The organism is Streptomyces sennicomposti (assembly GCF_019890635.1).
Lineage (GTDB): Bacteria > Actinomycetota > Actinomycetes > Streptomycetales > Streptomycetaceae > Streptomyces > Streptomyces sennicomposti.
This window is the reverse complement of the sequence record NZ_JAIOAB010000001.1, coordinates 57672-173014: the sequence shown is the minus strand read 5'-3', so window position 1 is coordinate 173014 and position 115343 is coordinate 57672. Positions and strand designations below refer to the sequence as shown.

Genomic DNA, 115343 nt, shown 5'->3' with positions numbered 1-115343 from the left:
CGGTCGCCGACACGGCCAAGACGCCCGACCGGGCGCAGTCCCGGGCCCGCGCCGCCCGCCGGCGCAAGGCCGTCGTCAACGCGGCCCGCGCTCTGCTCCTGCTGGCCGTGCTCGGCCTGTGGGAGGTGCTCTCCCGGGCCGAGGTCATCGATCCGTTCAACTTCTCGATGCCCTCGCGCATCTGGGACCAGATCTGGACCTGGGTCACCCACGGCACCGCCCTCGGTTCGCTCGGCGAGCAGATCTGGTACACGCTCTACGAGGCGCTGCTGGGCTGGGTGGTCGGCGTGGTCGCCGGTGTGGTCCTCGGGATCGCGCTGGGCCGCGTCGCGTTCCTCGCCGACGTCCTCGGCCCGTACATCAAGGTGCTCAACTCCATCCCGAGGATCGTGCTCGCACCGATCTTCGTGATCTGGTTCGGCCTCGGACCGGTCTCCAAGGTCGCCTCCGCCGTCGTCCTCGTCTTCTTCCCGGTGTTCTTCAACGCCTTCCAGGGCGCCCGCGAGGTCGACCGCAACCTGGTCTCCAACGCGCGCATCCTCGGCGCGAGCGACCGCCGGGTGACGCTCCAGGTGGTCATCCCGTCCGCGACCTCGTGGATCTTCACCAGCCTCCACGTCAGTTTCGGCTTCGCGCTGATCGGCGCGATCGTCGGCGAGTACATCGGCGCCACCAAGGGCATCGGCCTGCTCGTCGCGCAGTCCCAGGGCACGTTCAACGCGGCCGGCGTCTACGCCGCGATGGTCATCCTCGCCGCGGTCGCCCTCGTCGCCGAGGGGCTGCTCACCTTCGCCGAGCGCCGCATCTTCCGCTGGAAGCCCGCCGACTCCGGCCACTGACCGAGCGCCCACCTCCCTCCGTTTCGTACCGCCCCTTCACAAGGACGTGAACCACCATGCGCAAGCCCGCCAGATTCGCGGCGACCACCGCCGCCGGCCTGCTCGCCCTGTCCTCCCTGACCGCCTGCGCCAACGACGCGGCCGGCACCGGCGCCGACTCCGGCAGCGGTGGCGGCGGCAAGGGCGAACACGTCAAGATCATGGTCGGGGGCCTGGACAAGGTCATCTACCTGCCCGCCATGCTCACCCAGCGCCTCGGCTACTTCTCCGCGGAGGGCCTGAACGTCGAGCTGCTGAGCGAACCCGCAGGCGTCCAGGCCGAGACCGCGCTCGTCTCCGGGCAGGTGCAGGGCGCCGTCGGCTTCTACGACCACACCCTCGATCTCCAGGTCAAGGGCAAGGACATCGAGTCCGTGGTGCAGTTCTCGCAAGCGCCCGGAGAGGTGGAGGTCGTCTCCAACAAGGCGGCGGACGAGATCACTTCGCCCAAGGACTTCAAGGGCAAGAAGCTCGGCGTCACCGGCCTCGGCTCCTCGACCGACTTCCTCACCAAGTACCTCGCGGTCAAGAACGGCGTGAACGTCAGCGAGTTCACGCCGGTCGCCGTCGGCGCCGGGCCGACGTTCATCTCCGCGCTGCAGCAGGGTTCCATCGACGGCGGCATGACGACCGACCCGACCGTCGCGACCATCCTGGACAAGAAGGCCGGGCAGGTCCTCATCGACATGCGGACCCCGCAGGGATCGCTGGAGGCCCTTGGCGGCCCGTATCCCTCGTCAAGTCTTTACATGCGTACGGACTGGGTCAACAGCCACAAGGACACCGTCCAGAAGCTGGCCAACGCGTTCGTCAAGACGCTCAAGTGGATGTCCACCCACAGCGCGACCGAGATCGCCGACAAGATGCCCGCCGACTACTCCCAGGGCAACAAGTTCCTGTACGCGGCGGCCATCAAGAGCACATTGCCGATGTTCACCGAGGACGGTGTGATGCCGAAGAACGGTCCCGAGACCGTCGAGAAGGTCCTCAAGGCGTTCAACCCCACCATCAAGAACGCCGACGTCGACCTGAGCAAGACCTACACCACCGAGTTCGTGGAGAAGGCCACCGGCTGACGCGACGACCGGACGGCGTCCGGCCCGAGTCGAGAAGATCACCGGCCGGATCCGTATGCATCAGGGGACACGGTCTCTGCCCCCGCCCCATGAGCCGTGTCCCAGGCGCGGGCCGCCCACACCGAACGGTGTCCAGGGCGGCCCGTGCCGCGTTCCCGCCCGCACCGCGCTCACCGCGCCTCCTCGCCCGCCGTCTCCACGACGGCGGCCCGCGCCACCGAGTCCGCCCCGGCGTGGCGCGTCGGCGCCGGCCGCAAGCCCGGTTCGGCGAGCGCCTCGGGCAGGACAACGGTGAACTCCGCGCCGCCACCATGCGCGTCGCCCACGCTCACGCCGCCGCCCTGCCGCTCGGCGAGCCGGCGCACCAGGGACAGACCGAGACCGCGCTTGCCGTGCGCCGGGGGCTCCTTGGTGGACCACCCTTCCGTGAAGATCAGGTCGCGCCGGTCGGCGGGTATCCCCGGGCCCGTGTCGCGCACCCTGAGGACGACGGTCCGCCCCTCGGCCCGCAGTTCGACCTCCACGCGCGCGTGCGGGGTCGCCGCCACGGCGTCGAGCGCGTTGTCCACCAGGTTGCCGACCACCGTCACCAGGCCCCGCGGATCGACCAGCCCGTCCGGCAGCCAGGTCCGGTCCGACACCCACAGGGCGACCCCGCGCTCGGCCGCGACGGTCGCCTTGCCGACCAGCAGCGCGGCGAGCAGCGGGTCCCGGATCTTCTCCGTCACCTGCTCCGACGTGGCCCGGTGATCGCCGACCACCTCGCCGACGAACTCCACCGCGTCGTCGTACATCTCCAGCTCCAGCAGCCCGAGGAGGGTGTGCAGGCGGTTGGCGTGCTCGTGGTCCTGCGCGCGCAGCGCGTCGATGAGACCGTGCGTGGAGTCCAGCTCCCGGCCCAGCTGCTCCAGCTCGGTGCGGTCGCGCAGGGTGGCGACGGCGCCGCCGTCGTCGGTGGGCATGCGGTTGGCCACCAGGACCCGCCGGCCGCGCACGGTGAGCAGATCGGTGCCCGTCACCCGGCCGGCCAGCACATCGGTCGTACGGCCCCGGCCGAGCGCCTCGTCCGGGGTGCGGCCGATGGCCTCGTCGCCGATGCCGAGCAGCCGCCGGGCCTCGTCGTTGAGCAGCCGGACGCGACCGCCGCGGTCCAGGGCGACGACGCCCTCCCGGATGCCGTGCAGCATCGCCTCCCGCTCGGCGAGCAGGGCGGCGATGTCCGAGAAGGCCAGGTCCCGCGTCTGGCGCTGGACGCGTCGGGAGATCAGCCAGGCGGCCAGCGCGCCCACCGCCAGCGCGCCGCCCGCGTACGCCAGCAGACCCGGGATCGCGTCGACCAGCCTGCCCCGGACGCTGTCGTAGGCGATGCCGACCGAGACCGCGCCGATGATCCGGTGGCCGCCCGGGGCGTACAGCGGCACCTTGCCGCGGGCGGAGCGGCCCAGGGTGCCGGTGTCGATCTGCATGACCTCGTGGCCGTTCAGGGCGGCGCTGGGGTCCGTCGAGACGCGGTTGCCGATCTGCCGCGGGTCGGTGTGGGACCAGCGGGTCCCGCGCATGTCCATCACGACGACGTACTCGGCGTTCGTGGCCAGCCGGATCCGCTCCGCCTCCCGCTGCACGGGGCCGCTCACGCTCGGGGCGGTGCTCAGCAGGTCCCGGGCGATCTGCGGGTCCTGCGAGGTGGTCTCCGCGATGGCCAGCGCGCGGCGCATCGCCTGGTCGTCCAGCTGATGGCTGAGCGGGGCCAGGAACAGCCCGGTCGCGAGGACGGCGACTCCCGCGGCGACCGTCAGCTGCATCAGCAGCACCTGCGAGAACGCCCGCCGGGGCAGGCCGAGACGCCGACGGCGGGCTGGGGCGGTGGGGCTCATGGCGACGACGGTACGTGTGCGCGGGGGCCGCCCACAGGGGTGCGGCGCGGATCTTAGCGCGCGCTCCCCGGCCCGGCCCGGTCCGGCGCGCTCCGGTCCCGCCCGGCCTGATCCGACCCGGCTTGATCCGACCCGCTCCGATCCGACCCGCTCCGATCCGGCCCGTACGAGCCGCCGCGCGGTGCGCCGCAGGCCGGAGCGCCGTCCGCCTCGGCCGCCTGGCAGCGGCCTCGGGACCACCACGCGCGTGCCTTCCGGCGGCCGCGGCCCGTACCGCGGCGACCTCGGCTTTCAGCCGCTGTGCCGTGCCAGTGCCGGTTCCCGGACGGACACCACGTCCATGCGGGCCGGGCCGCCGAGCACCGCCGCGCCGCAGCTCTCCGGGCGGGGCGGCTCCGCGGCGCCCTGGGCGACGACGACGTGCCACCGGCGGCCGTCGGCGTGGCCGACGGTCACCTCCCAGCGGGGTGCGCCGCCGCCGGTGTCCAGGGCGTCGGTGCGCGCCACGGTCAGCGCGTCGGCGCCGTACTCGTCGGCCGCCTCGCGCACGGCCAGCTCGGCGGCCTGTGCGGGCCGCGGCCAGGCGGTGCGGCCCCGGCAGCCGTCGAGGACCACGCGGCCCTCCCGGACGCCCTGGAGGGCTTCCTTGACCAGGTGCGCCTCGGCCCTGCCGTACGCGTATCCGTACGGCAGGAGCAGCAGCGTCGGCGAGAAGCGGTGGCCGCCGAGGTGGGTGGACTCCCAGGTGCCGCGCACCCCGGAGGCGGCCAGTTCCGCCGCGAGCGGCCGGCCGAGCAGGGCGCAGCACCGGTCCCGCCTGCCGTTGGTGCAGACGAGGGCGAGCGGGTCGCCGGTGTACGGCCGGCCGCCGAGGGCCGCGTCGAAGGTGCGGTGGTCGCCCTTGCCGAGCGCGGTGAAGTCGAGGTCCAGCAGGCGGTCCGGCTCGGTGGTCAGGGCGCCGTGCACCCAGGTGCCGCCGGGGACGGTGTGGGCCGCGTAGACGTGCCGTGCGGCCGGGGCGTGGCAGTCGGCGTGCCGGCCGGGGCGGCGGATCAGAGCGATCCTGACCCCGGTGCCCTGGGCGGCCCGTTCCAGGGCGCGTCCCAGGGCCGGATCGAGGTGGCTTGAAGTGAGCGCCTTGGCGCCCCACGGCCCGGGCTGCTCCAGGAGCAGCCATGTCGTCGCCGTGGGCGCGGTGGCGGACACCGGCTCGTCGAGCTGGAGCGAGGCGGTCGCGCACGTACTCACAGAGGTAAGCCTAACCTGTCTCGGCGCTCGGTGAGTTCCGGCCGCCCGGCGGGCTACTCCGGCAGGGGCTGCGGGGGCCGCTGTCCGACGTACCGGCCGCTCGGGCGCATGCGCAGCGGGCGCTCCCCGTACTCCTCCAGGGCGTGGGCGATCCAGCCGGCCGTGCGGGCGACGGCGAAGACGGTCTCGCTCGCCGTGGACGGCATGCCGCTGGAGGCGGTGAACACGGCGAGGGCCAGGTCGACGTTGGCGTGCAGCGGAGTGCTGCGGGCGGCGGTGGCCTCGATGTCCCGGGCCGCGGCCAGGGCGGGCGCGGCGTGCGGGAGGCCTTCGAGCAGGGCGAAGAGGGCACGCGCGCGTGGGTCCTCGCCGGTGTAGAGGCGGTGGCCGAGGCCGGGGATGCGGCGGCCCTCGCGCAGTTCGTCGGCGATGACCGGGCCCGCCGCCCCGCGGTCCAGCACTTCGAGGATCAGCCGGTGGGCGAGCCCGCCGGCCGCGCCGTGCAGGGGGCCCTCGATGACTCCCAGTCCGGCGGAGACGGCGGCGTACGCGTGGGCGCGGGCCGAGGCGGCCACCCGCACGGCGAGGGTCGAGGCGGCCAGGTCGTGGTCGACGAGCAGGGCCAGCGCGGTGTCCAGGACGCGCAGGGAGGCGTCGTCGGCGGGGTGGCCGGTCAGCCGCGCCCACAGGCGGTGGGCGAGCGGTCCCCGGCGCTCGCGGCGGCCGAGCGGGGCCGGCGGCAGCGCGTCGACGAGCGTCGGGATGAGGACCCGCGCGGTGCCGAGCACGGCGTCCTCGGACAGGTCGAACCGCAGGGGGTCCGCCGCGGCGGCGGCGATCACGGCGACCCGCAGCCGGTCGGTGGGGCTCGCGTGCTCGGGCAGCGCCTCGACGGCCCGGCGGGCCACGGCGACGGATTCCTCGGGCGCGGTGAAGGCTGCGCCGGGGCGCAGGCGTCCGGTCCAGAGCCACTCGGCGACCTCCTCGAAGCTGTGCCGGGCGGCCAGTTCCGTCGCGTCGACGCCGCGGAAGTAGTACCGGTCGCCCTCGATGAGCGTGAGGCGGGTGCGTACCGACAGTTCCGCGCCGGAGCCCGCGGGGGCGCTGCTCTCGCGGCGGTTGCGGCGGGCGAGCGCCTCGACCTCCGCGGCGTCGAAGGTGCTGCCCCGGCCGCCGGGTTCGCGGCGGCTGCCGAGCTGGCCGCGGCTCACGTACGCGTACACGGTCTCCGGCTTCACGCCGAGGAGTTCGGCGGTCTCCTTGGTGCTCAGCCGCCGCTCGGCGGGGCCGGTGGGAGGTACTTGATCACGCATGCAGGCCACCGTATCCGTCCTGACATACAGATAGAGCATTGATTTAATCAATATTGACAGGCCGATATTCAAGCATGGACAGTCAAATCAAGTACAGGGAGGAATCATGACCAGCAACAGAGCCGCGTCCACTCTCGTCGAGGCGCCACGAGGGCTCGCCGGAGTCGTGGTGACAGACACCCGAATCGGTGATGTCCGCGGACGCGAGGGCTTTTACCACTACCGCCAGTACTCCGCCGTCGACCTCGCCCACAGCCGCGGGTTCGAGGACGTCTGGCACCTGCTCGTCCACGGAGAACTGCCGGACGCCGACCGCGCCGCCGCCTTCGCGGCCCGTACCGCCGCGCTGCGCCGGCTGCCCGACGAGGTCCGTGCGGCGCTGCCCGGCGTGGCGGCGGCGAGCGCCCGCTCCGGTCCGCTCGCCGGTCTGCGCACCGCGCTCTCCCTGCTCGGTGCGGCGCGGGACTTCCGCCCTGTGTACGACATCGACGCCGGCCGGCGGCTCCAGGACACGCTGGTGGCGTGCGCGGCCGTCCCCACCCTGCTGACCGCGCTGTACCGGCTCGGCCGGGGACTGGCGCCGGTCGAGCCGCGCGAGGACCTCTCGTACGCGGCCAACTACCTCTACATGCTGACCGGCGAGGAACCGGACGCTGAGCGGGTCAGGGCGGTCGAGCAGTACTTGATCTCCACCATCGACCATGGATTCAACGCGTCGACCTTCACCGCGCGGGTCATCGCGTCGACGGGCGCTGACGTGGCGGCCTGTCTGGTGGGCGCGGTCGGCGCGCTGTCGGGGCCCCTGCACGGGGGCGCGCCCAGCCGCGCGCTGGACACCCTGGATGCCATCGGCACGCCCGACCGCATCGACGCCTGGATCCGGGAGCGCGTACTGGCCGGTGAGCGCATCATGGGCTTCGGTCACGCGGTCTACCGCACCGAGGACCCCCGCTCCCGGATGCTGCGCGAGACCGCACAGCGCTTCGGCGGCCCGCGGGTCGAGTTCGCCGTCGAGGTCGAACGACGCGTGGAGGCGATCCTGGCCGAGCTGAAGCCCGGCCGCGAACTCCACACGAACGTCGAGTTCTACGCCGGGGTCGTCATGGAACTGTGCGGGCTGCCCCGCGAGATGTTCACCCCGACCTTCGCGGCGGCCCGCGTGGTGGGCTGGAGCGCGAACATCCTCGAACAGGCGGAGGACTCGAAGATCATCCGCCCGGCGGCGCGGTATGTGGGGCCGCAGGCGCCGGCGGAACTGCCGGCGGCGGCCTGAGCCGGACGGACCGGCAGACAGGACGACGGGCGTGCGGCCTGGTGCCGTTCTGGCGCCAGGCCTCATCGGCGGGGCGTCGAGCAGAGCGGGGTGCCGGACTGCTCGCCGGGTGGACGGAACCGGCGCGCGGGGCGGTGGCGTACGGCCGGGACGTGCGACGGGACGGGTCGGGGGTGGACGCGTGCTCGTCCGGGAGGGGCGGGAGGGTCAGGCGTCGGGGATGTCCGCCTTGGCGCGAATCAGGGTCTCCCGGCTGACGACGACGATGCGCTCGTAGTCCGCGCGGGAGGCGTCGGCGGGCAGCTCACGCTCCAGCGCCTCGGTGGCCTCGGTGCCGATCACGGCGAAGTTGCCGTCGCTCAGCTCGAAGAGATCGGGGCAGTTGGCTCCCGAGGTACTGCCACGGGCGCTCGGCGGCACACCGATGCGGCGCACGATTTTCAAGGGTTACCGGTCCTTACACGTTCTGGGCACAGTTGTGGCCAGAACACGCTACTGGGGACCGCGGGGCCGATGTGGCCGCATGGCGCAAAAGTCACCCGAGCGGCGGCGTACCGAACGGGGATTCCGCGCCCCGCCGGACCCCGCCGCGCGGACAGACGGACGACGGGGCGGCCCATGACGCCGAGACCGAGGAAAGCCGGACCCCCGCGCGGACAGACGACGGCCGGAGCCCCCACGCCCCCGGCGAAGCCCCCGCGCCCCCGGCGAAGCCCCTGCCTCCCCGGCGGAGCCCCCGCGCCCCGGCGGAACCGCCGGGAGGACACGGGTGAAGTCGTCAGGAAGCCGCGGGAGGCGGCGTGCCCACCACCCACCACTCGTCCGTGTCCGCCTCGTCCAGATCCCTGATGAGACCGTCGACCATCCGCCCGATCCGCGCCTCGTCCGACGCGTGTTCGAGGGTGGCGCGCTGTTCCTTCGAGGCCTCCCAGTACTCCCGCATCACCGGGTTCTGGAAGATTTCGCGCAGCCGTCCGAACAGCTCCCGCTCGTCCAGCAGCCCCGCCCGGTAGAGGTGGTAGAGGTTCACGTACCAGGCGTTGGCGTAGAGGAACTGGCGGCGCTTCTCCACGGGGATGCCCGCGTCGTAGGTGTTGATCACCGCGGCGAGGGAGGGATCGTCGATCGCCCTGGCCAGCAGTTCCCAGTGCATGCGCTGCTGGTGCCGGAGGGCGGTGCGCCGGGAGGAGAGTTCCTCCAGTTCCAGCCGCCGTGCCGCCAGCCGCTCGGCCTCCAGGCGGCGTTGGCGCGCGGCCAGTGTGAGTGCGGCGGTGGCGAGCAGCAGACCGGTCGCGGCGGAACCGAACCTCCCCGTGCCCTTTTTCTGTGTGGCCATGTCAACCCCCGTATCAGGCGGCCGTCCGCCGGTCGTCGGGGTCTGGGCCGGGTGACGGGAACCGGCGAGCGGTGGGCGGCGCTTGCCGTCTCCCAGACTGCCGAGCGGCTCTGGTCGGCGGGGAGGCGGAGAGGCGGCGCACGGAGGGAAGCGAGGGTCGCACGCTCCGGCGCCATGCCCAACGTCTGCCCGGTGGACGCTGCTAACAATCGTTCACTTCGGCATGATTCGCGCGGCTCGTATCCTGGGGCGGCATTCAGTCTCGTACGTGCACGCGGCCGTGAGCCGGTGCACGCGTCGGCGTGAGAGAGGTAGCGCGGTGCAGCAGTCGAACCCGGAGGCGGGCCCGGGTCCCACGGTGCGGCAGATCCCGGTCGTCGTCCTGGCCGGATTCCTCGGTTCCGGGAAGACCACGCTCCTCAACCACCTCCTGCACCACAGCGGCGGCAGCCGGATCGGCGCCCTCGTCAACGACTTCGGCGCCATCGAGATCGACGCCATGGCGGTGGCCGGGGCGCTCGGCGACTCCACCGTCTCCCTCGGCAACGGATGCCTGTGCTGCGCGGTCGACGCCGGGGAACTCGATCTCTACCTGGACCGGCTCACCCGGCCCGCCGCCGGCGTCGACGTCGTCGTGATCGAGGCCAGCGGGCTCGCCGAGCCCCAGGAACTCGTCCGCATGGTCCTCGCCAGCGAGAACCCCCGGGTCGTCTACGGCGGACTGGTCGAGGTCGTGGACGCGGCCGAGTTCGACGCCACGCGCGCCAGGCATCCGGAGATCGACCGGCACCTCGCGCTCGCCGACCTCGTCGTCGTCAACAAGGCCGACCGCGCCGACGGGGGAGAGCGGGTGCTCGGGCTCGTACGGTCTCTGGTGGACCGGGCCGCCGTCGTCCCGGCCTCCTACGGCCGCATCGACCCCGAGTTCCTGTTCGACTGCCGGCCGAGCGAGGAGCGCGTCGGGCAGCTCTCCTTCGACGACCTGCACACGCACGAGGAGGACGAGGCGGCCGACGGCCACGGCGGCCATCTGCACACCGGCTACGACACGCTCTCCTTCTCCTGCGACACGCCGCTCGATCCGCGCCGGCTGATGCGCTTCCTCGACAGCCGGCCCGAGGGTCTGTACCGCGTCAAGGGGTACGTCGACTTCGGTGCCCACGACGCCCGCAACCGTTACGCGGTGCACGCCGTCGGCCGCTTCCTGCGCTTCTATCCCGAGCCGTGGCCGGCCGGCGAGCCGCGCCGCACCCAGCTCGTGCTCATCGGCGCGGGCGTCGACGTGCCGGCCCTGGACAAGGAACTCCAGGCGTGCGGGGCGGACGGCCCGCACACCGCCGACGAACACGCCATGTGGGGCGTCCTGCGCTACGTGCCGCAGCCGGACGAGCCGGACGAGCCGGACGAGCCGGACGAGCCGGACGAGCCGGACGGACCGGAAGCCCGCCAGGCCTCCGGTGCTCCCGGCCTCGACGCCTCCGACCCGCGGGAACCCGGCTCGGCCGCCCTCGACCCGGAGGATCTGGACTTCGACACCCCCGACCCGGAAGAGCCGGACCTCTAGACACGGCACCCCGGAGGCCCAACCGCCGGGACGCCCGCCCGGGAGACCCCAGCCGTCGAGACACCCGCCCCCGCCGGGCACCCGAGGCCGGGAGGCCTCGACCTTCAAGGGCCCCCGGCCCTCCGCCGGGCACCCGAGGCCTGCAGGCCCCGACTTTCGAGGCCCCCAACCCTCCGCAGGGCACCCGAGGCCCGCAGGTCTCACCCCCCAAGGCGCCCGACTCCCCGGCCGGGCACCCTAGGCCGGGAGGCCCGGAGGCCTCCCGGTCGGATCAGGCCGGGCCCGCCACCGCCGCCACCGTCTTGGCCAGCGACACGCCCGAACCGTCGCGGCGCGGGTCGATGTCCGGGAGTTCGGCCGGGGCGCCGTTCTTCTGGGCCGCCCGGGCCGGGACCGGGCCCGCCCACGCGAAGGACAGGCAGTCCTCGCCCTTCAGGAACCGCTGGCAGCGCACGCCGCCGGTGGCCCGGCCCTTGCGCGGGTACTGGTCGAAGGGGGTGACCTTCGCCGTCGTCTGCACCGAGTCGTCGAGCGTGCCGCGCGAGCCCGCGACCGTGAACACCACCGCGTCCGCGGCCGGGTCCACCGCCGTGAACGAGATGACCTTGGCGCCGTCGGCGAGCTTGATGCCCGCCACACCGCCGGCCGGGCGGCCCTGCGGCCGGACCTGGGAGGCCTGGTAGCGCAGCAGCTGGGCGTCGTCCGTGACGAAGACCAGGTCCTCCTCGCCGGTGCGCAGCTCCACCGCGCCGACGATCCGGTCGCCCTCCCTGAGGGTGATGACCTCCAGCTCGTCCTTGTTCGCCGGATAGTCGGGCACCACCCGCTTCACGACGCCCTGCTCGGTGCCGAGGGCGAGCCCCGGCGAGGACTCGTCCAGCGTGGTCAGGCAGATCACCGTCTCGTCGTCCCCGAGGGAGACGAACTCGGTGATCGGCGCGCCGCCGGAGAGGTTCGGCGCGGTCGCCGTCTCGGGCAGCTGGGGCAGGTCGACGACGTTCACCCTCAGCAGGCGGCCGGCGGAGGTCACCACGCCCACCTCGCCGCGCGCGGTGGCCGGCACCGACGAGACGATCACGTCGTGCTTGACCCGCTTGCCGTCCGCGTCCTGGGGGAGCGGCTCGTCGTTCGGCGTGCGGGCCAGCAGGCCCGTCGAGGACAGCAGGACCCGGCACGGGTCGTCCGCCACCTGCAGCGGCACCGCGGCGACCGGCACGGCGCCGGCCTCCAGCAGCAGCGTGCGCCGGGGGGTGCCGAACTTCTTGGCGACGGCGGCCAGTTCCGTGGAGACCAGCTTGCGCAGCTCCGCGTCCGAATCCAGGATCCGGGTCAGCTCCTCGATCTCCGCGGTGAGCTTCTCCTTCTCCGCCTCCAGCTCGATCCGGTCGTACTTCGTCAGCCGGCGCAGCGGGGTGTCGAGGATGTACTGCGTCTGGACCTCGCTCAGCGAGAACCGCTCCATCAGCCGCTGCTTGGCCTGCGCGGAGTTCTCGCTGGACCGGATCAGCCGGATGACCTCGTCGATGTCCACCAGCGCCGTGAGCAGGCCCTCGACCAGGTGCAGCCGGTCGCGGCGCCTGCCGCGGCGGTACTCGCTGCGCCGCCGCACGACCTCGAAGCGGTGGTCGAGGTAGACCTCCAGCAGCTCCTTCAGACCCAGCGTGAGGGGCTGGCCGTCGACCAGGGCGACGTTGTTGATGCCGAAGGACTCCTCCATCGGCGTCAGCTTGTAGAGCTGCTCCAGGACCGCCTCGGGCACGAAACCGTTCTTGATCTCGATGACCAGGCGCAGCCCGTGCTCGCGGTCGGTGAGGTCCTTGACGTCCGCGATGCCCTGGATCTTCTTCGAGCCGACCAGGTCCTTGATCTTGGCGATCACCTTCTCGGGGCCGACCGCGAAGGGCAGCTCGGTGACGACCAGGCCCTTGCGGCGGGCCGTCACGGTCTCCACCGTCACCGTGGCGCGGATCTTGAACGTGCCGCGGCCGCTCTCGTAGGCGTCCCGGATGCCGGAGAGGCCGACGATCCGGCCGCCGGTGGGCAGGTCGGGGCCCGGCACGTGCTTCATCAGCGCGTCCAGGTCGGCGTTCGGGTAGCGGATCAGGTGCCGGGCGGCCGCGATCACCTCGCCGAGATTGTGCGGCGGCATGTTCGTGGCCATGCCGACGGCGATGCCCGACGCGCCGTTGACCAGCAGGTTCGGGAAGGCGGCGGGCAGCGCCACCGGCTCCTGCTCCTGGCCGTCGTAGTTCGGCGCGAAGTCGACCGTGTCCTCGTCGATCGACTCGGTCATCAGGCTGGTCGCCTCGGCCATGCGGCACTCGGTGTACCGCATGGCGGCCGGCGGGTCGTCGTTGCCCAGGGAGCCGAAGTTGCCGTGGCCGTCGACCAGGGGGACGCGCATCGAGAAGGACTGCGCCAGCCGCACCAGCGCGTCGTAGATCGACGCGTCGCCGTGCGGGTGGAGCTTGCCCATGACCTCGCCGACGACGCGGGCGCACTTCACGTAGCCCCGCTCGGGGCGCAGCCCCATCTCGTTCATCTGGTACACGATGCGGCGGTGCACCGGCTTCAGGCCGTCCCGCGCGTCCGGCAGGGCGCGCGAGTAGATGACCGAGTACGCGTACTCGAGGAAGGAGCCCTGCATCTCGTCGACGACGTCGATGTCGAGGATCTTCTCCTCGTACGGCTCGTCGGGCGGCGGGGTCTTCGTGCTGCGGCGGGCCATCGCTGCCGGCTCCTTGCTGAAGCGTGTGACGGGATCTGACGCGGACCATTGTGGACCGCCCGACTGACAACGCGGACCGGGCCCCGCCCCTTGGCCGCCGGACGCACCGCCCGCGGACCCGTCCAACACCCCCTGCGCGGGCCCGCGCAGACACCCTGACGCGCCCCCGCCGCACCCCCCCGCGCGCCGCCCCGCACCCCTCACGCCCCACCACGCGCCGTGGGCGCTCCCGTGCGCCGCACGCGCCCTCGCCGCGCCCCGGGGCTCCCCGCGCGGCGGGTCGCCGTCCCTCTTTCGTTCTCGCTCTCGGCGTACGACGTCCGGGAACTTCGCCAGGGGTGCGCGCGCTTGCATACAGTGGCAGGACCGGCAGGAAAAGGGCGGTTTCCAGACCGCCATCGCGATCGAAGGGACGTACATGCCCATGGGTCACACGGCCACAGCCGAGGCAGGCTCCGGCGGCCTGACAGCGACCGAGCACCGCCTGGCCAACGGCCTTCGCGTGGTGCTCTCCGAGGACCACCTGACCCCGGTCGCGGCGGTGTGCCTCTGGTACGACGTCGGCTCCCGCCACGAGGTCAAGGGACGCACCGGTCTGGCTCACCTCTTCGAGCACCTGATGTTCCAGGGCTCCGCCCAGGTCAAGGGCAACGGCCACTTCGAACTGGTGCAGGGCGCCGGCGGCTCGCTCAACGGCACCACCAGCTTCGAGCGCACCAACTACTTCGAGACCATGCCCGCCCACCAGCTGGAACTCGCCCTCTGGCTGGAGGCCGACCGCATGGGCTCCCTGCTGGCCGCCCTGGACGAGGAGTCCATGGAGAACCAGCGCGACGTCGTCAAGAACGAGCGCCGCCAGCGCTACGACAACGTCCCCTACGGCACCGCCTTCGAGAAGCTGACCGCCCTCGCCTACCCGGAGGGGCACCCGTACCACCACACGCCCATCGGGTCGATGGCGGACCTGGACGCGGCCACCCTGGAGGACGCCCGCGCGTTCTTCCGCACCTACTACGCGCCCAACAACGCCGTCCTGTCGGTCGTCGGCGACATCGACCCGCAGCAGACGCTCGCCTGGATCGAGAAGTACTTCGGCTCCATCCCGGCCCACGACGGCAAGCCCGAGCCGCGCGACGGCTCCCTGCCCGACGTCCTCGGCGAGCAGTTGCGCGAGGTCGTCGAGGAGGAGGTCCCGGCCCGCGCCCTGATGGCCGCCTACCGGCTGCCGGAGGACGGCACGCGCGCGTGCGACGCGGCCGACCTCGCCCTCACCGTCCTCGGCGGCGGCGAGTCCTCCCGCCTCTACAACCGCCTGGTGCGCCGCGACCGCACCGCCGTCGCGGCCGGCTTCGGCCTGCTGCGGCTGGCCGGCGCGCCCTCCCTCGGCTGGCTGGACGTCAAGGCCTCCGGCGACGTGGAGGTGCCGGTCATCGAGGCCGCCATCGACGAGGAGCTGGCCCGGTTCGCCGAGGAGGGCCCGACCGCCGAGGAGATGGAGCGCGCGCAGGCGCAGCTGGAGCGCGAGTGGCTGGACCGGCTCGGCACCGTCGCCGGCCGCGCCGACGAACTGTGCCGGTTCGCCGTCCTGTTCGGCGACCCGCAGCTCGCCCTGACCGCCGTCCAGCGCGTCCTGGAGGTGACCCCCGAGGAGGTCCAGGAGGTCGCCAAGGCCCGCCTGCGCCCCGACAACCGCGCGGTGCTCGTCTACGAGCCGACGCCCGCCGCAGCGGCCGACGCCCAGGACGCGGACGCCGCGGCCACCGACGACACCGAGGAGACGGCGAAGTGACCGAACTGGCCACCATGGACTTCCACCCCCAGCCGCAGCCCGGCGAGGCCAGGCCGTGGGCGTTCCCGGCGCCCGAGCGCGGCGCCCTCGACAACGGGCTCACCGTGCTGCGCTGCCACCGCCCCGGCCAGCAGGTCGTCGCCGTCGAGGTGCTGCTCGACGCGCCCCTGGACGCCGAGCCGAAAGGCCTGGACGGCGTCGCCACGATCATGGCGCGAGCCTTCTCCGAGGGCACCGACAAGCACTCCGCCGAGGAGTTCGCCGCCGAGCTGGAGCGCGCCGGCGCCACCCTCGACGCGCACGCCGACCACCCCGGCGTCCGGCTCAGCCTGGAGGTGCCCGCCTCCCGCCTGGCCAAGGGCCTCGGGCTGCTCGCCGACGCCCTCAGGGCGCCCGCGTTCGCCGACTCCGAGGTGGAGCGGCTGGTGGGCAACCGGCTCGACGAGATCCCGCACGAGCTGGCCAACCCCTCCCGCCGCGCCGCCAAGGAACTCTCCAAGGAGCTGTTCCCGGCCGACGCGCGCATCTCGCGCCCGCGCCAGGGCACCGAGGACACCGTCCGCGCCATCGACGCGGCGGCCGTCCGCGCCTTCTACGACCGCCACGTACGGCCCGCCACGGCCACCGCCGTGGTCGTCGGCGACCTCACCGGCATCGACCTGGACGAACTGCTCGGCGAGACCCTCGGCGCCTGGACCGGCTCGCCGGCCAAGCCGCGTCCCGTGCCGCCGGTCACCGCCGACGACACCGGCCGCGTCGTCATCGTGGACCGGCCCGGCGCCGTCCAGACGCAGCTGCTCATCGGCCGCGTCGGCCCCGACCGGCACGACCGGGTGTGGCCCGCGCAGGTGCTCGGCACCTACTGCCTCGGCGGCACCCTCACCTCCCGCCTGGACCGCGTCCTGCGCGAGGAGAAGGGCTACACCTACGGCGTGCGGGCCTTCGGCCAGGTGCTGCGCTCGGCCCCCGACGGCTCGGGCGCCGCGATGCTCGCCATCAGCGGCTCGGTCGACACGCCGAACACCGGCCCGGCCCTGGACGACCTGTTCACGGTGCTGCGCAAGCTCGCCGCGGGCGGTCTCACCGACGCCGAGCGGGACGTCGCCGTGCAGAACCTCGTCGGCGTGGCGCCGCTCAAGTACGAGACGGCGGCGGCCGTGGCGAGCACCCTGGCCGACCAGGTGGAGCAGCACCTGCCCGACGACTACCAGGCGACGCTCTATCAGCAGCTCGCCGCCACCGGCACCGTGGAGGCCACCGCGGCCGTCGTCAACGCCTTCCCGGTGGACCGCCTGGTGACCGTCCTCGTCGGCGACGCGGCGCAGATCAAGGAGCCGGTCGAGGCCCTGGGCATCGGTCAGGTCACCGTCGTCGCCGCGGAGTAGCGGCATCCGCCGCCCGCGCGGGGCGGCAGCGGCGCACGCGTGCGCGTGGGGCCCTGGTGACCGAAGCGTCACCAGGGCCCCGTCATGTCCGAATTGCGGGAGAGGCTGCCCGTCTGACCTGTGGCCTGCGCTACAAAACACCGGATCCGTTTGGGAATTGAAAGCGGCCCCGTCTAGCGTCGGTCCGGCTGTTCGTCGGGCAGTGCGCCGCACCCGCGGCACCGGACAGTCATCGCCGAGTCCCCGTACGGCGCGAGCCAGGGGAGCCGGGGACCCACGCAGTCCCTGGGGTGAATCGGACGCCCGCGCGCCAGCGAGGGGGTCCGTAGGAGACCTTCCTGCTCCGAACCCGTCAGCTAACCCGGTAGGCGAGAGGGAAGGAAAGGACCCACGTCTGCATGGCGTTCACGCGCGCCACCGGGAAGCACCGCCGGCCCAGCCGGATGCACCGCACCACCGCCCGAGCGGCGGGCGTCGCGGCCCTCACCACCACCGGCGTCCTCGGCACCCTGGCCGCCGCTCCGGCGCTCGCCGCCGAGACCCCGGCCCCCGAGGACACCGGCCTCACCCCGGTCATCACCATCGGTGACACCGTCGCCGCCAGGATCGACGCCCAGGCCGCCGCCCAGCAGCACGCCGCGGAGCAGAAGCTGGCCGAGCAGGCCGCACGCGAGAAGGCCGCCGCGCTGGCGAAGAAGGAGCGCGAGGCCAAGGAGCGCGCCGCCCGCGAGGCCGAGCGCAAGCGCCTGAACACCTTCGTGCCGCCGATCTCCGGCTCCTACGTCTCCACCGGCTACAAGACCGGCGGCTCCCTGTGGTCCTCCGGCTCCCACACCGGCGTCGACTTCCACGCCGCGAGCGGCACCACCGTGCACGCGGTCGGCGTCGGCACCGTCGTGGAGACCGGCTGGGGCGGGGCGTACGGCAACCAGATCGTGATCCGGATGGCCGACGGCATGTACACGCAGTACGGCCACCTGTCGTCCATCGGCGTCACGGTGGGCCAGCAGGTCGTCGCGGGGCAGCAGATCGGCGTGTCCGGCGCGACCGGCAACGTCACCGGGCCGCACCTCCACTTCGAGGCCCGCACCACCCCGGACTACGGCTCCGACGTCGACCCGGTCGCCTACCTGCGCCGGCACGGTGTGAACGTCTGACCATCGGTCCACGACCGCCGAAGAGCGCGGAAGCGCGCGGAAGCGCGCGGAAGACCACCGAAGGTCCACGAAGCCCCGGCCCCGAGCCGGGGCTTTCGGCGTTTCCGGCCGCCCGAGGTATTTTGCTTGTCCAAAAATTTCCCATGGAACCCGGCTGCCCGTCGGAAATCCCGGCGTATTGCAATAGAGTCACGGAACAGGTGTCGTCCGTCGCCGGCACGGCACGGTGATTTCAGCGGGATTCGGGCGGAGGTCGGGAATGCGTGTTCCGGCGCACTCGGTGTGCACGGCGATCAGGGACGACATCGTCGCCGGTGTCCATGAGCGCGGCAGCCGGCTCACCGAGGAAGTCCTCGCCCGCCGCTACGGCGTCTCCCGCGTCCCGGTGCGCGAGGCGCTGCGCACCCTGGAGGCGGAGGGCTTCGTGGTGACGCGGCGGCACGCGGGCGCGTGCGTGGCGGAGCCGACCGGGCAGGAGGCCGCCGACCTGCTGGAGATGCACCGGCTGCTGGAGCCGCTGTGCGCCGCCCGGGCCGCCGAGCGGCGCACCCAGGCTCACCTCAAGGTGCTGCGCGGCCTGGTCAGGCTGGGGCAGGAGCGGGCCGCGAGCGGCTCGGGCGAGGAACTGCGGGCGCTCGGGGGCTGGTTCCACGAGACGCTGGCGCAGGCCTGCGACAGCCCGGCGCTGACCGCGACGCTGACCCAGCTGCGGCACAAGATCGCCTGGATGTACGTGGTGGAGACCCCGGCCGACCCCGTCGCGGCCTGGTCCGAGCACGGCGCCATCGCGGACGCCGTGGCGCGCCGCGACGGCGAACGCGCGCGTGCGCTGACCGCCGCGCACACCGAGCGGACGGCCGCCGGGTGCCGCGTGAGGACTTCGCAACATCCCGTAAACATGTCGGGCGCGTGGCATTAACACGATGCCCGTATACAAAGAGGGATATCCGACCGAGGTGAATTACCGCTGCCCTTTTCCGGGTTTCCGTAATTCCCGTACGAGTGCGGTGCGGCGGATTCTTCGGGGCTGCCCGGAAATACGCTGAGCGCGTCCACCGGAGACGCCCGGTCCGTCCTGCCTCAAAACGCCGGGGCCCGGACGCGCGGAAATCCGGGGGCGCAGAAACCCGGACACGCCGGATCTCGGACCCGCCGGATCCCGAGAGCACCGGACCGGGGCGGCTACGGAGTCCGGAAGCGCCGAGGCCCCGGAAACGCCGAAGCCGCCCCGCCCGGGAAGGGCGGCGCGGCTTCGGCGTGTGGTCCGGCAGGTGATCCAGGTGATCCAGGTGATCCAGGTGATCCGCCGGACCCGGGATCAGACCGTCTCGGGAAGTTCCTCGAGCCCCTCGGCGACCAGCTTGGCCAGGCGGTCCAGGGCGGCGTCCGCACCCTCGGCGTCGGAGGCCAGGACGACCTCCTCGCCGCCCTGCGCGCCGAGGCCGAGGACGGCCAGCATGGAGGCCGCGTTGACGGGCGCGCCATCGGCCTTGGCGATCGTCACGGGGACGCCGGAGGCCGTGGCGGCCCGGACGAAGATGGAGGCGGGGCGGGCGTGGAGACCCTCGGCCCAGCCGACGTTGACGCGGCGCTCAGCCATGTGATGCTGCCCTTCAGGTGTACCGGGTTGTCTAGACCAGTTTCCCACATCCGGAGGACCGCCCGGGCGGCACGGTCACCGCCCCGGGCCCGGACGCCGGACCGCGCCCCGGACGGCGGCGGCTCGCAGGCGTCCCGGCGGGTGCCGGCGGGTCCCCACCGGTGTGGTCCCCACAGACTGCCTCGCGCCGCTGTCGGTGGCTAGCCGTACTCTGGGGCCCATGCAGACCGCGTCGGACCGGCACGAGTATCCAGCCCACTGGGAGGCCGACGTGGTGCTCCGCGACGGCGGCACCGCGCGGATCCGGCCCATCACCGCCGAGGACGCCGACCGGCTGGTCAGCTTCTACGAACAGGTGTCGGACGAGTCCAAGTACTACCGCTTCTTCGCGCCCTACCCGCGCCTGTCCGCCAAGGACGTCCACCGCTTCACCCACCACGACTTCGTGGACCGGGTCGGCCTCGCGGCCACGATCGGCGGCGAGTTCATCGCCACCGTCCGCTACGACCGGATCGGCGCCGCCGGGCAGCCCGCCGGCGCCGGCACGTCCGACGAGGCCGAGGTCGCCTTCCTGGTGCAGGACGCCCATCAGGGCCGCGGAGTCGCCTCCGCACTGCTCGAACACATCGCCGCCGTCGCCCGCGAGCGCGGCATCCGCCGGTTCACCGCCGAGGTGCTGCCCGCCAACACCAAGATGATCAAGGTGTTCACGGACGCCGGGTACACCCAGAAGCGCAGCTTCGAGGACGGCGTCGTACGCCTGGAGTTCGACATCGAGCCCACCGACCGCTCGCTGGCCGTGCAGCGCGCGCGGGAACAGCGCGCCGAGGCGCGGTCGGTGCGCCGGCTGCTCGTGCCCGGCTCGGTCGCGGTGGTCGGCGTGGGCCGCGCGCCCGGGGGAGTGGGCCGCAGCATCCTCGACCACATCCGCGACGGCGGGTTCACCGGCCGACTCCACGCCGTCAACCGCGCCTTCGAGGCCGGCCGCACGGAGATCGCCGGGGTGCCCGCCCACCGCTCGGTGCGGGAGATCGACGGACCGGTCGACCTCGCGGTGGTGGCGGTGCCGGCCGAGCACGTCCCCGGGGTCGTCACCGAGTGCGGCGAGCACGGGGTGCAGGGCCTCGTCGTGATCTCCGCCGGGTACGCCGAGAGCGGCCCCGAGGGACGCGAGCGCCAGCGCGCCCTGGTGCGGCACGCGCGCGCGTACGGGATGCGCATCATCGGCCCGAACGCCTTCGGCATCGTCAACACCTCGCCCGGCGTCCGGCTCAACGCCTCCCTCGCCCCCGAGATGCCCCGGCCCGGCCGCATCGGCATGTTCGCGCAGTCCGGCGCCATCGGCATCGCCCTGCTCTCCCGGCTGCACCGGCGCGGCGGCGGCGTCACCGGCACCACCGGCGTGTCCACCTTCGTCTCCTCCGGCAACCGCGCGGACGTCTCCGGCAACGATGTCCTCCAGTACTGGTACGACGACCCGGACACCGACGTCGCCCTGATGTACCTGGAGTCCATCGGCAACCCGCGCAAGTTCACCCGCCTCGCCCGGCGCACGGCCGCCGCCAAACCGCTCGTCGTCGTGCAGGGCGCCGGATCGGCCCCCCAGGGACACGCCGTACGGGCCACCCGGCTGCCGCACGCCACGGTCTCCGCCCTGCTGCGGCAGGCCGGCGTGATCCGCGTGGACACCATCACCGAACTGGTGGACACCGGACTGCTCCTCGCCCGCCAGCCGCTGCCCTCGGGACCCCGGGTGGCCATCCTCGGCAACTCCGAGTCCCTGGGCGTCCTGACGTACGACCGGTGCCTCGCCGAAGGGCTGCGCCCCCAGCCGCCCCGGGACCTGACCACCGCCGCGTCCGCCGAGGACTTCCGGGCCGCGCTGGCGCAGGCGCTCGCCGACGAGACCAGCGACGCGGTGGTCGTCACCGCCATACCGGCCCTCGGCGAGGGCGCCACCGAGGACGCCGCCCTGGCCGCGGCGCTGCAGTCGGCCGCCGAGGCGGCGCCGGGCAAGCCGGTGCTGGTGGTCCACGTCGAGCTGGGCGGCCTGGCCGAGGCCCTGTCCGCGGCGGCCAGCACCGGCCCGCAGGCCGCCCCCGCCGACCCCGCGACCGGCCCCGGCGCCCTCACCGCCTCCACCACGGCCGCCGCCCCGCAGGCCACCCCGGCGCAGCCGTCCGACGCGGCCCCGCCCCGCCCCGCCGCCGGCCCGCGCCTCATCCCCGCCTACCCCGCCGCCGAACGCGCCGTCCGCGCCCTCGCCGAAGCCGTCCGCTACGGGCAGTGGCGGCGGGAGGCCGCCGATCCCGGCAAGGTGCCCGAGTACGACGACATCGACGAGCGGGGTGCCGCCGAGCTGATCCGCACCCTCCTCGCGCGCGGACAGGGCCTCACCCTCGGCCCCGAGGAGACCTGCGAGCTGCTCGGCCGCTACGGCGTCCACGTCCGCCGGGCCCTGCCCGCGCCCACCCCCGACACCGCCGTCGAGGCCGCCCGCAGCCTCGGCTACCCCGTCGCCCTGAAGGCCACCGCCCCGCATCTGCGCCACCGCGCCGACCTCGGCGGCGTACGCCTGGACCTCGCCGACGAGGAGCAACTGCGCCGGGCCTACGCCGAGCTGACCGAACTGTTCGGCAAGCCGGAGGAACTGCGGCCGGTGGTGCAGGCGATGGCGCCCCGCGGCGTCGACACCGTCGTCCGGGCGGTCATCGACCCGGCGGCCGGCGCGGTGCTCTCCTTCGGGCTCGCCGGCGCCGCCTCCCAGCTGCTCGACGACATGGCGCACCGGCTCGTCCCCGTCACCGGCCGGGAGGCGACCTCCATGGTCCGCTCGATCCGGACGGCCCCCCTGCTGTTCGGCTGGCGCGGCTCCGCACCGGTGGACACGCCCGCCCTGGAGGAACTGCTGCTGCGCGTGTCGCGGCTCGTGGACGACCACCCGGAAGTGGTCGCCGTCACCCTGGAGCCGGCCGTCGTCGCCCCGCGCGGGGTGAGCGTCCTCAGCGCCAGCGTGCGCCTGGCGCCCCCGCCCGCGCGGGACGATCTCGGACCGCGCACGCTCCCGGCGTACTGACGGCGCTTGTCCCGCGCGCAGCGGTGCCTCGCAGTCGCCGCGCCCCCGTAGGATGGACGGCATGGCCAAGACCAGTACGACGACCCAGGGGCTGCGGGCGGCGATCGAACGCAGCGGCTACTACCCGGCTCTCGTGGCCGAGGCGGTGGAGGCCGCCGTGGGCGGCGAGCCCATCCGGTCGTACCTGGTCCACCAGGAGACCACCTTCGACCAGAACGAAGTGCGCCGCCATGTGACGGTGCTCGTCCTCACCGACAACCGCTTCATCGTCAGCCACACCGACGAGCAGGCCGCCGACACCACCTCCCCGACGCCGTACGCCACCACCTCCACCGAGTCGGTCAGGATCGACCGGATCTCGTCGGTCGTCGTCAGCCGGATGGTCGCCAACCCCGAGCAGTACACGCCGGGAACCCTGCCCCGCGAGGTGGTCCTCACCATCGGCTGGGGCGCCGTCTCCCGCATCGACCTGGAGCCCGCCGCCTGCGGCGACCCCAACTGCGAGGCCGACCACGGATACACGGGCAACTCCACGGCCGACGACCTGAGCCTGCGCGTCAGCGAGGCCGGCGACGGCCCCGAGACGGTGCGCCAGGCCCTCGCCTTCGCCCAGGCCATCTCCGAGGCCACCGCGGACGTCACCCGCTGATGACACTGTCCACCGCCTGGGACCACCCCGAGCCGCTCGCCGTCGCCTCCGCGCCCGTCCCCGCGTACGGCTCCGGCTCCCTCGCCGACCTGCTGCCCACGCTGGCCGCGGGCATGGGCGTACCGGACATGACGGCCGCCATCCCCGAGCTGACCCCGGCCGACCGCGCCTGTGTCTTCCTGATCGACGGGCTCGGCTGGGAGCAGCTGCGCGCGCACCCCGGGGAGGCGCCCTTCCTGACCTCCCTGCTGGACAGCTCGCGCGGCGGCACCGGCCGGCCGATCACCGCCGGCTACCCCGCCACCACCGCGACCTCCCTCGCCTCCGTCGGCACCGGCCTGCCGCCGGGCGCCCACGGCCTGCCCGGCTACACGGTCCGCAATCCGGCCACCGGCGAGCTGATGAACCAGCTGCGCTGGCAGCCGTACACCGATCCGCGCGCCTGGCAGCCGTACCCCACCGTCTTCCAGCTGGCCCAGCGGGCCGGCGTGCACAGCGCGCAGGTGTCCTCGCCGACCTTCGAGAACACCCCGCTGACCAAGGTCGCCCTCACCGGCGGAACGTTCCTGGGACGGCTGACCGGCGAGGACCGCATGGATGTCGCGGCCGAGCAGCTGGCCGCCGGCGACCGCGCCCTCGTCTACACGTACTACTCCGAACTCGACGGCGCGGGCCACCGCTACGGAGTGGACTCCGACACCTGGCGCGGCCAGCTCATGCACGTCGACCGGCTGGTCCAGCGCCTGGCCGAACAGCTGCCCGAGCGCAGCGCCCTCTACGTCACCGCCGACCACGGCATGGTCGACATCCCGTTCGACGAGCAGCACCGCATCGACTTCGACGAGGACTGGGAGCTGCGCGCCGGCGTCGCCCTGCTCGGCGGCGAGGGCCGCGCCCGGCACGTGTACGCCGTCCCCGGCGCCGCCGGCGATGTGCTGACCTGCTGGCGGGAGGTGCTCGGCGAGCAGTTCTGGGTCGCCTCCCGGGACGAGGCGGTGGCGGCCGGCTGGTTCGGGCCGCGGGTGGACGACCGCGTGTACGAACGGCTCGGTGACGTGATCGCCGCCGCCCGCGACGACGTGCTGCTCATCGCCTCCGAGCGGGAGCCGAAGGAGTCCTCGATGGCCGGCAACCACGGCTCGATGACCCCTGCCGAGCAGCTGGTGCCCCTCCTCGAAGTACGCCCCTGACGCGCTGCCCGTACACCGCGGCCCGCCGACCTCCCTCCCCGCCCCGCCGAAAGGTGCCCGACCTCCCATGCCCGAGCTGGTGTTCTTCTCCGGAACGATGGACTGCGGGAAGTCGACACTGGCTCTCCAGATCGAGCACAACCGTTCGGCGCGCGGCCTCGTCGGCATGATCTTCACCCGCGACGACCGGGCCGGCGAGGGCAAGCTGTCCTCGCGCCTCGGCCTGGTCACGGACGCGGTCGAGGTCGAGGACGGCGTGGACCTGTACGCCTACCTGGTCGACCATCTCTCCCGGGGCGGGCGCGCCGACTATGTGATCGCGGACGAGGCCCAGTTCCTCGCGCCGGAGCAGATCGACCAGCTCGCGCGCGTGGTCGACGATCTGGAGATCGACGTCTACGCCTTCGGCATCACCACCGACTTCCGCTCCAAGCTGTTCCCCGGCTCGCAGCGGCTGGTCGAACTCGCCGACCGCGTCGAGGTGCTCCAGGTGGAGGCGCTGTGCTGGTGCGGCGCCCGCGCCACCCACAACGCCCGCACGGTGGGCGGCGTCATGGTGATGGAGGGCGCCCAGGTCGTCGTCGGCGACGTGGACCACGCGGCGGACGAGGTCGGCTACGAGGTGCTGTGCCGCCGCCACCACCGCCGCCGGATGACCGCAGCCTCGGCCCGCGCGGCGGCCCTGTCCCCGGACGTACTGCCGGTGGTTTCGGACCGGCGTTGAGGGACTGGCGTCGTTCGCTCGTACCGCGGCGCGGCCGCCAGTAAGGCCTGGTAATCCCCGCAGGGCCCGAAGTCGCTGTTCACCGTCGAACCGATCACGAAGGGCATGTGGTCATGATCACAATACCTTTGCTTTGCCATGATCGGGCTGCTGGATAGTATTTCACGGCGGATGCGACCGGAAAGCGGGGTGAACTTTCGCGTAATCCGCTCGCGCTCCGCAGAGGAATTTCGCAATTCATCGGGGGGTGTTGTGCGCAGGGGAGATCACGCCTTTCCGGAATCCAGCACCCGTGCTGTGCGCCAGGGGCGCCGTGCCCCCACGGGCTCCGCTCGTGAGGTGCCCGGCAAGCGGAGCCCCTCCCGGCCCGGATTCGGCGCCGGACATCCCGTCGGACCTGTTCCGCGACGGTACACGGGCATCCGCCCGTCATCTCCCGCCGCACGGCACGCCCCCTGACCGAATCGCGTCCCGCCCGCCGGAATCCCGTCGGCGCGCACCCGCCTGACCATCGGGTGCGTACAGGGATTCCGTACCGTCATGGGGGAACTTTGTTCAAAGTCGACATGTCCGTTCTGGGGCTCTCGCAGGACGAGAGCGACGTTTATCAGTATGTTCTGCGCCACCCTGGAGTCGCTGGTGCCGGCGACATTATCGGTTTGAGTGTCCCGCGTGCGCGGACGGAAAAGACGGTGGCACGTCTGTGCGCGTTGGGAATCCTCGAAGAAAATCAGGAAGGACGGCTCGACGCAGTCGATCCCGAGGCCGCCATCGACCATCTGGCGGAGCTGCGGCTGCGGGAACTGCATCAGGAGTTCCAGGACATCACCCGCTCCCGGCGTCTCGTCGGCGTGCTGCGGGCCGACCGCCGCGAGCGCACGGACCGGACGGGCGAGCCCCGGGGCGTGGAACGGCTGCGGGACGCGCCCGAACTGCGGGGCCGGATCGACGACCTGACGTTCTTCTGCCGCCGGGAGTTCCTCTCGATGGAGCCGCGCACTGTGTTCACCGCGGAGGACGCCATGGTGGCCGCACCGCTCGACGAGCGCCTGCTGCGGCGCGGCGTACGCGTACGCCGGGTCGTGCGCAAGGAGATGCTGCGTCACCCCCAGGCGCGGCTGTATCTGCGTGACCTGCTCAGGCAGGGCGCCGAGATCAGGGTGGCCGAGGGTATCGAGGTCCGCGCTCTGGTCTACGACGACGACGCCGTGCTCATAGCGCCCGGCGACATGCCGAGTGACGCCCTGGCCGTGCGGGACGGCGAGCTGATCGCCGCATTCCGTTCCTTGCTGGAGAGCGTGTGGGAGGCGTCCGATGAACTGCCCGCCGACGACTGGTCCGGTGCGGGCGACGGTCTGAAGGAGATCGAGCACCGGGTGCTTGACCTGATGTGCCGGGTCACCAAGGATGAGGCCGGTGCCCGTGCGCTGGGGGTGTCGGTGCGGACCTACCGGCGCCACGTGGCCGATCTGCTGACCGCGCTCGGCGCTTCCAACCGGGTACAGGCCGCACTGATCGCACGCGAACGCGGCTGGATATGAGGCGGGCGGGTGGGCCGACCGGACCACCTCCGGCCGGCCCACCCCGCTCCCGTCGGCCGGACTCCCGTCCGCCCGTGCGACGTCCGTCGGTTCGCCCCGCGTCCGTCCCCCCGTTCGGCACCTGTCGGCGCCTGGAACCCACTCTGTCGCGTGCCGGGGAGCGACGCACGTCGCTATGAGCCGGGGCCTTCCGCGCCTGTCTGGCCGCGAGCCTGGCCGGAGGCGGCGCGCGCCTGCGTCAGCAGATCGACGCCGATGCGGTCCGTGGCTTCCGGCGGCCCGCCGAGCCGGTGCACCGCGACCCAGTCGCCCGTGTCGTCGAACGCACCGGCGAAGACGGAGGCGTCCCGGGTCGCGCCGTTGTGCCACCGCAGTTCGCCCGCGGTCTGCCAGGACGCGGCCGGTTCGCCTAGCTCGCGGTCCACCAGAAGGCCCGTGACCAGGGCGGCCACCGCGCGAGGGGTGGCCCACATGCCGCCCGCGGGCAGGATCGCCCCGTTCATGGTCCAGCTCGACCGCTCGCCGCCGAAGCGGCCGCGAGCCCGCAGCAGACGGTCGGCGGGCGGCGCGTGCGTCACGCCGTCGGCCATGCCCAACGGCCGCAGTACTTGTTCGCTCACCAGCTCGGCGTACGGTTGCCCGGCCGCCTCCTCGAGCGCCGCACCGAGCAGCGCGTAACCGAGGTTGGAGTACTCCTCCCGCTCCCCGGCGGGACGTTCGGCGATCTGATCGAGCCGGCCCACGAGATCCCGCAGCCGCTCTCCGGTGAAGCCCGCGTAGGGATCCCATCCGGGACCGTACCGGCCGGGAGGCAGCCGCGGCAGTCCTGAGGTGTGCTCCATCAGATGGCGCAGCGAGATGCCGGTCTCGGGCGCGTCCGGCAGCCATCTGCGCACCGGGTCGTCGAGTTCCAGGACCCCAGCTCGGGCGAGGCGCTCCAGCGCGGTACCGGTGAGCACCTTCGTCAGCGAACCGATCTCGACGAACCGGTCCAGGTCGTGCCCGTGTTCCACGAGGGTGGGACCCCCCGCGCGCAGCACGGCCTGCGGGACGCGTCGGCGGGCCCGCGAGATCACCGGGCCGCCCACCGTTCCAGCAGCGCCTCACACGCGGCGGCGCTCGGACCACTTGGCCGCCCGGCACCGTGCCACCACCCGACGAGTACGGAGGGGCACAGCTCGCCAGTGACGAAACGATCCAACACCGCCTGAGAGAGAAGTACTTCGCGTTCGGTGTAGGCGCGAACCGTCGCGGACACGTCCCACTCGCTCTCGCCGTCCGTGTGCCGCAGGCGCACGGTCATCCGCGGTGCGGCCTCGGCCCCGCCGAAGCCCAGCGCGGCGGCCACCAGGCCGGCCGCCGCCCCCATACGGCGCCGCAGCGGGGATCCGGTGGGCACCGCCAGTACGGCCATCTCGTCGACCTCCGGCCAGTCCCACACCCGGGCCGGCCGGCAGCTGTCCCCGGCGGACGGCGCCTCATGCCCCGTCGCGCCGAGCGCTTCGACCGCCTCGGCACCACGGTCCGTCAGCAGCAGGCCCGTGCAGAGCGCGTCCGCAGGAGCGCCCAGCCAGCAGCCGTCGTCGATCCAGAAGAGACCCACCGCCGTTCCCCGGCCGTCCGGTCGGACGGGCTCAGACGGTTCGGGCGGGGGAGCGGCCGGCCTGTTCGCTGACACTGGTCGAACCTGTCCTTTCGATGTCGGGACCACCCGTCACCCTATCCGCCGCATCACCGGCCGTGATCGAGCCAACAGGCCTGGACAGCCAGGGCAGTTGCCGCTCGGCCGCTCGGCGGACCCGATCCCCGGCACGGCGCGCCGCGCGCACCGCGTTGTCCAGGCCCCGGCTGAGGAAGACCAGATCGCAGGCCACCATGGTCAGCGCGAAACCCGTCAGACCCATCAGCAGCGCGATGGACACGTGCAGCCCGATGGACCCCACCGCCGCCCACGACCGCAGGCGCGGCACCAGGACGCCGAGCGGGAAGTACACCATGAACAGCGTGGCGGCATAGGTGCCGGCCACGACCAGCAGGTCGTTCTCGTACACCAGGCGGGACACCCCGGGCCACTCGAACTCCGGGATGCGCAGCACGTAGAAGAGCGCTGTCCCGTCCTGCCACACCCTGCCCTGCACCTTGCACAGACCGCTGACGACGTACACCAGGCAGATCTGCGCGGCGATGGCGGCCACCCCCAGGTTGTGCAGTGCGGGTGTCACCGCCCGCAGCGTGCCAGGGACCCGGGGCGCCCAGCGGCGCACCAGCCCGAACGACACGGCGAACCGGTCGTAGCAACGGGTCAGCAGCAGCATGGGCAGCACCAGGTACGCGAGATTGTCTCCGCCGTCGAGAATCAGCGGCTGACGCTGGAACACCGACCACAGCAGCGCCCAGTGCAGCACCAGTACGGCCCGGCCGCCCAGCCCGAGCATGACCGCGAGCGCGGCGAGCAACCCCATATGGAAGACGATCTCGAACCACAGACCCGACGCGCTCAGGGACAGCAGGCTGAACGTCTCGTTGTCGTGCAGGCCTTGGACGAAGTCCCGCCAGGGATACACGCCGTCGGGACCGAACAGGTATCGGCGGTCGCTGTACTGGCCGGCGTAGAACATGAAGCCGGTGAAGCCCAGCAGCGCGCGCGTGCCGCACACACCGGTGACGGCGGCGGGGGCGACGCTCAGCCGGTCCAGTGAGGCCCAGAGCCTCTTCATCGCAGGTCACTCACCTTTCGCCAGCCCAGGTCCTCGACGTGCACCGGCTCCTTGGCCTTCGCTGCGGGGTCGTCGCGCCCGGACCACGGTCGCAGCTCGTGGACGTAGACACGTACCTGGATCTTCTGAGGCCGTCCCTCGCACACGCCGGGCATCTGGGTGAGCGCGTACCTGGACAGCAGCCGGACCGTGTCGTCGCGCGAGCGCTCCTCATAGGGAAGGGGCGGCAGCACGGGCTTCTTCTGCTCGGTCTCCCACCGGCGCAGACGGTTCAGCACCGGATCGGTGTTCTGCAGGGACTGCAGTCCGGTGGACACGAGCCGGGACATGCGAGAGGGGAAGAATCGGTCGTTCTGGGTGCGGCGGATATAAGGAGTCGTCACGTCGTAGAAAGCGGTGGTCTCCCCGTCGGCGCAGAATGCCTGGGCGAGAATCCCGCGGTCGTCCGCGAGGGGGTCCGGTGCGAAAAGCTGCCAGTCCTGCGATAAATAGGGACTCAGTATCTCCTCGACCGTGCCCGAGTACCGGACCTTCTCCGGATTCAGCGGGGCCTGGGAGAAGGCGGCCAGGAAGAAATAGGCGCCCAGGAGGGCGGTACCGACGAGCAGCACCGCCCTCCTGGCCAGAAGCTGATGCCTCACTGGTCGAAGATCGCTTCGACGCCGACACCGGCGTCCCCGGTCCGGCCGTTCGAGGCGGAGCCGAGACTCGATATCTTCGTCATGTTGCCGGCGGCCTGGCGCAGGGCAGTCGTACCGGCTGCCGCCTTGGCGTGCACATAGCCCCGCCCGGCCGCCTTGCCCACCTTGGTGGCGGCGCGCACCAGGCCGCCGAAGGCGGCCGGCGCGGGCTGACCGTCGTCGGCCACAGCGGTCGTCTGCGTGACCGGACGGGCCGGCACGGCCTGCGCCGAACCCTGCGTGGCCAGGACCATGGCGGCACCGCCGAGGACAAGACCCGTTGCCGCGATGACCTTCTTCATTCATTTCTCCCGATTGCTTTTTCGTCGACGCCGGTACCGTCGTCGGTCGATCCTCGACCGTGAACGACGGGTTGTCTGCACCGGCAATCGAAAGATTACGCCCGGAATGCGGTCCGAATCCCTCCGACGAATGACAGCTTGCGGAAAGTCCGCAACAACTTCGTGTCAGTCTGTTTCTCGGCGGAGAAACACTCGCCATTGACGCCCGGAGGGCTCCAGAGATGGTAGTGAGCGCATCCCGAATTCCCGGCGCAGCGCGGAACGGGCGGCCAGCAGACCCGACATTCCGTGCACACCGGGACCTGGTGGGGTGGCGGCCGAGCAGAGATACACACCGGACAGCGGGGTGGTGTGGGGGTCCAGACGCGGGGTGGGGCGCAGCACGCTCTGCCGCAGCGTCATGGCGCCCGCGCCGATGTCGCCGCCCACGTAGTTGGGGTTGTAGCGCTCGTAGTCGCGGGCGCTGATGCCACGCGAGGCGACGACGGTGTCAGCGAAGCCCGGCGCGAATCGCTCGATGCGGGAACGGACCAGCGCCACCGGATCACGGGGGTCACCATGGGGCACATGCGCGTAAGCCCACACCGGGCGAAGGCCGGGCCGGGCCCGCCCGGGATCGGCGACGGCCGGATCGACGACCAGGACGAACGGCTCCGCACACGGCAGGCCTCGCGCGGTCCTGCTCTCGACCCGCCACATGTGCGCCTGGGTGCCCCCCAGATGCACCGTCGCGGCCTTGCCGACCTCCGGGTTCGCCCACGGGATCGGTTCGGAGACCAGGAAGTCGACCTTGGCCGCGCCGGGGCCGTAGCGGAAGGCGGTCAGCGCGCGGGCGTATCCCGTGGGCAGTCGCCGCCCGGCGATCCGGACGAACTCCTTCGCCCCGACGTCCAGCAGGACCGCCCGGACGGGACCGAGTTCGTCCAGGTCGTTCACACGGCAGCCGGTGTGGAACGTTCCGCCGTGCGCCCGGACGTCATCCGCCAGCGCGTCGGCGATACGCCCGCTGCCACCGCGGGGGACGGGCCAGCCGGCGCCATGCGCCAGATGGCCGAGCAACAAGGCGACCGCACCCGAAGCCGGGCTCGGCAGCGGGCCCACCGCGTGCGCCGCGACGCCGGTCAACAGGGCGCGGGCCGCATCGGTGCGGAACCGGTGCCTCGTCAGCGTCGTGCCGTGCACCAGGATCTGACGCAGGACCAGCAGTGCCGCTCCCACCTCGCGGGGTGGGGTGCGCTGCGCAGACAGCATCATGCCGACCACGGCATCGCTGTGGTCGAGCAGGGGCTGCATGAGCCGCCGCCACCGGTCTCCGTCGCGCCCCAATCCGGCACAGGTCATCGCCAGGTCCCGGTAGGCCACCGCCGCCCGGCCGTTCGCCAGCGGATGCGCATAGGCGGCCGGTGCGTGCAGCAGTTCGACGCCGCGGGCGGCGAGGTCGAAGCCGCGGAGGAAGGGGGACACCGCCGCCAGGGGGTGCACCGCCGAGCAGATGTCATGAGTGATCGCGTCGTCGAAGAGCGGGGCGCTGCGCAGACCGCCACCGATGTCCTCGGCCTGCTCGTACAGGGCGACCCGCAGCCCCGCCCGTGCCATGGTCACAGCCGCGGCCAGCCCGTTGGGGCCGGTGCCGACGACCGCCACATCCGGCGTGTCCACGCCCGTCTCCTTCGCCGTGCCGCTGCTCACCAGCCGCTCTCATGGCGATCCACCCTGCCAGCAGCCGGCCGTGGGGTCCGGCAGTGCGGGCGTCAGCATGCGGACTCGGCCGTGCAGCATCGTGTCAGCCGTCAGGCGGAGCATGCCCGCCGCCGGGTGAGGGAACGGGGTCGCGGGTCCGGCCGCTGCCGTCGGTTCTCCTGTCGGCGTCACCCAAGGGGAGCGGCGGCGCAGCTCAACACCCCCTCTCCAGCAGCGCGAATCGCGCCCCCTCCGGATCCGTCACCGTGGCCACCCGTCCGCGGCCGGTGTCGCGGGGCGGGGCGAGGACCTGGCCGCCGAGGGCGGTGAGGCGGTCGAGGGAGGCGTAGGCGTCGGCGACCGCGAAGTACGTCAGCCAGTGCGAACCCCGCGCGCGGGGCAGCTCCGCACCCGCCCCGTGCAGCGCGGCGACCGGACGGCCCGCGAGGGACAGCGTCACATGGTCGTCGCAGGAGGCGCCCGACCCTGACCCCGCCCCCGACCTCGACTCCGCCCTCGACCTCGGCTCCGCCCCTGACCCCGACCCCGACCCCGACCCCAGTTCCGCCTCCGGCTCCCGCCGCTCCGTCCCGTAGTCGAACAGAGTTGCGTAGAACTTGGCGACGTTCGCCGTCTCGAAGGTGTGCAGCTCGTGCCAGACCGGAGTGCCCGGTCCGCCGCCCTGGTCCGTGCCCCGGTGCGCGGGGGCCTGCCAGAGGCCGAACACCGCGCCCGACGGATCGGAGCCGATCGCCAGCCGCCCGGCGTCGCCCGTCTCCAGCGGGCCGACCCCGATCGTGCCGCCGCACCGCCGTACCGTCTCGGCCGTCAGATCCACGTCGTCGGAGGCGAGATAGGGCGTCCAGGCGACGGGCAGCGGCAGGTCCGGCGGCAGCCGGCCGATTCCGGCCACGTCCCGGCCGGCCAGCACGGCCCGCACATAGGGGCGGAGCCGGTCGGGGCCGGGCCGGAACTCCCAGCCGAACAGTTCTCCGTAGAAGGCCTGAGCGGTCGTCATGGAATGGGCCATCAGGCTGACCCAGCACGGTGTGCCGGGCCGTCGGCGGGCCGGTCCGCGGCGGCTGTCGCCGGGGGACTCCGGTGCCTCGGTCATCGTCCTCCTCTTCCCGGCCCCGGGACCCGTCGTCATCCCGGTCCCGAGGCCTGTCGTCTTCCCGGCCGCAGCGGGCCCGGCGTCCTCCCTGCCGCGGCCGGCCCGTCGTCCGGATCGTGCCGGGCCCACCCGGAGCGCGCCGGGCCCGCGGGGTCCGGCCCGCACGCCCCGCGCCCGTCGGGCGGAGCGCCGGGCGCAGGCACTTGAAGCCTGCTTCCGCCGGTGTCCCGCCCGTTGCGGCGCACTGGCCGGCGTGTGTCGATCGTCCGTACAGCATGTGGCCGGTTCCGTACCCTTCGTGACCGGACCCGGGGCCGTGCACAGTAGCCGGACCCGGGCGCCGGGGCCACCCCGTGCGCAAGGATGGTGACCATGAACGCCATCATCTCCGCGGCCGATCTCGCCGCCGCCCTCGCGCGCCCGAACCCGCCGGTGCTGCTCGACGTCCGCTGGCAGCTCAGCGTGGCCAAGGCGGCCGGGGAGCCGCCCTTCGACGGGCGCGCCGCCCACGCCTCCGGGCACATCCCCGGCGCCGTCTTCGTCGACCTCGACCGTGAACTGGCCTCCGCGCCGGGCGGCAACGGCCGCCACCCGCTGCCCGACGTCGAGGAGTTCGGCGCCGCGATGCGCCGCGCCGGGGTGAGCGCCGCCCGGCCGGTGGTCGTGTACGACGGCGGGCAGGGCTGGGCGGCGGCGCGCGCCTGGTGGCTGCTGCGCTGGACGGGCCACCCCGACGTGCGGGTCCTGGACGGCGGCCTCGCCGCGTGGGAGGGCAAGCTGGAGACGGCCGTCCCCGAGCCCGCCGAGGGCGACTTCGCGCCGGCGCCGGGCGCGGTGCCGCTGCTGGACGCCGACGCGGCCGGGGAACTGGCGCGTTCCGGGCTGCTGTTCGACGCGCGCGCGGGGGAGCGGTACCGCGGCGACGTGGAGCCGATCGACCGCGTGGGCGGCCACATCCCGGGCGCGGTGTCCGCGCCCACGACCGAGAACGTCGGCCCGGACGGCCGCTTCCTGCCCGCGGCCGAACTTCAGGCCCGGTTCAAGGCGCTGGGAGCGGGCGACGGCAGGGAGGTCGGCGTCTACTGCGGCTCGGGGGTCTCCGCGGCGCACGAGGTGCTGGCCCTGGCCGTCGCGGGAATCCCGGCCGCCCTGTACGTCGGCTCGTGGTCGGAGTGGTCCTCGGACCCGGCGAGGCCGGTGGCGGTGGGCCCGGACCCGCGGTAGCGGGGCGCGGAAAGGAAGGGGGGCCGTCCCCGGGGAGGGCGGCCCTCATGCGCGTACGACGACGCCCACGCGCGTGTGCGTGACGCTGTCACCCGGTGCGGCGCCGTTTCCGCCCCGCTCGGGGGCGGAAACCCGCACGGCCCCGCCCATCGGCGGGACCGGCGCGACTACTCCTGCTTCTTGCGCCGGGTGCCGAACACGATCTCGTCCCAGCTGGGGACGGCGGCCCGGCGGCCGGGGCGGACGCCGTCCGCCTCGGCCTGGCGGTCGGTGGCGCCGATGAGGCGGTCGCGGTGGCTGCCGACGGAGCGCGGCATGAGGACGTCCGCGTAGGCGGACCCGGCGCCGGCGGAGGCCGCGGGGGCCGGCGGCTCCTCCAGCTCCGCCTCCTCCTCGGACTCGGCGGCGGGTTCCGGCGCCCGCTCGGGCACCACCAGGTCGCCGCGGAAGCTCGGCACCGCCTCCAGCAGGCTGGTCAGCGAGTCGCGTTCGCCGGTGCTCTCCTCGGCCGGCTCGGAACTCTGCGCGGGCAGCGCCGGGCGGTCCCGGTCGCGGTGCTCGCGGTCCAGCGGGCGGTCGCGCGGCAGCCGGGCGATGCGGGGCACGAACGGGAAGCTCGGCTCCGGCGCCCCGAGGTCGTCGGACTCGCCGATCAGGGCGCGCGCCTCGCCGTCGACGGCCTGCACGAGGCGGCGCGGCGGGTCGTAGGTCCAGCTCGCCGAGTGCGGTTCGCCCGCGACCCGGTAGACGAGCAGCACCTCCCAGGTGCCGTCGTCGCGGCGCCAGGAGTCCCACTGGACGGTGTCCTTCTCGGCGCCGCGCAGCAGCAGCCGCTCCTGGACGGCCTCGCCGAGCAGCGGGCCGGAGTTCTCGCCGGGGCGGCGGACCGGGGTCTTGCGGGCGCGTTCGGCCATGAAGGCGCGCTCGGCCAGCACCGGCCCCTCGAAGCGGCGGACGCGGTCGACGGGGATGCCGGCGAGCTGGGCGACCTCTTCCGCGGTCGCACCTGCTCTTATCCGCGCCTGGATGTCGCGGGGGCGGAGATGGCTCTCCACCTCGATCTCGATCTGGCCGAGGCGGGGACGGTCGCCGCGCACGGCGGCGCGGAGCCGTTCGTCGATCGGAAGCGTGTACTCCGTGCTGTCCGCAGCCTTCAGCACCAGCCGTGTGCCGTCATTGGAGACGGCCACGACACGCAGTTCGGGCATGGGGACCTCCCGGGTGGTGCCTGCCGACGTCACGTGCGTCGCTGCTTCCGCTAGTCGAGTGTGGCCTGCCCGGGTGCAGCCTGCCACAACCTTGCCGAGTTGCCCGGCGTGTCGGGCACGGGCCCTGGATCGCCGTTATGGCACGGTTACCTGTTCGCAACGCTAAGTGACCAACTCCGTCACCCTGTGCAACCAGCCCCCTCCCGGCGGTCCAGACGGGTCCCGGACACCCTGGCGGGAGACCGGACCCAGGGCTCGCAACACTACTCCATTTGGACCACGTGCGTGGATTGGCGCGCGGCCAACTTCTGGCCGGGGACGGGACTTGACCGTCCCTGACCGGATTTATCGATCATGAACGTGGCGTACTTCACGGAATCGCCAGAAACGGAACTAACCGTTTCGTCCATACGTCCCTTTCTCGTGCAGTGGGTCGATCACGTCCCGAAGTTTCGTCGATGTACGGGAGAGGCAGGCAAGGTCCGGGTATGCGAGAAAAGCCCGACAGTGGTGACGTCTCGAGTGCGGGGGAGGAGGTGACGAAGAGGAAGCGGCTCGACCTGAACGCGGCCCAGGTCGCGGGCAGCGCGGTCGCTGCGGTGGTGGCCGCGAAGCTCGCCTCGTACTTCGGCGTCTACGGCACGATCCTCGGCGCCGGTGTCGTGAGCGTCATCGCCACCTGCGGCGGCACGGTCTTCCAGCACTTCTTCCGGCGCACCGGCGAGCAGATCCGCACGGTGGCCGTCGCCACCCGGCCGGGCTCCGCCGACGTACCGGCGGCCCCGCGCTCCGGCGCCCCCGCCGAGCGGACGGCGCCGGCGCCGGGCGAGTTCTCGCAGGGCACCGTCTACCGGGCCCGGATCAAGAGCTGGAAGCGGCCCCTCCTCGCGGCGGCCCTCGTCTTCGGCGTCACCATGGGCGGCATCACGGTCTACGAGACGATGTCCGGCAACAGCTTCAGCGGCGGGCACGGCACGACGGTCGGCGACGCGGTGACCGGCCGGCACGCCGCCTCGCCGTCGTCCGGCGACGACACGCCGGACCCGTCGACGTCACCGACGCCCGGCTCGACGGCCGGTGACGGCGCGTCGGGCGGCACGGCCCCGGGCGGCGCCGCCTCCGAACGCCCCGGCGCCGGTACGACACCGAGCCCCGCCCCGACGCCCGACGCCGGCGCGAGCACGGGAACCGGCGGCAAGGGAGGCGCCGGAACCGGAACGGACGGCACGGCGGGGAGCGGCACGGCCAAAGACGGGACCGCGACCGGCGGCGCCGGGACGGGCGGCTCCGGCACCGAGGACGGCACGTCCGGGACCGGCGGCACGACCCCCGCGCCCGGCGCGACCGCTACGCCCCCAGCACCCTCCGCAGGTAGTCGTTCTGGAACAGGCGCTGCGGGTCAAGACGGTCCCGCAGCGCGGTGAACTCGCCGAAGCGCGGGTAGACGCCGGCGAAGTACTCCGCGTCCCGGGTGTGGATCTTGCCCCAGTGCGGCCGGCCCTCGTGCGCGGTGAAGATGCGCTCGGCGGAGGTGAAGTACCGGTGGTAGGGCGTGCCGCGGAACATGTGGACGGCGATGTACGCGCTGTCCCGGCCCGAGGCGGTGGACAGGGCGATGTCGTCGGCGGGCGCGGTGCGCACCTCCACCGGGAAGCTCACCCGCAGCCCCGAGCGGTCCACCATCGCCTTCAGCTCGCGCAGCGTGTCGACCAGGGCCGCGCGCGGGACGGCGTACTCCATCTCCACGAAGCGCACCCGGCGCGGCGAGGTGAAGACCTTGTAGGGGATGTCGGTGTACGTCCGCGCGGACAGCGCCCGGCTGGAGAGGCGGGCGATCGCCGGGACGGTGGCGGGCACCGCGCGGCCGACCCAGTTGGCCGCCTGGAAGACGCCGTTGGAGAGGAGTTCGTCCTCGACCCAGCCGGCCACGCGCCCCACCGGCTGCTCGGGTCCGGCGCTGCGGTTGTTGCGCTTGGTGGTGGTGCTGCCGGTGTGCGGGAACCAGTAGAACTCGAAGTGCTCGTTCTCCGCCCACAGCTGGTCGAACTCCGCGAGCACCCGGTCCAGGGGCATCGGCTCCTCGCGGGCGGTGAGCAGGAAGACCGGCTCCACCGCGAAGGTGATCGCGGTGACGATGCCCAGCGCGCCGAGCCCTATTCGGGCGGCGGCGAAGACCTTCGGGTTCTCGGTCGCCGAGCAGGTGAGCACCGCGCCGTCGGCGGTGACCAGCTCCAGGCCCCTGATCTGCGCGGCGATGGAGGCGGATTCGCGGCCGGTGCCGTGGGTGCCGGTGCTGGTCGCCCCGGACACCGTCTGCTCCATGATGTCGCCCATGTTGGTGAGGGACAGTCCCTCGCGCGCCAGGGCCATGTTGAGCCTCTTGAGCGGAGTGCCGGCCTCCACCGTGACCGTCATGGCGTCCCGGTCAATGCTGCGGATGCCGGTCAACAGTTGAGGGCGGATCAACACCCCGTCGGTGGCGGCGATGGACGTGAAGGAGTGCCCCGTACCGACGGCCTTCACCGTCAGGCCGTCCTCCGCGGCCTTGCGCACCGCGGCCGAGAGCTCCTCCACCGAGGCCGGCGCGACCTCCCGCACGGGACGGGCGCTGACGTTGCCGCCCCAGTTACGCCACGTGCCGCTCTTCGCGCTCGTCTTGCTGCCCAACGGAGCCTCCCCGACCCGGAGCCGGCCTGCTGAGCCGGCGGTACCCGAGGAAACCGACCGCGACCGCGACGGCCCCGGACACCGCCGGAACCCCGTACCCCGAGCGCGCGCCGGCCGCGTCGATCACCCAGCCGGCCACCGACGAGCCCAGCGCCACCCCGACCGCGAGGCCGGTGCTCACCCAGGTCATGCCCTCGGTCAGGTGCGCGCGCGGTACGTGCTCTTCGACGAGGGCCATCGTCGTGATCATCGTAGGAGCGACGGACAGGCCCGCAACGAACAGCGCCACGGCCAGAAACGGCAGGTTTCCGACCAGTAGGAGGGGGATCATACTCACGCCCATCGCGCATATGCCCAGCAGCCAGCGGCGGGCGGGCGCCCCGGACGGCCGCAGCAGACCGAACAGCACCCCCGCCGTGCACGAGCCGGCCGCGTACAGCGCGAGCACGACGCTCGCCGCGCTCTTGTGGCCGCGCTCGTCGGCGAAGGCCACGGTGACCACGTCCACCGACCCGAAGATCGACCCGGTCGCCACGAAGGTGGCCACCAGCACCTGGAGCCCGCGCGAGCGCAGCGCCGAGCCCCCGCCGTGGTGCTCGCGCGGGTGCGGCTCCGGCTCCGTGGCCCGCTGCGCGGTCAGCCAGAAGACGCCCACGGCCAGGAAGCAGGCGGCCAGCAGCGGCCCCGCCTCCGGGAACCAGGCCGTCGACAGCCCGATGGAGACGATCGGCCCGAAGATGAAGCAGACCTCGTCCACCACCGACTCGAACGAGTACGCGGTGTGCAGCTGCGGCGTCCCCCGGTACAGCGCCGCCCAGCGCGACCGGACCATCGCGCCCAGGGACGGCACGGAACCGATCCCCGCCGCGCACACGAACAGCACCCAGTCCGGCCACCGGAAGTACGCGGCCAGCAGCAGGCCCGCCGCCGCGCTCAGCGCGGCCAGCGTCGCCGGCCGCAGCACCCGGCGCTGCCCGTACTGGTCGACCAGCCGGGAGATCTGCGGCCCGATCGCCGCGGCGGACAGCGCGATGGTCGCCGACAGCGCGCCCGCCAGGCCATAGCGGCCGGTCAGCTGGGAGATCATCGTGACCACGCCGATGCCCATCATCGACAGCGGCATCCGGCCGAGGAACCCCGCGGCGCTGAAGGCCCGGGAGCCGGGGGCTGCGAACAGGGCGCGGTACGGGCTGGGCACGGTCTCTCCGGGTCCGGTAAGGCGTCTCCGGGGGTCCGGTAAGGCGCGAAGGAAGCTGATACAGCTTACGGGCCGGGCCGCCCCGGCGCACCACCGGTCGCGGGTCGGCAACCCGGCCGTCCGTGCCGGGTGGCAGGATCGAGACATGCCTGACGCGCTCGATGTCACCCCGTACGACGCCCTGCTCCTGCTCTCGTTCGGCGGCCCGGAGGCGCCGGACGACGTGGTCCCGTTCCTGGAGAACGTGACGCGCGGGCGCGGCATCCCGAAGGAACGCCTCAAGGAGGTCGGACAGCACTACTTCCTGTTCGGCGGCGTCAGCCCCATCAACGAACAGAACCGCGCCCTGCTGGACGCCCTCCGCAAGGACTTCGCCGGACACGGCCTGGACCTGCCGGTGTACTGGGGCAACCGCAACTGGGCGCCCTACCTCACCGACACCCTGCGGGACATGGTCCGCGACGGCCGCCGCCGCGTCCTCGTCCTGGCCACCAGCGCCTACGCCTCCTACTCGGGCTGCCGCCAGTACCGCGAGAACCTGGCCGACGCACTCGCCACCCTGGAGGGCGAGGGGCTGGAGCTGCCCCGGATCGACAAGCTGCGGCACTACTTCAACCACCCCGGCTTCGTCGAACCCATGACCGACGGCGTGGTCGAGGCCCTGGCCGGCCTCCCCGAGGACGTCCGCTCCGGCGCCCACATCGCCTTCACCACCCACTCCATCCCGACCTCCGCCGCGGACACCTCCGGGCCCGTGCCGGACCACGGCGACGGCGGGGCGTACGTCCGCCAGCACCTGGACGTGGCGCGGCTGATCGCCGACGCCGTCCGCGAGCGCACCGGCGTGGACCACCCCTGGCAGCTCGTCTACCAGTCGCGCTCCGGCGCCCCGCACATCCCGTGGCTGGAGCCCGACATCTGCGACCACCTGGAGGAGCGGCACGCGGCCGGCGTCCCGGCCGTGGTCATGGCGCCCATCGGCTTCGTCTCCGACCACATGGAGGTCCTCTACGACCTCGACACCGAGGCCACGGCCAAAGCCGCGGAACTGGGCCTGCCGGTGCGCCGCTCGGCCACCGTCGGCGCCGACCCGCGCTTCGCCGCCGCGATCCGCGAGCTGATCACCGAGCGCGCCGCCGTCGAGCGCGGGCAGCGGATCACCCCGTGCGCCCTGGGCTCCCTCGGCGCGAGCCACGACGTCTGCCCGGTGGGCTGCTGCCCGGCCCGCACCGCCCGGCCCGCCGCCGCGGGCGCCGACAGCCCCTACGCGTGAGGACCACCGTGAGCGACGCCCTGTACACCGAACTGCTCCAGCTCGCCCTCCAGGCCGCCGGCCGCGCCGGGGAGCTGCTGCGCGACGGACGGCCGGCCGACCTGGCCGTCGCCGCCACCAAGTCCAGCCCGATCGACGTGGTCACCGAGATGGACCTGGCCGCCGAGAAGCTGATCACCGACCTGATCGCCGACCGGCGCCCCGCCGACGGCATCCTCGGCGAGGAGGGCGCGTCCAGCGAGGGCACCAGCGGCATCCGCTGGGTGATCGACCCCCTCGACGGCACGGTGAACTACCTCTACGGGCTGCCCACCTGGGCCGTCTCCGTCGCGGCCGAGCAGGACGGCGAGCCGGTCGTGGCGGTGGTCACCGCCCCGATGCGCGACGAGACGTTCCACGCCGTGCGCGGCCGCGGCGCCTGGGCCACCGGCGTATGGGCCGGCGAGCGCAAGCTGGCCTGCCGTCCCGCCCCGCCGCTGGACCAGGCCCTGGTCTCCACCGGCTTCAACTACGTCGCCGACGTCCGCGCCCACCAGGCCGCCGTCGCCCAGCGGCTGATCCCGCTGGTGCGCGACATCCGGCGCGGCGGCTCCGCCGCGGTCGACCTGTGCGACGTGGCCGCCGGCCGCCTGGACGGCTTCTACGAGCGCGGGCTCCACCCGTGGGACTACGCCGCCGGGGACCTGATCGCCCGGGAAGCGGGCGCCGTGACCGGTGGCCGCCCCGGAGAGCGCCCCTCGGGCGAACTGACGATCGCCGCCTCACCCGGCGTCTTCGAGCCCCTGCAGGGCCTCCTGGAGGACTTCGGCGCCTGGCACGACTGAACGGCGGGCGCACACCCGCGCACACGAAGAGCGGGGCCCCGGCGCTGGATTCGCCGGGGCCCCGCTCCGCGGTGCCGATCGGGTACAGGCTGGTCAGACGCCGGACACGCCGACCTCCACACCGTGTTCGGCGGCGAGGCGGCGCAGGTCGTCGAGCTCGGCCAGCTCCACCTCGACGAGGAAGTCGTCGCCCTCGTCGCGAGCCCGCGTCAGGTCGGACTCGGTCGCCTTTATGCGCTGCAGAAGTCCTGCGGTGAATGCGTCCATGCTGCGCCCCCTCGTCCTGGGTCGTGGGTCGGTGGCACGGGGGTGTGCCGTCGGGAAGGGGCGATCACGTCTCCCGCAGGTGCCCAGCGCTGCCCTGCGGGCGGCGGCGGTGCCGGACACCCACGCCCGCTCTGCGGAAGCGGATTGCCATGTACCGCATGGTGGTGCGGCACATGCAGAGCGTGATCGCGGGGTGTAAAGCCGTCCTCCCCAGCCTTCCTTGCGGCAAAACCTCGGCCGCACGAGAAAAATTCGCCGTTCCCGCCCCCTTCACCCGCCGCACGCCCGGACCTCGGCGGCCGTCCTCCCGGCTTACAGCCGACTTACGGCCGAAAAGTGCAGGATGGTGGCACACACCCATGAAGACCCCTGCCCGCGTGCGCCCGAGGCGGCGCTACGCGGGCGGACACAGGAAGGACAGCGACGTGCGCGTACTCGTCGTCGAGGACGAGCAGCTGCTCGCCGATGCGGTGGCCACCGGACTGCGCCGGGAGGCCATGGCCGTCGACGTCGTGTACGACGGTGCGGCCGCCCTGGAGCGCATCGGCGTCAACGACTACGACGTGGTCGTCCTCGACCGCGACCTCCCGCTCGTGCACGGCGACGACGTCTGCCGCCGGATCGTGGAGCTGGGCATGCCCACCCGGGTGCTGATGCTGACCGCCTCCGGCGACGTCAGCGACCGCGTCGAGGGGCTGGAGATCGGCGCCGACGACTATCTGCCCAAGCCGTTCGCGTTCAGCGAGCTGACGGCACGCGTGCGTGCCCTCGGCCGGCGCACCAGCGTGCCCCTGCCGCCCGTCCTGGAGCGCGCCGGGATCAAGCTCGACCCCAACCGCCGCGAGGTCTTCCGCGACGGCAAGGAGGTCCAGCTCGCCCCCAAGGAGTTCGCCGTCCTGGAGGTGCTGATGCGCAGCGAGGGGGCCGTCGTCTCCGCCGAGCAGCTCCTGGAGAAGGCCTGGGACGAGAACACGGACCCGTTCACCAACGTCGTCCGGGTCACCGTGATGACGCTCCGCCGCAAGCTGGGCGAACCCCCGGTGATCGTGACGGTGCCCGGCTCCGGCTACCGGATCTGATCCGCCGTGGCAGCCTCCCCCGCGCCGCCCCAGGCGCCGCCGAAGCCCACCTGGGACCCCAGGCGGCCGGAGCCGTCCTTCCCGTGGCTGCGCCCGACCATCCGCATAAGGCTCACGCTGCTGTACGGCGGCATGTTCCTGATCGCCGGCATCCTGCTGCTGTCGATCATCTACCTGCTCGCCGCCCAGGCCCTGCGCACGGGCAATCAGCCGCTGTTCAAGATCATCGACTTCAACAGCCTCAAGGTCTTCAGCCACGACTGCCCCGGCGTCAACAACGGCAACCTGTCGCTCGACGAGTTCAACGCCGCGATCAGCGCCTGCACCGACCACCAGCGCCAGGTCGCCCTGGACAGCCTGCTCAGCCGCTCGCTGCTGGCCCTGCTCGGCCTCGCCGTCATCGCGTTCGCCTTCGGCTACGCCATGGCCGGCCGGGTGCTGGCGCCGCTCGGCCGCATCACCCGCACCGCGCGCGCGGTGGCCGGCTCCGACCTGTCCCGGCGGATCGTGCTGGACGGCCCGGACGACGAGCTGAAGGAGCTGGCGGACACCTTCGACGACATGCTGGAGCGCCTCCAGCGGGCCTTCACGGCCCAGCAGCGCTTCGTCGGCAACGCCTCCCACGAGCTGCGCACCCCGCTCGCGATCAACCGCACGCTGCTGGAGGTGCACCTGTCCGACCCGAACGCCCCGATGGAGCTGCAGCAGCTCGGCAAGACCCTGCTGGCCACCAACGAGCGCAGCGAACAGCTCGTGGAGGGCCTGCTGCTGCTGGCCCGCAGCGACAACCAGATCGTCGAGCGCAAGCCGGTGGACCTCGCCGAGGTCGCCTCGCAGGCGATCGACCAGGTGCGCGGCGAGGCGGAGGCCAAGGGCGTCGAGATCCGCGGCGAGCGGCGGCCCGCGGTCGTCCAGGGCAACGGCGTGCTGCTGGAGCGGATCGCGCTCAACCTCGTGCAGAACGCGGTGCGCTACAACGTCGCCGAGGGCGGCTGGGTGGAGGTCACCACGGACACCGAACGCGGGCAGGCGGTCCTGGTCGTCACGAACACCGGGCCGGTCGTACCGGCGTACGAGATCGACAATCTCTTCGAGCCGTTCCGGCGGCTGCGCACCGAGCGCACCGGCAGCGACAAGGGCGTCGGGCTCGGCCTGTCCATCGTCCGCTCGGTGGCGCGGGCGCACGGCGGCCACATCGCGGCGCAGCCGCGCGAGGGGGGAGGGCTCGTGATGCGGGTCACCCTGCCGATCTGAGATCATGGCCTCGACATTCGAGGATGTTCGCTTTGCGCTGAATTTTCGGACATCCTCACCGACCTCTTCATGTGCGATCGATCACATGGACGGTTTTCCGGCCATCTACTCTGCGTGATCATGAAGGGGGTCGGAAAGCCGGGAAAATCCGGGTTTTCGGGGGCCCTGATCACGGGAAGTACACGGTGAGACCGCTTTGAACTGCGGCATTCGAACCGTGTACGGTCCCCATCGCCATCCAAGCCGATCACTCTTGAGGAGTTCGGTTGGGTGTCGATTGAGTAACAGACCTTGATGTGAGGCAAAATCTCCGCCTCAGGTCGGGCACAAGTCCGGCCTCTCACGCGTTACGTGCGCTGGAGACACCGCAGACACCCAGAGGGGGAGAGCGACATGGCAACCGATTACGACACCCCACGCAAGACCGACGACGACGTCGACTCGGACAGTCTTGAAGAACTGAAGGCCCGGCGGAACGACAAGTCGACCTCCGCCGTCGACGTCGACGAGTTCGAGGCCGCAGAAGGTCTCGAACTGCCCGGCGCCGACCTCTCCAATGAGGAACTGGCCGTCCGGGTACTGCCCAAGCAGCAGGACGAGTTCACCTGCATGAGCTGCTTCCTGGTGCACCACCGCAGTCAGCTGGCCCGCGAGAAGAACGGCCAGCCGATCTGCCGCGACTGCGACTGAGGCAGGGTCGGCCGTGACCGGCTCGACCCCTCCTTGGAAGCGCCGCTTCCCTCGCGGGAAAGCGGACTCGGAGCCGTCCGACGGCTCCTACGGCGCGCGTGACCACGAGCGAGGCCCCTCCCGTCCGTCCGACCGGACAGATGCCACGGCATCAGCGGGATCGGCCTCGCTCGAACGGGTGTCCGGGCGTGGTGACTCCGCCTCGGCGGAAGGACCCGCGCCCCTCGCCCGGCGCCGCGTCGCGACGCTCGGCGGCAGGGCCGGCGAAGCCGCCCGCACCGGCGTCCGCAAGAGCGGCAGCCTCGCCAGGGCCGGGCTGTCCCACCTCGCCGACCGCGTCATCGACATCGCCCCACGCGTACCCGTGCGCGACCTCGCCACGCTCCGCCGGCAGTTCCCGGGCCTCGGCCCCGAACAGCTCGCCGACAAGCTGGTGGCCGGCGCCGCCAACGCGACGTCCACGGTCGGAGCCGGAATCGGCGCGGCGGCCATGCTGCCGGTACCGCCCGCGATGCCGACCGAACTGGCCGCGGAGATCACCGGAGTCGCCGCGATCGAGCTGAAGCTGATCGCCGAGCTCCACGAGGTCTACGGAGTACGGCCGCCCGGGCCGCTCAAGGCCCGCAGCACCACGTACCTGTCCTCCTGGTCGGGGGAGCGCGGGATCGACGTGCGCAAGCCCATGACGATCGACGCCGCCCTCGGCGGCCAGACCAAACGCCGGCTGCGCCAGCAGATCATGAAGCGCATGGTGCGCGACCTGCCCAACCTGATGCCGTTCCTGGTGGGCGCGGCCGTCGGCGCCGTGATCAACCGGCGCGACACCAAGAAGCTCGCCGCCCGCGTCAGAGCGGACCTGCGCAAGATCCAGGTCCCCTGGGACGCCCTGCCGGAGCTGCCGCCCCTGGACGCCCCCGAGAGACCGCTGAAGCTCGGCGACGACGACCCCTCCTGAGAGGGGCGCACCCCGCCTGAGCGGCCACCTGTCCCCAAGGCCCTGCGCGCGTCCCAGCGGCCCCGCGCGCGTCCCGGAGACCCCCGCGCGACGGCCCGTCCCCGAGGTGGACGCAGGAGACGGGCGCCGGGGCGCCTACGCCGGTTCCGGCTTCGCCGCCGCCCGGGCCTCGCGCAGGGCGTCCGCCAGACGCTGCGGCTCCCGCGTCGACAGGTACAGGTACGGCGTCGGGTCCTCAGGGTCGGTGACCTCCACCCGCAGCGCCGTCGGGATGTAGGCGCGCAGCAGCAGGAAGGCCCGGGTGTCGGCCTTGTGCGTACGCCAGGCGCGCGCCTCCTCCGGGTCCAGGATCTCCGCAGTCCCCAGCGCCGTCACCGGGATCTTCGCCTCGCCCGCGATCAGATGACCGCCCGCCACCCGGATCCGCAGCGAGCCGTAGGAGCTGGCCACGACCGCCGCCGCCGCGGTGCCGCCGACCAGGCCGCCGAGCATCGGCAGGGTGCCGAACGGGAAGAGGATCAGGGCGAACGAGACACCGATCAGAAAGCTGATCAGCCACCAGGAACGGGGCGCGGTGAGACGTTCTTCGTACGGCTGGGCGGAAGGCTGCATGAAGCTAGCTTGGCACGGTGTCGGCGAAGACCGCGGGCGCGGGTAAGGTCTGCGCCTGTGAGTGCCAGTTCCGCAGCTCTTCAGCCCCCCGCCGACGCCGTGAAGCCCGTCCGGCACCCCGACGCCCCCGCGCCCGGGGAACTCCTCGGCGCGCACTACGGCGAGTGTTTCGGCTGCGGCGGTGACCAGCCGCACGGACTGCATCTGCAGGCCCGGGCCGGCGACGGCGTCGCCATCACCGCCGAGTTCACCGTGCAGCCCGCCCACCAGGGCGCGCCCGGCCTCGCCCACGGCGGGCTCCTCGCCACCGCCCTCGACGAGACCCTCGGCTCGCTGAACTGGCTGCTGCGCACCATCGCCGTCACCGGCCGGCTGGAGACCGACTTCGTACGGCCCGTGCCCGTCGGGACCACCCTCCACCTTGAGGCCGAGGTCACCGCCGTCGCCGGACGCAAGATCTACTCCCAGGCCACCGGGCGCATCGGCGGCCCCGACGGACCGGTCGCCGTCCGCGCGCAGGCCCTGTTCATCGAGGTCAAGGTCGACCACTTCGTGAACCACGGCCGCCAGGAGGAGATCCAGGCCGCCATGAACGACCCGGACCAGATCCGGCGCTCCCGCGCCTTCGAGGTGAACCCGTGACCGCCCCGGCCGCCGCCGGCCGCGCGCCCCTGGACGTGCTGATCCGGCGCGTCGACGCCGACGTACCGCTTCCGGCGTACGAGCACCCCGGCGACGCGGGCGCCGATCTGCGCACCACCGAGGACTGCGAACTCGCGCCCGGTGAGCGGGCCGTCCTGCCCACGGGGGTGTCTGTCGCGCTCCCCGAGGGGTACGCGGCCTTCGTGCATCCGCGGTCCGGTCTCGCCGCCCGCTGCGGTGTCGCCCTCGTGAATGCCCCGGGGACGGTTGATGCCGGGTACCGTGGGGAGATCAAGGTGATCGTGGTGAATCTCGACCCGCGCGAGTCCGTGCGGTTCGAGCGCTTCGACCGGATTGCCCAACTGGTCGTCCAGCAGGTCGAGAGGGTCCGCTTCCAGGAGGTGGCGGAGCTTCCCGACTCGGCGCGGGCCGAGGGGGGCTTCGGGTCCACCGGTGGCCACGCCGCGGTGGACGGCGTGAGCGGCACAAGCGGTCGGGCCGCCGACGGCGGTCAGACGGGTGGGAATAGATACGCTTCGGTCGTATCCGACCGGGAAGGACAGTGACGTGTTCGGACGTCGCAAGAAGAAGGGTGCCGCCGAGGACGCGGCCGGCGAGGCCGAGCAGGTCGTCGACAGCGTCGACACCGAGGCGGACGACGAGGGCGAGCGCGAGCGGGTGCGCCTGGAGCCGGAACCGCGGCCCGACGGCCCCTGGGACAGCTCCGAGGTGCGCGACCCGAACGAGGGCCGGGTGGACCTCGGGGGCCTGTTCGTGCCCGGCGTCGACGGCATGGAGCTGCGGGTGGAGGTCGCGGGCGACGCGATCGTCGCGGCGACCGTCGTCCTGGGGGACAGCGCCGTACAGCTCCAGGCCTTCGCCGCGCCCAAGCGCGAGGGCATCTGGGGCGAGGTGCGCGAGGAGATCGCCACCGGCATCACCCAGCAGGGCGGCATCGTCGACGAGGTCGAGGGACCGCTGGGCTGGGAGCTGCGCGCGCAGGTGCCGGTGCAGCTGCCCGACGGCACGGGCGGCTTCCAGGTCGTGCGGTTCGTCGGCGTGGACGGTCCCCGCTGGTTCCTGCGCGGAGTGATCTCCGGCCAGGGCGCGGTGCAGCCGCAGGCGGCCGGACTGCTGGAGCAGATCTTCCGGGACACCGTCGTGGTCCGCGGCGAGGGCCCGATGGCGCCCCGCGACCCGATCGTCCTGAAGCTGCCGAACGACGCGCAGATGGTGCCCGAGGGCGTGCAGCAGGAGGAGGGCCAGTCCCGCTTCTCCGGCGGCATGGGCCAGCTCCAGCGCGGCCCGGAGATCACCGAGGTGCGCTAGCGACTCGGCGGCGCGGAGGCCGGGCGACAGCCCGGCCGTCGGGCACATGGGCCGCATCCCTGGGGGAGCGCGGCCCTTTCCGCTGTCCGCGGCGCTCGCCGGCTGCTTTTCCCGTGCGCCGGAACCAAGCCGGAGTGCCGGGCGTTGGAGGATTGAAGGGACCGTCGCCGGTGGCGATACCGGCGTCCGGTCCACGGGGGAGCACGGCGGGGAGGGACACATGAGCCAGGTCGTCACCGAGACGATGGTGCGCGTCGAGAACGTCCACAAGTCCTACGGGCAGGGCGCCGGCGCGGTGCACGCGCTGCGCGGAGTCTCCTTCGAGGTGCCCCGCGGCGAACTCGTCGCCCTCAAGGGCCGCTCCGGCTCCGGCAAGACCACCCTGCTCAACATCGTCGGCGGCCTCGACGAACCCGACCAGGGCCGGGTCGAGGTCGACGGGGACGACCTGTCCGCGCTCGGCGAGGACGGCCTGCTGGCGCTGCGCCGCGACCGCGTCGGGTTCGTGTTCCAGTCCTTCGGGCTGATCCCGATCCTCACGGCCGCCGAGAACGTCGGGGTGCCGCTGCGGATGCGGCGCGCGGACCCGCGCGAGCGCGAGGAGCGGGTGGAACTGCTGCTGTCCCTGGTCGGCCTCGCCGACCACGCCCGGCAGCGGCCCGGCGAGCTGTCGGGCGGCCAGCAGCAGCGCGTGGCCATAGCCCGCGCCCTGGCCAACGACCCCCCGCTCCTGATCGCCGACGAGCCGACCGGCCAGCTCGACGCGGAGACCGGGCGCGCCGTGATGGAGCTGCTGCGGGCCGTCGTGCACAGCCGCCGGGTCACCGCCCTGGTCGCCACCCACGACCAGACCCTCCTCGGCCTGGCCGACCGCGTCCTGGAACTGCGCGACGGCGAGATAGTCGAGCACTGAGGGGCCGGGCACCGACCGGCCGGGGATCGGTCGGCCGGGCGCCGACCGGCCCGTGCCCGGGGCGGCCTCCGGCGCACCCCGGCACGAGCGGGCACCCGCCGGGGGAGAACCGGAGGCAAGCGACGACGACCGGACGCCCACCGGGGGAACCGGACGCGGCCGACGACGACCGGGCGGTCACCGTCACCACCGGACGCCGCCCCCGCGCGGCGGGACTCCGCCACGACGGCCCGGCGTCGGCCTGGGCCGCACGCCGCCTCCCCGGCGTCGGCCTCGGCCGCACGCCGTCTGCGGGGCGTCGCCGCCTGCCGCTGCCCGTCTGCCGGGTGTCCGGTGTGGGCCACGGTCGGGTCGTCGCGGTGCCAGGCGTCGGCCTCGCTCGGTCCCCGGCCTGCTGGATGTCGGTCCGGGCCGGGTGCTCTCTGCCCCGCGTCGGCCGCGACCGCGGAGCACCCGTCGGGTGCCGGCCCCGGCCGCCCGCTGTCCGCCGAGCTTCGGCCCCGATCGGTCGCCGTCTGCCCCGCGTCGGCCCCGGCCGCGCGCCGTGTGCCGGGCATCGGCCCTGGCCGCGCGCCGTGGGTCGGGTATCGCTCCCCCTGCGGTCGGTCGCCGTCCTGCTGGGAACGGGGCGGTGCCCGGGCCTCGACGTCAGGGATGTGTCAAAGACCGTCGTCCACCCCCTGTCCAGCACCTTTTGTCCCGATCGCCGGTCGTAGGGTCGATCCGGCGTGCACGGACGTGACGGAAGACAATGAGGCCATGGGACGCGGCAAGCTCCGGATCTATCTCGGCGCGGCACCGGGCGTGGGCAAGACCTACGCGATGCTCTCCGAGGCGCACCGCCGGGTCGAGCGCGGCACCGACTGCGTCGTCGCGTTCGTGGAACACCACGGCCGCCCCCGCACCGAGGTGATGCTGCACGGCCTGGAACAGGTCCCCCGCGTCGAGCTGACCCACCGCGGCGGCGCCTTCACCGAGATGGACGTGGACGCCGTGCTGCGCCGCGCCCCCGCCGTCGCCCTCGTGGACGAACTCGCCCACACCAACGTCCCCGGCTCCCGCAACGACAAGCGCTGGCAGGACGTGGAGGAACTGCTCGCCGCCGGCATCGACGTCGTCTCCACCGTCAACATCCAGCACCTGGAATCCCTCGGCGACGTGGTGGAGTCCATCACCGGGGTGCGGCAGCGCGAGACCGTGCCCGACGAGATCGTCCGCCGCGCCGACCAGATCGAACTGGTCGACATGTCGCCCGAGGCGCTGCGCCGCCGTCTGGCGCACGGCAACGTCTACCAGCCCGACAAGGTCGACGCGGCCCTGTCCAACTACTTCCGCCCCGGCAACCTGACGGCGCTGCGCGAACTCGCCCTGCTGTGGGTGGCCGACCGCGTCGACGAGTACCTCCAGCGCTACCGCAGCGAGCACCAGGTCTCCCGGATCTGGGGCTCGCGCGAGCGGATCGTGGTCGGCCTGACCGGCGGCCCCGAGGGACGCACCCTGATCCGCCGTGCCGTCCGCCTCGCCGAGAAGGGCGCCGGCGGCGAGGTGATGGCCGTCTACGTCGCCCGCAGCGACGGACTGACCTCCGCCTCCCCCAAGGAGCTGGCCCTCCAGCGCACCCTCGTGGAGGACCTGGGCGGCACCTTCCACCACGTGGTCGGCGACGACATACCGGCCGCGCTGCTCGACTTCGCGCGCGGCGTCAACGCCACCCAGATCGTGCTCGGCTCCTCGCGCCGCAAGACCTGGCAGTACGTCTTCGGACCCGGCGTGGGCGCCACGGTCGCCCGCGAGTCCGGCCCCGACCTCGACGTGCACATCGTCACCCACGGCCAGATCGCCAAGGGACGCGGCCTGCCCGTGGCCCGGGGCGCGCGGCTCGGCCGGGCCCGGATCGTGTCCGGCTGGCTGATGGCGGTGGCCGGACCGGCCCTGCTCGGGCTGCTGCTGAGCACCGTGGACCTCGGCCTCGCCAACGACATGCTGCTGTTCCTCGCCCTGACCGTGGCGGCGGCGCTGCTCGGCGGACTGCTCCCGGCGCTCGCCTCGGCGGCCGTCGGATCGTTCCTGCTGAACTACTTCTACACACCCCCGCTGCACCGGCTCACCATCGCCGACCCCAAGAACATCGTCGCCATAGCGATCTTCGTCGGCGTCGCCGTGTCCGTGGCCTCCGTGGTGGACCTGGCCGCCCGCCGCACCCACCAGGCCGCCCGGTTGCGCGCCGAGGCGGAGATACTGTCCTTCCTCGCCGGCAGCGTCCTGCGCGGCGAGACCAGCCTCGAAGCACTGCTGGAGAGGGTCCGCGAGACCTTCGGGATGGACTCGGTGGCCCTGCTGGAACGGCAGAGCGACGTGGACCCCTGGACCTGCGCCGGCCGGGTCGGCGCCGACCGGCCCCTCCAGCGCCCCGAGGACGCCGACGTGGACATGCCGGTCGGCGACCACATGGCGCTCGCGCTCACCGGCCGGGTGCTGCCCGCCTCCGACCGCCGGGTGCTCGCCGCCTTCGCCGCCCAGGCCGCCGTCGTACTGGACCGCCGCCGCCTCCAGGAGGAGGCCGACCGGGCCCGCGCCCTCGCCGAGGGCAACCGCATCCGCACGGCGCTGCTCGCCGCCGTCAGCCACGATCTGCGCACCCCGCTCGCCGGGATCAAGGCCGCCGTCACCTCGCTGCGCTCCGAGGACGTCGAGTGGTCCGAGGAGGACCGGGCCGAACTGCTCGGCGGCATCGAGGAGGGCGCCGACCGCCTCGACCACCTGGTGGGGAACCTGCTGGACATGTCCCGGCTGCAGACCGGCACCGTCACCCCGCTGATCCGCGAGATCGACCTCGACGAGGTGGTGCCGATGGCGCTCGGCGGCGTCCCCGAGGACAGCGTGGAGCTGGACGTGCCCGAGACGCTGCCGATGGTCGCCGTGGACGCCGGGCTGCTGGAGCGCGCGATGGCCAACATCGTGGAGAACGCCGTGAAGTACAGCCCGGCCCGCGCACGGGTCCTGGTGTCCGCCAGCGCCATCGCCGACCGGGTGGAGGTACGGGTCGTGGACCGCGGGCCCGGTGTCCCGGACGACGCGAAGGATCGTATCTTCGAGCCGTTCCAGCGCTACGGCGACGCCCCGCGCGGGGCGGGCGTCGGCCTCGGACTCGCGGTGGCCCGCGGTTTCGCCGAGGCCATGGGCGGCACCCTCGGCGCCGAGGACACCCCCGGCGGCGGCCTCACCATGGTGCTCACCCTCCGCGCCGCCGGCCCCCGCCCCGGACAGGACGGCCCCGCACCAGACCGTGCGCAGCCGGACCGTGTCGAGCCGGACCGCCCCGAGCCGGGCCGTGCCGAGCCGGGCCGTGCCGGAGCGGACCGCCCCGGACCCGACGGCCGTGCGCAGCCGGACCGCCCCGAGGGCGCGCAGAGCAGCCCCGTACACCCCGAAAGGCAGGTTTCATGACCAGGGTGCTGGTGGTCGACGACGAGCCGCAGATCGTGCGCGCCCTCGTGATCAACCTCAAGGCCCGCAAGTACGAGGTCGACGCCGCGGGCGACGGCCGCACCGCCCTCGGCCTGGCCGCCTCCCGTCACCCCGACGTGATCGTCCTCGACCTCGGGCTGCCCGACATGGACGGCGTCGAGGTGATCAGGGGCCTGCGCGGCTGGACCCGGGTGCCGATCCTCGTCCTGTCCGCCCGGCACTCCTCCGACGAGAAGGTCGAGGCGCTGGACGCCGGCGCCGACGACTACGTCACCAAGCCCTTCGGCATGGACGAACTGCTGGCCCGGCTGCGCGCCGCCGTCCGCCGGGCCGAGCCGGTGGGCGCCGGCGACGACGAGGTCACCACGGTGGAGACCGAGCAGTTCACCGTCGACCTGGCCGCGAAGAAGGTCAACCGCGGCGGCAAGGACGTACGCCTCACCCCGACCGAGTGGCATCTGCTGGAGGTGCTGGTGCGCAACACCGGCCGCCTGGTCAGCCAGAAGCAGCTGCTCCAGGAGGTGTGGGGGCCGTCGTACGGGACCGAGACGAACTACCTGCGCGTCTACATGGCCCAGCTGCGCCGCAAGCTGGAGGCCGACCCCTCGCACCCCGAGCACTTCGTCACCGAGCCCGGCATGGGCTACCGGTTCGAGAAGTGAGCGCGGTTACGGCGTCCTGCGCACACCCCGGTACGCTTCAGATATGAGTGCTGTTCCGCGTTCCGAAAAGCCGGTGGGCCGGTTCCGGCGCATGCTCGACCGGCTCTCCACGTCCCAGGAGGACCTGGAGTCGCAGGAGCTGCGGGAGGACGCCGAGACCACCGGATGCACCCGTATCGGTGACTGTCACGACCGCCAGGTCGTCACCGTTACTGGTACCTTGCGCACGGTCACCCTGCGCCCGCGCGCCGGAGTCCCCGCCCTGGAGGCGGAGCTGTTCGACGGCTCCGCCGCCCTGGACGTGGTGTGGCTCGGCAGGCGCTCCATCGTCGGGATAGAACCGGGGCGCAAGCTGATCGCATCGGGCCGGATCTCCATGAGCCGGGGCCGCCGGGTGCTGTTCAACCCCAAGTACGAACTGCGACCCCTCGGACGGGAGTAGCCCGTGACGTCACTCGACAAGCCGACCGAAGACACGACCGCCGACGCCGAGGCCAGGGCGGTGACGGAGGCCGCGCTGTTCGAGGCGTTCGGCGGAGTGCGGGGCATGGTGGAGACGGTCCTGCCGGGCCTGCTCTTCGTCACCATCTTCACGATCAACAAGGACCTGCACTGGTCCGCGATCGCCGCGCTCGTGGTCTCCCTCGGGCTGGTCGCGGTCCGGCTGGCGATGCGGGACACCGTCAAGCACGCCTTCAGCGGCGTCTTCGGCGTGGCGTTCGGCGTGGTCTTCGCGATGATGACCGGCAACGCCAAGGACTTCTACCTGCCCGGCATGCTCTACACCCTGGGGCTGAGCGTGGCGTACATCGTCACGGCGCTCGCCGGGGTGCCGCTGATCGGTCTGATCCTCGGCCCGGTCTTCAAGGAGAACCTCTCCTGGCGCACCCGCAACCCGGGCCGCAAGAAGGCGTACACCAAGGCCAGTTGGGCCTGGGGCCTGATCCTCTTCGCCAAGTGCGCGATCCTCTTCCCGCTGTACTGGTGGGCGGACACCACCCAGCTCGGCTGGGTCCTGGTCATCCTGAAGATCCCGCCGTTCCTGCTCGCGGTGTATCTGACCTGGGTGTTCCTGGCGAAGGCGCCGCCGCCCATCGACGTGTTCGCGGAGATGGAGGCGGAGGAGAAGGCCGAGGAGGAGCGCAAGGCGGCCGCCCTCGCGGCGGAGCGCGGCGAGACGCCGGGCGCGGCCGGTGCGGCGGACGGCCCGGCGGGACCCGCCGGAGCATCTGGTCCCGCTGGAGCGTCCGGACCCGCCAGAGCGTCTGGCCCCGCCGGAGCGTCCGGACCTGCCGGGGCGGCCGGACCCGCCGGACCGGCCGCGGGCCGGCACCGCCGGGAGGCGTAGCCGCCCAGCGCGGCCGTACGACGCCTTACGACGATACGACGACGGCGAGGGGCCGCCCGGAGATCTCCGAGCGGCCCCTCGCCGTCGTAAGAGCCGGAAGCTCCCGGAGGGCCTCAGCCCTCCAGGTCCGCGCGCCGCACCGACAGCAGGTCCTCCAGCTGCTCCTCACGGGCCTGCGCGGCCACGAACAGCAGTTCGTCGCCCGCCTCCAGCGAGTCCTCCTGCGACGGGGTGAGCACCCGGGTGCCGCGGATGATGGTGACCAGCGAGGTGTCCTCCGGCCACTGCACGTCGCCGACCTGGGTGCCGGCCAGCGCCGACTCCTCCGGCAGGGTCAGCTCGACCAGGTTGGCGTCGCCGTGGCTGAAGCGCAGCAGCCGGACCAGATCGCCGACGCTCACCGCCTCCTCCACCAGGGCGGACATCAGCCGCGGCGTGGACACGGCGACGTCCACGCCCCACGCCTCGTTGAACAGCCACTCGTTCTTCGGGTTGTTCACCCGGGCGACCACCCGCGGGACGCCGTACTCCGTCTTCGCCAGCAGGGAGACGACCAGGTTCACCTTGTCGTCGCCGGTCGCGGCGATCACCACGTTGCAGCGCTGCAGCGCGGCCTCGTCCAGGGACGTGATCTCGCAGGCGTCGGCCAGCAGCCACTCGGCCTGCGGCACGCGCTCGACCGAGATGGCGGTCGGCGCCTTGTCGACGAGAAGGACCTCGTGGCCGTTCTCCAGCAGCTCGGCCGCGATCGAACGACCGACCGCTCCGGCACCGGCAATGGCGACCCTCATCAGTGACCGCTCTCCTCTTCGGGGCCCTCGGCGAACGCCGCCTCGACCTTCTCCACCTCGTCCGTCCGCATCATCACGTGCACGAGGTCGCCCTCCTGCAGCACCGTCTGCGACGACGGGAGCATCGACTCGCCGAGGCGGGTCAGGAACGCCACCCGGACGCCCGTCTCCTCCTGCAGCTTGCTGATCTTGTGGCCGACCCACTTCGGGGAGGCGTGCACCTCGGCGAGCTGGACCCCGCCGGTGGGGTCGCGCCACAGCGGCTCCGCGCCCGAGGGCAGCAGCCGGCGCAGCATCTGGTCGGCCGTCCAGCGGACCGTGGCCACCGTCGGGATGCCCAGGCGCTGGTAGACCTCGGCGCGGCGGGGGTCGTAGATCCGGGCCGCGACGTTCTGCACGCCGAACATCTCGCGGGCCACCCGCGCGGAGATGATGTTGGAGTTGTCGCCGCTGGAGACGGCCGCGAAGGCGCCGGCCTCCTCGATGCCCGCCTCGCGCAGGGTGTCCTGGTCGAAGCCGATCCCGGTGACCCGGCGGCCGCCGAATCCAGGGCCCAGCCGGCGGAAGGCGGTGGGGTCCTGGTCGATCACGGCGACCGTGTGCCCCTGTTGCTCCAGGGTCTGGGCGAGAGCGGAACCCACTCTCCCGCAGCCCATGATGACGATGTGCACGACCGTCCTTCCGGTGTCAATAGCTACTGCTCAGCCCCATCAGGGTCTCAGACAGAGGGACAAGCTACACATGCCCGGTACGGGAGGGGCACCCCCGTGCCGCATCGCGGGACGCGTCCGACCTCCCGCCGCCGCGGACGGACGCCCGGCCGGGGCGGGAACGGACCGCTGCGCAGGCGCTCCGCGAGCGCGGGCGGACGGCTGCCTCCCGGGGCCTTGCACGGGCGTTCGAACCGCTCCGGCAGGCGTCTCCCGGACGGCCCGGAAGGCGCCGGGAGGCCCCGCAGGGCGCGCCCGGACCGGCCCGGAAGGCACCCGGGAGGCCCCGCAGGGCGCCCGGACCGGCCCGAACGGCGTCCGGAGGAGTCCCCGCACAGCGCCCGGACCGGCACGAAGGTGGTCCGGAGGTGCCCCCGCACAGCGCCCCGACCGGCCCGAACGGCGTCCGGAGGGAGCCCCCGCACAGCGCGCCCGGAGAAGGCCAAGGCCCCCGCACGCGCCCGGAGAGCCCCCCGCACGCGTCCGGAGAAGCCCGGAAGGCGTCCTATTCCGCCTCCGGCGCCCTGCGCCGAGTGATGCTGCGCACGCTGCGCAGGGTCAGGAATCCGAGGCCGAGCAGCGCTGCTGCGGCGCCGATCAGCTCCGCGGTCGGGGGCATGAGGACCTCCGGGTGTCGGCGCGGGCGAAGAATTCGCCGGGAATTCAGCCATCTAGGCACGGCTCCCCCCTCACCTGCGGAATCCGTCGCCCCGGCCGCCGCCGATTTCACTCGTGAGGCAGATCTCGGGTGGCAGGTGGGCGAGCCTCAGTTCGAAGCCCTACGATCCTCTGTTGTGTCCAAACTGACCGACGTGCCCAAACGGATTCTGATCGGGCGCGCACTGCGCAGCGACCGGCTGGGGGAGACCCTTCTGCCGAAGCGCATCGCACTACCCGTCTTCGCCTCCGACCCGTTGTCCTCCGTGGCGTACGCGCCCGGCGAGGTCCTGCTGGTGCTGTCCATCGCGGGCGTGTCGGCGTACCACTTCAGCCCGTGGATCGCGGTGGCGGTCGTGGTGCTGATGTTCACCGTGGTCGCCTCCTACCGGCAGAACGTGCACGCCTACCCGAGCGGCGGCGGCGACTACGAGGTCGCGACCACCAACCTCGGCCCCAAGGCGGGTCTCACGGTCGCGAGCGCGCTGCTCGTCGACTACGTCATGACCGTGGCCGTGTCGATCTCCTCCGGCATCGAGAACCTCGGCTCGGCCGTGCCGTTCGTCGTCGAGCACAAGGTGCTGTGCGCGGTCGCCGTGATCGTGCTGCTGACGCTGATGAACCTGCGCGGGGTGCGCGAGTCGGGCACGCTGTTCGCGATCCCGACGTACGTGTTCGTGGCCGGCGTCTTCATCATGATCGTGTGGGGCGCGTTCCGCGGCCTGGTCCTCGACGACACCATGCGCGCGCCGACCGCCGACTTCCACATCAAGGCCGAGCACCAGGGACTGGCCGGCTTCGCGCTGGTCTTCCTGCTGCTGCGCGCCTTCTCCTCCGGTTGTGCGGCGCTCACCGGCGTGGAGGCGATCTCCAACGGCGTCCCGGCCTTCCGCAAGCCCAAGGCCAAGAACGCCGCGACCACGCTGGCGATGATGGGCCTGCTGGCCGTGACGATGTTCTGCGGCATCATCGGCCTCGCCATGACGACGAAGGTCCACATGGCCGAGAACCCGGCCACCGACCTGCTCCGCCAGGGCGTCCCGCTCGGCTCCGGCTACGTCCAGAACCCGGTGATCTCCCAGGTCGCCGAGGCCGTCTTCGGCAAGGGCAGCTTCCTGTTCGTGGTCCTCGCGGCGGCCACGGCGCTGGTCCTGTTCCTCGCGGCGAACACGGCGTACAACGGCTTCCCGCTGCTCGGCTCGATCCTCGCCCAGGACCGCTACCTGCCGCGCCAGCTGCACACCCGCGGCGACCGCCTCGCCTTCTCCAACGGCATCGTCCTGCTGGCGGGCGCGGCGACCCTGCTGACCGTGCTGTACGGTGCGGACTCCACGCGGCTGATCCAGCTGTACATCGTCGGCGTGTTCGTGTCCTTCACGCTCAGCCAGATCGGCATGGTCCGGCACTGGAACCGCCACCTGGCCACCGAGCGCGACGAGACCAAGCGGCGGCACATGATCCGCTCGCGCGCCATCAACGCCTTCGGCGCCTTCCTCACCGGCCTGGTGCTGGTCGTCGTGCTGCTGACCAAGTTCACCCACGGCGCGTGGGTGGCCCTGCTCGGCATGTGCATCTTCTTCGCGACGATGACGGCGATCCGCAAGCACTACGACCGCGTCTCGGAGGAGATCGCCGCCCCCGAGGGCCCCAGCGACGACATGGTCCGCCCCTCGCGCGTGCACTCCGTCGTCCTCATCTCCAAGATCCACCGCCCCACGCTGCGCGCGCTGGCCTACGCCAAGCTGATGCGCTCGGACACCCTGGAGGCGCTCACCGTCAACGTCGACCCGGCGGAGACGAAGGCGCTGCGCGAGGAGTGGGAGCGGCGCGGCATCGACGTGCCGCTCAAGGTGCTCGACTCGCCCTACCGCGAGGTCACCCGCCCGGTGATCGAGTACGTCAAGGGGCTGCGCAACGAGTCCCCGCGCGACGCGGTCTCCGTGATCATCCCGGAGTACGTCGTCGGCCACTGGTACGAGCACCTGCTGCACAACCAGAGCGCGCTGCGGCTGAAGGGCCGGCTGCTGTTCACGCCGGGCGTCATGGTGACCTCGGTGCCCTACCAGCTCGCCTCCTCCGAGGCGGCGAAGCTGCGGGCCCGCAGGCGCCAGGACTGGAGCGCGCCGGGCGCGGTGCGGCGGGGGCCGGCCCAGGACCGGCCGAAGGAGTCGCCGACGGCGAAGGGCTGAGGTCCGCGGCGGGGGCGGCCCGGAGAGCGTTCCGGGCCCAAGGCCTGCGGACCGTCCGCGCCGACCGGCTGGCGGGCCGATCGGTGGACCGGCTGGCGGGCCGATCGGTGGACCGGCTGGTGGACTGGCCGGTGGACCCGCCTCGTGGTGAACGGCCGGACGACACCCACGTAGACTGGTGGGCTGTTGTCCGGCCGTTTCCCGCTTTCCGATCTGGAGTCACCCCACCATGCAGGCAGAACCGAAGAAGACGCAGGTGGGGCCGGAGACGGACACGCTGGTGGGGCAGGAGTACGAGGTCGAGATCGGCCCCGTCGCCCACGGCGGCCACTGCATCGCCCGCACCGACGAGGGCCAGGTGCTGTTCGTGCGGCACGCGCTGCCCGGCGAGCGGGTCGTGGCGCGGGTCACCGAGGGCGAGGAAGGGGCGCGCTTCCTGCGCGCGGACGCGGTACGGATCCTGGAGGCGTCCAAGGACCGTATCGAGGCCCCGTGCCCCTACGCCGGCCCCGGCCGGTGCGGCGGCTGCGACTGGCAGCACGCGAAGCCGGGCGCGCAGCGGCGGCTCAAGGGCGAGGTGATCGCCGAGCAGCTGAAGCGGCTGGCGGGCCTGACGCCCGAGGAGGCCGGCTGGGACGGCACGGTGATGCCGGCCGAGGGCGACAAGCTGCCCGCGGGCGAGGTCCCGCAGTGGCGCACGCGCGTGCAGTACGCGATCGACCCGGCCACCGGCCACGCCGGCCTGCGCCGCCACCGCTCGCACGAGGTGGAGCCGATCGAGCACTGCATGATCGCGGCGGAGGGCGTCAGCGAACTCGGCGTCGAGCAGCGCGACTGGACGGGCATGGAGTCCGTCGAGGCGATCGCGGCCACCGGCTCGCAGGACCGCCAGGTGATCCTCACCCCGCGCCCCGGCGCCCGCCTCCCGCTGGTCGAACTCGACAAGCCGGTCTCGGTCCTCCGGGTCGACGAGAAGACCGGCGGCGTCCACCGCGTCCACGGCCGCCCCTTCGTCCGCGAGCGCGCGGACGGCCGCACCCACCGGGTGGGCGCCGGCGGTTTCTGGCAGGTCCACCCGAAGGCGGCGGACACCCTGGTCAAGGCGGTCATGCAGGGCCTGCTGCCGCGCAAGGGCGACATGGCGCTCGACCTGTACTGCGGCGTGGGTTTGTTCGCGGGCGCCCTGGCCGACCGGATCGGCGAGAAGGGGGCCGTCCTCGGCATCGAGTCCGGCAAGCGCGCCGTGCAGGACGCCCGGCACAACCTCGCCGACTTCCCGCGCGTGCGGATCGAGCAGGGCAAGGTCGAGTCGATCCTGCCGCGCACCGGCATCACCGAGGTCGACCTGATCGTCCTCGACCCGCCCCGCGCCGGCGCCGGCCGCCAGACGGTCGCCCACCTCACCTCCCTCGCCGCCCGCCGCATCGCCTACGTCGCCTGCGACCCGGCAGCCCTGGCCCGAGACCTGGCCTACTTCCGCGAGGGCGGCTACCGGGTACGCACCCTGCGGGCGTTCGACCTGTTCCCGATGACGCATCATGTGGAGTGCGTGGCGATTCTCGAACCGGCCGTAAAGGGCTCCTGACCTGCGGTTTTGTGTGTGCGCATTATGTGCGTTGTGGGCGTTACGGGCGATATCTTGACGCTGAAATGACGCTCGTGACGCTCATTTGACGCTCGTTCTGATGGGGTGTCAGGCGGTGTCGGCAGGACAGATCCTGTCGAGATGGCGAGCATCGATGGGGCGCCGAGGGCAGGCGACGCCGAGCGCAGACCTACTGAGTCATGCTGATCAGATGTCCCGGAAGAGACATGGCGACCCTGTGACCTGCCACGCTGGCGAACTGTGCCCCGCTGACCTGCGCGAATGACCTTTCGGCTGTTTCACGCTCGTGCCGGTTGATGGGGCCGGAAGTCCCAGAAAAGTCCCAGAGGGCTCCCACTGCTGATGCACGACCTTTCGGCTCTATACGGCAGCACGGACTCCTCGAACGCCCCGTTGTCGATGAGGATGCTGGCACCTGGATGGCGAGCGACTGGCGCTCGGCCGATGCTTTGCGGGATCGTGGGCTCCTGATGATCGACGACGACTCTGCGGTTGCAGGCGGCAGTGAGCCGGCGGAGCCTGCCAAGCCTCGGAGGCCCTACAGCGAGCGGCCCGTCGCGCGGGCCCGGCGGGCGAAGGCCCAGGAGCTGATCGACCGGCTCGTCGCCGAGGGGCGCGTCCGGATCACTGATCCCGATGGCGACGAGGTCGCGGAGTGGCGGCGCGTCGTCAACTACGCGAAGCGGCACGGCCTGGAGCCAGCGGGCAAACGCATCGAGAAGGCCCCATACGGCGGACCTGGGCTGGAGTTGTTCCTCGCGGAGGGCCCGCATCCCAACGCGCGGAGTCAGAGACCCCAGGCGGGCGGGGGCCTGGTGCATGTCCCCGTGCGACTGGTGCACCCGCATCCGGTGGTGGCTGCGCTGAAAGACGACGAAAGTCGGCTGGTGATGCCGCATGCGCAGCGCCGTAGGTCGCTCTTGCTGCTGCAGGGTCTGGCGGCTGAGGCGGTACGGCGGGGGTACGAGGTGCGGAAAGCCGGGTCGTCCTTCTTCCCGCGTGAGGGCGGAGTGGACGTCGCTGTCGCCAGCTTCGCGTATACGATCACCGTCAGGCAAGAGTTCCCGGAGTCCGCGGATCCGGAGCGCTCCGCTCGTCTTGTCGTGGAGCTTGCCCATGGTCTGACCGGTCGGCCCGGTCGTTGGCGGGACCGGAAGAACTGGGCGCTTGAAGAAGCCCTGGGTGTGATCCTTGGAGAGATGGAGGCACGAGCGGTAGAGGACGCTCGGCGCCGGCAGGATGAGCAGCAGGCTAGGGCAGAACATGAAGCTCGCTGGCAAGCGGCCATGGAGGGGGCGAAGGAACAAGCTGTTCGCGAGCAACTCGCCCAGGTGCTTCGCGAAGAGGCCGGGCGCTGGCAGGAGGCCGCTGTCCTCCGTGAGTACTGCGTGGCATTGGAACGTCGTATCGGCGAGTTGGCCGGTGCTGTGGACGAGTCGGTACTGGACTCGGCCTGTCGCTGGTTGGAGTGGGCAAGGGGCCACGTGAGGTCGATGGACCCCTTGGACGGGCTTCCTGAGATGCCGCACACACGTGAACCCACGCCGGAGGAGCTCAAGCCGTACCTCAAGGGATGGAGCTCCTACGGACCGGAACGGCGTAACGGACGGTGATGGGATCGACCGGACGAAGGTGCGGCTGGGACGATGGCGGTGTCTGATCCGCGTATGGTCCGGATTCTTGGTCAGGAGTGGGCGCAGCTCGGAGGTGCGGAAGAGCACGCATCTGATGCGGGCCGGGCTCTGCGGACCCCCAGGAAGCGAAGAGACCGTCATGAAGTTGTCTACTGAGGTGCCTTGACCTGCGGCGATGGGGTCAGCATCATCCCTGATCTGCGCAGATGAACCTTTCGGCATCTTTTAGGAGCCGTCTTGCTTTGTGCGGCCGATCCTCCCCAGAGCCGCTCGTACTCCCCAGATTCTCCCCAGCGGAAGACCGCGACTGGGGATCTAGTAGCGTAATGCACAGGCTGGGAGGCGCCCCGTAGATATTGCGGAGGGTAGTCGAGACGATTGCTGGGCATCTGCGTGTGCGCGGCGCGGTCGCGATCAACAGTCACCCGGAGGGCGGCAGCCACGCGGGATGAAGGCTTCGTCGCCGGTGCCCAGTTCGGCGTTGCGATCCTCGGCCGCCCCGAAGGGCGACCGCCATGCCCCTCCGGCCGCGACGAGGAGTCGCGTCGAGCAGTTGCAATCTCCGGCCGCCTCTAAGGACGACCGCCATCCGAGGAGGATCTCTGCCGGAATCTCCAAGCCGGTGGCGTTGCGATCCTCGGCCACCCCGAAGGGCGACCGCCATCAACCCCCTGGCCGAGGCCCGCATCTCGCCGCTGGTGTTGCGATCCTCGGCCGCCTCGAAGGGCGACCGCCATCGGGCCCAGCGCTGCCACGCCTCGGTGGTCGCGGCGTTGCGATCCTCGGCCTTCCTGAAGGGCGCCAGTCATCCGGGAGCAGTTCCGAATTCGGCCTTCTTGACCATGTTGCGATCCTCGGCCGCCTCGGAAGGTGACCGCCACTTAGGGTCGAGCGCGATGCCGCGCCAACTCATCGAGTCGTTGCGATCCTAAGTTGCTCCGAAGGGTGATCACCATCCTGCTCTGCGGCCGATTGCTCCAGACCATCGAGCGATTGCGATCGTTGGACGCATGAGAAACGATCACAGCGCCGCAAGCGCATTGGTTGAGATGCTACTCGGTGGTCTGAATGGTCATGCAGGGGGTTCGATGCCTCGTTGGTAGTGGTAGGAGCCAACCCACTGTTGCAGGTCACCGGCGATTGCGATGGTGTGGCCGGTGTTGATCGCCAGTTCCAGTTCCCGTTTGGGAATGGATGCCATGTGTTCCTGCAGGACGCGGTAGGTCGCCGGCGTCGGCAGGCCGCAGCGGAGCTGGTCGACTGCCTTCTGGGCGGCCTGTCGGGCTTCTTCTTCGAGGTGGGGGCGGATGACGACTACGGCCACGGAGTGTTCGTTGTCGATCATCCGCATTCTGTGTGCGACCTCCGGGTAGTGCAGCTTTGCTCGCAGCGCTTCGATGACTTCTCCGGTGGCTCCGTTGGGGTCCTTGGAGTGTTGTCCTGCTTGGAGGCGGTAGCGGTGTTGGTAGTACGAGCGGAGGACGTCCAGATTGTCGGGATCGGCCAGCCCGTCGCCGAAGCGGCAGGAGGCTGCTGCGATGGCGCACGTGTTGTAGACCATCTCCGGTTTGAGGCCGTCCTGGGGGTCGAAGATGGTCATGATGCTGTCGTTCGCTGGGCGTTTGCCCTCGCGGTTGATTCGTCCGGCGGCCTGTTGTTCTGACTCTGGTGTTGATCTGGCGCGGTATCCGCGGGGGAAGTCGAGGTTGACGCCGGCTTCGATGAGAGAGGTCGACACGAGGAGGGTTTCCAGGCCCTTCTCCAGACGTTGTTTCGTCGCTTGGATGGTTTCTCGGCGGTGGCTGCCGGTCATGCGGGTCGATAGGTGCAAGATGCCTGGGTCTTCGTCGCGGTTCGTACCGAGCCAGATGCGATGGATCCGACTGGCGTCCTTGGTTCCGTTGACCACGACGAGGGCCTGGTCGTGCTCGGCCGCCTCGGCGGCGATGTTTGCGAGGGTCACGCCCGGGCCGGTCCGCCACTCGTACCTGACCCGGCGCAATTGTTCGAAGAGCGGTGTGGGGTCGGCGACGACGTCACGTTGTGGGAGGCCGGAGCGCCAGGGGTTCAGTGCAGCGAGTTCCGGCTGGGTCGCCGATGACAGCACGAGGGTCACGCCGTAGTGCTCCACGAGTTCCCGCAAGCCCGAGAGGATCGGGGTCAGGAGCCTGTCGGGGAGAGCCTGGACCTCGTCCAGGACGATCACGGAGTTGGCGAGCCGGTGGAGCCGGCGGGTGGCCCAGGGGGTGTTGCCGAAGATCGTTTCGATCAGGCGGACGGTGGTGGTGACGATGAAGGGGGCGTCCCAGTTCTCGGTCCCCAGTTTCGCCCACCGGTTCGGCTGACCACCCTTCTGGCCGTGGCGCACGTTCGTCGAGGGGGTGGCGGACTGCGGTGCTTCGACGTTCACGGCTGAATGGTGTTCCAGCACCACCGGCGGTCCTTGCTCCGGGTCCAAGAGACTTCGGTACTCCGCCGCGTTCTGCTCGGTGATCGAGATGAACGGAACGGCGACGATGACGCGCCGCAGTCCATGCAGGGAAGCGTGGCGGAGGGCGAAGCCCCCACCGGTGAACGTCTTTCCCGCGCCGGTCGGAAGGTGCAGCCGGTACACGCCCGGCTTGCCGGCGGCAGCTTCAAGTGCCTCCTGGTAGACGTTTTCGCGGAGCTTGTCCAGCCAGGAGGCTCCCCTAGAGCGCTGACGTTCGCCAATGGCCTCCTGTCGGCGGGCCTCGTACCGCTCCGACAGCTCATCCATCCCGACGTGCGGCCTGATGTGCGTGCCGGGCCTGAAGTGGGCGGCGGTATCGAGCCGGTCGGCATCGACCACGGCCGAGTAGGTCATGCGGACTAGCATCTCCACAGCGACCTTGTCACGGGGGTCGAGCCAGTCTGGGACGGCCGGGCATGAGCCGTCCAGGATTTCCGGCATGACCGCGGCGACGCGATGGATGGCTTCGTCCACCTCGCTGGAGTCGGCCATCAAGGCTTTCAGCCGGAGCCGGACTTCCAACCACGCGGACAGACCAGTGTGGTGTCCCTCGATCACACCGGCACAGGGCAGCAGAACGGGGACCTGCTCGGCCGCCCGACCGAACAGGAAGGTCCCGGCGTCGTTGTGCGAGGGCCGTCTGACCTTGCGGCCGGTGGTGGCTTCCTCGATCAACCCCTCCTGCCACGCACAGGCTCCTTTGCCCGTGTCGTGGTCGCGTCCGAGCCGGTAGGCGAGGTCCCCGCCGCCCCATGGCTCTGCGAACCGACAGGCCAGCTCGCCCGTACCGCGTGCGTGGTCTTCATACCAGTGCCAATTTCCTAGATGGCCGGGCGAGTGAGCCACGAGCCTGCCCTCATGGACCGGCATTGAGCCGCCTAACGCATCAAGTTCCTTGCTGACAAGCATATTTGACTTTCCATCGGTTATGCGCTGAGATCCGACCAGATCGCCGCATACCCCTCGAATCGCACAGTGCAGACCTCGGGGCCGTGCGACGTAAGGAAGCTAGCCGTAGGCACTGACAACGGCCTGCGCCAGCAGGCAAGGAAGGGAACACGTGCATGATTGCTTCACGCCCCCGAAGGCACCGCGAGGAGAGGGCTGAACGGCCACTTCATGTCCAGGTGGAGGCATGGGGACCGCTGGCTTGCTTCACTCGTCCGGAACTCAAAGTCGAACGTGTTTCCTATCCGACCATGACCCCTTCTGCGGCGAGGGGACTGCTGGAGGCCATCTTCTGGAAGCCGGAGATGACCTACCGGGTCGAGCGGATCGAACAGCTCAAGCCGGTGAGGTGGACCCGCTTCCGGCGCAACGAGGTCAACAACTCGATCATCACCAAGAACGCCTACGAAAGCCTGCGGGCCAACAACGGCTATTACTACGACGTCGCCGAAGACCGCGGCCAGCGGGTCACCGTCGCCTTGAGCGACGTCGCCTACCGCATTCACGCGACGATCCGCGCCACCGACCGATGTGCCGCACCCCTGCCGAAGTACCGCGATCAGTTCGACCGTCGAGTCGCACGCGGCGCCTGCTACGAGCAGCCCCATTTCGGCTGCCGCGAGTTCGCAGCCTTCTTCGGGCCCCGCGGATCGGTGGAGGAGGCCGGCGTGGTCACGGCCGCCGATCAGGCGAGCATTCCGCCCATCGACGAGCTCGGGCTGATGCTCCACCACATTGAGTACCTTCCGAAGGGCAAGGAGCGCTACCACTGGTTCCAGGCCAGCCTCGAGCACGGTGTTCTCCACGTGCCCGACCGCCCGCTCGCCCCTGCCGAGGTCAGTGGTATGCCCGGCGCCGAGGGACGTGCCTCCGTGGAGGGGGTGGTCTGAAGTGCTGTTGCAGAGTCTCGTCCGGCAAGCCGACAGCCGCCAGGGCGACACCCCCGAGTATTACCTCGCGCGCCGGGTCATGTGGCAGATCGACCTGTCCAGCACGGGGACGGGGAGAGCCGAGCCGCTGGTCATCGACCTCCGTCAGGAACAGCGGAGGATCACCGCCCCGTACACCGGACGCTCCGGGTCCAAGCCAGTACCGATCCTGTTTGCCGACACCGCGCAGTTCGCGCTTGCCCATCCCGGCCTGGTCAAAGGGCCGGACGGGGAGAAGGTCCTCCCGGTCAACTCTGCCGACGTCGCCAAGGCGAGGACCCGGCACGCCGCCTACCGTGCGCTGGTTATTTCCTGGTGCAACGACCACCCCCGCCTTCCCCAGGCGCAGGCGGTGGCCGCATGGCTGAGGAGCCACGCTCCGACCGCCTGGCCGCTGGAGATGGACAAGGACCACCTCGTCGCCATCAGCGTGGACGGCGAGTGGGTCCACGATCTGCCGGAAGCCAGGCGTTGGTGGGCCGACAAGGTCAAGAAGGCGAAGAGCGGGAAGACGGGCAAGGCGAACAGGGGACTCTGCCTCGTGTGCGGACACGTCATGCCCTTGCTGTCCACGCTCCCGGTTCCCATCAAGGGCATCCCCAACTCCGGAATGAACACCCAGCTGGTCTGCCTCAACCAGCCCGCCCACTTCCGGGCCGGCACAAAGCAGCTCGGTGCCACCCCCATCTGCGTCGACTGCGGCACCAAGTCCGCCACCGCCCTGAATACACTGCTCGCCGACCCCGAACACCGCGCCTTCGCCGACGACTCCGCCATCGTCTGGTGGACCCGCGACCCCGACACCGACACGTCCATGTGGACCCTGCGCGACCCCCAGCCCGAGGAGGTAGCCCAGCTCGTCGCCGGAGTCCGCCACCCCCAGCGGGGACGAGACGCCCTGGCAGTCCTCGACGAGGACGCCTTCCACGCCCTCACCCTGCGGGTGAACACCAACAGGGTCATCGTCGCCGACTGGATCACCATCCCCGTCCCCGAACTGAAACGGAGACTCGGAACCTGGTTCGCCGACCAACAGACCTGGGACGGGTGGAACAACACCTACACCTACTGGTCGGTCTGGCGACTCGCCCTCGCCTGCGCCCGCTGGGACAAGCGCAAGAACAAGTACGTCGACACCACCGTCCCCAAACACCTGCAGGCCGATCTCACCAAAGCCGCGCTCCACGGCGCCGCACCACCGGCCCACCTCCTGCCGGTCCTCCTGCAGCGCATCCGCGCCGACCACCGCCTCGACCGACCCCGCATCGCCCTGCTTCGCCTCGCCCTGATCCGTACGACAACTCGCCACAAGGAGCTTTGTGTGCCCCAGCTGAACTCGCAGTCGACCGAGCCCGGCTACGTATGCGGACGGATCATGGCCATGCTCGAAGCGATCCAGCGCAAGGCCATGCCCAAGGTCAACACCACCATCACCGACAAGTACCTGAGCACCGCAGTCGTCTCCCCCCGAGCCGTCCTCACCCGCCTTCGCATCGGAGCACGACCGCACCTGCGCACCATTGCCCGCACAAGTGGACCCGCGGCCAAGGCCATGGACAGCAGACTGCGGGACGCCTTCGACCTGCTCGACACCATCCCCGCCCACCTGAGCACCGAACAACAGGCCCTGTTCATCCTCGGCTACGACCACCAGCGAGCCCACTCCGCACGCGCGGCGGCAGAAGCCATCAAGGCACGGGAAGCTGGCAAGGAACTCGCCGGCGAACAGCAAGCGGACGCCCTCCCCGAAGCCTCAGCCGAGGACACGGAGTCCTCGGACAACACCCTCTGGTAACACCCCGCCTCCGCCAGCTCACGACAGCGCCACAGTCCCGGAAGGACACCGATCACAACCATGACCGACGCGCACATGGACCCCACCCGCAAGCACGACTACGTCTTCCTTATCGACGTCAAGGACGGCAACCCCAACGGTGACCCCGACGCCGACGGCATGCCCCGGACCGACCCCATCACCGGCCAGGGCCTCATCACCGACGTCGCCCTCAAGCGCAAGATCCGCAACACCATCACTCTCGTCCACCAGGGCAAACCCGGCTTCGAGATGTACGTCGAACAGGGCGTCGCCCTGAACCCGCAGATTCAGCGTGCCTACATCGAAGGGGGCGCCAAGGAGGGCCAGACCGCCACCGCGCAGGAGTGGATGATCCGCAACTTCTACGATGTGCGCCTGTTCGGAGCCGTCATGTCCGTAGGTGACCAGAAGAAGCACGCGGGAAGGGCTCGCGGGCCCATGCAGGTCACTTTCTCCCGCTCCATTGACCCCATCACCCCGCTTGAGGCCGGCATCACCCGTGTCGCCCCGAACAAGCCCGAAGACCTGGCCAAGGGCAAGGTTACCGAGATGGGCAACAAGCGCTACGTCCCTTACGGGCTCTACCGCGGCCACGGCTTCTACTCCGGAGCCCTCGGCGCCAAGGCTGGAGTCACTCCGGAAGATCTCGCCGCCTACTGGCAGGCCCTGACCATGATGTTCGACCACGACCGGGCGTCCTCCCGCGGCGAAATGGCCATCCGCGGCCTGTACGTCTTCTCCCACGACGACGCCTACGGACGAGCCCCCGCCCACAAGCTCTTCGACCTCATCCGCATCAAACCCCTCGGCCACAGCGAGGCACGATCCTGGCACGACTACACCGACCGCATCACCATCGACGAAGACAAGGTTCCCGCCGGGGTGACCCTGAGCCGGCTCATCGACTGAACTTGCTCTCTGGGCGGCCTAGGATCGCAACGCTGATTGGCTCATGGGACTTCCCGTGGGATGGGTCACTGGCGGTCGCCCCTTTAAAGGCGACCGAGGGTCGCAACGCCGTCAAGAAGACCGAACTCGGCGTTAAGCCCGGTCTGGAGGTCGGTCTCCAGGGCCGGAACATGCTGCAGTACGAGATGGCAATGCCGTTTCAAAGTCCCTTGCGGGCCCTCCGGGGGTGACCGAGGATCGAAACGTGTCTGAACTCTGGGCTGCTCAGCTCCCGCCCGACTTGCGGTCGCCCTCCGGATGTGGACGCAAGTCCCATCCGCAGGCCGCGGATCGCAATCAAACGATCGAACGCAAAGTGCTGGAGCCGCTCCACGAGCAGCGGTCGCTACCCCAGGGCGCAGGGGATCACAACTAACGTGCCACGTAAGCGATGGATATGTGCATGGATGTGGCGGTCGCTTTCCAGGGCGGCCGAGGGTCGCAACACCATGACCACGCGTATTGACGCGCTGATGACAGAACCTGGAGGTCGCCCTCTGGGGCGGCCGAAGAACGCAACACCGACGTGTACGGCTTCCATCCCAGCTTCTCGACGGCAAGGTGACGGTCGCCCTACGGGGTGGCTAAGGATCGCAACCTGCTCATGGTCGCCGGCAACTACAAGGCGGCGATATGGCGGTCGTCCTTCAAGGCGGCCAAGGATCGCAACCTCGTCGCACCAGCCACCTGGGGCCAGGGCGTCGACATGGCGGTCGCTGGAGCGGCCGAGGATCACAACGACGGATCATGCTCCGGTTAGCTGCCTGACGGCAGGATGATGGTCGTTCTTCTGGGCGGCCGAGGATCGCAATGTCTCCAGGTCCCACGCCCACGCCCGCATCTTGGGCGTGGCGGTCGCCCTTAAGGGCAACCGAGGATCGCAACGTGATGTTGTCGACGACGCACAGGCGCGGTATGCACCGTGGCGCTCCCCCTCTGGGACGAGCGAGGATCGCAACGCCGTGTTATGGGGGAAGGGTGCCAACGGCAAGATCGTGGCGGTCGCCCCTCCGGAGCGACCGCGGATCACAACAGCAGCCGGTCTTGACGACGGGGGCCCCGCGGATCCGGCGGTCGCCCTTCGGGGCGGCCGAGGATCGCAACTGCGTCCCCGACCGACCGGCGATCATCACGACCTCGCATGATTGGACGCCCTCCGGGGTGGCTGAGGATCACAATCAAGTAGACGGCTGCTCGGTGCCCTGGTCCGAGTTCGGCGGTCACACTCCGGGTGAGCGAGGATGGCAACAGCCCGCACCAGCGCCGCCAGAGGTTGTCGGTGTTGTGGCGGTCGCCCTCCGGGACGACCGAGATTCGCAATGCCGAAGAATGCATCGCGCTCGTGAACCGGAGCGTGGACTGGCGGCCCCCGAGGCGGCCGAGAATCGTAGCGCCCCCTTTCCTCAAAGCACCCCGAAAAACTGCTCAGCCGGCAGCCACCTCTTCGAGGTGGCCGAGGATCGCAACCGCGTCTGATCACGCGACACCACCGCGATCTGCACCCATGGCAGTCGCCCTCCGGGACGACCGAGGATCGTAACAGCCGATGCCTCGCTCTATCCGGTTCGTCGTTGCCTGGCGGGCCGAGAATCGCAATGACGGTAGCCGCACAGTCGCTGGCATCGTCACCGTGGGATGGCGGTCACCCCCTCTGGGGTGGCCGAGGATCGCAACGGATCAGTCGGGATCACGTACTCCGGATACTGGGCCACGGGCCGGCCTCCAAGGCGACCAAGGATCGCAACCGGAAGGGTTGTGTCTTTGACGAGATGATTTCTAGCCTCGCGGTCGCTCTTTGGGTGACCGAGGATCATAACGCTGAGTTCGGCCACTGTCACACCTTGGTGGAGTACCGGCGGTCGCCCTCCGAGGGGGCCGAGGACTACAACACCGCGAGGACGAGCGGGTGAGGCTCGGACCGCGTCGCTGGCGGTCGCCCTCCAGGGCGGACCGAGGATCACAACATCGAAATCACCAGGTAAGCCGCGCCAGGAAGGTTCTGTCTTGAGCGGTCGCCCAGGGCGTCCGAGGATAGCAACGTCAACAGCGCGTGGGGCCAGGAGGCCATCGCCAACAGGGTGGTCGTCCTTCGGGACGGCTGAGGATCGCAACGGTCCCCTCGCCCGCCACATCCACCACACCAGCGGCGGTCGCGGTCACCCTGTGGGGTGGCCGGGGGTCACAACCCCGCCTACGAGGACACCACGGCCGCGCTGCGGTCGGATGACGGTCGCCCTGCGGGGCGGCCGAGGATCGCAACTTCGACGGCTCCAAGTCCGATTACACCACCGGCTTGGTCTGGCGGTCGCTCTCCGGAGCAGCCGAGGGTCGCAGTTGGAAGCCTCCGCTGCAGTCGGCCGTGGCGGTCGACCTGTGGGTCGGCCAAGGAGCGCAACCACAGGCCCCGTGCCGGAATGCCGAGCTGCTCACGCATGGCGGGTGCCCTTGGGGGCGAAACTGAGGACCGCAATATCGAAGACCTTTTCGACGAGAGCATGTGGAGCCGCATGGCAGTTGCCCTTCGGTCGGCCGAGGATCGCAACGGCACCACCAACCCTGAGAACCCGGACCACTGGCTAAGGGCGGTCGTTCTCTGTGATAGCCGAGGATCGCACGACACATGCCCCAACGTGCGGCACCATAACGCAAGGGTGACAGCCGTCCTTCGGGATTGCCGAGGATCACAACGAAAACGGCTACTTCGGTCTGCCAATCCGCACCACCGTCGTGGTGGTCCTAAGGGATGGCCGAGGATCGCAACGGCCGTATATTCGGCCAGTACGCGGCTGTGAGTGAGGGCGGTCAGTTCTCCTGGGCGACCGAGAATCGCAACATACGCCTCACGGAAGGGGCGGCGTCGGCACCAAGTCGCGCTCGTTTTCCACGACGGGCGGGGATCGCAACACCGAGGCCATCAAGTCTCGCGTCATCTACGACATCAAGGGGCAGTCCTCCAGGGGGCCGTAACGGGGTGGGCGGTGGCGGGATCACCGGCAGCTGATCGACGTGATCGCGTTCAAGTACCGCACCGGCACGCCATGGATGGACCTGCCCGAGTAGGGCGCCGACCACCGGCTGCAGAAGTGGGCCGCCGACGGCACCTGGGAGAAGGTCTTGACGGTCGCCCTCCGGAGCGGCCAAGGGGCGCAACCGGAGCGCTGCGGATTCTCCCGACATAGGGGTGTAAGCGGTCGCTTTTCGCAGCGACCGAGGGTCGAAACGAGGTCGCCGTGAACGTCTCGCGTCAGAACGGCAAGCAGGGGTCGTCCTCCCGGGCGGCCGAGGATCGCAACGTGTAGGTCCGGGTGCCGGTCAGGACCATGGTGCCGTGGCCGGTCTTCATCCCGGGGCGGCTGAGGATCGCTGCGACCCATTCATGCCGAGCAGCACCGCCAACTACGCGAGTGTCGGCCGTTATTGGACGGTCGAGGGTCGCAACGAACGCATGATTCGCGGCAAGTACGTAGGTTGTGTCGCGGCGATGGTTCTCCAGGGCGGCTGGGGATCGCAACTGATAGATGCCGGACTGGTTTCCCTCCACAATATTGCGGGGCCCTCAGAGCCGGCACGGGTCGAAACGACCGACTCGACGACCACATACATGACTTCAACGTACGTGGCTGTCGCCTTCAGGGGGACCGAGGGTTGCGACGTGGGCCTCTTCACCGCCGTACGGGCGCCCTCGCCGTGTGGCGGTCTTCCTGCGGCGGCGATTGCCCATCTCTTGGGGCGAGCGCTTAGAAGGCACTGGGTGGGTGGGGGAGTGGGGTGGCTCTGACCTGCGCGAACGCACTTGGGTGTCGGTCGTTTCCGAAAACTTCGCGCGTTTTCGGGACGACGAGGGGTTGGTGGCGGCAGTGGCCGCGGGTCGGTATCACGGCCGCCGCATGCCCGCCCTACGGTGCTGCATCGCCGTTTACAGGGCCCACTACGCCTCGATAGTGAATGCCGCTTCGTATCCGTCGTCGATCTTGATGTCCTCGTACACGATGGTCTGGCATAGGCGATTCCACCGGTTGCCTAGCAGAACAGCAAGCCCCATGGGGCAGGCGAGGAAGAGGTGCATTCGGCGGACTCGGCGGGTGGAGCGGCGTAGGTGGTCGCGGATGCCGACGGCCAGGGCGTTGGCGGCGGTGCTGTCGGGGACGGAGCCGTCGTTTGCTGTGCCGCTCGGCGGGGTGAGGACGATGAGCTTGCTGACGGGGAGGTTCTGCTCGCGCAGGTACTCCAAAACGTCCTCAGTGGGGTCCGTCGCGACGGCGATGGCGACAGCGATCTCGTCGCCTTGGCCGATCTCGTACTCAGTGACTCCGGGGGTCTGGGCAGCGATGAACGGGTCGTTGGTGGACCAGAGCTGGCTGCCAGCCCTCCCGCGCTGCAATGCCGCGAGGTCGGTGCCGGTGACCATGCGGAAGGTGGTGCCCACCAGGAAGGCCGGCGCGAGACGGATGCTGCCCGTGACGGAGACGGCGGTTGTTCCAGCGGGCAGGCGTCCCGGCGCGGCCTCGATGTCTGCCTGCAGCTGGGCCCAGGTGTGCGGCGGCAGAGGGCGACGCTTGGTGTAGTCGGAGTCACCGTCGAAGCGATCGATCCAGTCGATGGCATGGTCGGCGTCCGATGCCAGCGGGTCCGGCTTGAGAGTGGCAATCGACAGGACGGCCCGGGCGGGGCCAGCCTTCAGGTCAAGCTCGGTGACGGCAGCCTCGATCATCGCCATCGTGAGCTCTCGGCGGCCCTCGCGGACCATCCTGGCGACCCAGTCGGCCCCCTCTTCAAGCGCACGCTGGTCGTGGCGAAGCCCTGTGACGGCCATAAGGAGCCGGAGGTTCTCCTGGTACCAGACCATGTCCAGAGGCAGGTCGAAGCGCAGTACCGACAGGAGGTCGATGAGCTCGGCCTCGGTCACCCCGGCCTCCTGCGCCCACCGGGCACGGGCCTTACCTCGAAGCGAATTGGATCCGCCGACGGCCGCCTTGGGCATAAGGAGGCCGGTGCGGGCGTCGCGGCCCGCCATCAGGTCGTCTTCGGGGTCTGCCGCCCGGTTGGTGACCAGGCGCAGGTCGGCACTACCGTCGTCCGCGGTCAACCCCTTCCACGTCCTGGCGATCTTCTTGAGGATCGATGGACCGCCCTTGGCGCTGGGCTTGGTCAAGTACCCCTCGTTGACCGGCGTGGCGCTGTCAACCGCGTACTTGACCTGTTTGTAGGTGTTCGGAGGAGCATCACGCAGAAGGACGACATCATCGAGGTTGCCCACGCCGTCGAGTTCGACGCCGACTGTGCGCACGGGGTTGTGCGAGCGAGTGGCGTTCTCGCGCAGGAGCGTCAGGCAGCCCTCCCAGGCGACGAGCCACTGGTAGTAGTCGCCGGTCGTGCGCACGCTGGTAGGGCCAGCGGCGGGGAGATGGGCCATCAGCGCTCCTCGGTGAAGACGGGGGTCGGCTCCAGCTCCTCGGCGAGGGCGAGGAGATCGTCGTCGGTGACCGGCCGGTCGGGGAAGGCACGGAAGACGGCAGCCGGCACCAGGCGCTGGGTGAGGTCGGAGAAGGTGTAGCCGGGGCGGCCGCCGGTGGGGCCGGTGAGCTCGACGACCTTGCGGATGGTCTCCGGCCGGATGCCGAGCCCGTCGAGTGCCTGGGCGAGGACCGCGTAGCGCTGCTCGTCGCCGGGGCGAGTGAAGGTGAAGGTGGCAGCGGCACGGCGCATGATAGCCGGGTCGAGGGCGCCGACTCGGTTGGTGCACAGCACGACGACGATCGGGAGCCTGGCACCGGCCAGGCTGTCGATGCCGGCCAGGAACGCGTCGACGCCGGCCCGGTCCTCATGGTGCATCTGCTGGGCTTCACGGGACTGTACGAGAGCGTCGGCTTCGTCGACGACGAGGATCTGAACCGCGCGGGCTCCATCAGTGCCGGACATACGCTTGCCCGCCGTATGCATGTGGGTGAAGGCGTCGCCGATGAGCGAGGTCATCTCGCCGACCAGTCCGCTGCCGCGGGTGGCGAGCTTGAGTCGGTACAGGTAGACGGGTAGGTCGAGGAAGTCAGCGAGGTCGCAGCCGAAGGACTCGGCCAGCGCAGACTTGCCGGAGCCGACGTCGCCGGCGAATACGAACAGCGGTGCCCGGTCGGCGAATAGGGCGAGTGCGGCGACATCGCCGTCGTGATGGGTGGCGGCCCATGCCTGGAGTCGGCGCGGATCCGCGAGGAGGGCGGCTTCCTTCCGCAGGCGCAGCTTCGTATCGTTCAGGCCGACCAGGCGGTCGTAGCGGGCGCGGCGGGTGGGTTCGGGCAGTTCGATGACGGGGTGGAACAGGTCGTCCTGGTTGGTCACGTTCTCGGTCCTCCTGCTGGCGGCGCTGGATTAGTGGGCGACGTAGACGTCGCGGGAGACGCCGGCGCCATTGCGGGCGTAGCCGTGCCCCGTAGTGGTGTTGCCCGCGAGGGCGCTCGGGGCGGTGCCGGTCGTCCGGGAGATCGGCAGAGTCTCCTTGACCCCTGTTTGTTGACTGCTGGTCAAGAGCCAGAACGTGGAGCTGTAGGTCAGGAAGCTGTGGAAGCCGTAGCCGGCGAGATCGACGGGGTCGGGGAAGCTGCCCGGCCGGGAGTCGGTGAGCTGGCCGCCGGCCGTGGCCTTGTAGCGCAGGCGGAACTTCCAGGTGTTGGTGGCCGTGTCGCGGAAGCCGTAGTCGACAGAGTCGAGATAGCCGTCGCGCAGGAGCAGGGCGACCTCCTCGGCGAAGTGGTCGATTCTGTCGAGGGAGGGCTCGCCGTAGAGGTTGAACAGCAGGCGCAGGTCGGCGGCGACTCTGCCTCCTACGTAGCGGGCGTCGGTGATCGTGAACGAGGAGGAGGCGGATCTGGTGTACGAGCCGGTCATGGTCATTCTCCCGGGAAGGTGGGGCCGAACAGCTCGCGCCAGGCGTCGAGCGCCTCGCCCTTCGTGGCCGCGTAGGCGGCCATCGTGAGGGTCTCGAGGGTGGTCTTGGCGTGGTTCACCAGCCGTAGGCGGTCGAGCTCGCTGTAACCCCGTGCGACGTTGTTCTCCGGGTTGACCGGGTCCCAGACCTGGATGGGGTCCGCTGTCGCGCTCACCGCGTTGGCCTTGTAGTAGTCGGTGAAAAGGATCGGTGTCTTCAGGCCGGTGCGGACGATGTAGGCGAGCACCTGCTCGATCGCCGCCGGGTAGTCGTTGACCTGGAGCGGCTTGCCATTCCAGCCGACATCCCACAGGTGCGCGACCAGGAGCTCGATCAGGAACGACTTGCAGCGCAGTTGCGGATCGACCGCCTTGCTCTCGCGGATCCATGCCTTCAGCAGGCGGATCAGCTCCCGGTAGCCGTCGCCGGCCTCCCCCTTGCGCTTCTCGATGAAGCGCAGGTGCAGCGTGACCGAGGTGAGCACCTTGGTGCCGCCGCTGGTGACCAGGTAACCCCTGTCGTCCGGCTCACCGGTGTAGAGCACCGGCACCACGTCGATCTTCAAGCCGGAGTCGCGCATGGTGATGCCCACCGCGTGGTCGGACGGCTTGAAGTCCTCCGCGACCTTCGTATTGCCGTAGACCTCCTTGCAGCGTTCCTCCAGCCACGTCAGCACGGTCGAGACGTCGACCTCGGGGTCCCCGACGCGCAGGTACGCGGCGACGTCCGCATCGGACCCCGTGCCGCTCTTGCGGCGGATCGCCGTGTACTTGGCCGTGCTGCCAGACGCGCGGAGCTTCACCAGGTCGAAGTCCGGGTGCGCGGCGATGTAGCCCTCCAGCCGCTCTCGCAGGTGATTCACCTGTCGGCGGCGTTCCTTCGCCTCCTCCGCCGGCACGTTGACCTTGCTCTGCGCGAATGCTTTGAGGACCCTGTGGTCGACGTAGCGCTCTCCCGACATAGCTGTTCGCCCTTCACCCGAGAAGATGACCGTCAGAAGAACAGGCTTACCACCCACCACTGACAACGCCGGTCCGAGTCAGGAGGGTGGCGACTGCACGGGAGTTCTATTGCGATGCCGGTAGCACCCTCGAGCGAACCGGGGCGTGCCGCCAGCACTGCCTCTGCGCCGACGGTTGGCTCGCTGGTCCTTCGGCTCGGGAATCGTGTGCTTTATGCCGCGTCTTTACAGGTAGCGGCGGGTATGGAGGGAGTTGTAGGTCGTCGCCGCTGACGTAGTCCGGCCGGGCGCGTGGCTGGCTCCGTGCGGCCGGGGAACCCGGATCTGGTCCAGGACTTCGGATGTCTGCGGGGCGTCGTCCCTTTCCTCGGGGCCCTTGGCCAGATCTCGGGGCGTCGGCCGCGTGCTGGTGGGCCCGACACGAGATTGAGTCGACTCCGACGATGGACCACTCGATCCGCCCCCCGAGGTCGGCATCTGCCTGGACCGACTGCAGGATCCGGTCCCAGGTTCCGTCGACCGGCCAGCGGCGATGCCACTGGCCGGTCTTTCAGGAGTCGCAGCGCAAACCATCAATCGGATACACATAGTCGGTCGGGCGGTGCCTAGCGGCGGTCGCCGACCTCGGACCGCACGTAGTCGGTCAAGGAGAAGAAGTCCGCCGACTCGTGGGCTTCGACGTAGGCGCGGCAGGCGTCGCTGGCTATGGCGGTGGGGTCCAGCATGAGACGATCGGCAATGACTTTTGCGTAGTTGTGGTGGTCGGCTACACCGGCAAGTGTCTCGGTGATGTCCACGTTGAAAGGCGCTCTGGCGAAGTAGTCCTTGACGGCAGGGTGGAAGAAGACCTCCTTCTCGGGCGGGAGGCTGCCGGGCAAGGTGATGACCCCGCCTGCGCCGTCGTGGGGCATGTCTCCGTCGCTCAGGCCCACCGTGCGGCGTTTGGCGTTGCGCAGCAGCTTCACTGCGCCGGGGATCTCCTGGCCTCCGCCAATCTCAAGGAAGGTGCAGCCGGACAACAGATCCGGGTCGGTGGTGCGGAAGATCCACGTGGTCAGGCAGCGGGCGAAGGCGTCCTCTACGCAGATGGTGATGCCGTCAGGTATGCGCCCTTCCCTCTGCAGGTGGGAATCGATCTGGTAGGTGCTCAGGCCGTGGGTGGCTGTGACACCATTCTCAGGGGTGCGGCGCAGGTAGACGACGGATTCCCGGCCGAACTGGCCCAGAATCGCAGCGCTGTGAGTGGTGAGAATAATCTGGTGGCCGCGGCGGTTGGCCACGTCGACGAGGTACTGGGCCAGTCGTACCTGGGCGTCGCCGTGCAGTGAGGTTTCGGGTTCCTCCAGGAGGATGAGGCTCTTGGGAGGCGCGGTCTCCAGCGTGTTGACCATGTAGACGACGCGTCCTTCACCGAAGCCCATGTGGTTTTCGGAGTAGGTCTGGCCGCCGCGGCTGGCCATGGCCAGTTTGGAGGACTTGGTGGTGGTGCGTACGTCGGTGAATGCCAGCTGGTCGTAGGGCAGGCCCAGGATTCGTGCCACATGCTGAGCTGCCTGCGGTTGCAGTTGGCGGGTTTCTCCCAGTTCGAGGGTGCGGGCACCATAGACGGACATGTCACGGCGTTCGACTTTCGGGATGAACTGGGTGAAGCCGATGTAGTGGGTGGCTCGCTGAGGCTGGCGCTTGTAGCCGGACCACTCTTTGGCCGCTCGTTTGACGGTCAGCTGCTGGGGGGTGGAGTGACCTTCGGTGGCGTAGGTGTAGTGGACCTCGGCGTCGGCTGCGAAGGGATGAGGGTCGGCCGCGGACACCGGGAAGAAGTGGGCCACATAGAAGCGCAGCAAGGCGTAACCGTCAGGCTGGCGGAAGGCGCATGCTGCGAGCTGAGCAATGGTGCTCTTGCCTGTTCCGTTGAGCCCCGACAACGCCGTGATGGGCGAGGTGAACGACAGGGTCAGGTCCGGTACCCCCCGGAAGCCCTTCACGTGCATGGCCAGCAGCATTGGACCGAAGTTCGCGTGGCATGCACGTGTGAACTTCTTGCCCAGCTTCCGCACCTGATCATCATGACTCATTCGCATATGCTCCCAGAGCACACCTCAGGGACTGAACTCATGTGCTGGATAACGCCAGTGGGCCCCGTTTCATCATGCTGACCTTCCCTGCTGGGTGGACGCTGGCCGAGACGTGTCGCGCTGCGCGAGGCATCGGGCACAGGGCCAGCTTCCCGCCCAGATCCTGCCACGGCGTGGCGCCGGCCCCTCCTACCCCCTCGGGTCCGCTGCAGCGACGCCATCCGACCGACCTGACCACAGTCCAGCCCTTCTGCTCTCGCATCTGTGCGGCCAAATACGCCGAAACCCTTGAACCTGCATGCGCGGTTCAGCACGACCTCGATGTCCTAAGCTGTTGTGTTCAGGTCAGGACAAGGCGGCGGCTCGAAAAGTGTTCCGGACGCCGGTCAGCGGCTCTCGGTCTCGGGTGAAGTAGAGCTTGTTGGTGAGAAGGACCGCCCAGCGCTGCTGCTTCGGGCTGATCCACATGGCGGTGCCGGTGAAGCCGTAGTGGACCCAGACGTCCTCACGCAGCTCGGTGCCGGGCGCGGGGTGCCAGAAGAGGCCGCGGACGGGGGTGAGTTCGCCGGTGCGGATGCGGAGGGAGTCGGCGATCCAGGCCGAGCCGAAGGCGGCCTGAGTCGGGGCGAGCATGTGCTGGAGGAAGCGGTTGAGGTCGGCGAGGGTGGAGAAGGCGCCGGCGATGCCGCAGGTGCCGCCGAGGAGGCGGGCGGAGAAGTCGTGCGCGGTGCCTTTGAGGTGAGTGCCGGTTTCCTCGTCGAGTTCGGTGGGGGCGCAGCGGGCGATCACGTCCGCGGGCAGAGGGCCGAAGCGGGTTTCGGTCATGCCGAGGGGTTCCCAGATCTGGCTGGTGGCCAGGCGGTCGAGGGGTTGGCCGGCGAGGTGTTCGGCCAGGTAGCCGAGGATCAGGGCAGCTCGGTCGGTGTACTCGACGGCCTCGCTGGGGGCGCGATGGAGGGTCTCGTGGAGGACGCCGTCGCGGATGTCTTGGGGGTCGGTGCCGTAGAGGTTCTTGAGGTTGGCGCGTAGAGGCAGGCCGGCCGTGTGGGTCAGGAGTTCGTGGGTGGTGACCTGGGCGAGCGGGTAGCCGGTGACCTCGGGCCAGAAGGTGCCGAGCGGGGTGTGGAGCTGGAGCTTGCCCTCTTCGACGAGGGTGCCGATGACAGCCCACACGGCGACGATCTTGGTGAGGCTGGCGATGTCGAAGACGGTGTCGAGCCGCATCGGCTCGTCGGGACGGCCCGGGTCGAGGAGGCCGACAGCCCCACTCGCCGTCGTACCGGAGGCGTTGCCGACGGCCCAGACGGCTCCCGGGTAGACCCGGTCGCGGACGCCGTCCTGGAGGAGCTGCTCAATGCGCGGGATGTCGAGCGTCATGGTGTTCCGATCGTAGTGAGACGGCCGGTGCTGGTGGGGGTGCGCCACGGGTGATCAGGCGAGCCGCCTGCCGAGCTCGGCGAGAGCCGCTGCGGTGGCGCTCAGGGGGAAGCGGGCCGCGTTGATGGCGCCGGCTGCGCGGAGCGCCGGCAGGAGGCCGGGGCTGGTGCGGAGGCGGTCGAGTTCGCGGGCGACAGTGTGCGGGTCGGCGAAGTCGGTGGCGAGGCCGGTGCCGCCCAGCGCCTCGGTGAGGCCGGGCACGGGTTGGTAGAGGACGGGGAGTCCGCATGCCTGGGCTTCGAGCGCCACGAGGCCCATGGCCTCCAGTGTCGTGGAGGGCATCACCAGGACGTCGTGGTCGGCGAAGGTCCTCCAGAGCTGTGGGCGGCGTAGCCAGCCGAGGTAGTGGACGTGCACTCCGCGCTGGTGGAGGCGGGGGCGAAGGGAGTGGAATTCGGCTCGGGGTGCGGCGATGGACAGCTCGGCGGACTGGGTGAGGGGGAGGGCTGAGAGGAGGGTGTCGAAGCCCTTCTCGGGGGTGAGTCGGCCGGCGTACAGGATTCGCAGGTGGCTGGAGGGCTGGTTTCGGCGCCGTGGGGGAGGGGTGGAGATGAGGTGGTCGGGGATGCCCCAGGAGATCTTCTCGACCTTGCGGCGTCGGGTGTCGGGGGCGAGGAGGAGCAGTCGGTCCGCCATTGCGCCGGTCGGTACCACGATCGTGTCGGCAGCCCAGGCGGCCTCGCGCAGGGTGGCCAGCTGTTCGGGGTGCGTTTCGGCGAAGAGAAGGTCGGTTCCGTGGACCAGGGCGATCCGAGGGAGCTTCGGGAAGGCTCTGAGCAGGGCCGGTGTGGCGCCGAAGGCCAGGTGCTGCAGATGCAGGATTCCGGCGTCGCCCGGATCCACCGTCTCGGCCAGGACTCGCTGGAGAGTGGCGACGTAGCGGCGGAAGGCGTACCCCGTCAGGCACTTTCCCGGCACCTGCACCAGCTCCAGACCCGCTGGCATGGGCGGCCGCAAGCCTCTGCGCTCGGGCGCGAGCATGAAGGCGTGGGCGGGCAGGAGGGGAACGCGGCCGGTGTACAGGTCCAGGAAGAGCTCGACGCTTCCGCCGGGGCTCGGGAAGGGCAGGTCGAGGGCCGTGACGACGGTGGGGTTCACGGGGGGCCTCCCGGGTTCTCCTCGTAGAGGCGGGACGTTTCGATGCCCTGGCTGTCCCGGTACTTGAGGCCGTGGTTCTGGTAGCTGGCCGTGGCACCGAGGGCCTGGAGGAAGACCAGCTTGCCGAACGTCATGCGCGGGTAGACCCGGACCGGCCGGCTCGCCCGGATCTCCAGGGTCCAGCGGATGGCGTGGCCCTGGTGCCCGAGGGGAGCGGAGACGTGGACCCAGATCCCGAGCGCGCCGATCGTACGGTCGCCGTTGAGGAACTGCGCGTACGCCTCCGAGCCGGTCCGCTCGTACGTCGTCCCCAGGTAGAGGACCTCCGGCCGCAGCACGTACCCGGACTCGGGGATCGGCACCTCCTGGAAGTCGGTCGGCCTCGCCGCGTCCAGGGAGCCGTCGTGGAGGCGGAGGGTGTCGCCGAGACGCCAGTCGTAGGCGTTGGGGGAGATTCTTCGCGGCTCGTACGGCTCGATGGTGATCTCGCCGGCGGCCCTGGCGGAGGCGATGGCGGGGCCGGTGAGGATCACGAGGCCACCGCCCCGAGGGCGCCGAGGTCGCGCCAGTACGCGGAGGGCTGGGGGCCGGCGGACGACTGGTACTTGCCCGCGTAGAGCGCCACCGGGCCGACCGACACGAAGAACATGATCTGGCCGATCCGCATGCCCGCGTAGACGCGGAGCGGCCGGATCGGGGAGAGCATGAGCGTCCACTGGCCGTGGAAGCCGATGTCCCCGATGGGAGCGGTGATTTCGATGAACAGGCCGAGGCGGCCGACCGAGGAACGTCCGAAGAGCAGGGGAACGAAGGTGTCCGAGCCGACCTCCTCGATGGTGTGGCCGAGGTAGAGCTGGCCGGGCTGGAGCTCGAAGCCGTCCGGCCCGATCTCGATGGACTCGGTGGCGTTCGGGCGGTGGGCGTCCAGGGTGTGTCCGGCGTACGTGAGTAGGGTCCCGCCGAGACGGACGTTGTAGCTGTTCGGATTCACCTGCGTCGGCTCGAACGGGGAGATGCGGATGCGGCCGTCGGCCGTGGCCTGGGTGATCTCGGGGCCGGTGAGGATCATCGGGATTCTCCATCGGTGAGCGTGTGCTGCACGGCCTGGCTGAGACGGATGCCGGCCTGCCGGGTGCGGCCTCCGAGGTACGAGTCGGCGAGATAGCCGGTGGTCAGTACGCTCGGCAGGCGGTCGGGCAGGGGGCGGGGCGAGGACACGACCGGGCCCGTCTGCTCGGTGAGGTGGGCGAGGAGTGCCGCTGGGTCTGCGAGGAAGCGCTCCGGCAGGTGGGCGTGTACGAGCTGGTTGTCGAAGGGCTCGATGGCCAGGAGGTCGCCCTGCGTAAGTACGGTCCCCAACCGGGGAGACCGAAGTGCGGTCTCGTTCAGCAGCACGGCTTCGGCGCCCAGACCGTTGTGGAGGCGGTCGGCGACGTCGGAGAGTAGGGCGCGACGGTCGAGCGGACCGTTCGCGTACGGGGGCCTGAGCAAACCGAGCGGTGCGCGCAGTTCCTCGTGGACGGCGTCGATGGCCTCCCATGTACGACCGAGTTCGTGGGGGAGGGCGGCTGCTGGCGGGAAGGAGCCTACCTGGGCGGCCCAGCCCGCGCCCACGGGTTCAGCCAGCGCGTACCCGGTCGCGAGTTCACGCCCCTTGAGGACGAGCGTGTCCCCGACGGACACCGGCTTCGGACGCTCGCTGTGACAGTGCCCGGCGAAGACGATGTCCAGGAACGGGCAGGCAGCAGCCAGCTTGAGGTCCTCGTCGAACCCGGAGTGGCTGAGCACCACCCAGGAGTCGGCCCGGTGGTGGTGGGTCAGCATCAGCTCGCGCAGTGCCTGGACCGGTTCGGTGACACGGTGTCCAGCGCGCTGGTCGGCGGGGATGGCATTGAACGCCTGGGGGCCGATGACACCCGTGACGGCGACGCGGCGGGTGCCGACACGCACGAGGCGGGCAGGACGAAAGAGCGGATTGCCGGTCTCGGCGTCGACGGCGTTCGCGCACACTGTGATGGCTTGGAGGTCCGGTCGGAAGTAGTGGCCCCAGCCGTGGTTGCCCGGAGCCACGGCGTCGTAGAGACGGACCAGGACGTCCCGCTCGATCCGGCCTTGACCGAGCCGGTAGTAGCCCGTGCCCTCGAAGAAGTCCCCGCAGTCGACGACGAAGCTGTCGTGTCTCATGGCGTGCAGGTGCGCGAGCATCGGTACGGCGTCGTCGAAGGCCGAGTGGAAGTCGGTGGTGGCGATGATTCGCTGGAAGTGTCTGGCTGTGGTCATGGGGTGACCTCGTAGATGTCGGCGCCGAGGGCGAGGAGCTTGCCGGGCAGGTCGGCGTGCCCGCGGCGGATCTGGTCGACCCCGCCGAGCGTGGTGACGCCACGGGCGGTGAGCCCGGCGACCATCAGCGCCGAACCCGTGCGGATGTCGGTCGCCTCCACTCCGGCACCCGTCAGCCGCTGGGGTCCGGTAAACCGGCACTCGGTGGAGGACAGTTCGGTGATCTCCCCGCCCATGCGGACGAGCTGCGGGACGAGGTTGCTGTGGCGCCCGGGGTTGATCGGATCCGAGAACAGGTGCGTGCCGGGGAAGCCCAGGGCGAGGCCGAGCAGTGGCGGTTCGAAGTCGGCGTCGAGGCCGTTGGGGGCGAGGGTGGCCATGGCGCGCAGAGGGCGGCCGGTCGGTTGGGTGTTCCGACCGTGAACGACGAGCGCCTCGGCTTCATCGGCCGTGGGGATGCCCATCCGGTTCAGGGCGGCGACCAGTGGTGCGACGTCGGGTCCGTGGACGCCCTCGATCCGCGCGGTGCCACCGGTGGCGGCCACGGCACAGGCCAGGGTCCCGGCCTCGATCTTGTCTCCCGGCACCTTCCAGACGGGTACATCCTCCGAGGCGGAAGACGGCGGTACGAGGGTGAGGATGCGCTCGCCGGCACGGTACGCGTACCCCACGGTCGTCAGAGCGTCCAGAACGCAGAGGACCTCCGGGGAGAGGTTCGGCTGCCCGAGTCGAAGCGGTGTACCCGCGACCACGGCGCGCAGCACCGCGGCGATCGTCGCCCCGCGCGAGCGGAACGGCAGGACCAGCGACACCGTGCCACGGACCACCTTGCCGGCTTCGACCACGTACCCGCGATCGTCCACGCGGACGCGGTCGCCGAAGGCTTCGTACACCTTGAAGTGCTGCTCCATCCCGCGGTCACCGATCCGGCATCCGCCCGGCCAGGGGAGCCGGGCACGGCCGCACAGGGCGATCAGAGCGGGGACGAGGTAGTACGAGGCGCGGATGCTGGAAGCGTCCTCGCCCAGGCCGCCGGGTGTCGGGGTCGCCTTGCCGGGGAGGACGAGGACGGTGTGGCTGTCACCCACCGGGTGGGAGGTGTTCCAGCCCGCCTGGTGCAGCAGGCCCAGCAGCGTCTGGACATCCGAGTTGGCGGGGACGTTGTCGAGACGTACGGGGCGAAGGAGGGCAGCCGCAGCGGCGACGAGCGGGAGCGCGGCGTTCTTCGAACCGTCGACCGTCACTGCACCGGCGAGGGGCCGGCCGGGCCGGATGGCGATCACCTGGGATGTGACGGCGGGGACGCGGGTGCTCACGTGTAACTCCTCTGTACGGGAAGGGATGCGGCGGCCGTGGCCGCGACGGATGAGGGCTCGGACATGTCGATCTCGGCCCAGCAGGACTTGCCGGAGTCCGTGGGCGTCGTACCGAAGCGGTCGGCGAGCACGCCGACCAGGAAGAGGCCGCGCCCGCCCTCGCTGTCGTCCTCCGGCAGCGTCGGGGCGGGCAACGCGGGACCGCGGTCGCGGACCTCTACTCGCAGCACCGCGCCGGACAGACGGACATCCACAGGGATCGGGTGGTGCCCGGCGTACCGGATCGCGTTTGTCGCGAGCTCGCTGAACACCACTTCGGCTGTGTGGACGACGTCGGAATCCGGTGGGGTCTCCGCCCAGTCCTGGACGGCGTCCCGAACCCGCCGACGTGCCGTGGTCACGGCGGCCGGCGTCGGCAGAACGGAGAAAGTGATCTGGTGCGCTTCCATGAGCGGCCTCCAGGGGTGGGATCGACCAGCCCAAGGAACCGTGGAACGCGATGTGTTCGCGATGTCCTGTGCCCGTGGTGCATCGCGTATGCAGAAGCTGCATGACGACCCCGTACGGCTCGCATACGCTCGCCCGCACGGGCATGCTCGACACGGACGGAAGGGCATGGATGGTCGACGTGAAGACCGAAGCCGAGAAGATCGGCGAGACGATCAAGCGCGCCCGCCAACTCAGCGGACGATCACAGAAGGACGTCGCTGCAGCCCTGGGCTACCACCAGTCCAAGCTCAGCCGCCTGGAAGGCGGACGAGGCACGGACGACATCCGCGTCTTACGCGCCGTCGCCGCCGAACTCCACATTCCGCCACACCTCCTCGGCCTGAGCTACGCCGACGTGTCCGCCGCACCACATCCCGACGATCCCGAGACAGAAGACATGCGCCGCCGCACCTTCCTGGCCGCGAGCATCGCCTCCCTCACGACCCCGGCCACGCCCGCCACCGCCGCCCATGACGACCTCGTACGCTCACTTCTCCCTGGCCCCAGAGCCGCCACTGCCTCTTCGTGGAACGGAGAGATCCAGCCCCTGCGGGACAGGCTCACCACCGCCCGCCGCCTCTTCTGCACCTGCGACTACGCGGAGCTGGAGGCGATGCTGCCTGGCCTGATCACTGATCTTCGGGAGGCGGCTGGTGACCACCGCAACGCCGAGGAGACGGCCGGGCTTCTGGCCACCGCGTACCGGACCTCGACGAGTCTGCTCCTCAAGCAAGGGGACCAGGGCAACGCCTGGTTGGCGGTGGGACGCGCCATGGCAGAGGCCGAGCGCTCCGGCGATCCCGTCGTCCTCGCCTCCAGCGTCCGCCTTCACGCTCACGTTCTGACCCGTGAGAAGCACACCGCTCAGGCCGTCACCCTCGTCCGCCACACGGCAGGCCAGCTCGCCGGCTCCTACGATCGGCACTCGTCCCGATACCTCGCCGCCGTCGGCCTGCTGCTCCTACGAGGAGCGACTGCGGCCAGCCGCGGCGGCGACCGTGCAGCAACCCGGGAGTTCCTCGACGAGGCACGGGAGGTCGCCCGGTACGTCGCTCTCGACCAGCCCGACGATTGGGCCAACTTCAGCCCGACCAACGTCGCAATCCACGCCGTCAGTGCCTCGGTGTCATTCGGCGACGCAGGCATCGCTTTGAATGCCGCAGCGCCCCTCATGCGCTGGCACATCCCCGCCCCCGAACGCAGGGCAGCGCTCTGGGTCGAAGCCGCCCGCGCCTACAGCCAGCAGGGCCGCCTCGCCGAGGGCTATCAGGCCCTCCGCATCGCCGAGACCTGTGCCGCCCAGGACGTACGTCGCCCCGCCGTCCGCGACCTGGTCGCCGACATGGCCGCCCGGGACCGACGACGTACGCTGCCCGAGCTCCACCACTTCAGCCGCCGACTGGGAGTCCCCGCGTGACCGCACAGCCGTTTCTGTACGTCGTCGTCTGTGCCGCCGGCATCGCGGGCGACGCCCACAAGCTGATCACCGCGGCGCAGGAGCGGGGCTGGGGCGTCGGAGTCGTCGCGACACCGCAGGGACTCGGTTTCCTGGACTCCGAGGCGATCGAGGCCCAGACCGGCTTTCCGATCCGCTCGGCCTGGCGCAGACCGGGCGACTCGCGTCCGCTCCCGCCCGCCGATGCCATCGCCGTCGCGCCGGCCACGTTCAACACCGTCAACAAGTGGGCCGCTGGCATCGCCGACACTCTCGCGCTGGGCATCCTGTGCGAGGCGTACGGGATGGGGATCCCGACGGCCGTGCTGCCGTACGTGAACGCTGCCATGGCTGCGCACCCGGCGTACGGCCGGAGCCTGGACCAGCTGGAGGAGATGGGCGTGCTGGTCGGGTCGTACGAGCCGCACCGGCCGAAGGCGGGCGGGGGAGCGGACCGCTTTCGGTGGGAGGAGGCGTTGGAACTACTGGAGGGCAAGATCGACTGAGCGCGATCCGGCCTGCGTTCTCACCAGCGTGGCTAGCGTGTTCCGTTTCGGAACAGGTTCGCTGTTCCGAAACGGAACGGCGTGGGTGTTCCGAACCGGAACGCGAGAGCTGTTCCCTTGGGGAACGCGTTCGGCGTTCCCTGAAGGAACGGGGCCGCCTCCGTGTGCCACTACCGGGGGGAGCGTGCTGCGTAACGAGGAGTGGCCGCCTTGTTCAGTAACTGAACAGCGGTCCGCCGGTGCTCCGAGTCGGAACAAGGAGTGCGTTCCGCGCTGGAACGAGGTCGCTGTTCCGACGCGGAACGGCATCCCTGAGAGCGAGCCGCGGCCTGTTCACCCGGTGAACATCGCGGATGTTCACCGGGTGAACGCCTCGGCCGTTCACTCAGTGAACGTGCGGATTCGCCGCACGGGGCAGGGTCCGTGTCAACGACTCCTCGGAAGGGAGTCTGACCGCGTCGCCCTTGGCGTGGGTGTGGCAGGACCAGGCTGAACTCTGCCTACTGTGTCGTGCGGCGGCTTCTCGACTGCCAGATCCGGAGAGCGCCTCAGGCGCCAGGTGAGGACCTCGCTGAGGTTGTCGGCGGTGTCGAGTTCTCGGTGGCGTGCGGCTTGGGTGAGGAGCGCGGCGGGGTCGTGGCCGACTGCGGTGGCCTCGTTGAGGGTGGCAGCGAGGGCGGGCCAGGCGGGTTCGGCGAGGATCTGCTCGGCCAGGTCGGGGAGCGCCTGGCGCACCACGGCGGCCTGCCGATCCAGGAGTGGCCGGGCCAGGCGCCGACCCCGGTGGTGGATCACGGCCAGCGGCTCGACGGCTGCGGCGCGGTAGGCGACACGGAGGTGCTCGGCTGCTTGTCGGGCGGCTTCGGCCTGCTGGGTGTGGTTGCAGATGCGGTGCCAGTGCTGGGCGGCGATGACCGCCAGCAGGAGGGCGTCGAGGACGGTCGCGAGGAGGGCTCCATCCCTGGGTGGGGGCACGCGCAGGACGGCCTTCACCGCCCGTCGCGTGGCCTGGGCCTGCTGATGGTGGGCGCGGATGCGGGAGCGGCCGGCGCGCTCGAACGCTGTGGCTGCCTGGATCAGCTGGGCCTGGAGGCTGACGGGTGCGACCAGGGGAAGTGCATCGAGGGCTTCGGCGAGGACGGCGATGTGGGCCTGTCCGGTCTGGTCCTCGCCGCGGGCGAGGTGGTCGGGCGTCCGGTCGATGGCGATGGAGAGCCGTCGCCAGGCCGGGGTTTCGGGCTGGTCGGCAGGCGGTGCTTCCGTGGTCGCGAGGCGTTCGGCGATCTTGGGGTAGGAGAGGTCGGAGGCGAGGGTGGAGCCGGAGAACCAGACGGGCTCGCCCTGGGCGTTGGTGTCGCCGTCGAGGGCGACCTTGTAGCCGCGGACGTCCCCGGAGGGGAAGTACTGGATATCGACGAGGGCTCCGGCCCCCTCGACGATTCGGAAGAACTCCTCGGTGGTTGTGGCGGCCGAGACGCTGGTGCGGACGATGGTGCGAAGGTGCTCGCGGGAGGTCCGGGCTTTCCCCGTGCGGCGGGCCTTCTCCTGTTCGGCGCGGGTGGGTCGCTTGGCGGAGGTGCGGTCGCCGCGCGGGACCTGACGGAGCCCGTACTCCTTCTCGATGGCGACGAGTTCCTTGTCGGCGCGCAGGAAGTCGTTCCAGTTGCGGGGCGGGCGGAGGTCGCCTCGGACCTTGGTGGCGACGATGTGGATGTGGTCGTCGGCGTGGCGGACGGCGACCCAGCGGCAGGCGTCGGGGTCGCCGTCCGGCGCGATGCTGGTGGCGTTCAGCACGCGGCGGGCGATGGTGGCCCACTCGTCGTCGGTCAGGTGGCGGTCTTCGAGGGCGGCGCGGATCGAGCAGTGCCAGACGTGGTTCTTCGGCGCCTTCGGGCCGGCCTGCTTGACCCGCAGGTCGAGGACGTCGGTGAGCTGGGCGAGGGTGGCGTCGGGGTCGCGGCCGGGGTCGGGCACGAAGTCGTCCCACGCGGCGACGAGGTGGGGGTCGCTGTGTTCGTTGGCGCGGCCGGGCCCGTAGAGGTAGTTCAGGACGCCCCTGGTCTTGTGGCCGGGCTTGACGATGTTCGCGATCAATCAGGCCGCCCGGCGGTTTGTGGCGGCCACGATGGCGGCGGCGTCGACCGCCGTGACCGCCTCCTGGACCAAGGCCGCCAGCCGTCCGGCCTCGGCAAGCACAGCGGCGTCCATGGGGTGTGTCGTCCCGCCTTCGTTGAGGCGTTTGGCGATCTGGTTCGCGTTCGTGCCGACCCTGGAGACCTGCTTGCGCAAGGCTGCGTACTCGTCGATGAGGTCGTCGACGGGGGTGCGCTGTGCGGGCAGGGCGAGGTCGCCGTTCAGGTGGGCCATGACGATGGCGCCGACGAGGTGGGCGCCGGCCAGGCCGAGGCGGCGGGCCTCGTCGACGATCGCCTGCTTCTCGTCGACGCTGTAGCGGACGTCTACCCGCTCCTTGCGCTGCACGTCCTGGCGGGCGCGACGGCGGGCGAGGCGGCGCAGCGCGGCCTCGTCCGCCGCCCGCACACTCCCTGCCCCCGGTGCGCCCTCGCGCCGGGGACCTGCCTCCGCCACCCCCGGGGCGGAGGCTTTCGCGTGGGACCGGCCCTTGGACGGTCCAACGCCATACCTTGCTCCGCCCGGGGCTGGGGTGGTCACCTCCTGCTGCATGGAGGGAACTTCGTAGTGCGGGTCGTGCATGACTGGTCTCCGTGTCTTTCGTCGTTGTGCGGATGGTCGGTGAGGGCGTGTACGCGGTGAGCAATGTCAGCTGCGTTGGGCATCTGCGGGTTCCGTCGTCGGCTGCGCAGGACGCCATGCTCGATCCCCGTTACTGACCTTTTGGCACTTGGTCCCCACCGCGGTCCCCGGTCCCCTGGGGGACCGGTCCCCGGCGTCGGTCCCGTGTCGGGGACCGCCTGTAGCGGGGACGGTCCCCGCCTTGGCCGGCCCCTGGACCGGTGTTCCTGTTTCGGTGACGCCTCGGTTTGCCGGGGACCGAGCAGGGACGGTCCCGGCGTGCGAGGTCCCCGGGACCGGCTCCGCATGCCGCAGGGGACAGGTGCGGGGACCGGCCTCGTGGCCGCCCTGAGAAGCGGATTCGTGCCTGTGGCGGCGGGGTACAACCCGTTCCCCCCGGCCTCGTCGGTCCCCTGGCACAGGTCCTCGCGGTCCCCCGGTCCCGCTTCTGCCGCGACCTCTGGCTGGGGACCGGGGACCGCGAGCGTCGGGGACCGGTCCCCGGCATCCGGTGGGACTGGGGACCGACGGACCGTCAGGGGGACGGTCCCCGCGTACGGCGGGTTCGGTCCCCGCGTACGGCCTCCGCTGGACCTGTCCGAATCCCCGCAGGTCGGGGACCAGGGACCGCACGGTCCCCGGTCCCCAGCAGGGAGGTCAGGCTGCGGGGTGGCGTCTGCGGTCGGGGCCGTCGAGGATGACGCGTTCGGTCATCTCGGCGAGGCGGGAGGCGACGCGGTCGCCGAGGGCGGTGCGTAGGTCGGCGGTGGGGAGGTTGGTGGTGATCAGGGTGGGGCGCAGGTGCTCGTACCGGTGGTTGATCAGCCGGTAGGTGAGCTCCTCGGTCCACTCGCTGGTCTTGGCCGCTCCGAGGTCGTCCAGGAGCAGCAGCGGGCAGCGCGCCAGGGCCTGCAGCTCGCGTTCGCTGTCGAAGCCGGAGCGTGGGCGCAGGCGGGCGTACAGGTCGGCGGCGGTGATGGCCTCCCAGCGCAGGCGTACGCCGGCGGTGAGGAGGGCGCGGATGGCGCCGTACGCCTGGTGGGTCTTGCCGGTGCCGGTGGGGCCGGCGATCAGCAGGGACGGGCCCTCCGAGATTCCCGGTGCGCCTGCCGGTCCGGGGCGGCCGGCGCGGGTGATCTCGTCTACCCAGGCGGTGACGTGGGGGTGGTCGGTCAGGGCGCGCCGGTAGCGGGCGGGGATGCGGGCGTCGGCCAGCTCCAGCGCGGTGACGGGCTCTGGCAGCGGCTCGTGCGCGGTGGTGGCAGGGCCGATGCCCCGCTGGGTCAGGATGGCGCCGAGGCGGTCGGCGATCCGGCCGACCTGGTGCGGGTCCCGGGTGAGGGTGGCGGTCACAGGTCACCTCCGTAGGCGACGGCGACGTCGGCGGGGTTGGTCCACGGCCGGTGGGCGGCGGGCGCGGGCGTGGCGGCGTTCATGGCCTCGTGCACCAGGCTGGGCAGGGTGCTCGGGTGCAGGCCCTTGGCACGGTTCCGATCGAGACCCGCCCGTACGTGGACGGGGTCGATGCCCTCGTCGAGGAGCTTGCGCACCTGCCCGCCGAGATGGCTGAGGACGTCTCGGGGCGGTCGGTGCGTGCACGCGGCGGCGTACTCGCCGATCAGGTCCTTCGCCGAGACAGTCTGCGGCGCGGGGGCGCTCGCGCCCCCCAACGGGGTAGTTCCTAGATCCCTGTTCCTAGGTCCTAGATCCGGACCGTGAGGGCTCACCACAGGCTCCGTGAGCCCTCCCTGCGTCAGTGGCGAGGGCTCACGGAATCCGCCCTGACCTGCGGATTCGCCGTTCACGGAGATCTCCGTGAGTCCTCCCGGCCGAGTCACGGAGGGCTCCGTGACCGCTCCGGGCACCCGCGATGAGGGCTCACGCGGAACACCGAGATCGTGGTGCGGGCACGGGGGATTGCGGACGCCGCTGGGGCGATTGATCTTCTGGTGCTGGGCGAAGGTGACGATGTGCAGGTATCGCTTGCCGTCGCCTCCCTCGTAGCGGCAGATCAACCCGGCCCCATCGAGCTGGGTGAGGTCGTCCTCGACCTCCACAGGCCCGTGCTCGCGGCGCAGCGACCACAACTGGCCGGCGATGACCGCGGCCTGGTCGCGGAGGCGGCCCTGGTCGTCGGCCTGGGTGAGCAGGCCGAAGAAGGTCCGCTCGGCGGACAGCGACACGGACGCGAGGGACTCCGACGCGAACGCCTCGGGCTTGATGGTGCGGATACGGGCGATGTCGATCGACCACCATTCGGAATCGGGAAGGGGGACAGGGAATCCGGCGGCGCCGGGGTGCGTGGACAACACAGCCACACCCGGTGCGCGAAAGTCCAGACTTGATTCTGAAACCACACACAAGTCGTCTCACCCACGGTCCGGTGACTGTAGACCCGAGATCCCGGTTGGCGAAATCATCGCCAGAAATCGCCGTGTGATCCGCATCGCTCACGGCAGACAGGAAAGCCCTTCCGAAAAGGACGGCGCGCAAGCTACAACACCACCCATGCCGCCACGCCCCCTCGAAATCGGACCCGCCGGACGAACCGCCGCCCACGCCATCGAACGCACCCGCACCGCCCGCGGCTACTCCCAGCGCCAGCTCGCCGCCCGCGTCACCGCCCTCGGCCGGCTCATGACGTTCACCGCGCTCTCCCGCATCGAACGCACCGTCCGCCGCTGCGACATCGACGACCTCGTCGCCATCGCCACGGCCCTCGGGGTCGCCCCGCAGGTCCTCCTCGCCGACCCCCTCGCGCTCCCCGGGGCGGTTGGAGCGGGCGCAACATAGCCGACGATCGCCGGTTAGCCTAACCGGGAATTTTGCGGATGATTGTGGGTCCCGGAACGCCCATCGTGCCGGACCCTGCCAGAGCCATGTCCATTCCCGAGAGAGAAACCTTGCGCCGACCCCCGATATCCGCCACCCGCCGTTCCGAAGAAAAGCTCACCGTCGACGAGCTCTGTGAAGAGCTGCGGATTTCCCGGTCGACCTTCTACGACTGGCGCCAGAAAGGGCGCGCGCCCCAGTGCGTGAAACTTCCGAACGGCAGCCTGCGCATCCGCCGCAGCGACCTGGAGAACTGGCTCTCCGACTGCGAGGCCGCTGCGTGACCAACCGGTCCTACAAGGTCCGCTTCTACAAGACGGAGGTCTACGAGGGGAAGCGCGGCACCACGTACACCGTGCGCTGGTCGGTCGACGGCCGGCGGCACGGTGAGACGTTCAAGAAGAGCGCGCTCGCCGAATCCTTCCGCGCCACCCTGCTCGTCGCCGCCAACAATGGCGAGCCCTTCGACCTGGACACCGGCCGTCCTGCCTCCCACGCCGCGCCGTCCACCGAGATCACCTGGTACGACTTCGCCCTCCAGTACGTCGACATGAAGTGGTCCCGCATCTCGGCGAACAACCGCATCAGCACCGCCAAGGCCCTGACTAAGGCCACGCTCGCCCTCCTCCGGGCCGAACCCGTCCAGTACGAGGGCGTCGACATCCGCAAGGCGCTGCGCGAGTACGCCTTCAACAAGAACCGCCGGGAGGAGGCCCCCTCCGAGTACCGGGCGATCCTGTCCTGGATCCGGCGCAACTCGCTACCGATGAGCGTCTGGGAGGACACCAAGCACGTCGACGCCGTCCTCCACGCGCTCGACACCGTCCTCGACGGCACGCCGGCCGCCGCCAGCTCCGCCACGCGCTACCGCCGCATCCTCAACGTGGCCCTGCGCCACGCAGTCCGCCAGAACGTCCTCCGAGTCAACCCCATGCCCAAGGGGAAGGAGGACAACACCGCCCCGAAGACCTCCAGCGCGGTCGACAAGCGGTCCCTCCTCAACCCCCACCAGGTGGCTGCCCTGCTCCTTTGGATCGCCGCGCGTCCTCGCACCGGCCACCGGCTCACCGTGTTCTTCGCGACCCTGTACTACGCCGGCCTACGCCCCGAGGAAGCGGTCGCCCTGCGAGTTGAGGACGCCATCCTCCCGGCTACCGGCTGGGGCGAGCTCCGTGTCCACACGGCGGAGCCTGAGGTCGGCAGCCACTGGACCGACGACGGCGAGGTCCACGAGACCCGAGACCTTAAGGGCCGGGCATCCGGCGACACCCGTACCGTCCCCCTTCACCCCGAACTGGTCGCGAGCCTTCGGGACCTGATCGCCCGCGATCAGCTCAAGCCCGGCGACCTGCTCTTCTCCGGTGAGAAGGGCGGCCTCCTGGCAGGCTCCGTCTACCGACGGATCTGGGCCAAGGCCCGCAAGGCCGTCCTGCCCGAGCACGAGTTCAAGTCGCCTGTCGGGAAGCGCGTATACGACCTCCGGCACACCTGCCTGACGACCTGGCTCAACAACGGCATCCCACCCGCCCAGGTCGCCGAATGGGCCGGCAACAGCGTCCCCGTCCTGCTCTCCACCTACGCCCGCTGCATCGCCGGCCAGATTGCCGAACTTCAGCAGCGCATCGAAGGCCCCCAGGCGCTGCCCGGTCCGCGGTTGCCTTCGAGTATCGGGCCTACCCGTGCCGCAGTCTCTTCGACGAGAGGTGCGCGGGCAAGGTGACGTCTGACGGCACGATAATTTCGCGTGTTGCCGACGGCGCCGCGCCTTGAAGGCCGTTCTGTCTGATGTGCCGTCGCGTAACACGGCCGGTTACTTCAACCAGCTGGAAGGGCGCCCGATGAGCCGTGCTGCTGGCTGCGGAGAGTCTCTGTCAGGGGCGGATGGCACCATGCCCCGCATGGATCTCGCACACCCGCTCGACGGCCTGGACGCTGTGCCCTGGGCCGCCTCCTCCCACGCGTACGGCAGCGCGGAAGACGTTCCCGACTTGCTTCGCGCTCTGACCGGTACGGACGTGGCTGCGGCGGACGAAGCACTGTCGGAGCTGTACGGGAGCGTGCTGCATCAGGGGACGGTCTACGCGGCCAGCGCGGAAGCGGTGCCGTTCCTCGCCAGGATCGCGGCGGCCGGCCACCGTACGGCTGACGTCCTCGGGTTGCTCGGTGGCATGGCCGAGAGCGAGGACGAGTACGAGGTGGCGCCGGGCGGGGTGCGGGCGGCCGTGGCCGAGCAGTTGGTGCTGCTTCTGCCGCTGCTGGCCGATGCCGAGCCGGACGTCCGGCGGACCGCCGCCTGGGCGGTCTCGAACACCCGTGTCCCCGACACTGTGCTGCCCGCGCTGCGTTCCTGCTGGGCGGAGGAGACCGAGCCCGCCGTCCGGGCCGAGGTCCTGGCCGGGACCGCTCGGCTCGACCCGCAGTGGGGAGCAGCTGAGGCGGTTTCCGTCCTGGACCCGTCCCAGCCCGCCGTGGTGCGGCTGGCCGCCCTCTTCGCCTGCCTCGACGCGGGCGCTCCGTGGAACGAGTCCCTGCACGCGACGATGCTGTCGCTCCTGCCTGCCGACTCCTTGCGTTCCGACTTCGACCTCGAACGCGGCGAGCCGCTGGCCGCCGTCGTCGAGACCCTCCTGGGCCGGGATCACGGACCGGCGCGGGAGGCGGCGTTCGCCCTGGTCGACGCGGCCCTGCGCGACAGTCGGGCCGAGGTCCGGGCCGAAGGCGCCTGGGCAGCCGACCGCGCCTGCATGCTCTCGCGCAGTGCCCCGCAGCAGTTGGTGGAGAGCCTGCGTGCGGCGGCTGTCGACGACAAGGCCGTGGTGGACATGGCGTCTCTCTTGGGGCGGCTGGCCCAAGCTGCCGAACCCGCTGCGGACGTGCTCGCCCCTCTCGCCGGACGGAACCTGGATCGGGAGGACGAGCACGCCGACCGTGCTCTGGCCGCACTCGTGCTCGTCGCACCCGAGCAGGCTGCCCCGCTCCTCGCCGCCGGCCTCGGGCGCCGCCCGCGCGCCCTCGACGCGGCGACCGGACCGTGGGACGCGGAAAGCGCGGCCTTCCCGTTCGACAGGGAACTCCTCGATGCCGTTCGCTCTCGCCTCTCCCGGCCCGCGGCGCTCAGCGGCAACGAACCATGGCAGCTGACCAGTCTGTTGGCCGGGTGGGGTGCCGAGGCTGCGGCCGCGCTGCCCGAGCTGTGCGCAGCGGTCCCCCATATTCCCGGCCAGGCCACACGTGCCCTTGCCTCCGTCGCGGCAGACTGCGCTCCAGCGGATCGCGACATGGCCGTCACCGCGCTGCGGGCGGCAGCCCAACGGGACGTCCTCCCGGCGGCGAAGGCCCTGTACGACCTCACGGACGATTCCGAACCGCTGCTGCGATGTCTCGAACAGGAACTCGGCCGGGGTGGCCGCGACCTGCGCGACGCCGCCAGGACCGCTGCCGTACTCGGTTCCCGAGGAGCGGCTCTGGCGCCACTCCTGCGTGGGGCGCTCAGCGACCCGGACAAGGGCACCACGCCCGCGCTGGACACGGACACGGCCCTCGCCGAAGCCCTGTGGCGTGTCACGGGGGACCCGGAACCTGTCGTCGCCGTCCTTGCGTCGGTCTTCGACCGCGCCGCGCAGAGCCAGTGGACCCGCTGGTTGGTGGCGCGGGCCGCCCGGGCGACCGCGTTCCTCGGCCCGGCCGGTCGTCCGCTCACCGCCAGGCTGGAGGCGGCCCTGGACGACCCGGTACAGGCGCCGGCCGCGGCGCTGGCCCTCGTCGCCGTGGCGGACCCTGCCGCTCTGGACCACGCCGCGCTCGCCTCGGCCGCCCTGGCGTCCGCCGAGTCGGACGCCGATCCGGCAGGGGCCTGCGACGCCTTGGAAGCCCTCGGAGGCGCCGCCCTGACCGACGACCACCTGCGCCGGCTCGCGGTCCTCGCCGACGGCGACGCCCGGGTGGTCCGCTCGGGCGTCGAGAATCGCATCATCCGCCAGGACGAAGCCTTCCGGGACCGCGCCCGGGCGCTCCTCACCATGTTCAGGGATACCGCGGCGTCCTGAGCGGACGACCACGAGCGTTGTGCCGACGGCTCAGGACGTTCTCCTGCGCCCCGGCCTACTCGGGTTCCGGCATGCGCACGGGCATGACGCCGAGAACGAGGTTCTCCATGGCCTCGGGCATACGGCCGAATCGCGCCAGCCAGTCGTCGACGACGTACAGTTCACCGTCCTCGTCCAGGCCGAGAAACGCGTGACCACCGGCGAGTTCGCCGACCGGGAAGAGGCGGTGGCCGATCTCCTCGCCCCACTCGTCGAAGCGGTCGGCCTCGCCCAGCGCCAGGAGCGGGTCCAGATCGACGGGTTCCCGGGCGCGGGTGATGCCGACGCCACCATGCCCGACCGCCAGTCCTCCGAACTCGCGCAGGAAGTCCTCGGCAGCGGCATGAGAGCGGAAGCCGTTCTGTTCCAATCGCCGTTTCCACCCCGCCGTATCGACAGCCCGTCCGGCATGCCAGCCCGCCTCCCGCAGGACTTGCTCCACCTCGGGTGACCAGGTGTGTGGCCCCACCGGCCTGACGACGTCGTCGGTGCGCACCAGGCCCGCTGCGAACGCGGCGGCCTTTGCCGGGTCGCGCGTCGTCAGCCGGACGATCTCTCCCCGCCGGTCGTGGCCCACTACCTCGTACCCGTCGGGCCGGGCGAACATCGCTGGAAGTGAGGCGTGCCCCCACTCCTCCCACTTGTCCTCAGTGGACACGCTCAGCTGCTGCATCGACACCCAGGGGTACATCGCACCGAGCGTGGTGTTGCGGCCGGCCGCCTCGATCAGGCGCCCCAGGGACGGCGGACCCTGCTGCTCATCAGCGGGCCGAGGACGGTAGGTCTCCAGTAGCTTCGACCAGGCTGCTGTGTGACCGCGCGACGCGGGAGCGGAATCCATGCACCGACCCTGGCGGTGCCGATCGCCTCCGTCAACGGATATGCCTGTGGACACCGGCATCCGACGTGCGACGATCCCGGCGTGAACGCTCCAGACAACCCTTTCTCGCGGGGTGGCAGGCAGCGTGCTGGATGATGGGACGGTGCAGCTCCCCTACGTCTACCGCGTGACCAAGTACGACCCCGCCGACCGTGACGAACACGGGTATTACACCGGCAGTGAGGACACGGTCAGCGATCACGGCGAGGTCGAGGCGTCTTATCTTCAGGCGGTCGCGGCCTTCGCCGAGGACACCGGCGTCGAGCACCTGGCCGTACGTGAACCGCAGGTCCCGTCCTTCGCGCACTTCGGTTCGGAGCCGCCGGTGGACGGCTTTGGGTTGGCCGGGTTCTTCCCTGCCGGTCCGACCGGTTTTCACGACGGGGCAGAGGTGCCGCTCGACATCGCGCTGGAGCTGGTGCGTGCCATGTTGCGTGACAACGGCGCCTGGTGCCGGCTGGAGGCAGAAGGCGCGTTCGCGGTCCATGTGGGATGGGACCAGTACCTCTACATCGGCAGTAGCCGGCCCTGCGAGGAGGCGCTGGCCCGAACCCGCGCGCTGGGGCTGTTTCCGGAACGCCTGGGCTCCTCTCCGTACGAGATGGAGACCGACGGCGCAGATGTCCAGAGGCCCGGCGACGACGAGTTCTGGGCCGGTCTGCGCTGGGCAGTCGCCGCATGCCGCGCCGGGCTTCTGGAAGAGACGTACGCCGAAGGCGCCTCGCGATGGCACCGCCTCACGCGCGACTCCATCGACACGGTTCGCGCCGGGATCGCTCCCCGCGCCCGGCTGGCCGTATGGCCGGACCTGCCCCCCGACGTCGATGCAGTCATCGGCACCCTCCCCGCCGAGGGCCTCGTCGAATGTGTCTGGCAGGACAAGAGCGGCCGGATCCACAGCGCTGTCGCTGACGAGGATGAGTTCGCGGAGCTGGCCGCCCGGCTGTCCGACGCCGAAGCTGCGGCGCTCCTGCCCGTGTATGCCGATGAACGTGCGCCTCTGTTCACCGCCGTCATGCCTGACGACGACGGAGTGGTACGGGCCCGCTGGCAGACCGAGCCGACGCCGAGCGACCGGAACTGGGCCTTCCTCAAGACCCTTCACCGAGGCGAGACCGTCACCGGCACGGTGACCCACATCGCCGACTTCGGCGTCACCTTCGTGGACATCGGCGGCTTCGAAGCGATGATCAATATCCCCGAGCTGTCATGGCGCCCCTTCGACCACCCGTCCGACGTCGTCTCCGTCGGTCAGGAGGTCAACGCCGAAATCCTCGACGTCGATCCCGTCCGCGAACGCGTATCACTGTCCCTCAAGGCCCTGTACGAAGATCCGATGCCATTGCTGACCGTGCAGATCGGCCAGACCCTCGTCGGCCGCGTCACCAGACTCATACCGTTCGGCGTCTTCGTACGCATGGAAGAGGTGGAGAACGGTTTCGAGGGGCTGGTACACAACTCCGAACTGGCCGACGAGCGCCTGGAAAACCCTCAGTTCGGCATCCAGGTGGGTGACGCACTACTGGTCAAGATCCTTGACATCGACACGGTCCAGCGTCGAATCACCCTCTCGCACCGGCAAGCTGTTTCCGGGCTCTAGCCCAGGCCGTCTGACGATCAAGGCGACGGGACGAAAGCCGCCGACTGGTCAAGCAGGAAGGGCGAGCCGGACCCGGCAGGCTCCCAGCCCTGCGCCAGTGCCTCTTTGATACTGGCGGCAACATGATCCGGCCTGACGGGCTCCGCTTCAAGGCCCAGCCAGTTACTGGGGTGCGGCTGGCCCGTGGTGACAACCAACGTCCTGCCCGGGCGGTCGTCGTCGGCGAGTTCGACGGCGTAGGCCAAAGGCGTCCAGCACAGTCCCTGCGTGGAGGACGGCTTCCGGCGGATCCGCCAGCGGTAGGCGGCCCCGTCGACTGTGATCCGCCGAGAACCCTTCTTGTTCAGCGCCATCAGGCCCCTCTCCTACTCTCGGACTGTAACGCCCTGCCATCGGCTTGTCCCCGTAGATCCCTGGAGGAGGTGCCGCCGCCCCTCTGCGATGCCGATCCGCGGCCCGGCCGACTCGGCTGGCAGGCGTGGGGCCGAGCCTGTCGTCGGGGATCCGTACCTGTGGTGCGCCAGCTTCAGCGCCGGCGTGCCGCACGACTTGGTTGTGATCTTCGCTTCTACGGTCGCCTCGCCCCACCCCGTGCCTCGCCCCACCCCGTGCCTCGCCCCACCCCGTGCCCCGCCCCACCCTGCCGGCCGGTGCGGAGGGGTGGCTCACGGCCGTCCGGCCGGGGGCTGATCGGCACAGGAGAGCCCGCCGGTCGGACTGAGGCATGGCTGCGGGTAGGACCAAACTTCGGGAAGTTTTCGGGAAAAGTAGCCGCCAGAGCCCGCCTCTGACCGGTTTCAGTCGGACGGATTCAGCCATCCGACGCTCTCCCTTCGGCACCCCCACCTCCGGCTGAAAACCGCCCCTGACCAGCAAAAAGACCCCTCCCAAAGGAGGGGTCCCGCTGCGCGCCCCCGGCAGGACTCGAACCTGCGGCCAAGTGCTTAGAAGGCGCCTGCTCTATCCTCGCGTTTCCTGGCCGTCGAGGGGCAGGTATGGGCGGGTTCGGGCAGATTCGCCGACAGCAGACACATTGAGTCCCATACGGACTGGATTAACTCGGCGAAGGAAGCAAACCTAGAGCGGTCTTGAGAAAGCAGGACCTGCTTTCTGCGCATCAGTCGGGACCGCGAGAGGTGCGTCGCGGGCGCAACATAGCCGACGATCGCCGGTTGGCCAAACCGGCGCTTCTCCAGACCATTGAATGACCAGGGGATGCCGACGCGTCCCGATGTCTCGTGTGAGGAGTCATGTAGCTTGTCGAAGCTGGCAATAGGTGAATCGTCCTTGCTCTCTGCGGACCATGTTCGCGCCCTTCTGGAGTGGATCCAGGAGGAATCTTCGGGAGCCGTTTTCCCTTTCCTCGCCTCTATGGCGGGCACCGCCCTTTCGCCGGGTGAAGCAGCCTCGGTCCGGGCACAGGACGTGACGCTCCCGGACGGGGAGTTCGGGGAGGTGTTGGTCCGTGCTGATGAGCGCCGGAAGGTTCCTGTCTCCCCGGACGTCGTGGGTGTGCTGAGGCGCTGGATAGACGAGGCGGGTTTGGAAGCTGAAGACCTGCTGTTCCCGGCCGAGCGGGGTGGGCCGTTGGCGTCCTCCGAATACAAGAGGGCGTGGAGGCACGCTCGCCAAGCGGTGTTGAGCCCGGACGAGGTGCAGGCGGGCTTGGGGGAGCAGGTCTCCAGCCTGCGTGACTCCTGTCTGGACCGCTGGCTCGAGGCGGGCGTTCCTGCGTGGGGTGTCGCCGAGTGGGCTGGCGTGAGTGCGAGCTGGATTGCGCTGCGGTACCCGCACCGCTTCCGGCTGGAAGACATCGAGATCGACTGGGAGCACCTGGAAGAGATCCTGCGCCTTTCGGACATTCCCGAGCGGTAGTTTCCCCTCTCGCGCTCCGACTCACGATCCGAGCGCGAAGACCACCCGCCGAGCACATTTCGAACGTCGGCGGTCCACGCCGCACGCGGCCGTGTCACATGGCTCGACCCCCAGCGATCTGGTTCCCACTGCCCTACAGGGCCGGTTGCCCTGCGCCGTGGACTGCCGGCAGCCCGGCTGAATCAATTCACCTGCTTGGCCTTTCCCCCTCTGTTTCCGAGGACTCGCGCATGCCTGCCCGTTTGCTGTCCATTCCCGCTGTCGCCGCCGCCCTGGACGTCGACCGGCGCACCGTCTACCGCTTCATCGCCGCCGGCGACCTCCCGGTCGTCGACCTGCGCACCGGGACGGAACGATCTCGCGTCCGTGTCCCTGCTGCCGGGCTTGAGGAGTTCATCGCCAGGAGATTGGTTGGTTCCCCGCGCCCCCGTCGGTGAATTCTCGCCCCCAGCCCAGATCTCACCGCTTCCGAACAAAGGAGTAGTACCGCGTACCTGCGCAAATTGAAGTCCGGCAAGTGGCAGGCGACCGTACGCAACCGGGCCGGAGACCGGTTCAGCGAGTCCTTCCCCCTTAAGGCCCAGGCGCGGGCCTGGGGCATCGAGCTGGAGACACAGTTCGCCCGCGGAGGCATGCGCGACCCGCGGGCCGGCGAGATCGCGTTCCGGGAGTGGCACGACCGGTGGTGGAACGCCCGCATCGTCGAACCCCACACGCTGCGGGGCGACGCGTCCAGCATCAAGAACCACGTCATGCCGTACTGGGCTGACCGGGAGATGCGGGCCATCACCCGCATGGACGTCCAGAGCTGGATACGCTCCCTGGTCGAGAAGGGCGCAGGCCCTGCCGCGATCAAGCGGGCCTACAACCTGACGTCGTCCATCATGCGCGCTGCTGTCGACGACGATGTGATCGCGGTGAGCCCGTGCCGCAGCATCGATCTGCCGCCCATCGCGGTCAAACCGCCGCAGTGGTTCACGCCTGACCAGGCGCAGAGCATCCTCGACGGACTCACCCCCGCCTGGCGGACGATGTGCCTGCTCGGCTTCTACACCGGACTGCGTTGGGGAGAGCTCTCCGGCCTGCACCGCCACCGCATCGACACACGCCGCTCCCGCCTGTTCGTCGTGGAGGTCAACACCAAGAGCGGCATCAAGGAGTACCCCAAGAGTTCCAAGAGTCGCCGGGAGGTCCCGCTCCCGCCCCACGTCCTCGCAGCTCTCGAACGCCACATCCACCGGCTCGACCGCGACGCAGTGGTCTTCACGACCATCACCAAGGGCCGCTCCGGGCGCCTCCTCGCCGACAGCAACTGGCGTCGGCAGATCTGGTGGCCTGCTGTCGAGGCTGCCTACCATTTCGGCGACGACGGCGAGTTGCAGCTCGTCCCGCACTACCCGCCGCACTCCATGCGCCATACCTGCGCTTCGTGGCTTGTCCAGAGGGGAGTTTCGCTCTACGAAGTTCAGCACCTTCTCGGCCACGAGAGCTTCCAGACCACCCAGCGCTACGCCCACCTCCAGCCGGACGCCCATAAGGCTGTGCTGGGAGCCTGGGAACGCATGGAAACCCCGCTCACCATCGTCGCATGAACGTTCCTTTGCCCTGTCCTCCACGGACAGGGCAAAGGTGTTTCCCGGTTGAGCCGGCCGGGTCACGTTCGCGGGTCGGTTGACCAGTCGCCGGGAAGCGTCCAGCGGCCGTCTGCGTCGAACGGCCACGCGTAGGCGTAGGCACCGATCTTCGCCAGCTCACGCAGCGCCTCCCGCTCGGCAGGCGGATCCACAGGAGTGCGCAAGGGCTCCCTCAAGGGGTCGAGTTGCACCGCGTACGCCTCAGCCCATTCCAGCCAGTCCGCCTCGTCCGTCGCGACCGGCGCCTCGCCTGCTCGGGCGCGGGCTGTCTGGCAGAAGGCGCATCTCTTCGGTCTGCCGCCAGGCCCGAATCTGCCCGGTAAGAATCGTCGCCCTGTGCTGCTCGATCTGCTGCTCGCGAGCCCGCGCGACGGCCGTGTACCAGCGGCGCCGTTGCTCGGCCTCACGCAGCTCCTTCTCCTGCTCACGGCGGTCGGCTTCCGCCGCAAGGCGTTCGAGATCCTGCAGTAGATGTCCCAGCCGTGACTCCAATGTCCAGCGGGCGCCGTCGAGATGAGTGCGACCAGCGTTGCTGCCGTACGGTGGCGGCCTCATCTTCGAGGCCGCCACACAGTACGGCTCGGAGCCGTCCCTGTACCTACAGGTCGGTGCCGCTGGCTTCCCTCAAAATTTCGATGCTCTCAAAGTCCTTCGGCGCGGAGCGTCGGTACTGGGGGTGGCCAAGGTCCATCTGAAGCGCGGCGTGGAGCGGGGCCGGGTATCGCGTCCGGTCTGACCAGGAGAGCGCCTGGTGGCAGAGCCGAGCCGCGGCAACCGCGAGAGTCTCTCGGTCGTAGCCGTCCCGCGTGTGCATGGGGGTGATCTCCCTGGTGGTCATGCTGTACCACGGTGCGTTGAGTTCGTTCTCCTTGCGTTCGTCGGCATTCTTCGATGCCTTCCCGGGGTCTGCGCGCCAGCGGGTCTTCCACTGCCCGTGGCGCTTCTTGCCGTAGTTGCGGGGTTCGGTGAACAGGAACCAGGGATGACCTTCGGGCCGGGATTCCGGGTAGTAGAGGTCGCTGGAGGTCTTGACAGTGACGGTCTTGCCGTTCTTCTGCTTTTCGGTGACGGCGACCAGGCGGGGCATTTCCGCCTGCGCGCAGTTCATGCGGATGATGCTGACCGGGTTCCAGGACGGGGGCAGTCCGCTTGCGGGGAGCCAGAGGCGCGGGTCGCCGGGATCTTTTCCGAGGCCCTGCTTGTTGTTGTGGAGGCCGGGCCATACGCGGCGGCTGGCGTGGCCGTCGATCATCAAGGCGTAGGGCAGGCCGTCGAGCTCATCGTGGAGCTCTTGGAGGGCGGTGCGGACGTCTTCACCAGCCTGCGCCCAGCGCTGGATTTCGCCGTCGCCGTTTTCAGTGTGAAGAGGGTAGTTGGCGGCGTGGAAGTTGCTCTGTGCGAGGGCGTAGTGCTCCCACCGCGGGTGGATGTTGCTCCAGGCGATCATGTGCCACGGGCCGCCGGGTTCAGGGGAGGGGATGATTGCGCTGGCGGTGATGATCCTTTTGGGCTGGCCCTTGTACTTGCGGTCCGTGGCCTGCTTGCGGATGTGGATGCCGCAGAAGGCCATGCGGGGCAGCGGGTAGGGGTCGTCGTCGGGGTAGAGGGCACGCTCGAACCGGTCGTCCACGACCCCGCATGAACGGTAAAGGTCCAGCAGACCCATGTAGACGCGGTGGTCTTCGAAGGCTTTCGCGGGCTTCTTGATGATGTTGAAGGTCTTGGTGAACGGGTCATACTCGCGGCCGATGAGGAATTGGGACGGCACTGCGGCCTTGGCGAGCTCCCGTACGACTTGGTGCTTGGCGTCATTCTCCGCGAGGACGGTCTTCACTTCGGCGGGCTTCATGCCCTCGTGTTCCTCGCCGCGCACTGGGATCTCTGTTTCACACCAAGCGGCGAGGAGGACGCCGGGTTCTGCGAACGTGCCGCTGATCCTTTGGGCGTCGGTGGCGCGCTGAGTGCCGGGGCCGTGCTCCAGCAGGGATTCGGCGTTGCAGAAGACAGCTTCGATGCCGTCAGCGAGTGGGAATGACTTCTTTCCGTCGGGGTCAGGATCGATGCCCTCCGGGTCCAGGCCGTAGGGGTGGGCGAGGCCGTGGATCATCCGCGTAAGGGTCGCGTCGCGGTACCACAGGCACAGGATGCGGAGTTTCTTGTATCCGGCTGCCTCGATGGAACGGCGGATACCCTCCGGGGAGGGCTTGCCGATGAGATCGACGTATTCGCCATCCTGCTTCTTCTGTTTCTTCTCTTTCTCCTGGGCGGGGGAGGCGGGCTCGTGGGAACGCTTACCGAAGACGTTCCCCTTCGACTTCAGGTCGAGCGGGGAGACGGCGTCACCGAAGACTCGCTGGATGTGTTCCCGCAGCAGCGAGAGATGGTAGATGCCGGCGCCGGTACCGACAGCGAAGGAGTCCGTCTTCGGCATGGTCGGCCTGATCGCTCCAGGAGGAGGGGTCAGGATGTCGATCCTCTTGCCGTTTTCGTCCCTGACGTTCAGGCGGCTGCGCTCATCGGCCACGCGTTCCTCGATGGCGTTCAGCGATGACCGGTCGGCGTCCATCTTCGCCAGGATTTCCAGCGCGTGCTTGTTCGTCTGTCGCAGACCGCGGCCATCCAGGGACACAGACATGATCGGCCGGTCTGGTCCCTGGTCCACGAGAACGGTGCTGGCGTGGATCACCGTGTTGTTGATGCGCCGGATGTGGGCGTCAAGATTCAGGACGGGGTTCGGCTCGGCCGTGTAGGTGGCCATCTTCACCGACAGGCGGGACAGCGCGTACTGGACTTGGCTGCGGGTGGGGTTCTCGGGACGGGCCTTGACTGCTTCGGCGAGGTCGACCGGGTGGGCGAGGGTGGCGAAGATCGGGCCGATGGGCTGTTCCCAGGCGATCAGGTCACCGTTACTGATGGGCCGGTACTGCACGGCCGCGACGTTCTCGGAGGGCTGCCAGTCGACGGTCCTGTGTTTCACCTGGCCGTTCGCCGCCTCGTACGCCTCACGGACCGGCTCGACTTCCCGGTCCAGGAAGGGCTTTGACGCCAGCTTCTTGGCGATGTGCCACTTCACCGCCTCATAGGCCCAGCTGTCCGGGCTGGCGGGCTTGCCGTCTTCCTCCTGGAGGATGTTCTTGGCAAGGCTGCGGTGCTCAGGAGTGACGTCCGTGACCAGTCGGGCCAAGGTGGGTGGATCCATGAAGGGGATCTCGTCCAGAGGGACACGTCGGACGATGCCTTCCAGGTAGGTGAAGACCGTTCTAAGGGTGTCGGGCTCCACAGGGTTGAGCGTGACCATGAAGGCCAGGTTCTTGTCCAGGTAGACGTAGCCATCGGTGATCTGTTGGAGCACGGTGACAGCGATGGAGTAGGGGACCAGGAAGGGGTCGGATTCCTGGACACCCTTGATCCATTTTCCGTTCTGTGAGGCCGTGCTCCCCAGTTCCCGCCAGGCCGTGCGGATGGGTGAGTGGTAGTCGCCGAAGTCCCAGACCAGGGCGGTCATGCCGTCCAGGAGCTCGGGGGTGCACCGGATGGATGTGGTGTGCGCGGTGAGATCCCGCTGCGTGTTGCTTCGCCCCATGAGCGGGGGTACCTCGTCTCTCGGTCTCTCCGTTTGGGAGAGGATGCGGGTCCGTCTCCGCCGCGGCAAGGCGGTGTGACAGGCGTGGTCAGTTCAGAGCGTCTCGCGGTCGAGCCCTGCGTAGGTCAGGAATGCCTGAAGCGCTTGACCGTAGAGCTCATTCATGATGTCGCGCTGTTTCGGCGTCCAGTCGCGGTAGATCTGTTCGATGATCGTGGCCAGGTCGGAGCTGAACTTCTTGTCGTGGATGGAGTGGTCCACGATGTGGAGGGTCATGTCGGTCTCGCCCCGCCGGGCACGGCCGGCGAGCTGGATGAGCAGGACGAGCATGCCTGCGACGAGTTCCTTGCGCAGGTCGTGGTCCATGTTGGAGAACCGGGCCGGGGAGCGAAGGATCTTGGTGAGTTGCTTCCAGGAGGCTTCGCCTGCTGTGCGCAGGACGGCCAGGGGCTCGTCGCTGCCGCCGGCGGGAAGGGTGTTGTAACCGGCGGCGTTGACGCTTGCGTGCAGCCAGTCGGTGTCCTCGATGCTCAGGACAGGCCGGACGCACAGATAGATGTCGCGGACTGCCGAGCGCGTTCCGACGACGATGTTCAGGCCCCGGCCGATGACGGCGAGGGGAGCGATCAGGATCTCTCCGCGGTCGGGGAACTCCTTGAGCTCTTCGCGGACCATCCGGTCCACGTGGGCAGGCAGGTGCTCCTCGTAGTTCTGTTTCTCCGGCTTCTTCACCAGCAGGCAGATCCGGTGGTTCAGCCCGTCGGCCTGTGCCACCCCGGAGGCGAGGTAGGCGGCCTGCTCATAGGAGTTGACGGCGAGGATGACGCGAGCCCGTTCCGGTTCGTGCTTCTCCAGGCGGGCCAGGCGCTTGGCGAGCTGCTGCTCGTACAGGCCCCGGCCGAGATCGCGCAGTGCGTTGGGCTTCAGCTCTGGCGGGAGACCCCCGATCCTCATGGCATCCCCGCTGCTGCCCCGTACAGGCGTGGCGAGGGTGACGATGGACTCCGGACGGGTGTCGGGGAGCCACCAGCGGACCGGGGCATGGATGTGTTCCTGTACGGCCTGTGGTAGGTAGGCGGTGGCGGACAGGCCCATGACCGGACGCTGCACGCCGGCCGCCAGCAGGGCGGTGAGGCCGCCGAGTTCGCTGACGAAGGTGTGCGGATCACCGCCGAAAGAACGTGACAGGAGTTCCGCTTCCTGCTCCTTTTTGTCCATGCCCTTGACCTGGTAGCCGTGGATGGAGCGGCCCAGCATGGCCAGGGGGTAGAGGGTGGCGACCGTGCTGCTGCGCATGCTTTCAAGGATCTTGCGGACCGATCCCAGGTCGAGATAGCGCAGGGTCTGGGCCTGCATGCGCAGCTCGTCCAGCGCGCTGTCGAGTTCCCGTAGCACGGTGCGGGTGATCAACAGGTTCACCACGGCGGCCTGCTGATGCGGATCGGGCACGAGCTCACGCAGGAGCGTGCGCATCGCGTCGCGAGTGTCGGTGAGGTGGTCCTGGCCGCGCTGCGCGGTGAGGATCGTCAGGGCTGTTTGGATGGCGTTCCAGTCGGCTCCGTCGGGAAGCTCGGCCTCCTCATCCGGTTCGGCCGCGTACCAGCGGGCGGGCATGATCTCGTCGAGGAAGGCGAACAGCTCGGGCGGAACGTCGTCGGCCGCGGTCTGGTCGGGGAACAGGAGCTGAAGGATTTCACGGTCCCTCGAGCGGGCCAGGCGCCAGCCGGTGTTGTCGCGGCTGGCCCCGTCAGGGCTGTCCGCCTGGTTGCCCGGGTTCAGCCTGAGCCCGCTGCCTGAGCAGAGCCACAGCAGCAGCATCTCAGCCATGAGTCGGGCGTGGCTGACCGGCGCTGCGAGGGCCATCTCATGGACGACGGGGAGGTTCCTGGCGTCCGAGTCGATTTCCCGCAGCGCGGTCGTCCGTTTCCGGGAAGCCAGAGTGAGCTCCGAGGTACAGCGGTTGATGGCGGCCGTCTGGAAGGCATCGATCTCATCGATCACCAGCGCATCGCAGGCACGGAGCGTCATCTCCAGCACGCTCATGCCCCTGGTGCCACGTGCCTTGCCACGGAACTCCTGCCCGTCCAGGACGACACCGATGCGTGTGCGGCCTTCCAGGAGGTTGGCGTGGTTGGTGACGATCACGGCCGCGTCGGTGGCCCGGTAGAACTGCTGGAACTTGCCGCACACCGGGGCGAAGGAGCAGGTGAGCCGGGTGGAGCCGGTGGCCGCAGAGGTCAGCGAGGTGCAGTTCTCCTCCCCGTACGGGTACAGGGTGGGCGGGTCCATCAACGCCCGCTGCGCGCAGCCGGCCGACAGCAGCGCGATATCGGTCCTGGCGCGCCGATCCCATTCGTCGATCTGGGTGGAGGTGCCCAGGGCGGCGTAGTCCATGGCCCGCCGGTGCATGCTCGACGGGGACATCAGCGGAGTGCAGTGAGCGGGCTCGGCTAGGTGCTTGTTCTTGTGCAGATAGGCCAGGTCGTTGTTGATGTCCCAGGCCATGTCCAGGGTGGCGCGGACATCGGTGACAGCGAGGGCGATCCGCCGGTCGTTGAGCGCTGCCCAGGACGCCATGACCCGTACGAGTACCGTTTTGCCGCTACCCGTGGGGGCGTTGAGGACCTGCAGGTCTCCGGTCGTCAGGTCGAGTTCGGTCAGCTCGCCGTCGGTCGTCTTCATTGCCTTGAAGAAGCGCTTGAGCACCTTGTGCAGGTAGGCGACGCTCTTGTCCTGGCCGCTGAGGATCTTGGCGACATCCAGGAGTTGGTTCACTGTCGGCGCGACCCGGTCGCGCTGCGGGCGGGTGTGCACCTGCGGGAGCACCTCGTGGCCGGGCGCTTCAAGGAAGCCGGGAGTCGCCTGGATATGGATCTCCCTGCTGGTCGTGCCGTGCTCTTGGCCCAGGTAGGCCGTCCTCGTCTTGAGGGTTCCCGGGCCCGCGAACGCCTGCGCCTTGGGGCGCTTGCCGAAGGTGAAGAACGGCCCGGTGACCCGCTGTGCGTAGCCGAGGAAATCCCCTCCCACCCTGGGGATCACCGCCTCGGCCAGCTGCGGGTCTCCGGCCGGCAGCCGCAGCGAACCTCCCGACCTGTCCGCGAGGTCGGGATCGGGGGCCAGGGTGCCTAGGAGTGCGAGGACGGCGGCCCGGAGTTTCTTCGCATCCGTCCATTCGGGAGCCATCAAGGCCATCACCTGACGGATCAGGTTCCGCTCGGCCACTGGCAAGCTCGCCCATTCCGACCATGCGTGCGGCTTGCGGTGGGCGAAGAACGTGGCCTCTTCGAAGCCGGCCAGGATGCGCCCCTCGTCGTCCTTGCGGGGAAGGTAGTGCGCGGCCAGAGCGAGTGCTCCAGCCAGGCCGGCTTCCTTCCCCGTCATCTCCCCGCTCACGCCTGGCCCTCCTTGGTCTGCGTGATGACCATCTCCAGGTAGTCCGTCGCGGTCATCGCCGCCTTCATCCTGTATGTGCGGCACACCGCATGGAGCTGGGCCACCTGGTCCTGGCGATGGTCGGGCACCACCAGGTACTCGGCGCCGCCCTTATCGCCGCCGTCCATGTGGAGCTTGCTGACCAGGTGATTCGGCCAGGTGTAGTCCTTGAAGTCAGCAAGAAGCTGCGGCTGTTCGCTGCCTTCGCGGGTGATCCACAGGTCACACTGGTCCCCGTTGGGCCACAGATGTGATGTCCAGGCGGTCCCCTCCAGGGCCGCCGCGGCGGCTCGGTGCAGCGCCAGTTCGGGTAGGCCAGGGATGACGGTGTAGCGCCACACCGGCCGTACCAGCGCCATGTACTCCGCGGCCGGCTTGGCCTGCGGCACGTGCGGTAGGGCCCCGGTCCACAGGCGTGCGAACCGGTCAGACGGGACCCGGCATTCGAACGTCGGACTCAGCTCGGGGGCCGACTTTTTGCGGGCGGTCACGACGAACTCGTACGACGCGCCCGTCTCCTCATGCCAGGGGTACAGACACCGCACCCTGCCCCTTGTACGCGCGCCCGTGCGGGCAGCAGTCACCTTCATCGGCCACTTGCAGGCAGGGCAGGGCCACCACCAGCCGTTGAACTGCGCGTACTGGGCGATCGGCTTGAAGAAGTCGTTCGCCCGGGACGGCAGCTTGAGCTCCGCGAGACTGCCCGCCGGCACCGTCGGGTTCTCAACCAGCGTGGAGCGGTGCCTCTGGTAGAAGGAGCCCTTGATCGCGCTGAAGACGGCTTCCTGGCTGTACTCGTCATCCAGCTTCGGTTTCGTTACCTGCCCGGTGAACTTGCCGACCTTCTGCGCGGCCCGCAGGACGCGCTGGGCTTCGTGCCGGAAGTCGAACCCGTCCTCCGTGGCGACGCCCTCGCTGTCCATGAGCCGCACGCCGGCGAGAGCCTCGCTGTCGATCCAGTCGGGCAGCAGCCCTTCCAGGGAGCCAGCCCGGTCGCCAGTGAGCCTGCCCATCAGTTCGTCGAACAGGATCAGGTGCCCCGGGCCGCAGGCCGCCATCAGGATGCCGTGGGCCTCCATGAGGCGGTCCAGGCGTCTCGGCCCGTCCAGTCCCTCGCCGACCATCGCGTGCTCGCACACGGCGAACGCCTTGACGATCTCCAGCAGTGCGTGAGTCTGCTGAATATCCGTTGTGTCGTCAGCTTGCATCACGCGCCGGACCCTACGGCAGGCCACTGACAACGGGCCCTGGAAATCGCGAAAAGAGTTCAGTCAGAGCTTTCGTCGAGGCCCTCGGTGTCGATACTGGGATACAGGCCGCGGTAGGCGTCGAGGTGGTTGATGATGTGGCTCCGCCCGGAGTCGGTGAGGAACCACCGGTACGGTCCATGAGCCACTCCGTCGGGGTGCCGCAACACGATGAAGCCCCGGCTCGGGGTCCGTCCGTCAGGGCTTTGCCCCACCGCCAAGTAATGCGGCCCACGTCCGGCGAGGCTGCCGTCCACCCCCTGCGCCCCGGCGCGCGCGACCCTAACCATGATCTTCCACAGCCACAACGACAGCAGCGGCGCGGGTGGCCCTGCTTCCCGGGGAACCCCGAGGGCCGCACGGGCCACCGCTCGCCCGCGCCGGGTCATCTCCACCCGGGTACGCGGGATATCCCCCAGCCCATCGACATACAGCCGGTCCCGGTACACGACGATCAGGCCCCGCCGCTCCAAAGCGGCCACCGACGATCCAGCTCCGGGGTCGTGTACACCCGCTGCGCGCAGCCCCTCCTGAATGCGGGTGTACCCGACTACATCAGACGAGGCGGAGACCGCCAACGTCATGCGCCGCCATTCGGCTGCCGGCCGTTGTTCCGCTCCCACCAAGCGGGCCTGCCGCTGTTCTTCCTCTACCTCCTGGTCGTGACGGAAGATGCACGTCAGATAGGTACGTTGCCGCTCGTTGAGGGCCCTCCATACAGCCATCGACTCCTCGGAAGGCTGACGTGGACGTCGGACGGGAAGCACTGGGAGAGGGTCCTCCGGGCGGCTGCGGCGCCAGGCATCCATCACCACCCGGTCGGGGACTCTATAGACCTGGGCGATCATGTGCGCCACCCTCCCCAGGGTCTCCGGAGATCCCCACATCCAGCCGCGCACACCTCTGCCACGCTCAAGATCGCGGATCTTCTCGGCGCTGATATGCAGGCCGTGTGCACCACGCTTGCGCCGTAGAGCTGAGGCGGCCTCTTCCGTGCTCAAGCCAGCATCACGACGCAAGTCGGCCAGGCTCTCGGTACCCGGTTCGCGCCCTGTCAGATCCTGCGCACCACATCGCAGAACCTCTAGCAATCGGCCGAAAGCTCGGTCACCAACAGTCCGTGTTCCCGCTTCCCAGTGGCGTACAGCACGTGGCGTAACCCCTACAGCCTCGGCGAGCTGTTCCACGCTCATGTCTCTGAACAGTCGTTGGCGTTGCAGGGCCTGGGGACGGAGGGACTGTGCCATACCGGAAGCAAAACGTAGTGAACAGTTCACTGCAACTGTTCACGACGGGGCGATCCTGATCCCGGCCAAGCCGGTTGCGGGCATCTACCGTCCAGAGCTTCGGGCCATCACTGGTTGCCGCTTAGGACGCGCGCGGTCCGTGCTTCTCGGTGGGCAGGGGGGCGAAGGTGCCGAGCATCGGTTTGGCCGCAAGCCGCGCGGGGGTGCGCCACGGTGTGAACGTGCAGGTGGTCACCGATCCGGACGGCCGGTTGCTGTGGCTCTCACCCGCGCTGCCGGGCCGGTCTCATGACCTGACCGCCGCCCGCACCCACCGGATCATCCGCATCTGCGAGCGCCAGGGCGTCCCCATCCTGGCGGATCTTGCCTACCAGGGCGGTGGCCCCTGACTGACCAGGGCATCAAACAAAGGCCCCTGCAGGAACTCACCTCCACCGAGAAGACCGTCAACCGGGCCCTGGCCGCGGCACGGGGCACCGGTCGAACGCGGTGTCGCCCGCCTGAAGTCCTGGCGGATCTTCCGCAGAGCCCGCTGCAGCCCGAACCGCATGACGTCAATCGCCAAAGCCGTCCTCACCCTGGAGCGGCAACGCTGAAGAAGCTCACTGAAGAACCACCACACCAAGTCGCCGCTTGCGGCTACGGTGGGCGCGGCGTTTCAGAAGGAGGGGACGTGCCAGAGCTACGGTGGCAGGTCGTGGCCGAGAGCCTCGAATGTAAGTGCAAGGCACCGACGGCCGAGCAGATTACCATCGCCCGCGCCTTGGGCTTGCCCCTAGGACAGGCCACACCCGCGCCGGTCGCTGCCGCCGAGCTGCGCGTCCTGCTTCGAATGCCTCTGGGACTCACGCTCGCCGGTGACTTCGGCGACGACGAGTACGAGGTCCTCCTCGATCTTGCGAACCGCACGGACCTGGCGGTTCCCGACATGGATAAGCTCGGGTGCCGGGAGGTGCTTAACGCCTGGCTGCGCGTCGCCCGTGACCGCGAGTCCGCCGCCGCCCTGCGTCGGCTAGAGCCTGCGGTCGATGACGTAGTTACCGCTCGCGACCGGCGCAAGGGGCCGGGTATGCACGGCGAGATTTCATCAATCGGCGCCAATGGCCGACTGCACTTCCGGGGCGGCCACGGGCTGGGTACTGCCCCGCATGGGTCACCCGCATCACCCGCCCCGGTGAGGACGGCTATCTCGATCAGCTCCATCTGGCCCGCGAACACGCCGCTGCGGTTCAGAGCAACCCGGCTCGGATTACCCGAGCCCAGGAGGCACAGCTGGAACGCTGGCGGATCAACTTTCCAGCGACCCCGGCGGCGATCGAGGCACTGCGCAACGCACTGGAGACAGCGGACGACGAGGCCGCGATGCAGCGGCTCTTGGAGAAGCACCCGGCGCTGCTGGCCGGCACCGTAGTGGGCACCCACGACACCTGGATCCGGCCCCAGGTTCAGCTCGGCAACCACTACATGGCCGACTTCATGATCGCCGGTCAGACCTCACTCGGAGTTCGGTGGACGCTGGTCGAACTGGAGAGCCCGGTCAGTCGCCTGACCAACCCCGGCAATAGGCGGGCGACGGCCACCCTGCGGCACGCGGTCGACCAGATCGAGGACTGGCGCAGGTGGCTGTCCACCAATCTGCACTACGCCCGCTCCGCGCGCGACGCCGACGGGCTGGGCCTGCCGGGTATCACGGCCGAAGTCCCAGGCTTGATCATCATGGCCCGCGAGACTTACGACGACGCAGCCGCCGAAATCCGGGAACTGCATGCCCGGCGCTCCCACATCCAGGTACGCACCTACGACTGGCTGATGCGCATCAACGAATCCCCCGACCCTCTGCGCCGAGACGCCCCCGACCAACGCCTTCGGCTCGCTTGAAACCAGCCGTCCGTCTGCAAGCAGCGTCAGCCTGGAAAGACCTAGGCCCTGGCGTTCTCGATGGAGTGCAGAAGGCACGCCTTCATCGGGTGCGCCGGCCGGTCAGCCCGAAAGCCCACGAACGTGCCTGCCGAGCCAACGGTCCGTGCCCGGGCAGTTGGTCGTGGCAGCCTGCTCCGGCCCGGAGAGGCGGGATGTGCTGTGCGTCATGACGCTCGTTTGACGCTCTGGTCTCCCGCAGGCGGCACAGCGAGCCGAGAGATGGCCTCTGACCTGGCCTTTTCCGAGACTCGCTCAAGCCGACATCTTTCCGATGACCCACCACGTCGAGTGCGTCGCCGTCCTGGAACCGGTTGCGAAGGGCGCCTGACTCGCTGTTCTGTGCGTGCGCATGGTGAGTGATGTGGGTGTTACGGGCGATGTCCGTCTCGCTGGTCGGCAGGCGTTCAGGTCGCAGGGCCCGGCTTCTCGGAGCCGGGCCCTGCGGGTGTTGCGTGCCGTGAACCGGTCGATGAGCGGGTGGAGGTCTTCGGTGGGGCAGGGTGCGCGGCGGT

91 protein-coding genes, 4 pseudogenes and 1 riboswitch (1 of these 96 only partly in view) are annotated in these 115343 nt (G+C 70.4%); of the genes and pseudogenes, 49 read left to right on the top strand and 46 right to left on the bottom strand.

What is annotated here, in order from left to right:
- Together K7787_RS00650 and K7787_RS00645 are read left to right on the top strand one after the other, a co-directional pair.
- Positions 1–839 carry the 3' portion of an ABC transporter permease gene (locus K7787_RS00650; RefSeq protein WP_223000085.1) on the top strand. The gene continues 25 nt to the left of window position 1, outside the view, so only the last 839 of its 864 coding nucleotides appear in the window; its start codon lies off the left edge, out of view; it ends in the stop codon at positions 837–839.
- Positions 840–895: 56 nt separating this feature from the next.
- Complete coding sequence (locus K7787_RS00645) at positions 896–1954, top strand: ABC transporter substrate-binding protein (RefSeq protein WP_223000084.1); 1059 nt, start codon at positions 896–898, stop codon at positions 1952–1954.
- A 170-nt stretch (positions 1955–2124) separates the two neighbouring features.
- On the opposite strand, the gene K7787_RS00640 is transcribed toward K7787_RS00645, so the two are convergent.
- The 3 genes from K7787_RS00640 to K7787_RS00630 form a co-directional block, all read right to left on the bottom strand.
- Positions 2125–3828 carry an ATP-binding protein gene (locus K7787_RS00640; RefSeq protein ID WP_223000083.1) on the bottom strand — a complete coding sequence of 568 codons (1704 nt, stop codon included), beginning with the start codon at positions 3826–3828 and terminating at the stop codon, positions 2125–2127.
- Positions 3829–4119: 291 nt separating this feature from the next.
- Entirely contained in the window at positions 4120–5076 is a 957-nt protein-coding gene (locus K7787_RS00635; RefSeq protein ID WP_223000082.1) for a ferredoxin family protein, read from the bottom strand.
- A gap of 53 nt (positions 5077–5129) precedes the next feature.
- Positions 5130–6389, bottom strand: coding sequence for a citrate synthase (locus tag K7787_RS00630; protein ID WP_009191085.1), 1260 nt, complete (start codon positions 6387–6389; stop codon positions 5130–5132).
- A 106-nt stretch (positions 6390–6495) separates the two neighbouring features.
- Between K7787_RS00630 and K7787_RS00625 the strand changes: the two genes are divergently transcribed.
- A complete protein-coding gene (locus K7787_RS00625; protein ID WP_223000081.1) occupies positions 6496–7662 on the top strand; it encodes a citrate synthase/methylcitrate synthase in 1167 nt (388 codons plus the stop codon).
- Positions 7663–7869: 207 nt separating this feature from the next.
- Here the strand turns inward: K7787_RS00625 and K7787_RS00620 are convergent, their stop codons facing one another.
- Both K7787_RS00620 and K7787_RS00615 read right to left on the bottom strand, forming a co-directional pair.
- Positions 7870–8106: a hypothetical protein gene (locus tag K7787_RS00620; protein ID WP_009191087.1), complete on the bottom strand. Its 237-nt coding sequence runs from the start codon at positions 8104–8106 to the stop codon at positions 7870–7872.
- 334 nt (positions 8107–8440) lie between these two features.
- Positions 8441–8998 (bottom strand): DUF6082 family protein, encoded by a 558-nt coding sequence (locus K7787_RS00615; protein WP_223000080.1) that lies wholly within the window; start codon positions 8996–8998, stop codon positions 8441–8443.
- A gap of 319 nt (positions 8999–9317) precedes the next feature.
- Between K7787_RS00615 and K7787_RS00610 the strand changes: the two genes are divergently transcribed.
- Positions 9318–10562: a CobW family GTP-binding protein gene (locus tag K7787_RS00610; RefSeq protein WP_223000079.1), complete on the top strand. Its 1245-nt coding sequence runs from the start codon at positions 9318–9320 to the stop codon at positions 10560–10562.
- A 271-nt stretch (positions 10563–10833) separates the two neighbouring features.
- Here K7787_RS00610 and K7787_RS00605 read toward each other — a convergent pair whose 3' ends face one another.
- Positions 10834–13290 carry a DNA gyrase/topoisomerase IV subunit A gene (locus K7787_RS00605; RefSeq protein ID WP_223000078.1) on the bottom strand — a complete coding sequence of 819 codons (2457 nt, stop codon included), beginning with the start codon at positions 13288–13290 and terminating at the stop codon, positions 10834–10836.
- 418 nt (positions 13291–13708) lie between these two features.
- On the opposite strand from K7787_RS00605, the gene K7787_RS00600 reads away from it, so the two are divergent.
- From K7787_RS00600 to K7787_RS00585, 4 genes are all read left to right on the top strand, one after another.
- Positions 13709–15079 (top strand): M16 family metallopeptidase, encoded by a 1371-nt coding sequence (locus K7787_RS00600; protein WP_009191091.1) that lies wholly within the window; start codon positions 13709–13711, stop codon positions 15077–15079.
- Complete coding sequence (locus tag K7787_RS00595) at positions 15076–16464, top strand: M16 family metallopeptidase (RefSeq protein ID WP_009191092.1); 1389 nt, start codon at positions 15076–15078, stop codon at positions 16462–16464. Before K7787_RS00600 ends, K7787_RS00595 begins: the two co-directional genes overlap by 4 nt.
- A 223-nt stretch (positions 16465–16687) precedes the next feature.
- Positions 16688–16850: riboswitch (cyclic di-AMP (ydaO/yuaA leader) on the top strand.
- Positions 16851–16862: 12 nt separating this feature from the next.
- On the top strand, positions 16863–17621 hold the full coding sequence (locus K7787_RS00590) for a M23 family metallopeptidase (protein WP_009191093.1): 759 nt from the start codon (positions 16863–16865) through the stop codon (positions 17619–17621).
- 259 nt (positions 17622–17880) lie between these two features.
- A complete protein-coding gene (locus K7787_RS00585) occupies positions 17881–18540 on the top strand; it encodes a GntR family transcriptional regulator (protein WP_019981867.1) in 660 nt (219 codons plus the stop codon).
- Positions 18541–18939: 399 nt separating this feature from the next.
- Here K7787_RS00585 and K7787_RS00580 read toward each other — a convergent pair whose 3' ends face one another.
- Positions 18940–19221 carry an HPr family phosphocarrier protein gene (locus tag K7787_RS00580; RefSeq protein WP_009191095.1) on the bottom strand — a complete coding sequence of 94 codons (282 nt, stop codon included), beginning with the start codon at positions 19219–19221 and terminating at the stop codon, positions 18940–18942.
- 220 nt (positions 19222–19441) lie between these two features.
- Between K7787_RS00580 and K7787_RS00575 the strand changes: the two genes are divergently transcribed.
- From K7787_RS00575 to K7787_RS00555, 5 genes are all read left to right on the top strand, one after another.
- On the top strand, positions 19442–22297 hold the full coding sequence (locus tag K7787_RS00575; RefSeq protein ID WP_223000077.1) for a bifunctional acetate--CoA ligase family protein/GNAT family N-acetyltransferase: 2856 nt from the start codon (positions 19442–19444) through the stop codon (positions 22295–22297).
- A 52-nt stretch (positions 22298–22349) separates the two neighbouring features.
- Positions 22350–22946 carry a DUF5998 family protein gene (locus tag K7787_RS00570; RefSeq protein WP_009191098.1) on the top strand — a complete coding sequence of 199 codons (597 nt, stop codon included), beginning with the start codon at positions 22350–22352 and terminating at the stop codon, positions 22944–22946.
- Positions 22946–24136 (top strand): alkaline phosphatase family protein, encoded by a 1191-nt coding sequence (locus K7787_RS00565; protein WP_223000076.1) that lies wholly within the window; start codon positions 22946–22948, stop codon positions 24134–24136. Before K7787_RS00570 ends, K7787_RS00565 begins: the two co-directional genes overlap by 1 nt.
- A 67-nt stretch (positions 24137–24203) precedes the next feature.
- A complete protein-coding gene (locus K7787_RS00560) occupies positions 24204–24860 on the top strand; it encodes a thymidine kinase (RefSeq protein ID WP_164391851.1) in 657 nt (218 codons plus the stop codon).
- A gap of 551 nt (positions 24861–25411) precedes the next feature.
- Entirely contained in the window at positions 25412–26401 is a 990-nt protein-coding gene (locus K7787_RS00555; protein ID WP_223000075.1) for a helix-turn-helix domain-containing protein, read from the top strand.
- Positions 26402–26574: 173 nt separating this feature from the next.
- Here K7787_RS00555 and K7787_RS00550 read toward each other — a convergent pair whose 3' ends face one another.
- The 7 genes from K7787_RS00550 to K7787_RS00520 form a co-directional block, all read right to left on the bottom strand.
- Positions 26575–27477, bottom strand: a complete 903-nt coding sequence (locus tag K7787_RS00550) for a serine hydrolase domain-containing protein (protein WP_308036262.1) — start codon at positions 27475–27477, stop codon at positions 26575–26577.
- On the bottom strand, positions 27474–28004 hold the full coding sequence (locus K7787_RS00545; protein WP_223000074.1) for a hypothetical protein: 531 nt from the start codon (positions 28002–28004) through the stop codon (positions 27474–27476). Before K7787_RS00545 ends, K7787_RS00550 begins: the two co-directional genes overlap by 4 nt.
- Positions 28005–28035: 31 nt before the next feature.
- Positions 28036–29118 carry an HTTM domain-containing protein gene (locus K7787_RS00540; RefSeq protein WP_223000073.1) on the bottom strand — a complete coding sequence of 361 codons (1083 nt, stop codon included), beginning with the start codon at positions 29116–29118 and terminating at the stop codon, positions 28036–28038.
- On the bottom strand, positions 29115–29759 hold the full coding sequence (locus K7787_RS00535; protein ID WP_223000072.1) for a DUF5819 family protein: 645 nt from the start codon (positions 29757–29759) through the stop codon (positions 29115–29117). The genes K7787_RS00540 and K7787_RS00535 overlap by 4 nt, the downstream gene beginning before the upstream one ends.
- Complete coding sequence (locus K7787_RS00530; RefSeq protein ID WP_223000071.1) at positions 29756–30100, bottom strand: hypothetical protein; 345 nt, start codon at positions 30098–30100, stop codon at positions 29756–29758. Before K7787_RS00530 ends, K7787_RS00535 begins: the two co-directional genes overlap by 4 nt.
- A 165-nt stretch (positions 30101–30265) precedes the next feature.
- Complete coding sequence (locus K7787_RS00525; protein ID WP_223000070.1) at positions 30266–31759, bottom strand: phytoene desaturase family protein; 1494 nt, start codon at positions 31757–31759, stop codon at positions 30266–30268.
- Positions 31760–31994: 235 nt separating this feature from the next.
- Positions 31995–32894 carry a VOC family protein gene (locus tag K7787_RS00520; RefSeq protein ID WP_223000069.1) on the bottom strand — a complete coding sequence of 300 codons (900 nt, stop codon included), beginning with the start codon at positions 32892–32894 and terminating at the stop codon, positions 31995–31997.
- Between the two features lie 372 nt (positions 32895–33266).
- On the opposite strand from K7787_RS00520, the gene K7787_RS00515 reads away from it, so the two are divergent.
- Positions 33267–34118, top strand: a complete 852-nt coding sequence (locus K7787_RS00515; protein WP_223000068.1) for a sulfurtransferase — start codon at positions 33267–33269, stop codon at positions 34116–34118.
- Between the two features lie 167 nt (positions 34119–34285).
- Here the strand turns inward: K7787_RS00515 and sepH are convergent, their stop codons facing one another.
- Positions 34286–35326: a septation protein SepH gene (sepH, locus tag K7787_RS00510; RefSeq protein ID WP_043261403.1), complete on the bottom strand. Its 1041-nt coding sequence runs from the start codon at positions 35324–35326 to the stop codon at positions 34286–34288.
- Positions 35327–35862: 536 nt separating this feature from the next.
- Between sepH and K7787_RS00505 the strand changes: the two genes are divergently transcribed.
- Complete coding sequence (locus tag K7787_RS00505; protein WP_308036261.1) at positions 35863–36750, top strand: hypothetical protein; 888 nt, start codon at positions 35863–35865, stop codon at positions 36748–36750.
- Here K7787_RS00505 and K7787_RS00500 read toward each other — a convergent pair.
- Both K7787_RS00500 and K7787_RS00495 read right to left on the bottom strand, forming a co-directional pair.
- Positions 36674–37993 carry a D-arabinono-1,4-lactone oxidase gene (locus K7787_RS00500; protein WP_223000066.1) on the bottom strand — a complete coding sequence of 440 codons (1320 nt, stop codon included), beginning with the start codon at positions 37991–37993 and terminating at the stop codon, positions 36674–36676. The genes K7787_RS00505 and K7787_RS00500 overlap by 77 nt on opposite strands.
- The gene (locus tag K7787_RS00495; RefSeq protein ID WP_164391860.1) at positions 37953–39191 is read right to left on the bottom strand and encodes an MFS transporter; all 1239 of its coding nucleotides are present in this window, start codon (positions 39189–39191) and stop codon (positions 37953–37955) included. Before K7787_RS00495 ends, K7787_RS00500 begins: the two co-directional genes overlap by 41 nt.
- Before the next feature lie 145 nt (positions 39192–39336).
- On the opposite strand from K7787_RS00495, the gene K7787_RS00490 reads away from it, so the two are divergent.
- Positions 39337–40464, top strand: a complete 1128-nt coding sequence (locus K7787_RS00490) for a ferrochelatase (protein WP_223000065.1) — start codon at positions 39337–39339, stop codon at positions 40462–40464.
- A gap of 8 nt (positions 40465–40472) precedes the next feature.
- Positions 40473–41288 (top strand): inositol monophosphatase family protein, encoded by an 816-nt coding sequence (locus K7787_RS00485; RefSeq protein ID WP_019981856.1) that lies wholly within the window; start codon positions 40473–40475, stop codon positions 41286–41288.
- Between the two features lie 93 nt (positions 41289–41381).
- Here K7787_RS00485 and K7787_RS00480 read toward each other — a convergent pair whose 3' ends face one another.
- The gene (locus K7787_RS00480; RefSeq protein WP_019981855.1) at positions 41382–41555 is read right to left on the bottom strand and encodes a hypothetical protein; all 174 of its coding nucleotides are present in this window, start codon (positions 41553–41555) and stop codon (positions 41382–41384) included.
- A 425-nt stretch (positions 41556–41980) separates the two neighbouring features.
- On the opposite strand from K7787_RS00480, the gene K7787_RS00475 reads away from it, so the two are divergent.
- The 4 genes from K7787_RS00475 to K7787_RS00460 all read left to right on the top strand — a co-directional run bounded on the left by K7787_RS00475 (position 41981) and on the right by K7787_RS00460 (position 45533).
- Positions 41981–42634 (top strand): response regulator transcription factor, encoded by a 654-nt coding sequence (locus K7787_RS00475; protein WP_009191109.1) that lies wholly within the window; start codon positions 41981–41983, stop codon positions 42632–42634.
- 6 nt (positions 42635–42640) lie between these two features.
- Positions 42641–43888 (top strand): sensor histidine kinase, encoded by a 1248-nt coding sequence (locus tag K7787_RS00470; protein WP_164391862.1) that lies wholly within the window; start codon positions 42641–42643, stop codon positions 43886–43888.
- 393 nt (positions 43889–44281) lie between these two features.
- On the top strand, positions 44282–44578 hold the full coding sequence (locus tag K7787_RS00465) for a DUF4193 domain-containing protein (protein WP_005481602.1): 297 nt from the start codon (positions 44282–44284) through the stop codon (positions 44576–44578).
- 13 nt (positions 44579–44591) lie between these two features.
- A complete protein-coding gene (locus tag K7787_RS00460) occupies positions 44592–45533 on the top strand; it encodes a hypothetical protein (protein WP_223000064.1) in 942 nt (313 codons plus the stop codon).
- A 135-nt stretch (positions 45534–45668) separates the two neighbouring features.
- On the opposite strand, the gene K7787_RS00455 is transcribed toward K7787_RS00460, so the two are convergent.
- Positions 45669–46145, bottom strand: coding sequence for a DUF3093 domain-containing protein (locus K7787_RS00455; protein WP_009191112.1), 477 nt, complete (start codon positions 46143–46145; stop codon positions 45669–45671).
- Between the two features lie 57 nt (positions 46146–46202).
- Between K7787_RS00455 and K7787_RS00450 the strand changes: the two genes are divergently transcribed.
- From K7787_RS00450 to K7787_RS00415, 8 genes and pseudogenes are all read left to right on the top strand, one after another.
- A complete protein-coding gene (locus K7787_RS00450) occupies positions 46203–46787 on the top strand; it encodes a PaaI family thioesterase (protein ID WP_009191113.1) in 585 nt (194 codons plus the stop codon).
- Positions 46784–47353 (top strand): dUTP diphosphatase, encoded by a 570-nt coding sequence (gene dut, locus K7787_RS00445; RefSeq protein ID WP_308036260.1) that lies wholly within the window; start codon positions 46784–46786, stop codon positions 47351–47353. The genes K7787_RS00450 and dut overlap by 4 nt, the downstream gene beginning before the upstream one ends.
- A gap of 1 nt (position 47354) precedes the next feature.
- Positions 47355–48116: a DUF3710 domain-containing protein gene (locus K7787_RS00440; RefSeq protein ID WP_019981848.1), complete on the top strand. Its 762-nt coding sequence runs from the start codon at positions 47355–47357 to the stop codon at positions 48114–48116.
- Between the two features lie 220 nt (positions 48117–48336).
- Positions 48337–49029: an ABC transporter ATP-binding protein gene (locus tag K7787_RS00435; RefSeq protein ID WP_223000063.1), complete on the top strand. Its 693-nt coding sequence runs from the start codon at positions 48337–48339 to the stop codon at positions 49027–49029.
- A gap of 759 nt (positions 49030–49788) precedes the next feature.
- Positions 49789–52476, top strand: a complete 2688-nt coding sequence (locus K7787_RS00430; RefSeq protein WP_223000062.1) for an ATP-binding protein — start codon at positions 49789–49791, stop codon at positions 52474–52476.
- On the top strand, positions 52473–53159 hold the full coding sequence (locus K7787_RS00425; RefSeq protein ID WP_223000061.1) for a response regulator: 687 nt from the start codon (positions 52473–52475) through the stop codon (positions 53157–53159). Before K7787_RS00430 ends, K7787_RS00425 begins: the two co-directional genes overlap by 4 nt.
- A 43-nt stretch (positions 53160–53202) precedes the next feature.
- Positions 53203–53601 carry an OB-fold nucleic acid binding domain-containing protein gene (locus tag K7787_RS00420; protein ID WP_078512113.1) on the top strand — a complete coding sequence of 133 codons (399 nt, stop codon included), beginning with the start codon at positions 53203–53205 and terminating at the stop codon, positions 53599–53601.
- Positions 53602–53604: 3 nt separating this feature from the next.
- Positions 53605–54345: pseudogene (locus K7787_RS00415) on the top strand (DUF3159 domain-containing protein); the annotation flags it as partial.
- Between the two features lie 275 nt (positions 54346–54620).
- On the opposite strand, the gene K7787_RS00410 reads toward K7787_RS00415, so the two are convergent.
- A complete protein-coding gene (locus K7787_RS00410; RefSeq protein ID WP_009191121.1) occupies positions 54621–55298 on the bottom strand; it encodes a potassium channel family protein in 678 nt (225 codons plus the stop codon).
- Positions 55298–55969 carry a potassium channel family protein gene (locus tag K7787_RS00405; protein ID WP_009191122.1) on the bottom strand — a complete coding sequence of 224 codons (672 nt, stop codon included), beginning with the start codon at positions 55967–55969 and terminating at the stop codon, positions 55298–55300. Before K7787_RS00405 ends, K7787_RS00410 begins: the two co-directional genes overlap by 1 nt.
- 833 nt (positions 55970–56802) lie before the next feature.
- Between K7787_RS00405 and K7787_RS00400 the strand changes: the two genes are divergently transcribed.
- The 3 genes from K7787_RS00400 to K7787_RS00390 all read left to right on the top strand — a co-directional run bounded on the left by K7787_RS00400 (position 56803) and on the right by K7787_RS00390 (position 62073).
- Positions 56803–58854, top strand: coding sequence for an APC family permease (locus K7787_RS00400; RefSeq protein WP_223000059.1), 2052 nt, complete (start codon positions 56803–56805; stop codon positions 58852–58854).
- Positions 58855–59083: 229 nt separating this feature from the next.
- Positions 59084–60439, top strand: coding sequence for a class I SAM-dependent RNA methyltransferase (locus K7787_RS00395; RefSeq protein WP_223000058.1), 1356 nt, complete (start codon positions 59084–59086; stop codon positions 60437–60439).
- Between the two features lie 440 nt (positions 60440–60879).
- Entirely contained in the window at positions 60880–62073 is a 1194-nt protein-coding gene (locus K7787_RS00390) for a hypothetical protein (protein ID WP_247720387.1), read from the top strand.
- A 1093-nt stretch (positions 62074–63166) separates the two neighbouring features.
- On the opposite strand, the gene K7787_RS00385 is transcribed toward K7787_RS00390, so the two are convergent.
- The gene (locus K7787_RS00385) at positions 63167–65494 is read right to left on the bottom strand and encodes a CRISPR-associated endonuclease Cas3'' (RefSeq protein ID WP_223000057.1); all 2328 of its coding nucleotides are present in this window, start codon (positions 65492–65494) and stop codon (positions 63167–63169) included.
- Positions 65495–65649: 155 nt separating this feature from the next.
- On the opposite strand from K7787_RS00385, the gene cas5c reads away from it, so the two are divergent.
- The 4 genes from cas5c (at position 65650) to K7787_RS00365 (ending at position 69986) form a co-directional block, all read left to right on the top strand.
- Positions 65650–66423: a type I-C CRISPR-associated protein Cas5c gene (gene cas5c, locus K7787_RS00380; RefSeq protein WP_223000056.1), complete on the top strand. Its 774-nt coding sequence runs from the start codon at positions 65650–65652 to the stop codon at positions 66421–66423.
- Position 66424: 1 nt separating this feature from the next.
- Positions 66425–68257, top strand: a complete 1833-nt coding sequence (gene cas8c / locus K7787_RS00375) for a type I-C CRISPR-associated protein Cas8c/Csd1 (RefSeq protein WP_223000055.1) — start codon at positions 66425–66427, stop codon at positions 68255–68257.
- Between the two features lie 60 nt (positions 68258–68317).
- Positions 68318–69187, top strand: a complete 870-nt coding sequence (gene cas7c / locus K7787_RS00370) for a type I-C CRISPR-associated protein Cas7/Csd2 (RefSeq protein WP_223000054.1) — start codon at positions 68318–68320, stop codon at positions 69185–69187.
- 619 nt (positions 69188–69806) lie between these two features.
- Complete coding sequence (locus tag K7787_RS00365) at positions 69807–69986, top strand: hypothetical protein (RefSeq protein ID WP_223000053.1); 180 nt, start codon at positions 69807–69809, stop codon at positions 69984–69986.
- 3168 nt (positions 69987–73154) lie between these two features.
- Here K7787_RS00365 and K7787_RS00360 read toward each other — a convergent pair.
- The 13 genes and pseudogenes from K7787_RS00360 to K7787_RS00300 all read right to left on the bottom strand — a co-directional run bounded on the left by K7787_RS00360 (position 73155) and on the right by K7787_RS00300 (position 85761).
- Positions 73155–74639 carry an SAVED domain-containing protein gene (locus K7787_RS00360; protein WP_223000052.1) on the bottom strand — a complete coding sequence of 495 codons (1485 nt, stop codon included), beginning with the start codon at positions 74637–74639 and terminating at the stop codon, positions 73155–73157.
- Entirely contained in the window at positions 74639–75559 is a 921-nt protein-coding gene (locus tag K7787_RS00355; protein WP_223000051.1) for an AAA family ATPase, read from the bottom strand. Before K7787_RS00355 ends, K7787_RS00360 begins: the two co-directional genes overlap by 1 nt.
- 30 nt (positions 75560–75589) lie before the next feature.
- Positions 75590–76105, bottom strand: a complete 516-nt coding sequence (locus K7787_RS00350) for an HORMA-1 domain-containing protein (protein ID WP_247720386.1) — start codon at positions 76103–76105, stop codon at positions 75590–75592.
- A gap of 2 nt (positions 76106–76107) precedes the next feature.
- Entirely contained in the window at positions 76108–77106 is a 999-nt protein-coding gene (locus K7787_RS00345; RefSeq protein ID WP_223000049.1) for a CBASS oligonucleotide cyclase, read from the bottom strand.
- A gap of 108 nt (positions 77107–77214) precedes the next feature.
- Positions 77215–77641, bottom strand: a pseudogene (locus tag K7787_RS00340) (transposase family protein); the annotation flags it as partial.
- A gap of 70 nt (positions 77642–77711) precedes the next feature.
- Entirely contained in the window at positions 77712–79181 is a 1470-nt protein-coding gene (locus tag K7787_RS00335; RefSeq protein WP_223000048.1) for an ATP-dependent nuclease, read from the bottom strand.
- Between the two features lie 345 nt (positions 79182–79526).
- On the bottom strand, positions 79527–80558 hold the full coding sequence (locus K7787_RS00330; RefSeq protein WP_223000047.1) for a serine hydrolase domain-containing protein: 1032 nt from the start codon (positions 80556–80558) through the stop codon (positions 79527–79529).
- A gap of 54 nt (positions 80559–80612) precedes the next feature.
- Positions 80613–81716, bottom strand: coding sequence for a glycosyltransferase family 4 protein (locus K7787_RS00325; RefSeq protein ID WP_223000046.1), 1104 nt, complete (start codon positions 81714–81716; stop codon positions 80613–80615).
- A complete protein-coding gene (locus K7787_RS00320) occupies positions 81713–82249 on the bottom strand; it encodes a dCTP deaminase (RefSeq protein WP_223000045.1) in 537 nt (178 codons plus the stop codon). The genes K7787_RS00325 and K7787_RS00320 overlap by 4 nt, the downstream gene beginning before the upstream one ends.
- Positions 82246–82785 carry a dCTP deaminase gene (gene dcd / locus K7787_RS00315; RefSeq protein WP_223000044.1) on the bottom strand — a complete coding sequence of 180 codons (540 nt, stop codon included), beginning with the start codon at positions 82783–82785 and terminating at the stop codon, positions 82246–82248. The genes K7787_RS00320 and dcd overlap by 4 nt, the downstream gene beginning before the upstream one ends.
- Positions 82782–83996, bottom strand: a complete 1215-nt coding sequence (locus K7787_RS00310; RefSeq protein ID WP_223000043.1) for a metallophosphoesterase — start codon at positions 83994–83996, stop codon at positions 82782–82784. Before K7787_RS00310 ends, dcd begins: the two co-directional genes overlap by 4 nt.
- Positions 83993–85312: a carboxyvinyltransferase gene (locus K7787_RS00305; RefSeq protein WP_223000042.1), complete on the bottom strand. Its 1320-nt coding sequence runs from the start codon at positions 85310–85312 to the stop codon at positions 83993–83995. Before K7787_RS00305 ends, K7787_RS00310 begins: the two co-directional genes overlap by 4 nt.
- Complete coding sequence (locus tag K7787_RS00300) at positions 85309–85761, bottom strand: ATP-binding protein (RefSeq protein WP_223000041.1); 453 nt, start codon at positions 85759–85761, stop codon at positions 85309–85311. The genes K7787_RS00305 and K7787_RS00300 overlap by 4 nt, the downstream gene beginning before the upstream one ends.
- A gap of 170 nt (positions 85762–85931) precedes the next feature.
- Here K7787_RS00300 and K7787_RS00295 point away from each other — a divergent pair, with 170 nt between their 5' ends.
- Positions 85932–87218: a helix-turn-helix domain-containing protein gene (locus tag K7787_RS00295; RefSeq protein WP_223000131.1), complete on the top strand. Its 1287-nt coding sequence runs from the start codon at positions 85932–85934 to the stop codon at positions 87216–87218.
- The gene (locus tag K7787_RS00290) at positions 87215–87742 is read left to right on the top strand and encodes a flavoprotein (RefSeq protein ID WP_223000040.1); all 528 of its coding nucleotides are present in this window, start codon (positions 87215–87217) and stop codon (positions 87740–87742) included. Before K7787_RS00295 ends, K7787_RS00290 begins: the two co-directional genes overlap by 4 nt.
- Positions 87743–88168: 426 nt before the next feature.
- On the opposite strand, the gene K7787_RS00285 is transcribed toward K7787_RS00290, so the two are convergent.
- From K7787_RS00285 to K7787_RS00270, 4 genes are all read right to left on the bottom strand, one after another.
- The gene (locus K7787_RS00285) at positions 88169–89836 is read right to left on the bottom strand and encodes a relaxase/mobilization nuclease domain-containing protein (RefSeq protein WP_247720385.1); all 1668 of its coding nucleotides are present in this window, start codon (positions 89834–89836) and stop codon (positions 88169–88171) included.
- On the bottom strand, positions 89837–90283 hold the full coding sequence (gene mobC, locus K7787_RS00280) for a plasmid mobilization relaxosome protein MobC (RefSeq protein ID WP_308036259.1): 447 nt from the start codon (positions 90281–90283) through the stop codon (positions 89837–89839).
- A gap of 870 nt (positions 90284–91153) precedes the next feature.
- Positions 91154–91849, bottom strand: coding sequence for an ATP-binding protein (locus K7787_RS00275; protein WP_223000038.1), 696 nt, complete (start codon positions 91847–91849; stop codon positions 91154–91156).
- Entirely contained in the window at positions 91846–92736 is an 891-nt protein-coding gene (locus tag K7787_RS00270; protein WP_223000129.1) for a hypothetical protein, read from the bottom strand. Before K7787_RS00270 ends, K7787_RS00275 begins: the two co-directional genes overlap by 4 nt.
- 268 nt (positions 92737–93004) lie before the next feature.
- Between K7787_RS00270 and K7787_RS00265 the strand changes: the two genes are divergently transcribed.
- The 4 genes from K7787_RS00265 (at position 93005) to K7787_RS00250 (ending at position 97374) form a co-directional block, all read left to right on the top strand.
- On the top strand, positions 93005–93289 hold the full coding sequence (locus tag K7787_RS00265) for a helix-turn-helix domain-containing protein (RefSeq protein ID WP_223000037.1): 285 nt from the start codon (positions 93005–93007) through the stop codon (positions 93287–93289).
- A gap of 86 nt (positions 93290–93375) precedes the next feature.
- Positions 93376–93612 (top strand): helix-turn-helix transcriptional regulator, encoded by a 237-nt coding sequence (locus tag K7787_RS00260; protein WP_223000036.1) that lies wholly within the window; start codon positions 93376–93378, stop codon positions 93610–93612.
- Positions 93609–95048 carry a tyrosine-type recombinase/integrase gene (locus K7787_RS32215; RefSeq protein ID WP_223000035.1) on the top strand — a complete coding sequence of 480 codons (1440 nt, stop codon included), beginning with the start codon at positions 93609–93611 and terminating at the stop codon, positions 95046–95048. The genes K7787_RS00260 and K7787_RS32215 overlap by 4 nt, the downstream gene beginning before the upstream one ends.
- Positions 95049–95094: 46 nt before the next feature.
- Entirely contained in the window at positions 95095–97374 is a 2280-nt protein-coding gene (locus tag K7787_RS00250) for a HEAT repeat domain-containing protein (RefSeq protein WP_247720384.1), read from the top strand.
- Positions 97375–97429: 55 nt separating this feature from the next.
- Here K7787_RS00250 and K7787_RS00245 read toward each other — a convergent pair whose 3' ends face one another.
- A complete protein-coding gene (locus tag K7787_RS00245; protein WP_223000034.1) occupies positions 97430–98254 on the bottom strand; it encodes an SUKH-3 domain-containing protein in 825 nt (274 codons plus the stop codon).
- Positions 98255–98366: 112 nt separating this feature from the next.
- Here K7787_RS00245 and K7787_RS00240 point away from each other — a divergent pair, with 112 nt between their 5' ends.
- Positions 98367–99893 (top strand): S1 RNA-binding domain-containing protein, encoded by a 1527-nt coding sequence (locus tag K7787_RS00240; RefSeq protein ID WP_308036258.1) that lies wholly within the window; start codon positions 98367–98369, stop codon positions 99891–99893.
- Between the two features lie 17 nt (positions 99894–99910).
- Here K7787_RS00240 and K7787_RS00235 read toward each other — a convergent pair whose 3' ends face one another.
- A complete protein-coding gene (locus K7787_RS00235; protein ID WP_223000033.1) occupies positions 99911–100246 on the bottom strand; it encodes a hypothetical protein in 336 nt (111 codons plus the stop codon).
- A 904-nt stretch (positions 100247–101150) separates the two neighbouring features.
- On the opposite strand from K7787_RS00235, the gene K7787_RS00230 reads away from it, so the two are divergent.
- The 4 genes from K7787_RS00230 (at position 101151) to K7787_RS32035 (ending at position 103873) form a co-directional block, all read left to right on the top strand.
- Positions 101151–101768, top strand: coding sequence for a tyrosine-type recombinase/integrase (locus K7787_RS00230; RefSeq protein WP_223000032.1), 618 nt, complete (start codon positions 101151–101153; stop codon positions 101766–101768).
- Positions 101769–101866: 98 nt separating this feature from the next.
- The gene (locus tag K7787_RS32210) at positions 101867–102205 is read left to right on the top strand and encodes a helix-turn-helix domain-containing protein (protein ID WP_308036257.1); all 339 of its coding nucleotides are present in this window, start codon (positions 101867–101869) and stop codon (positions 102203–102205) included.
- A 66-nt stretch (positions 102206–102271) separates the two neighbouring features.
- Positions 102272–103360 carry a tyrosine-type recombinase/integrase gene (locus K7787_RS00220; RefSeq protein WP_223000031.1) on the top strand — a complete coding sequence of 363 codons (1089 nt, stop codon included), beginning with the start codon at positions 102272–102274 and terminating at the stop codon, positions 103358–103360.
- Between the two features lie 378 nt (positions 103361–103738).
- Positions 103739–103873, top strand: coding sequence for a hypothetical protein (locus tag K7787_RS32035; RefSeq protein ID WP_282107210.1), 135 nt, complete (start codon positions 103739–103741; stop codon positions 103871–103873).
- 127 nt (positions 103874–104000) lie between these two features.
- On the opposite strand, the gene K7787_RS00215 is transcribed toward K7787_RS32035, so the two are convergent.
- The 5 genes and pseudogenes from K7787_RS00215 to K7787_RS32360 all read right to left on the bottom strand — a co-directional run.
- The gene (locus K7787_RS00215; protein ID WP_223000030.1) at positions 104001–106985 is read right to left on the bottom strand and encodes an RNaseH domain-containing protein; all 2985 of its coding nucleotides are present in this window, start codon (positions 106983–106985) and stop codon (positions 104001–104003) included.
- Positions 106986–107078: 93 nt separating this feature from the next.
- Positions 107079–110378, bottom strand: a complete 3300-nt coding sequence (locus K7787_RS00210) for a hypothetical protein (protein ID WP_223000029.1) — start codon at positions 110376–110378, stop codon at positions 107079–107081.
- The gene (locus tag K7787_RS00205) at positions 110375–111625 is read right to left on the bottom strand and encodes a restriction endonuclease-related protein (RefSeq protein WP_223000126.1); all 1251 of its coding nucleotides are present in this window, start codon (positions 111623–111625) and stop codon (positions 110375–110377) included. The genes K7787_RS00210 and K7787_RS00205 overlap by 4 nt, the downstream gene beginning before the upstream one ends.
- A 59-nt stretch (positions 111626–111684) precedes the next feature.
- Positions 111685–112665, bottom strand: coding sequence for an XRE family transcriptional regulator (locus K7787_RS00200; protein ID WP_372456588.1), 981 nt, complete (start codon positions 112663–112665; stop codon positions 111685–111687).
- Between the two features lie 69 nt (positions 112666–112734).
- A pseudogene (locus K7787_RS32360) lies at positions 112735–112911 on the bottom strand (helix-turn-helix domain-containing protein); the annotation flags it as partial.
- Between the two features lie 206 nt (positions 112912–113117).
- Between K7787_RS32360 and K7787_RS00195 the strand changes: the two are divergent.
- Positions 113118–113507: pseudogene (locus K7787_RS00195) on the top strand (transposase family protein); the annotation flags it as partial.
- 766 nt (positions 113508–114273) lie between these two features.
- On the top strand, positions 114274–114789 hold the full coding sequence (locus K7787_RS00190; protein WP_223000027.1) for a Shedu anti-phage system protein SduA domain-containing protein: 516 nt from the start codon (positions 114274–114276) through the stop codon (positions 114787–114789).
- Positions 114790–115343: the final 554 nt, after the last annotated feature.

Coding starts and splice junctions, on each gene's coding strand:
- K7787_RS00335 (WP_223000048.1), bottom strand. CDS start 79,181: ATGAGTCATGATGATCAGGTGCGGAAGCTGGGCAAGAAGTTCACACGT.
- K7787_RS00515 (WP_223000068.1), top strand. CDS start 33,267: ATGAACGCCATCATCTCCGCGGCCGATCTCGCCGCCGCCCTCGCGCGC.
- K7787_RS00410 (WP_009191121.1), bottom strand. CDS start 55,298: ATGAGGGTCGCCATTGCCGGTGCCGGAGCGGTCGGTCGTTCGATCGCG.
- K7787_RS00260 (WP_223000036.1), top strand. CDS start 93,376: ATGTCCATTCCCGAGAGAGAAACCTTGCGCCGACCCCCGATATCCGCC.
- cas5c (WP_223000056.1), top strand. CDS start 65,650: ATGATTGCTTCACGCCCCCGAAGGCACCGCGAGGAGAGGGCTGAACGG.
- K7787_RS00425 (WP_223000061.1), top strand. CDS start 52,473: ATGACCAGGGTGCTGGTGGTCGACGACGAGCCGCAGATCGTGCGCGCC.
- K7787_RS00430 (WP_223000062.1), top strand. CDS start 49,789: ATGGGACGCGGCAAGCTCCGGATCTATCTCGGCGCGGCACCGGGCGTG.
- K7787_RS00245 (WP_223000034.1), bottom strand. CDS start 98,254: ATGGATTCCGCTCCCGCGTCGCGCGGTCACACAGCAGCCTGGTCGAAG.
- K7787_RS00540 (WP_223000073.1), bottom strand. CDS start 29,118: ATGAAGAGGCTCTGGGCCTCACTGGACCGGCTGAGCGTCGCCCCCGCC.
- K7787_RS00420 (WP_078512113.1), top strand. CDS start 53,203: ATGAGTGCTGTTCCGCGTTCCGAAAAGCCGGTGGGCCGGTTCCGGCGC.
- K7787_RS00465 (WP_005481602.1), top strand. CDS start 44,282: ATGGCAACCGATTACGACACCCCACGCAAGACCGACGACGACGTCGAC.
- K7787_RS00630 (WP_009191085.1), bottom strand. CDS start 6,389: ATGCGTGATCAAGTACCTCCCACCGGCCCCGCCGAGCGGCGGCTGAGC.
- K7787_RS00295 (WP_223000131.1), top strand. CDS start 85,932: ATGGTCGACGTGAAGACCGAAGCCGAGAAGATCGGCGAGACGATCAAG.
- K7787_RS32210 (WP_308036257.1), top strand. CDS start 101,867: ATGGCTCGACCCCCAGCGATCTGGTTCCCACTGCCCTACAGGGCCGGT.
- K7787_RS00360 (WP_223000052.1), bottom strand. CDS start 74,639: ATGGCCCATCTCCCCGCCGCTGGCCCTACCAGCGTGCGCACGACCGGC.
- K7787_RS00530 (WP_223000071.1), bottom strand. CDS start 30,100: ATGAAGAAGGTCATCGCGGCAACGGGTCTTGTCCTCGGCGGTGCCGCC.
- K7787_RS00580 (WP_009191095.1), bottom strand. CDS start 19,221: ATGGCTGAGCGCCGCGTCAACGTCGGCTGGGCCGAGGGTCTCCACGCC.
- K7787_RS00215 (WP_223000030.1), bottom strand. CDS start 106,985: ATGGGGCGAAGCAACACGCAGCGGGATCTCACCGCGCACACCACATCC.
- K7787_RS00300 (WP_223000041.1), bottom strand. CDS start 85,761: ATGGAAGCGCACCAGATCACTTTCTCCGTTCTGCCGACGCCGGCCGCC.
- K7787_RS00345 (WP_223000049.1), bottom strand. CDS start 77,106: ATGTCGGGAGAGCGCTACGTCGACCACAGGGTCCTCAAAGCATTCGCG.
- K7787_RS00265 (WP_223000037.1), top strand. CDS start 93,005: ATGCCGCCACGCCCCCTCGAAATCGGACCCGCCGGACGAACCGCCGCC.
- sepH (WP_043261403.1), bottom strand. CDS start 35,326: ATGCCCGAACTGCGTGTCGTGGCCGTCTCCAATGACGGCACACGGCTG.
- K7787_RS00560 (WP_164391851.1), top strand. CDS start 24,204: ATGCCCGAGCTGGTGTTCTTCTCCGGAACGATGGACTGCGGGAAGTCG.
- K7787_RS00395 (WP_223000058.1), top strand. CDS start 59,084: ATGCAGGCAGAACCGAAGAAGACGCAGGTGGGGCCGGAGACGGACACG.
- cas7c (WP_223000054.1), top strand. CDS start 68,318: ATGACCGACGCGCACATGGACCCCACCCGCAAGCACGACTACGTCTTC.
- K7787_RS00235 (WP_223000033.1), bottom strand. CDS start 100,246: ATGGCGCTGAACAAGAAGGGTTCTCGGCGGATCACAGTCGACGGGGCC.
- K7787_RS00435 (WP_223000063.1), top strand. CDS start 48,337: ATGAGCCAGGTCGTCACCGAGACGATGGTGCGCGTCGAGAACGTCCAC.
- K7787_RS00480 (WP_019981855.1), bottom strand. CDS start 41,555: ATGGACGCATTCACCGCAGGACTTCTGCAGCGCATAAAGGCGACCGAG.
- K7787_RS00625 (WP_223000081.1), top strand. CDS start 6,496: ATGACCAGCAACAGAGCCGCGTCCACTCTCGTCGAGGCGCCACGAGGG.
- K7787_RS00575 (WP_223000077.1), top strand. CDS start 19,442: ATGCAGACCGCGTCGGACCGGCACGAGTATCCAGCCCACTGGGAGGCC.
- K7787_RS00590 (WP_009191093.1), top strand. CDS start 16,863: ATGGCGTTCACGCGCGCCACCGGGAAGCACCGCCGGCCCAGCCGGATG.
- dcd (WP_223000044.1), bottom strand. CDS start 82,785: ATGATCCTCACCGGCCCCGAGATCACCCAGGCCACGGCCGACGGCCGC.
- K7787_RS00330 (WP_223000047.1), bottom strand. CDS start 80,558: ATGACGCTCGACATCCCGCGCATTGAGCAGCTCCTCCAGGACGGCGTC.
- K7787_RS00190 (WP_223000027.1), top strand. CDS start 114,274: ATGCAGCGGCTCTTGGAGAAGCACCCGGCGCTGCTGGCCGGCACCGTA.
- K7787_RS00605 (WP_223000078.1), bottom strand. CDS start 13,290: ATGGCCCGCCGCAGCACGAAGACCCCGCCGCCCGACGAGCCGTACGAG.
- K7787_RS00205 (WP_223000126.1), bottom strand. CDS start 111,625: ATGCAAGCTGACGACACAACGGATATTCAGCAGACTCACGCACTGCTG.
- K7787_RS00600 (WP_009191091.1), top strand. CDS start 13,709: ATGCCCATGGGTCACACGGCCACAGCCGAGGCAGGCTCCGGCGGCCTG.
- K7787_RS00640 (WP_223000083.1), bottom strand. CDS start 3,828: ATGAGCCCCACCGCCCCAGCCCGCCGTCGGCGTCTCGGCCTGCCCCGG.
- K7787_RS00490 (WP_223000065.1), top strand. CDS start 39,337: ATGCCTGACGCGCTCGATGTCACCCCGTACGACGCCCTGCTCCTGCTC.
- K7787_RS00385 (WP_223000057.1), bottom strand. CDS start 65,494: ATGCTTGTCAGCAAGGAACTTGATGCGTTAGGCGGCTCAATGCCGGTC.
- K7787_RS00570 (WP_009191098.1), top strand. CDS start 22,350: ATGGACGGCATGGCCAAGACCAGTACGACGACCCAGGGGCTGCGGGCG.
- K7787_RS00350 (WP_247720386.1), bottom strand. CDS start 76,105: ATGACCGGCTCGTACACCAGATCCGCCTCCTCCTCGTTCACGATCACC.
- K7787_RS00615 (WP_223000080.1), bottom strand. CDS start 8,998: ATGGCCACACAGAAAAAGGGCACGGGGAGGTTCGGTTCCGCCGCGACC.
- K7787_RS00585 (WP_019981867.1), top strand. CDS start 17,881: ATGCGTGTTCCGGCGCACTCGGTGTGCACGGCGATCAGGGACGACATC.
- K7787_RS00390 (WP_247720387.1), top strand. CDS start 60,880: ATGGCGAGCGACTGGCGCTCGGCCGATGCTTTGCGGGATCGTGGGCTC.
- K7787_RS00520 (WP_223000069.1), bottom strand. CDS start 32,894: ATGACCGAGGCACCGGAGTCCCCCGGCGACAGCCGCCGCGGACCGGCC.
- K7787_RS00565 (WP_223000076.1), top strand. CDS start 22,946: ATGACACTGTCCACCGCCTGGGACCACCCCGAGCCGCTCGCCGTCGCC.
- K7787_RS00455 (WP_009191112.1), bottom strand. CDS start 46,145: ATGCAGCCTTCCGCCCAGCCGTACGAAGAACGTCTCACCGCGCCCCGT.
- K7787_RS00645 (WP_223000084.1), top strand. CDS start 896: ATGCGCAAGCCCGCCAGATTCGCGGCGACCACCGCCGCCGGCCTGCTC.
- K7787_RS00310 (WP_223000043.1), bottom strand. CDS start 83,996: ATGACCACAGCCAGACACTTCCAGCGAATCATCGCCACCACCGACTTC.